At 71.0% G+C, this 115,343-nt stretch carries 91 protein-coding genes, 1 tRNA gene and 2 pseudogenes (1 of these 94 running past the window's edge); 58 read left to right on the top strand and 36 right to left on the bottom strand.

What is annotated here, in order from left to right; all coding sequences use genetic code 11:
* The 15 genes from AN216_RS08035 to AN216_RS07965 all read left to right on the top strand — a co-directional run.
* On the top strand, nt 1-284 hold the end of the coding sequence (locus AN216_RS08035) for an ABC transporter permease (RefSeq protein WP_079166384.1). It extends 727 nt beyond the left edge of the window; 284 of the gene's 1,011 nt are visible here — the last part of the coding sequence; its start codon lies off the left edge, out of view; it ends in the stop codon at nt 282-284.
* Nucleotides 281-1,351: a substrate-binding domain-containing protein gene (locus AN216_RS08030; protein WP_070195902.1), complete on the top strand. Its 1,071-nt coding sequence runs from the start codon at nt 281-283 to the stop codon at nt 1,349-1,351. The genes AN216_RS08035 and AN216_RS08030 overlap by 4 nt, the downstream gene beginning before the upstream one ends.
* 148 nt (nt 1,352-1,499) lie before the next feature.
* A complete protein-coding gene (locus AN216_RS08025) occupies nt 1,500-2,663 on the top strand; it encodes a Gfo/Idh/MocA family protein (protein ID WP_070195901.1) in 1,164 nt (387 codons plus the stop codon).
* Nucleotides 2,664-2,789: 126 nt separating this feature from the next.
* Nucleotides 2,790-3,800: a sugar phosphate isomerase/epimerase family protein gene (locus tag AN216_RS08020; RefSeq protein ID WP_070195900.1), complete on the top strand. Its 1,011-nt coding sequence runs from the start codon at nt 2,790-2,792 to the stop codon at nt 3,798-3,800.
* Nucleotides 3,801-4,224: 424 nt separating this feature from the next.
* Nucleotides 4,225-6,726: a PQQ-dependent sugar dehydrogenase gene (locus tag AN216_RS08015; protein WP_070196110.1), complete on the top strand. Its 2,502-nt coding sequence runs from the start codon at nt 4,225-4,227 to the stop codon at nt 6,724-6,726.
* A 12-nt stretch (nt 6,727-6,738) separates the two neighbouring features.
* Nucleotides 6,739-8,112 (top strand): ThuA domain-containing protein, encoded by a 1,374-nt coding sequence (locus AN216_RS08010; protein ID WP_070195899.1) that lies wholly within the window; start codon nt 6,739-6,741, stop codon nt 8,110-8,112.
* 519 nt (nt 8,113-8,631) lie between these two features.
* A complete protein-coding gene (locus tag AN216_RS08005; protein ID WP_070195898.1) occupies nt 8,632-9,735 on the top strand; it encodes an inositol-3-phosphate synthase in 1,104 nt (367 codons plus the stop codon).
* The gene (locus AN216_RS08000) at nt 9,732-10,607 is read left to right on the top strand and encodes an SCO3242 family prenyltransferase (RefSeq protein WP_070195897.1); all 876 of its coding nucleotides are present in this window, start codon (nt 9,732-9,734) and stop codon (nt 10,605-10,607) included. The genes AN216_RS08005 and AN216_RS08000 overlap by 4 nt, the downstream gene beginning before the upstream one ends.
* Complete coding sequence (locus AN216_RS07995; RefSeq protein WP_070195896.1) at nt 10,604-11,539, top strand: sugar phosphate isomerase/epimerase family protein; 936 nt, start codon at nt 10,604-10,606, stop codon at nt 11,537-11,539. The genes AN216_RS08000 and AN216_RS07995 overlap by 4 nt, the downstream gene beginning before the upstream one ends.
* Complete coding sequence (locus AN216_RS26645) at nt 11,536-12,261, top strand: EboA domain-containing protein (protein WP_420855700.1); 726 nt, start codon at nt 11,536-11,538, stop codon at nt 12,259-12,261. The genes AN216_RS07995 and AN216_RS26645 overlap by 4 nt, the downstream gene beginning before the upstream one ends.
* Nucleotides 12,261-13,115, top strand: coding sequence for a TatD family hydrolase (locus AN216_RS07985; protein WP_070195895.1), 855 nt, complete (start codon nt 12,261-12,263; stop codon nt 13,113-13,115). The genes AN216_RS26645 and AN216_RS07985 overlap by 1 nt, the downstream gene beginning before the upstream one ends.
* A gap of 2 nt (nt 13,116-13,117) precedes the next feature.
* A complete protein-coding gene (gene eboE, locus AN216_RS07980; RefSeq protein ID WP_070195894.1) occupies nt 13,118-14,380 on the top strand; it encodes a metabolite traffic protein EboE in 1,263 nt (420 codons plus the stop codon).
* Entirely contained in the window at nt 14,377-15,885 is a 1,509-nt protein-coding gene (locus tag AN216_RS07975) for an alkaline phosphatase family protein (RefSeq protein ID WP_079166382.1), read from the top strand. The genes eboE and AN216_RS07975 overlap by 4 nt, the downstream gene beginning before the upstream one ends.
* A complete protein-coding gene (locus AN216_RS07970) occupies nt 15,882-16,964 on the top strand; it encodes a sugar phosphate isomerase/epimerase family protein (protein ID WP_070195893.1) in 1,083 nt (360 codons plus the stop codon). The genes AN216_RS07975 and AN216_RS07970 overlap by 4 nt, the downstream gene beginning before the upstream one ends.
* Nucleotides 16,965-17,131: 167 nt before the next feature.
* Nucleotides 17,132-17,216, top strand: a tRNA-Leu gene (locus tag AN216_RS07965).
* Nucleotides 17,217-17,392: 176 nt separating this feature from the next.
* Here AN216_RS07965 and AN216_RS07960 read toward each other — a convergent pair.
* Complete coding sequence (locus tag AN216_RS07960; protein ID WP_070195892.1) at nt 17,393-19,213, bottom strand: siderophore-interacting protein; 1,821 nt, start codon at nt 19,211-19,213, stop codon at nt 17,393-17,395.
* Complete coding sequence (locus AN216_RS07955) at nt 19,213-20,214, bottom strand: ABC transporter substrate-binding protein (protein ID WP_212732687.1); 1,002 nt, start codon at nt 20,212-20,214, stop codon at nt 19,213-19,215. The genes AN216_RS07960 and AN216_RS07955 overlap by 1 nt, the downstream gene beginning before the upstream one ends.
* Nucleotides 20,215-20,269: 55 nt before the next feature.
* On the opposite strand from AN216_RS07955, the gene AN216_RS07950 reads away from it, so the two are divergent.
* Genes AN216_RS07950 through AN216_RS07940 form a run of 3 tightly spaced genes read left to right on the top strand, consistent with a single transcriptional unit; the run spans nt 20,270 to nt 23,221 of the window.
* A complete protein-coding gene (locus AN216_RS07950) occupies nt 20,270-21,286 on the top strand; it encodes a FecCD family ABC transporter permease (RefSeq protein WP_212732686.1) in 1,017 nt (338 codons plus the stop codon).
* A 53-nt stretch (nt 21,287-21,339) separates the two neighbouring features.
* Nucleotides 21,340-22,416, top strand: a complete 1,077-nt coding sequence (locus tag AN216_RS07945; protein ID WP_212732685.1) for a FecCD family ABC transporter permease — start codon at nt 21,340-21,342, stop codon at nt 22,414-22,416.
* A complete protein-coding gene (locus AN216_RS07940; RefSeq protein ID WP_079166380.1) occupies nt 22,409-23,221 on the top strand; it encodes an ABC transporter ATP-binding protein in 813 nt (270 codons plus the stop codon). The genes AN216_RS07945 and AN216_RS07940 overlap by 8 nt, the downstream gene beginning before the upstream one ends.
* Nucleotides 23,222-23,343: 122 nt before the next feature.
* Here AN216_RS07940 and AN216_RS26640 read toward each other — a convergent pair.
* The 3 genes and pseudogenes from AN216_RS26640 to AN216_RS07925 all read right to left on the bottom strand — a co-directional run.
* A pseudogene (locus AN216_RS26640) lies at nt 23,344-23,607 on the bottom strand (MerR family transcriptional regulator); the annotation flags it as partial.
* A gap of 26 nt (nt 23,608-23,633) precedes the next feature.
* Nucleotides 23,634-24,152, bottom strand: a complete 519-nt coding sequence (locus tag AN216_RS07930; RefSeq protein ID WP_070195888.1) for a nitroreductase/quinone reductase family protein — start codon at nt 24,150-24,152, stop codon at nt 23,634-23,636.
* 170 nt (nt 24,153-24,322) lie between these two features.
* A complete protein-coding gene (locus tag AN216_RS07925) occupies nt 24,323-25,171 on the bottom strand; it encodes a fumarylacetoacetate hydrolase family protein (protein ID WP_070195887.1) in 849 nt (282 codons plus the stop codon).
* Nucleotides 25,172-25,285: 114 nt separating this feature from the next.
* Here AN216_RS07925 and AN216_RS07920 point away from each other — a divergent pair, with 114 nt between their 5' ends.
* Nucleotides 25,286-26,470, top strand: coding sequence for a mandelate racemase/muconate lactonizing enzyme family protein (locus AN216_RS07920; protein WP_070195886.1), 1,185 nt, complete (start codon nt 25,286-25,288; stop codon nt 26,468-26,470).
* Between the two features lie 37 nt (nt 26,471-26,507).
* Here AN216_RS07920 and AN216_RS07915 read toward each other — a convergent pair whose 3' ends face one another.
* The 5 genes from AN216_RS07915 to AN216_RS07895 all read right to left on the bottom strand — a co-directional run bounded on the left by AN216_RS07915 (nt 26,508) and on the right by AN216_RS07895 (nt 31,800).
* The gene (locus AN216_RS07915) at nt 26,508-27,551 is read right to left on the bottom strand and encodes a FecCD family ABC transporter permease (protein ID WP_070196107.1); all 1,044 of its coding nucleotides are present in this window, start codon (nt 27,549-27,551) and stop codon (nt 26,508-26,510) included.
* A gap of 77 nt (nt 27,552-27,628) precedes the next feature.
* Nucleotides 27,629-28,675, bottom strand: a complete 1,047-nt coding sequence (locus AN216_RS07910; protein ID WP_070195885.1) for a FecCD family ABC transporter permease — start codon at nt 28,673-28,675, stop codon at nt 27,629-27,631.
* A 19-nt stretch (nt 28,676-28,694) separates the two neighbouring features.
* Nucleotides 28,695-29,741, bottom strand: coding sequence for an iron-siderophore ABC transporter substrate-binding protein (locus AN216_RS07905; protein ID WP_070195884.1), 1,047 nt, complete (start codon nt 29,739-29,741; stop codon nt 28,695-28,697).
* Nucleotides 29,742-30,118: 377 nt separating this feature from the next.
* Complete coding sequence (locus tag AN216_RS07900) at nt 30,119-30,967, bottom strand: amidohydrolase family protein (protein WP_070195883.1); 849 nt, start codon at nt 30,965-30,967, stop codon at nt 30,119-30,121.
* Between the two features lie 50 nt (nt 30,968-31,017).
* A complete protein-coding gene (locus tag AN216_RS07895; protein ID WP_079166379.1) occupies nt 31,018-31,800 on the bottom strand; it encodes an IclR family transcriptional regulator in 783 nt (260 codons plus the stop codon).
* A gap of 142 nt (nt 31,801-31,942) precedes the next feature.
* On the opposite strand from AN216_RS07895, the gene AN216_RS07890 reads away from it, so the two are divergent.
* Nucleotides 31,943-32,860: a dihydrodipicolinate synthase family protein gene (locus AN216_RS07890; protein WP_079166378.1), complete on the top strand. Its 918-nt coding sequence runs from the start codon at nt 31,943-31,945 to the stop codon at nt 32,858-32,860.
* Nucleotides 32,857-33,876 carry a zinc-dependent alcohol dehydrogenase gene (locus tag AN216_RS07885; protein WP_070195881.1) on the top strand — a complete coding sequence of 340 codons (1,020 nt, stop codon included), beginning with the start codon at nt 32,857-32,859 and terminating at the stop codon, nt 33,874-33,876. Before AN216_RS07890 ends, AN216_RS07885 begins: the two co-directional genes overlap by 4 nt.
* An 87-nt stretch (nt 33,877-33,963) precedes the next feature.
* Here AN216_RS07885 and AN216_RS07880 read toward each other — a convergent pair whose 3' ends face one another.
* From AN216_RS07880 to AN216_RS07865, 4 genes are read right to left on the bottom strand one after another with little or no spacing between them, the layout of a single operon-like run.
* Nucleotides 33,964-34,830 carry an SMP-30/gluconolactonase/LRE family protein gene (locus tag AN216_RS07880; protein WP_070195880.1) on the bottom strand — a complete coding sequence of 289 codons (867 nt, stop codon included), beginning with the start codon at nt 34,828-34,830 and terminating at the stop codon, nt 33,964-33,966.
* Nucleotides 34,827-35,705: an SDR family NAD(P)-dependent oxidoreductase gene (locus AN216_RS07875; protein ID WP_107401932.1), complete on the bottom strand. Its 879-nt coding sequence runs from the start codon at nt 35,703-35,705 to the stop codon at nt 34,827-34,829. Before AN216_RS07875 ends, AN216_RS07880 begins: the two co-directional genes overlap by 4 nt.
* A gap of 2 nt (nt 35,706-35,707) precedes the next feature.
* Nucleotides 35,708-36,808 (bottom strand): Gfo/Idh/MocA family protein, encoded by a 1,101-nt coding sequence (locus AN216_RS07870; RefSeq protein WP_070195878.1) that lies wholly within the window; start codon nt 36,806-36,808, stop codon nt 35,708-35,710.
* Nucleotides 36,809-36,844: 36 nt separating this feature from the next.
* Complete coding sequence (locus AN216_RS07865) at nt 36,845-38,428, bottom strand: sodium:solute symporter (RefSeq protein ID WP_070195877.1); 1,584 nt, start codon at nt 38,426-38,428, stop codon at nt 36,845-36,847.
* A gap of 760 nt (nt 38,429-39,188) precedes the next feature.
* Here AN216_RS07865 and AN216_RS07860 point away from each other — a divergent pair.
* Together AN216_RS07860 and AN216_RS07855 are read left to right on the top strand one after the other, a co-directional pair.
* Nucleotides 39,189-40,439, top strand: coding sequence for a hypothetical protein (locus AN216_RS07860; protein WP_244502365.1), 1,251 nt, complete (start codon nt 39,189-39,191; stop codon nt 40,437-40,439).
* 92 nt (nt 40,440-40,531) lie between these two features.
* The gene (locus AN216_RS07855; RefSeq protein WP_070195875.1) at nt 40,532-41,752 is read left to right on the top strand and encodes a phospholipase D-like domain-containing protein; all 1,221 of its coding nucleotides are present in this window, start codon (nt 40,532-40,534) and stop codon (nt 41,750-41,752) included.
* Between the two features lie 147 nt (nt 41,753-41,899).
* Here AN216_RS07855 and AN216_RS07850 read toward each other — a convergent pair whose 3' ends face one another.
* The 3 genes from AN216_RS07850 to AN216_RS07840 are packed head-to-tail and all read right to left on the bottom strand — an operon-like array spanning nt 41,900 to nt 45,569.
* Nucleotides 41,900-43,228 carry a M20/M25/M40 family metallo-hydrolase gene (locus AN216_RS07850; protein ID WP_070195874.1) on the bottom strand — a complete coding sequence of 443 codons (1,329 nt, stop codon included), beginning with the start codon at nt 43,226-43,228 and terminating at the stop codon, nt 41,900-41,902.
* Nucleotides 43,225-44,616 carry a cytosine permease gene (locus tag AN216_RS07845; protein ID WP_070195873.1) on the bottom strand — a complete coding sequence of 464 codons (1,392 nt, stop codon included), beginning with the start codon at nt 44,614-44,616 and terminating at the stop codon, nt 43,225-43,227. Before AN216_RS07845 ends, AN216_RS07850 begins: the two co-directional genes overlap by 4 nt.
* A complete protein-coding gene (locus AN216_RS07840; protein ID WP_070195872.1) occupies nt 44,616-45,569 on the bottom strand; it encodes a DUF1177 domain-containing protein in 954 nt (317 codons plus the stop codon). The genes AN216_RS07845 and AN216_RS07840 overlap by 1 nt, the downstream gene beginning before the upstream one ends.
* A gap of 156 nt (nt 45,570-45,725) precedes the next feature.
* On the opposite strand from AN216_RS07840, the gene AN216_RS07835 reads away from it, so the two are divergent.
* The gene (locus AN216_RS07835; protein WP_070195871.1) at nt 45,726-46,571 is read left to right on the top strand and encodes an IclR family transcriptional regulator; all 846 of its coding nucleotides are present in this window, start codon (nt 45,726-45,728) and stop codon (nt 46,569-46,571) included.
* Nucleotides 46,568-47,302 carry a dipeptidase PepE gene (gene pepE / locus AN216_RS07830; protein ID WP_070195870.1) on the top strand — a complete coding sequence of 245 codons (735 nt, stop codon included), beginning with the start codon at nt 46,568-46,570 and terminating at the stop codon, nt 47,300-47,302. The genes AN216_RS07835 and pepE overlap by 4 nt, the downstream gene beginning before the upstream one ends.
* Nucleotides 47,303-47,376: 74 nt before the next feature.
* Here the strand turns inward: pepE and AN216_RS07825 are convergent, their stop codons facing one another.
* The 4 genes from AN216_RS07825 to AN216_RS07810 all read right to left on the bottom strand — a co-directional run bounded on the left by AN216_RS07825 (nt 47,377) and on the right by AN216_RS07810 (nt 49,931).
* The gene (locus tag AN216_RS07825) at nt 47,377-48,027 is read right to left on the bottom strand and encodes a DNA polymerase ligase N-terminal domain-containing protein (protein WP_070195869.1); all 651 of its coding nucleotides are present in this window, start codon (nt 48,025-48,027) and stop codon (nt 47,377-47,379) included.
* A 50-nt stretch (nt 48,028-48,077) separates the two neighbouring features.
* On the bottom strand, nt 48,078-48,518 hold the full coding sequence (locus tag AN216_RS07820) for a DUF2267 domain-containing protein (RefSeq protein ID WP_070195868.1): 441 nt from the start codon (nt 48,516-48,518) through the stop codon (nt 48,078-48,080).
* Between the two features lie 259 nt (nt 48,519-48,777).
* Nucleotides 48,778-49,341: a dihydrofolate reductase family protein gene (locus tag AN216_RS07815; RefSeq protein WP_070195867.1), complete on the bottom strand. Its 564-nt coding sequence runs from the start codon at nt 49,339-49,341 to the stop codon at nt 48,778-48,780.
* 137 nt (nt 49,342-49,478) lie between these two features.
* Nucleotides 49,479-49,931: an ATP-binding protein gene (locus AN216_RS07810; protein WP_070195866.1), complete on the bottom strand. Its 453-nt coding sequence runs from the start codon at nt 49,929-49,931 to the stop codon at nt 49,479-49,481.
* A 424-nt stretch (nt 49,932-50,355) separates the two neighbouring features.
* Between AN216_RS07810 and AN216_RS07805 the strand changes: the two genes are divergently transcribed.
* Both AN216_RS07805 and AN216_RS30815 read left to right on the top strand, forming a co-directional pair.
* Complete coding sequence (locus AN216_RS07805; RefSeq protein WP_338059235.1) at nt 50,356-50,961, top strand: DUF5753 domain-containing protein; 606 nt, start codon at nt 50,356-50,358, stop codon at nt 50,959-50,961.
* Nucleotides 50,962-51,052: 91 nt separating this feature from the next.
* A complete protein-coding gene (locus AN216_RS30815; protein ID WP_338059234.1) occupies nt 51,053-51,169 on the top strand; it encodes a DUF397 domain-containing protein in 117 nt (38 codons plus the stop codon).
* 51 nt (nt 51,170-51,220) lie between these two features.
* Here the strand turns inward: AN216_RS30815 and AN216_RS07795 are convergent, their stop codons facing one another.
* Together AN216_RS07795 and AN216_RS07790 are read right to left on the bottom strand one after the other, a co-directional pair.
* A complete protein-coding gene (locus AN216_RS07795; RefSeq protein WP_170843059.1) occupies nt 51,221-52,882 on the bottom strand; it encodes a glycosyltransferase family 2 protein in 1,662 nt (553 codons plus the stop codon).
* A gap of 301 nt (nt 52,883-53,183) precedes the next feature.
* Nucleotides 53,184-54,779 (bottom strand): family 20 glycosylhydrolase, encoded by a 1,596-nt coding sequence (locus AN216_RS07790; protein WP_070195864.1) that lies wholly within the window; start codon nt 54,777-54,779, stop codon nt 53,184-53,186.
* Between the two features lie 407 nt (nt 54,780-55,186).
* Here AN216_RS07790 and AN216_RS07785 point away from each other — a divergent pair, with 407 nt between their 5' ends.
* The 4 genes from AN216_RS07785 to AN216_RS07770 all read left to right on the top strand — a co-directional run bounded on the left by AN216_RS07785 (nt 55,187) and on the right by AN216_RS07770 (nt 59,266).
* Nucleotides 55,187-56,497: an enolase C-terminal domain-like protein gene (locus AN216_RS07785; RefSeq protein WP_070196105.1), complete on the top strand. Its 1,311-nt coding sequence runs from the start codon at nt 55,187-55,189 to the stop codon at nt 56,495-56,497.
* Between the two features lie 68 nt (nt 56,498-56,565).
* Complete coding sequence (locus AN216_RS07780; protein ID WP_070196104.1) at nt 56,566-57,315, top strand: SDR family NAD(P)-dependent oxidoreductase; 750 nt, start codon at nt 56,566-56,568, stop codon at nt 57,313-57,315.
* 9 nt (nt 57,316-57,324) lie between these two features.
* Nucleotides 57,325-58,329 carry an aldo/keto reductase gene (locus AN216_RS07775; protein WP_070195863.1) on the top strand — a complete coding sequence of 335 codons (1,005 nt, stop codon included), beginning with the start codon at nt 57,325-57,327 and terminating at the stop codon, nt 58,327-58,329.
* A gap of 61 nt (nt 58,330-58,390) precedes the next feature.
* Entirely contained in the window at nt 58,391-59,266 is an 876-nt protein-coding gene (locus tag AN216_RS07770; protein ID WP_070195862.1) for an amidohydrolase family protein, read from the top strand.
* A 58-nt stretch (nt 59,267-59,324) separates the two neighbouring features.
* On the opposite strand, the gene AN216_RS07765 is transcribed toward AN216_RS07770, so the two are convergent.
* The 4 genes from AN216_RS07765 to AN216_RS07750 form a co-directional block, all read right to left on the bottom strand.
* A complete protein-coding gene (locus tag AN216_RS07765; protein WP_079166376.1) occupies nt 59,325-61,712 on the bottom strand; it encodes a glycoside hydrolase family 95 protein in 2,388 nt (795 codons plus the stop codon).
* Between the two features lie 11 nt (nt 61,713-61,723).
* Nucleotides 61,724-63,427 carry an alpha-L-fucosidase gene (locus tag AN216_RS07760; protein ID WP_079166375.1) on the bottom strand — a complete coding sequence of 568 codons (1,704 nt, stop codon included), beginning with the start codon at nt 63,425-63,427 and terminating at the stop codon, nt 61,724-61,726.
* 165 nt (nt 63,428-63,592) lie between these two features.
* Nucleotides 63,593-64,264 (bottom strand): FadR/GntR family transcriptional regulator, encoded by a 672-nt coding sequence (locus AN216_RS07755; protein ID WP_070195861.1) that lies wholly within the window; start codon nt 64,262-64,264, stop codon nt 63,593-63,595.
* Nucleotides 64,265-64,400: 136 nt separating this feature from the next.
* Nucleotides 64,401-66,341, bottom strand: coding sequence for a glycoside hydrolase family 84 protein (locus AN216_RS07750; protein WP_070195860.1), 1,941 nt, complete (start codon nt 66,339-66,341; stop codon nt 64,401-64,403).
* Nucleotides 66,342-66,547: 206 nt separating this feature from the next.
* On the opposite strand from AN216_RS07750, the gene AN216_RS07745 reads away from it, so the two are divergent.
* The gene (locus AN216_RS07745) at nt 66,548-68,197 is read left to right on the top strand and encodes a beta-N-acetylhexosaminidase (protein ID WP_170843057.1); all 1,650 of its coding nucleotides are present in this window, start codon (nt 66,548-66,550) and stop codon (nt 68,195-68,197) included.
* Nucleotides 68,198-68,283: 86 nt separating this feature from the next.
* Here the strand turns inward: AN216_RS07745 and AN216_RS07740 are convergent, their stop codons facing one another.
* Complete coding sequence (locus tag AN216_RS07740; RefSeq protein WP_070195858.1) at nt 68,284-69,357, bottom strand: LacI family DNA-binding transcriptional regulator; 1,074 nt, start codon at nt 69,355-69,357, stop codon at nt 68,284-68,286.
* A gap of 229 nt (nt 69,358-69,586) precedes the next feature.
* Here AN216_RS07740 and AN216_RS07735 point away from each other — a divergent pair, with 229 nt between their 5' ends.
* The 11 genes from AN216_RS07735 (at nt 69,587) to AN216_RS07685 (ending at nt 83,456) form a co-directional block, all read left to right on the top strand.
* Nucleotides 69,587-70,891 (top strand): ABC transporter substrate-binding protein, encoded by a 1,305-nt coding sequence (locus AN216_RS07735; RefSeq protein WP_070195857.1) that lies wholly within the window; start codon nt 69,587-69,589, stop codon nt 70,889-70,891.
* A gap of 41 nt (nt 70,892-70,932) precedes the next feature.
* Nucleotides 70,933-71,811: a carbohydrate ABC transporter permease gene (locus AN216_RS07730; RefSeq protein WP_070195856.1), complete on the top strand. Its 879-nt coding sequence runs from the start codon at nt 70,933-70,935 to the stop codon at nt 71,809-71,811.
* Nucleotides 71,812-71,816: 5 nt separating this feature from the next.
* On the top strand, nt 71,817-72,638 hold the full coding sequence (locus tag AN216_RS07725) for a carbohydrate ABC transporter permease (RefSeq protein ID WP_079166403.1): 822 nt from the start codon (nt 71,817-71,819) through the stop codon (nt 72,636-72,638).
* 143 nt (nt 72,639-72,781) lie between these two features.
* On the top strand, nt 72,782-74,056 hold the full coding sequence (locus tag AN216_RS07720) for a glycoside hydrolase 5 family protein (protein ID WP_070195854.1): 1,275 nt from the start codon (nt 72,782-72,784) through the stop codon (nt 74,054-74,056).
* Nucleotides 74,057-74,149: 93 nt separating this feature from the next.
* Nucleotides 74,150-77,245 (top strand): alpha-mannosidase, encoded by a 3,096-nt coding sequence (locus AN216_RS07715; RefSeq protein ID WP_070195853.1) that lies wholly within the window; start codon nt 74,150-74,152, stop codon nt 77,243-77,245.
* 15 nt (nt 77,246-77,260) lie between these two features.
* Nucleotides 77,261-78,580 carry an endo-beta-N-acetylglucosaminidase gene (locus AN216_RS07710; protein WP_070195852.1) on the top strand — a complete coding sequence of 440 codons (1,320 nt, stop codon included), beginning with the start codon at nt 77,261-77,263 and terminating at the stop codon, nt 78,578-78,580.
* Nucleotides 78,577-79,431, top strand: a complete 855-nt coding sequence (locus tag AN216_RS07705) for a GH85 family endohexosaminidase C-terminal domain-containing protein (protein WP_070195851.1) — start codon at nt 78,577-78,579, stop codon at nt 79,429-79,431. The genes AN216_RS07710 and AN216_RS07705 overlap by 4 nt, the downstream gene beginning before the upstream one ends.
* 260 nt (nt 79,432-79,691) lie before the next feature.
* The gene (locus AN216_RS07700; RefSeq protein ID WP_107401931.1) at nt 79,692-80,180 is read left to right on the top strand and encodes a TM2 domain-containing protein; all 489 of its coding nucleotides are present in this window, start codon (nt 79,692-79,694) and stop codon (nt 80,178-80,180) included.
* A gap of 97 nt (nt 80,181-80,277) precedes the next feature.
* Nucleotides 80,278-80,661 (top strand): DUF2752 domain-containing protein, encoded by a 384-nt coding sequence (locus AN216_RS07695; RefSeq protein WP_070195849.1) that lies wholly within the window; start codon nt 80,278-80,280, stop codon nt 80,659-80,661.
* A gap of 318 nt (nt 80,662-80,979) precedes the next feature.
* Nucleotides 80,980-81,963: a hypothetical protein gene (locus tag AN216_RS07690; RefSeq protein ID WP_070195848.1), complete on the top strand. Its 984-nt coding sequence runs from the start codon at nt 80,980-80,982 to the stop codon at nt 81,961-81,963.
* Between the two features lie 116 nt (nt 81,964-82,079).
* Entirely contained in the window at nt 82,080-83,456 is a 1,377-nt protein-coding gene (locus AN216_RS07685) for an FAD/NAD(P)-binding protein (RefSeq protein ID WP_070196101.1), read from the top strand.
* Nucleotides 83,457-84,380: 924 nt separating this feature from the next.
* Here AN216_RS07685 and AN216_RS07680 read toward each other — a convergent pair.
* The 4 genes from AN216_RS07680 to AN216_RS07665 form a co-directional block, all read right to left on the bottom strand.
* Nucleotides 84,381-85,343, bottom strand: coding sequence for an ABC transporter substrate-binding protein (locus tag AN216_RS07680; protein ID WP_070195847.1), 963 nt, complete (start codon nt 85,341-85,343; stop codon nt 84,381-84,383).
* A gap of 45 nt (nt 85,344-85,388) precedes the next feature.
* Nucleotides 85,389-86,390, bottom strand: a complete 1,002-nt coding sequence (locus AN216_RS07675) for an ABC transporter permease (RefSeq protein ID WP_070195846.1) — start codon at nt 86,388-86,390, stop codon at nt 85,389-85,391.
* Nucleotides 86,391-86,507: 117 nt separating this feature from the next.
* Entirely contained in the window at nt 86,508-88,142 is a 1,635-nt protein-coding gene (locus AN216_RS07670) for a sugar ABC transporter ATP-binding protein (protein WP_079166373.1), read from the bottom strand.
* 3 nt (nt 88,143-88,145) lie between these two features.
* Nucleotides 88,146-88,568: an RbsD/FucU family protein gene (locus tag AN216_RS07665; protein ID WP_070195845.1), complete on the bottom strand. Its 423-nt coding sequence runs from the start codon at nt 88,566-88,568 to the stop codon at nt 88,146-88,148.
* Nucleotides 88,569-88,807: 239 nt separating this feature from the next.
* Here AN216_RS07665 and AN216_RS07660 point away from each other — a divergent pair, with 239 nt between their 5' ends.
* Together AN216_RS07660 and AN216_RS07655 are read left to right on the top strand one after the other, a co-directional pair.
* Nucleotides 88,808-89,233: a cold shock domain-containing protein gene (locus tag AN216_RS07660; protein ID WP_070195844.1), complete on the top strand. Its 426-nt coding sequence runs from the start codon at nt 88,808-88,810 to the stop codon at nt 89,231-89,233.
* A gap of 313 nt (nt 89,234-89,546) precedes the next feature.
* The gene (locus AN216_RS07655) at nt 89,547-89,984 is read left to right on the top strand and encodes a GNAT family N-acetyltransferase (RefSeq protein ID WP_244502364.1); all 438 of its coding nucleotides are present in this window, start codon (nt 89,547-89,549) and stop codon (nt 89,982-89,984) included.
* Between the two features lie 374 nt (nt 89,985-90,358).
* On the opposite strand, the gene AN216_RS07650 is transcribed toward AN216_RS07655, so the two are convergent.
* From AN216_RS07650 to AN216_RS07635, 4 genes are all read right to left on the bottom strand, one after another.
* The gene (locus tag AN216_RS07650) at nt 90,359-90,808 is read right to left on the bottom strand and encodes a cold shock domain-containing protein (protein ID WP_170843056.1); all 450 of its coding nucleotides are present in this window, start codon (nt 90,806-90,808) and stop codon (nt 90,359-90,361) included.
* Between the two features lie 114 nt (nt 90,809-90,922).
* Entirely contained in the window at nt 90,923-91,951 is a 1,029-nt protein-coding gene (meaB, locus tag AN216_RS07645; RefSeq protein ID WP_070195842.1) for a methylmalonyl Co-A mutase-associated GTPase MeaB, read from the bottom strand.
* Between the two features lie 3 nt (nt 91,952-91,954).
* A complete protein-coding gene (gene scpA / locus AN216_RS07640; RefSeq protein ID WP_070195841.1) occupies nt 91,955-94,234 on the bottom strand; it encodes a methylmalonyl-CoA mutase in 2,280 nt (759 codons plus the stop codon).
* A complete protein-coding gene (locus AN216_RS07635; RefSeq protein ID WP_070195840.1) occupies nt 94,234-96,126 on the bottom strand; it encodes a methylmalonyl-CoA mutase family protein in 1,893 nt (630 codons plus the stop codon). Before AN216_RS07635 ends, scpA begins: the two co-directional genes overlap by 1 nt.
* A 456-nt stretch (nt 96,127-96,582) precedes the next feature.
* On the opposite strand from AN216_RS07635, the gene tdh reads away from it, so the two are divergent.
* The 13 genes and pseudogenes from tdh to AN216_RS29605 form a co-directional block, all read left to right on the top strand.
* Nucleotides 96,583-97,611 (top strand): L-threonine 3-dehydrogenase, encoded by a 1,029-nt coding sequence (tdh, locus tag AN216_RS07630; RefSeq protein ID WP_070195839.1) that lies wholly within the window; start codon nt 96,583-96,585, stop codon nt 97,609-97,611.
* Between the two features lie 82 nt (nt 97,612-97,693).
* Nucleotides 97,694-98,902, top strand: coding sequence for a glycine C-acetyltransferase (locus AN216_RS07625; protein WP_070195838.1), 1,209 nt, complete (start codon nt 97,694-97,696; stop codon nt 98,900-98,902).
* 85 nt (nt 98,903-98,987) lie between these two features.
* The gene (locus AN216_RS07620; RefSeq protein ID WP_070196098.1) at nt 98,988-99,902 is read left to right on the top strand and encodes a LysR family transcriptional regulator; all 915 of its coding nucleotides are present in this window, start codon (nt 98,988-98,990) and stop codon (nt 99,900-99,902) included.
* Nucleotides 99,903-100,309: 407 nt separating this feature from the next.
* Nucleotides 100,310-102,199 carry an AfsR/SARP family transcriptional regulator gene (locus tag AN216_RS07615; RefSeq protein ID WP_070195837.1) on the top strand — a complete coding sequence of 630 codons (1,890 nt, stop codon included), beginning with the start codon at nt 100,310-100,312 and terminating at the stop codon, nt 102,197-102,199.
* A 3-nt stretch (nt 102,200-102,202) separates the two neighbouring features.
* Nucleotides 102,203-104,437 (top strand): TOMM precursor leader peptide-binding protein, encoded by a 2,235-nt coding sequence (locus AN216_RS07610; protein WP_070195836.1) that lies wholly within the window; start codon nt 102,203-102,205, stop codon nt 104,435-104,437.
* Nucleotides 104,424-106,493, top strand: a complete 2,070-nt coding sequence (locus tag AN216_RS07605; RefSeq protein ID WP_079166371.1) for a TOMM precursor leader peptide-binding protein — start codon at nt 104,424-104,426, stop codon at nt 106,491-106,493. Before AN216_RS07610 ends, AN216_RS07605 begins: the two co-directional genes overlap by 14 nt.
* 33 nt (nt 106,494-106,526) lie before the next feature.
* Complete coding sequence (locus AN216_RS07600) at nt 106,527-108,248, top strand: SagB family peptide dehydrogenase (RefSeq protein WP_070195835.1); 1,722 nt, start codon at nt 106,527-106,529, stop codon at nt 108,246-108,248.
* A 4-nt stretch (nt 108,249-108,252) separates the two neighbouring features.
* Nucleotides 108,253-111,048, top strand: a complete 2,796-nt coding sequence (locus AN216_RS07595; protein ID WP_079166370.1) for a lantibiotic dehydratase — start codon at nt 108,253-108,255, stop codon at nt 111,046-111,048.
* Nucleotides 111,045-112,097, top strand: coding sequence for a lantibiotic dehydratase C-terminal domain-containing protein (locus AN216_RS07590; RefSeq protein WP_070195834.1), 1,053 nt, complete (start codon nt 111,045-111,047; stop codon nt 112,095-112,097). Before AN216_RS07595 ends, AN216_RS07590 begins: the two co-directional genes overlap by 4 nt.
* Nucleotides 112,098-112,099: 2 nt before the next feature.
* Entirely contained in the window at nt 112,100-113,284 is a 1,185-nt protein-coding gene (locus AN216_RS07585; RefSeq protein WP_070195833.1) for a metalloprotease, read from the top strand.
* Between the two features lie 11 nt (nt 113,285-113,295).
* Nucleotides 113,296-114,219, top strand: a complete 924-nt coding sequence (locus AN216_RS07580; RefSeq protein WP_070195832.1) for an ABC transporter ATP-binding protein — start codon at nt 113,296-113,298, stop codon at nt 114,217-114,219.
* 27 nt (nt 114,220-114,246) lie between these two features.
* On the top strand, nt 114,247-115,002 hold the full coding sequence (locus tag AN216_RS07575) for an ABC transporter permease (protein ID WP_070195831.1): 756 nt from the start codon (nt 114,247-114,249) through the stop codon (nt 115,000-115,002).
* Nucleotides 114,999-115,343, top strand: a pseudogene (locus tag AN216_RS29605) (hypothetical protein); the annotation flags it as partial. The gene AN216_RS07575 and the pseudogene AN216_RS29605, both read left to right, overlap by 4 nt.

Below are 115,343 nucleotides of genomic sequence, written 5' to 3'. Positions count from 1 at the left end.
GCTGCGGCATCGCGGCCTTCATGCTCGTGGTGCTGACCGGCTCCGGCCAGAACACCAACGGCGACCTGTACGAACTGGACGCCATCGCCGCCGCCATCATCGGCGGCACCCTCCTCAGCGGCGGACGCGGCACCATCACCGGCTCCGTGCTCGGCGTGCTCGTCTTCACCACCATCACCAACCTGTTCGCTCTGAACAACCTGCAGACCGATGTCCAGCAGATCGCCAAGGGCGCCATCATCGTCGCCGCCGTCCTGGTCCAGAAGGGTCGTAACAGCGCATGAGACAACCACGACAGACCACCGGAACGTCCCTCTCTCCCCGGTCCTCCCGGCGCAACCTCCTCTTCGGCACCGCCGCCGCCGGCGCGCTGCTCGCGACCGGCTGCACCAGCAACGAGAACAACAACGCCGAGGGCGACAAGCAGGCCGCCGACGTCGCCGACGACAAGCCCGGCAAGGAGGTCACCATCGGCTTCGCTGGGCCCCAGGCGGACCATGGCTGGCTGAACGCCATCAACCAGCAGGGCAAGTCACGGGCCGAGGAGTACGAGGACGTCACGCTGGTCAGCACCGAGGGCTCGAACGACACCGCGCAGCAGATCGGCCAGATCGACACGCTGATCAACAAGAAGGTCGACGTGCTCGTCATCCTGCCCGCCGACGGCAAGGCACTGACCGGGGCCGGACTGAAGGCCATGCGCTCCGGCATCCCCGTCGTCAACCTGGACCGGGTCTTCAACTCGCCCCAGGCATACCGCTGCTGGATCGGCGGCGACAACTACGGCATGGGACTGAACGCCGGCAACTTCATCGGCGAACGACTCAAGGACACGAAGAACGCGAAGGTCGTCGAACTGGCCGGCCCGGACAACCTGCCCCTCACCAGGGAACGTACCCAGGGCTTCGACGACGCGCTCAAGAACTACCCGAACGTGAAGAAGGTCGCCCGGCAGGCCGCGGAGTTCACCGTGGAGTCCGGACAACAGAAGATGTCGGCGCTGCTCCAGGCTGAGTCCCGGTTCGACGCGCTGTGGAACCACGACGACGACCAGGGCGTCGGAGCCGAGCGAGCCATCAAGCAGGCCGGCCGCGACGAGTTCCTGATGGTCGGCGGCGCCGGATCCAAGCGTGCGATGCAGAGCATCCAGGCGGACGACACGGTGCTCAAGGCCACCGTGCTCTACCCGCCGACGATGGCCGCCTCCGCGATCGACCTCGCCCGCGCGCTCGGCCAGGGCAAGGGCGTCAGCGGACTCGCCGAACTGGAGATCCCCGCCTCGATCACGCTCTTCTCCGCCGTGGTCACCAAGAAGAACGTCGAGGACTACCTGCCGCTCGGCTTCACCTGACCCCGGACCGCTCACAGCCGCCAACGGCCAACCACCGGCCGACCGCCCCCCGGTCGGCGGGTCGGCGGGGACGGCCGGTGGGTTGACCGCCACCGCACCCGTGCCGCTCCAGCAGGAACGGCACCGTTCTCCACCAGGGAGGAGCTTCATGCCGCAGGACACCTCGACACCCACGCTGGGTGTCGGAATGGTCGGCTACGCCTTCATGGGAGCCGCCCACTCACAGGGCTGGCGCACCGCGGGCCGGGTCTTCGACCTGCCGCTGCGTCCGAGGATGGCCGCGCTGTGCGGGCGTGACCCGGACAACGTACGGGAGGCGGCCGAGCGGCTGGGCTGGTCCGCCACCGAGACCGACTGGCGTGCCCTGATCGAGCGGGACGACGTGCAACTCGTCGACATCTGCACGCCCGGCGCCAGCCACGCCGAGATCGCCATCGCGGCTCTGCGCGCGGGCAAGCACGTGTTGTGCGAGAAGCCGCTGGCCAACTCGGTGGCGGAGGCCGAGGCCATGGTGGCCGCCGCCCAGGACGCCGCGGCCAGCGGGCAGCGCGCCATGGTGGGCTTCAACTACCGCCGCACGCCCGCCCTCGCCCTCGCCCAGCGCATGCGCGCCCAGGGACGACTCGGCGAGCTGCGGCACGTACGGGTCAGCTATCTGCAGGACTGGCTGGTGGACCCGGAGTTCCCGCTCGCCTGGCGGCTGCGTCGGGAGGTCGCGGGCTCGGGCGCGCTGGGTGATCTGGGCGCGCACGCCGTGGACCTGGCGCAGTACCTCGCCGGCGAGGACCTGGAGGGGGTGTCGGCGCGGACCGAGACCTTCGTACGCGAACGGCCGCTCCCCGGGGACACCACGGGGGCGTACGGGCCGGTCACCGTGGACGACGCGGCGCTCTTCCACGGCCGGTTCGGCTCCGGCGCGTTGGCCTCCTTCGAGGTGAGCAGGTGCGCCGCGGGGCGGCGGAACGCGCTGCGGGTGGAACTCAACGGCACCCGTGGCTCGGTGAGTTTCGACCTGGAGCGACTGAACGAGCTGCACTTCCACGACCACACGACGGAGCCGGGCGAGGCCGGCTTCCGCCGCATCCACGTCACCGAGGACAGCCACCCCTACCTGGCCGCCTGGTGGCCGCCCGGGCACGGCCTCGGATACGAGCACACCTTCGTGCACCAGGTACGCGATCTCGTGCACGCCGTCGCCGAGGGCACCGAGCCCCGGCCGTCCTTCGCCGACGGCCTGGGGGTTCAGCGGGTGCTCGCGGCCGTGGAGGAGAGCGCCACCAAGAACAGCGTCCTGACCCCCGTGAAGGCCTGACCCCGTACGTACCGACGCCCGTACGTACCGACCCCCGTACGTACCGACGCCCCGACCGCGGGCCTTGGCACGCTCGCGCCGGGTCACCGCGTGCCCGACCACTCGTCTCGTCACCAAGGAGAGCTGATGCCGAGATCCTTCACCCTGTTCACCGGGCAGTGGGCCGATCTCCCACTGGAGGAGGTGTGCCGACTCGCCCGGGACTTCGGCTACGACGGCCTGGAACTCGCCTGCTGGGGCGACCACTTCGAGGTGGACCGCGCCCTGCGGGAGCCCGGCTACCTCGCCGGCCGGCACGAACTGCTGGAGAGGTACGGGCTGCGCTGCTGGGCCGTGTCCAACCACCTGGTCGGACAAGCCGTCTGTGACGCCCTCATCGACGAGCGGCACCAGGCCATCCTGCCCGACCGGATCTGGGGGGACGGCGAACCGGAGGGCGTGCGCCGGCGGGCCGCGGCCGAGATGGCCGACACCGCGCGTGCGGCGGCGGCCTTCGGGGTGCGTACGGTGGTCGGTTTCACCGGCTCGTCGATCTGGCACCTGGTGGCGATGTTCCCGCCCACCCCGCCGCACATGGTGGAGCGCGGGTACGCCGACTTCGCCGAGCGCTGGCATCCGGTGCTCGACGTCTTCGACGCGGAGGGCGTGCGGTTCGCCCACGAGGTGCACCCCGGCGAGATCGCGTACGACTACTGGACCACCCAGCGCGCCCTGGAGGCGGTCGACCACCGGCCCGCCTTCGGCCTGAACTTCGACCCGAGCCACTTCGTCTGGCAGGACCTGGACCCGGCCGGCTTCCTCTACGACTACCGGGACCGCGTCTACCACGTGGACTGCAAGGAGGCCCGGCGCCGCCTGGACGGCCGCAACGGACGGCTTGGCTCGCACCTGCCCTGGGGCGACCCGCGCCGCGGCTGGGACTTCGTCTCGGCCGGACACGGCGACGTCGCCTGGGAGGACGTGTTCCGGATGCTGCGTGCCATCGGCTACGAGGGACCGGTCTCCGTCGAGTGGGAGGACGCCGGTATGGACCGGCTACAGGGTGCGCCCGAGGCTCTGCGGCGGTTGCGGGCGTACGACTACGAACCGCCGCGCGCCTCCTTCGACGCGGCCTTCGGTGGTGCCGAGGAGAGCTGACCCCCTTAGAGCGTCCGGCAGTAGGTGGGCGGCGTCGGCCGCCGACGCCTGGCGTCTGGCGGCGTTGTCGTCGGTCGACAGCGCCTCCGGCTGCCTCCCTCCTCCGTCTTGCCGGACTTGGGCCTCGACGCCCTCCTTCCTCCACCCACCTACTGCCGGACGCTCTTATGCCACAAGGCTTTGTCCAGGCGCGGGATAAAGCCAACTTCCTATTTGTGAAAGGGGTTTCCGAACTAGACGAAGATGGCTACCGTCCTCGGAGGAGCACGAACCGCGGCTGCCCCCTCACCCCTCAACCGCAGCCCCGAACCCCGTACTCATCCGGGACGAAACCGACACCGGCCGAGCGAGACCGACACCGGCCGAACCGAGAAACCCGGCGCGACGGCGCGCGCCTGTGCCAGGCAAGACGGTCAACGACACCATGTCACCCGCCGTTAGACCTCCCAGGAGGACACGCGTGCACAGGAAACACCGTAGATTCCGCACCCGACTCGCGGGCTTCGCGAGCGCCCTGCTCATCGGCGGCCTGGTCGCCGGTGTCACCCCCGGCCAGGCGGACCCCGCGCACGCCGCGGAACCCGCCGCCGAGGAGTCGGCCGCCGCCCAGTTCCAACAGGTCACCCTCGCCAAGGGAAAGACCGAGATGGGCGAGCCGATGACCATGGCCGTGCTGCCGGACCGCTCCGTGCTGCACACCGCGCGGGACGGCGTCGTCCGGCTGACCGACGAGGGCGGTACGACCAGCGTCGCCGGCGAGATCCCGACCTACCGTCATGACGAGGAGGGCCTGCAAGGGATCGGCGTCGACCCCGACTTCACCGAGAACCGCTTCGTCTACCTCTACTACGCGCCGCCCATGGACACCCCGGAGGGTGACGCCCCGGAGACCGGCACGGACGCCGACTTCGCACCGTTCGACGGTGTCAACCGGCTCTCCCGGTTCGTCCTCAAGGAGGACGGCACGCTGGACACGGGCAGCGAGACCAAGATCCTCGACGTGCCCGCGAACCGCGGCCTCTGCTGCCACGTCGGCGGCGACATCGCCTTCGACACCGACGGCAACCTCCTGCTGTCCACCGGGGACGACACCAACCCCTTCCAGTCCGACGGCTACACGCCCATCGACGAACGCGCCGACCGCAACCCCGCCTTCGACGCCCAGCGGTCCGCCGGCAACACCAACGACCTGCGCGGAAAGATCCTGCGGATCAAGGTCGGCGCCGACGGCTCGTACGACATCCCGGAAGGCAACCTCTTCGAGCCCGGCACCGAGAAGACCCGGCCCGAGATCTACGCCATGGGCTTCCGCAACCCGTTCCGGATGAACGTCGACAAGTCCACCGGCACCATCTACGTCGGCGACTACGGCCCGGACGCCGGCACCGCCGATCCAGCCCGCGGGCCGTCCGGCCAGGTCGAGTTCAACCGGATCACCGAGCCCGGCAACTACGGCTGGCCGTACTGCACCGGCAAGAACGACCCGTACACCGACTACGACTTCGACGGCGGCACCTCCGGCGAGTCCTTCGACTGCGCGGCGCCGGTCAACGACTCGCCGCACAACACCGGCCTGGAGAAACTGCCCCCGGCCAAGGGCGCGTGGATCGCGTACGACGGTGACTCCGTGCCGGAGTTCGGGGACGGCTCCGAATCCCCGATGGGCGGACCCGTCTACCAGTACGACGAGCAGCTGGACTCCAAGGTGAAGTTCCCCGAGGAGTACGACGGCGACTTCTTCGCCGGCGAGTTCGGCCGCAAGTGGATCAAGCGGATCGAGCAGGGCGCGGACGGCGGCGTGCAGTCCATCAACGACTTCCCCTGGAAGGGCACCCAGGTGATGGACATGGCCTTCGGCCCCAAGGGCGCGCTGTACGTCCTCGACTACGGCACCGGATACTTCGCCGGGGACGAGAACTCCGCGCTCTACCGGATCGAGAACGCCACCGACGGGCACTCCCCGGTCGCCGAGGCCACCGCCGACGTGACCAACGGCCAGGCGCCGCTCGAGGTCGCCTTCTCCGCCGAGGGCAGCAGCGACGGCGACGGCGACAAGCTGACCTACTCCTGGGACTTCGGCGACGGCGAGACCTCGGACAAGATCTCCCCGACGCACACCTACCAGGAGAACGGCGTCTACACCGCCACGGTCACCGCCACCGACCCCTCCGGACGCACCGGCACCGCCTCCGCGCACGTCACCGTCGGCAACACCGCGCCCACCGTGGAGATCCAACAGCCCAAGGACGGAGAGCTGTTCTCCTTCGGCGACAAGGTGCCGTACGAGGTCAAGGTCAGTGACCCGGAGGACGCCGAGATCGACTGCTCGAAGGTCAAGGTGACCTTCATCATCGGACACGACACCCACGGTCACCCGCAGACCTCGGCCAACGGCTGTTCCGGCACCCTGCAGACCAAGTCGGACGGCGAACACGATCCCAACGCCAACATCTTCGGCGTGCTCGACGCCGAGTACACCGACGACGGCGCCAACGGACAACCCGAACTGACCACCCACGACGAGGGCATCCTGCAGACCAAGCAGCGGCAGGCCGAACACCACGACGACGCCGAGGGCGTCAAGGTGATCTCGCAGGACTCGGCCCACGGCGGCAAGGCAGTCGGGGAGATCCACGACGGCGACTGGATCGCCTTCGAGCCCTACGCCCTCACCGGAGCGACCGAGTTCAGCGCCCGCGTCGCCTCCGACGGAGGCGGCGGCACCCTCGAAGTACGCGCCGACGGTCCGGACGGCACCCTGCTCGGCAGCGCCGAGGTTGCCGACACCGGCGGAGGGGAAACGTACGAGGAGGTCACCGCGCCGCTGCAGAACGTCCCCGAGGACACCACGAAGCTGCACCTGGTGTTCAAGGGCGGCGACGGAGCGCTCTACACCCTCGACGACTTCACCTTCACCACGAGCTGAGGGGAGTGACTGATGAGACCGAAACGCACCCCGGCCGTGGCGCTCGCCTCCGCCGCGCTGCTCCTGGGCGCCATGGCCGTGCCCGGCCAGACCGCCAGCGCATCCGCCGAATCGGCACCGCCGGGCGGCGGCCCGGTGGCGGCGACGGAAGACCCCCGGATACTGGTCTTCTCCAAGACCGAGGGCTTCCGCCACGACTCCATCCCGGACGGCATCACCGCGCTGACCGAGCTCGGCGACGAGCACGGCTTCACGGTGGACGCGACCGAGGACGCCGGCCGGTTCACCACGAAGAACCTCGAGCGGTACGCCACGGTGGTGTTCCTCTCCACCACCGGGGACGTGTTGAACGCCCAGCAGCAACGGGCCTTCGAGGACTACGTCCAGGAGGGCGGCGGCTACGTCGGAGTACACGCCGCCGCCGACACCGAGTACGACTGGCCGTTCTACGGCGAACTGGCCGGCGCGTACTTCGACTCGCACCCGCCCGTCCAGCCCGCCACGGTGCGCGTCGAGGACCACGCGCATCCCGCCACCGCGCACCTTCCGCACGAGTGGCAGCGAACCGACGAGTGGTACAACTACCGCAGCAACCCGCGCGACCGAGCCCGGGTGCTGGCCAGCCTCGACGAGGACTCGTACACCGGCGGCACCATGGACGGCGACCACCCGATCGCCTGGTGCCAGGAGTACGAGGGCGGGCGGGCCTTCTACACCGGGAGCGGCCACACCAAGGAGTCGTTCGCCGACGACGCCTTCCGGCAACACCTGCTCGGCGGCGTGCGGTACGCCACCGGCGCCACCCAGGCCGACTGCCGGCCCGAACAGGGCTACACGCCGCTGACCGGGCCAGGCGACACGGACGGCTGGCAACAGGCCGGGCCCGGATCGTTCCGCCAGGCCGAGGACGGCACCCTGACCAGCGTCGGCGGCATGGGCCTGTACTGGTACGGCACCAAGGAACTCTCCGCCTACTCGCTCAAGCTGGACTGGCGGATGGCCGGGGACGACAACTCCGGGATCTTCGTGGGCTTCCCGGCCTCCGACGACCCGATGTCCGCGGTCGACAACGGCTACGAGATCCAGATCGACGCCACCGACGACCCTGCGCGCACCACCGGGTCCGTCTACGGCTTCCAGGCAGCCGACATCGAGGCCCGAGACGCGGCACTCAACCCGCCGGGGGAGTGGAACACGTACGAGATCCGGGTCGAGGGCGAGCGACTGCGCGTCTTTCTCAACGGCGAACTGATCAACGACTTCACCAACGAGGACCCCGCACGCAGCCTCACCGACGGGCACATCGGCCTGCAGAACCACGGTGATGCCGACGAAGTGTCCTTCCGCGACGTCCGGTTGAAGGAACTACCCACGCCCGCCCCCTGACCCTGCCCGCCACCGTGCCCTGGCCGGACCGAATCCCGGCCGGGCCGCCGACCCGTCGCCGGAAGCCCGAGGGGGGTTACCGGCGACGCCGGCGGCGGGTGCGGAGAACGCCGACTCCCACCCGCCGTCCCCCTTCCTCTGCACTCGGTTCACCCTCTTTGCGCTCGGTTCGCCTCCGGGCGCTCGTACCCGGTGTCGACTGGTTGTGCTCGGTTCGCCTCCGAGCGCTCGTACCCGGTGTTGACACTCCTCGACACTGCACTCGCTCGCAAGCTCGCTCATTTGGTCTCGTCACTTTCAACACCGGCGCGCTCTTCGGCTCACTCGCTGTACCCACAGAACCGCGGGTGGGGAGGCGGGCGAACCCTCGGAGGAACACCGGACTGTTGGGGCGGGGGCTGAAGCGGCCGGGCGGGGAGCGGGCGAACCCGGAAGCAACAGGACCGCGAGGACAGGAGCCGTACCGCAGAACCTGGAAGTGGGTTAGTCGGAATTGTTCGCAGCACAGGGAGGTAGAGGATGGTCGGGGAAAGAACCGGTGTGTGGCTGATCGGTGCGCGCGGCTCCGTCGCCACCACCGTCATCGCGGGCGCCGCGGCCGTGACCGCGGGCCTGCACCCGCCGACCGGCATGGTCACCGCGACCGAGCCGTTCGCCGACTGCCCGTTGCCGCCGGTGGACAGCCTGGTCTTCGGCGGCCACGATCCGGCCCCCACGCCGCTGCCCAAGCGGGCCGAGGAGCTGGTCGTCTCCGGAGCCCTGCCGCCCGGCCTGCCCGCCGGCGTACGGGCCGAACTCGCCGCGGCCGACGAGTCCGTACGTCCCGGCACCGAGCCGGCCGACCCACGGGGCGAGGAGCGGCTGGTGTCGGCGCTCGCCGAGGACATGACCGCGTTCGGCCAGACGCACCGGCTGGACCGCACCGTCGTGGTGAACCTCGCCAGCACCGAGGCCGCGCCCCTCGGCGCCGAGCTGCCGCCCAGCTCCCGGTACGCGGCCGCCGCGCTCCGGGCAGGCTGCGCGTACGTCAACTTCACGCCGTCCACCGGCCTGCACCACCCCAAGGTGCGGCACGCAGCGCTGGACTCCGGACTGCCGTACGCCGGCCGGGACGGCAAGACCGGACAGACGTTGCTGCGTTCCGTGCTCGCGCCGATGTTCGCGCGGCGCGCGTTGGACGTACGCGCCTGGTCCGGCACCAACCTGCTGGGCGGCGGCGACGGGGCCGCGCTGACCGACCCGGGCGCGGCGGCGGCCAAGAACGCCGGCAAGGAGCGGGTGCTCGCCGAGGAACTCGGTCAACTGCCGGAAGGCGAGGTGCACATCGACGACGTGCCGGCACTGGGAGACTGGAAGACCGCCTGGGACCACGTCGCCTTCGACGGCTTCCTCGGCTCCCGCATGATGCTGCAGACCATCTGGCAGGGCTGCGACTCGGCACTGGCCGCGCCGCTGGTCCTGGACCTCGTACGCCTGGTGGCCCGGGCACACCAACTCGGTGTGGCCGGACCGGTGACGGGCCTCGGCTTCTACTTCAAGGACCCCGACACCGGGTCCAGCGCCCTGTCCGAGCAGTGGCGGGACCTGCTGGCCCTCGGCGAGCGGCTGCGGGAGCCGGCGTGACGGGCGGACGGAGTCGTGCCGCCGCCTGGGCCCAACTGCTGCGGGTCTCGGCCCTGTGCAGCGTGCCCGGGGACGCGTTCGCGGGTGCCGCCGCCACCGGTGGCGGTGCGAACCGGCGGACCGCGCTGGCGCTCGGCAGCTCCCTGTGCCTGTACGAGGCCGGTATGACGCTGAACGACTGGGCGGACCGGCGTATCGACCGTGTCGAACGCCCCACGCGCCCGCTGCCGTCCGGCCGGATCAGCCCGACCGCCGCCCTCACCGCCGCCGGCACGCTGACCGCCGCCGGGCTCGGTCTCGCCGGGTGCGCCGGCCGGCCGGCACTCGGGGTGGCCACGGCGCTGGCCGGTTCCGTGTGGGCGTACGACCTCGGACTCAAGCACACCGCCGCCGGCCCCACCGCGATGGCCACCGCCCGCGCGCTGGATCTGCTGCTCGGCGCGACGGCGACCGCTGGCGGGCCCGCGCCCCGTACGGCCCGGCACGCCGCCGGGCTACTGGGCGCGCACACCCTCGCCGTCACCACCGTCTCGCGCCGGGAGACCACCGGGGGTTCCACCGCGTTGCCGCTGGCCGCCCTCGGGACGATGACCGCGGTGGCGTACGGCGCGGGGCGCCGCCCGGGACCGGGCGCGTACGCCACGTCCGCGCTGGCCGCCGGCTATCTCGCCACCGCGGCCCGGCCGCTCGCCCACGCGGCGCTCAACCCCTCACCGCCGCTCTACCAGCGGGCGGTGGGCGGCGGCATCCGCGCCATGATCCCCCTGCAGGCCACCCTCGCCGGGCGCGCCGGAGCGCCGCGCACCGCGGCCACGCTGCTCGCCCTGCTACCGCTGGCCCGCCGACTCTCCCGAAAGGTGAGCCCGACTTGACGCAGCCCGTATCTCCCCTGCGGCTGGCCTACGGCACCAACGGCCTCGCCGATCTCCGGCTGTCCGACGCGCTGGCCCTGCTCGCCGACCTCGGCTACGCCGGCGTCGGACTGACCCTCGACCACATGCACCTGGACCCGCTCGCCCCCGACCTGCGGCGCCGTACCGCCGAGGTGGCCGGAACCCTCCAGCGGCACGGATTGTCGGTCGCTGTCGAGACCGGCGCGCGCTACGTACTCGACCCGCGCCGCAAGCACCGCCCCAGCCTGCTCGATCCCGAACCGGACGGCCGGCGGGCCCGCGTCGACCTGCTGTGCCGCGCCGTACGGGTGGCCGCCGACCTCGGTGCCACCGCCCTGCACTGCTTCAGCGGGAGTACGCCGCCGGGCACTTCCGAGACGGCGGCGTGGCGGCGACTGACGGAGGGGATCGGCGACGTGCTGGCGGAAGCGGACCGGCTGGGCGTGCCGGTGGCGCTGGAACCGGAACCGGGCCATCTGGTCGAGGACCTGGCCGGCTTCCACCGGCTGCGCCGCGCCCTGGGGGAGCCACCGGGACTCGGCCTGACCCTCGATCTGGGGCACTGCCAGTGCCTGGAGGAGCTGCCGCCCGCCGAGTGCGTGCGTGCCAGCGCCCCCTGGCTGCGGCACGTGCAGATCGAGGACATGCGCCGTGGCCGGCACGAGCACCTGCCCTTCGGGGAGGGCGAGATGGACTTCCCGCCGGTGCTGGCCGCGCTGCACGAGGTCGCGTACGAGGGACTGGTCACCGTGGAACTGCCTCGCCACTCGCCCGCTGGACCCGAGCTGGCGGCGTCCTCGCTGCCTTTCCTGCGGGCGGCCGACCCGGCGTGCGAACAGCCCGTACGGGAGGGCGTACGTGAGTCCGCCGCTCGGGAATCGGCCGCGACCGCTCCGGAGCAGCGGTGCTGACCGGCGGCGGCCGGGAGGACCCGCTGCTCGACGAGGCGTACCGCTGGCTGTGCCGTCGTACGGACGCGGCCGGCAGGGACTGGCTGGACGAGGCCCTGGCCGAGGTCCGGCGCGCCGGCCCCGAGCCCGCGGCCACGGACGGGCCGGCCCCGCTACCGGCCTGGGAGGCGCACTTCGCCGCCGCCGGGCGCCGCTGCCGCCGTACGAAACCGGAGGCCGTGGGACCGCAGGCACCCGGCGACTCTGACATCCCTGACACCCCTGACAACGCTGGCGCCCCTGACGACCCCGCCACCGTGGCCCGGGTCCTGCTGCTGCACGCCGCCGGCGTCCGCACCGGGACCCTCACCCGGCTCTACACCCGCGGCACCGGCGCCGAACGCCGCGCCGTGCTGCGCGCGTTGCCCCACCTGACCGCCGGACCGGAGGCCCTGCACCTGGTGACGGACGCGCTGCGGACCAACGACACCCGGCTGATCGCTGCCGCCCTCGGCCCGTACGCCGCCACCCACCTTGACCCGCCCGCCTGGCGGCAGGCGGTCCTGAAGTGCCTGTTCACCGGGATACCCGTGGCGGCGATCAGCGCACTGTCCCGGCGCGCCGCCGGCGACCGCGAACTGGCCCGGATGCTCGCCGACTACGCCGCCGAACGCACCGCGGCCGGCCGGGACGTCCCCACGGACCTGTGCCACGTGCTGACGCTCACCGGGAAGGAGTCCTGATGCGCCTCTTCGACCCGCACATCCACATGACCTCCCGCACCACCGACGACTACGTCGCGATGCACGCCGCCGGGGTGCGAGCCGTCGTCGAACCCGCCTTCTGGCTCGGGCAGCCCCGCACCTCGCCCGACAGCTTCCACGACTACTTCGACTCGCTACTCGGCTGGGAGCCCTTTCGCGCCGCCCAGCACGGCATCGTCCACCACTGCACCCTCGCGCTGAATCCGAAGGAGGCCAACGACCCCCGCTGCGCCCCCGTGTTGGACACCCTGCCGCGCTACCTGCTCAAGGACTCCGTCGTCGCCGTCGGCGAGATCGGCTACGACGCCATGACCCCCGCCGAGGACGCCGCGCTCGCCGCCCAACTCGACCTCGCCGCCCAACACGGCCTGCCCGCCCTCGTGCACACCCCGCACCGGGACAAGGCCGCCGGGCTGGCCCGCACCCTGGATCTCGTACGGGAATCGGCGCTGCCGCCGGAACGTGTGCTGCTCGACCACCTCAACGAGACCACCGTCGCCGCCGCGGCCGACAGCGGCTGCTGGCTCGGCTTCTCCATCTATCCGCACACCAAGATGGACGAGCGGCGCATGGTGACCCTGCTCGCCGAGTACGCCTCCTGCCAGGACCGGATACTCGTCAACTCCGCCGCCGACTGGGGCCGCAGCGATCCGCTGAAGACCCGCCGAGTCGGTGACGCCATGCTGGCGGCCGGCCACCACGAGGACGAGGTCGACCAGGTGCTGTGGCGCAACCCGGTCGCCTTCTACGGTCTCAGCGGCCGGCTCGACCTGCGGCTGCCCGCGCCGGACAGCAGCCACGAAGGCAACTCCGTGCTCCGCGGCGGGGACTGACCATGCGCTTCCGGCACCCCGACGGCAGCACCGTCCACCTCGCGTACTGCACCAACGTGCACGCCGCCGAGGACCTGGACGGCGTCCTGCGGCAACTCGCCGACCACGCCGAACCCGTGCGTCGCCGGCTGCACCGGGACCGGCTCGGCATCGGCCTGTGGCTGGCCCGCGCGGCGGCGCGGGAACTGACCGCCGACCCGGCCGCGCTGCGCCGGCTGCGCGCCGCCTTGGACGCCCGCGGACTCGAGGTGGTCACCCTCAACGGCTTCCCGTACGAGGGCTTCGGCGCCGAGACCGTCAAGCATCGCGTCTACCGCCCCGACTGGACCGAGAGCGCCCGCCTGGACCACACCGTCGATCTCGCGCGACTGCTGGCCGGGCTGCTCCCGGACGACGTACGCGAGGGCACCGTATCCACCCTCCCGCTCGCCTGGCGCACCGGCTTCACCGAGCACGACCGTCGTACCGCGCTACACCAACTGAACACCCTCGCCGGGCGGTTGGACGCCCTGGAGGAGCTGACCGGGCGCAGTATCCGGGTCGGCCTGGAGCCCGAACCCGGCTGTGTCGTGGAGACCACCGACCAGGCCGTCGCCGTGCTCACCGACGCGCACGCGCCACCCGCCCGTCGCCTCGGCCTGTGTCTGGACACCTGCCACCTCGCCACCGCCTTCGAGGACCCCAGCACCGCGCTGACCGCGCTCGCCGGGGCCGGCGTCCCCGTCGTCAAGGCACAGCTGTCCGCCGCCCTGCACGCCCAGGAGCCACGGCGCGCGGACGTACGAGCCGCGCTCGCCGAGTACGCCGAGCCGCGCTTCCTGCACCAGACCCGGGCGGCGGTCGACCCGGCGGCCCGGAGCGACGAGGTGGCTGGAGACGGACCGGCGCTTCAGGGCGGCCCGGCGGCTCCGACCGGCCAGACCGGCCTGCCTGGTCTGACCGGCACCGACGACCTGGACGCCGCCCTCACCCCGGGCGCCCTGCCCACCGAGGTGCCCTGGCGCGCGCACTTCCACGTGCCGCTGCACGCGCCGTTACGCCCGCCACTGACGGCCACCCTGTCCGTGCTGCGGGACACCCTGACCGAACTGCTCGGCGGGCCGCGACCGCTGACCCACCACCTCGAAGTCGAGACGTACACCTGGCAGGCCCTGCCGGAAGGGCTACGCCCCCGCACCCGCGCACAGCTCGCCGACGGCATCGCGGCCGAACTCGCCGTCGCCCGGGACCTGCTCGCCGACCTCGGCCTCAAGGAGCTGCCGTGACGCCATCCGACCCGAATACGCCCTCCGCCTCGTCCGGTGGCGACGCCCCGCAGCCGTTGCTCGTACTCGACGTCGTCGGCCTCACCCCACGGCTGCTGGCCCACATGCCGCACCTGCGGTCGCTGGCCGAGAGCGGCTCGCAGGCGGCGCTGGGCACCGTCCTGCCGGCGGTCACCTGCGCCGCCCAGTCCACCTTCCTCACCGGGCTGCCGCCCTCCGGGCACGGCATCGTCGGCAACGGCTGGTACTTCCGGGAGCTGGGCGAGGTGCTGCTCTGGCGGCAGCACAACGCGCTGGTGGGCGGCGAGAAGCTGTGGGACGCCGCCCGTGCCGCCCACCCCGGCTACACCGTCGCCAACATCTGCTGGTGGTACGCCATGGGCGCGGACACCGACTGGACCGTCACGCCCCGCCCGGTCTACTACGCCGACGGCCGCAAGGAGCCGGACTGCTACACCCGACCGCCGGCCCTGCACGACGAACTCGAGGAAGTCCTCGGCACCTTCCCGCTGTTCACCTTCTGGGGCCCGCACGCCGGGCTGACCTCCTCGCGGTGGATCATCGACGCCACCCGCCACATCCTGCGCACCCGGCACCCCGACCTGGCGCTGTGCTATGTCCCGCACCTGGACTACGACCTCCAGCGGTACGGCCCCGACGACCCGCGGGCCCGTGCCGCCGCAACCGCCCTGGACGCCGCGCTCGCCCCGCTGCTGGCCGACGCCGCCGCCGAGGGCCGTACCGTCGTCGCGCTGTCGGAGTACGGCATCACCCCCGTCAACCGGCCCGTGCACCTCAACCGGGCGCTGCGCGAGGCCGGCCTGCTCGAGGTGCACACCCAGGACGGCATGGAGTACCTGGACCCCACCACCTCCCGGGCGTTCGCCGTCGCCGACCACCAGCTCGCGCACGTCTACGTCCGCCGCCCGGCCGACCTGCCGGCGGCGCGAGCCGCGCTCGCCGGGCTCGACGGCGTCGGCGAACTCCTGGACGAGCGGGGCAAGAAGGCGTACGGCCTGGACCATCCCCGAGCCGGCGAGCTCGTCGCGGTCGCCGAACCGGGCGCGTGGTTCACGTACTACTACTGGCTGGACGACGACCGGGCCCCGGACTTCGCCCGGCTGGTGGAGATCCACCGGAAACCCGGCTACGACCCGGTCGAGCTGTTCCTGGACCCGCACGACCCGTACGTGCGGCTGCGCGCCGCCACCGCGCTCGCCCGGAAGAAGACCGGCATGCGCTACCGGATGGCGGTCGTGCCGCTCGACCCCAGCCCCCTGGGCGGCAGCCACGGCAGGCTGCCGGACGACGCGGCGGAGGGGCCGGTGCTGCTCTGCTCCCGACCCGGCGCCGTACCCGAGTCGGTGGCGGCCACCGAGGTCAAGCGACTGCTGCTGGACCTCGCCGGCCTACGGGCCGAGCCGGTCAGCGCCCCGCACACCGCGACCGTCCCGTCCACCGACGCCATCCCGTCCACCCGACACACCACCGGAGGCACCCCATGACCCGACGTCCCACGCCCCGCCCGGACCTGACCCGCAGACTCCGCCGCCGTGGCCTCCTCGGCGTCGCCGCCGGCGCCACCGCGGCCTCTCTGTTGGGTACGGAACTGGGCGCCGGAACCGCCCGCGCCGCGGACGGCGCCTCGACGAGCCCGTCCGCTCGCGGCCACGGACGCCCCGTGCTGCCGCCCGGGCGGCTCGGCATCCAGCTCTACACCCTGCGGGACCAGGTGCGGTCCATCGGCTTCGGGCCGCTCTTCGAGGAACTGGCCCGCCAGCACTACGACGAGGTGGAGTTCGCCGGCTACACCCAGGGCACCGGCGAGATCAGCCTGCGCCAACTGCACCGGCTGCTGCGGGACAACGGGCTACGCGGCCTCGGCAGCCACGTCGGCTACCACGCCGACGGCGGTGACCCGGACGCGTACACCTTCGCCACCCGACTGGAACAGGTCCTCGACGACGCGCAGGCCCTCGGCCTGACCCACGTCGGCACCCCGTCGAGCCCGAACCGCTACGGTGACACCGTCGACGCGTGGAAGCGCGCGGCCGAGGAGTTCAACGTGTACGGCGCGGCGGCCCGGGCCCGCGGCCTGAAGTTCTACCAGCACAACCACGCCGACGAGTTCGGCTTCGCCACCGACCGCCCGGACGTACGGCTCTACGACCTGCTGCTGGAGGAGACCGACCCGGAGCTGGTGTACCTGGAGATGGACATCTACTGGGCCTTCGCCGGGCAGCACAAGTACAGCGTACGGCCGGACGGCAGCCCGGCGCCGTTCGAGCCGCTGGACTACGTGCGGGCGGCGCCGGACCGGTTCCCGCTCTTCCACGTCAAGGACGGGGAGCACGACGAGGACCTCCCGGACGGCTACCGGATGACCGACGTCGGCGACGGCGACATCGACTACCAGCACTTCCTCAGCGAGGTCGGCCGGCTTCCGGGCCACCGACGCCGGCACCACTGGGCGGTGGAACGTGACGACGCCGTCGACCCGGAGGCGAACCCCGCCGGCTCGCTCAGCACGGCCCGCCGCTCCAGCCAGCACCTGCGCGCGTTGCGTACCTGCGGGCGGGACTGACGAGGGCGAGCCTCTCGGGGCGCTACCGTGCAGTCTGGCGCGATTGGCGCCGCCCGCGAGGTCAGATCCGCGTCCGCGTCCGGAGAACGGGGGAACTGAGGTGAGGGGAGCCCGCACGACTTGTTATGGTGTCTCGGCGACACGGCGGCGTCCGGGTCGCGACACCTGTCCGGGTGGCGGAATGGCAGACGCGCTAGCTTGAGGTGCTAGTGCCCTTTATCGGGCGTGGGGGTTCAAGTCCCCCCTCGGACACTTACCAGACTCGTGCGGGAACGCATGACAGCGAGCCGCGCTCCACCCTGCCTCCTTCCGGTTGTTCCCCGCGCACGGGGAACAACCGGAACGGGTTACGTCACGCGCGGGCCCCAGACGCCGGGCTCAAGCGTGGCCTGGACGGACCCCTGTCCCGCGGTGTGTGGGTGTCCTTGTCAGCTCGCGCGCAGTTCGATCATGAAAAGGTTCTCCCGCAGCCGCGTGGTGCCGGCCAGCCGCAGTCCCGCCTGCCGGGCCAGTCCGGTCCAATCGTCCAGGGTGCGCTCCCCGCTGGCGAACACGGCGTGCATCAGGAGATCGAAGAGCGCGTCGTGCTCGTCGTCGTCTTCCCCGCTGATCCGCTCCACCAGCGCGATCCGGCGCTCGCCCGCCGCCTGTGCGACCCGCCGCAGGAGGGCCACGGACTCCAGATCCGGCCAGTCGTGCAGCACCTGCGCCAGCAGGTAGACGTCGGCGTCGTCGGGCAGTACTTCGAAGAAGCTCTGGGCCGCGATGTGGACGCGCTCGGCGAGTCCCCGTTCGGCGAGTTCGGCGCGACCGCGCTCGGCCGTGGACGGTAGGTCCAGCAGCGTGCCCGTGGTGCGCGGGTAGGCGGTGAGGATCCGGCCGAGGAGTGCGCCAGTGCCACCGCCGATGTCGAGGACGTGCTCGTCGGTGAGCGCCAGTTGCCGGACGGCGGGGGGCGACCACAGGGATGTCCAGTGGCTCAGCACGTCGTCGAAGGTACGGTTCAGGCGCTCCTCGGAGGCGAGTTCGGCCCAGAAGTCGTGCCCCTTCTCGTACACGAAGGCAGAGGTGCCGGTGCGCAGCGTGTGTGACAGTCCCGGCCAGGAGTCGTCCAGCCGGGAGTAGCCGTTGCGGCGGTCCAGGCGGGTGTGGGCGGCGTCCTCCAACAGGACGGTGCCGAAGGGCGTCAGCCCGACGGTCTCCGTGTCGAGGCTGAGAAGGCCTTCGTGCGCGAGTACGCGCAACAGTCTGTTGAGTCCACCCGGCGTGACGTCCATGACCTTGGCGAGCGCGGCGACGGTGCGGTGGCCGTCGGCCACGTGCTCGGCGAGGTCGAGCGTGACGGCGGCGCGTACGGCGTATGGGACGCCGAGGTCGGTCATGTGGTGCAGCGTGTGCAGGGCCTCACCCATCTCCTGCTGGGTCTGGCCCGCGCGCCAGTAGCCGGCGATGTCCGTGAACCCGGGGGCCACGCCCTTGTCCTGTTTGAACCAGTGGCGCAGTGGCCGCAGCATGCCGGCCTCTCCCGCTGCCCAGGCGTAGACCTGCCCGTCCCGCCACGGTGCCGCCCGTACGGCCGTCATGAGTGCGTCCGGGCCGGCGGTGTCCCGATGTACCCAGCTCAGGTGCAGGTCGGTGGAGTGCGCGAACGTCTGTTCCTCGCTGGCGGAGGGCACCGAGACCACGGCGGTCACCGGAGTGTCCGGAGGCAGCTCCTCGATCCGCCGAGCGATCGCGGGCAGCGCGGTCTCGTCGCCGACGAGGAAGTACCAGTCGATGCCGTCGGGCAGTACGGTCGTGCCGCGTGGACCCGCGACGTGCACCCGCTGGCCGGGAGCCACACGCTGGGCCCACTCGGCCGCCAGTCCGCCGTCGTGCCGGACGAAGTCCAGTTCCAGGCGCCGCTGTTCGGGGTCGTAGCGGCGCGGGGTGTAGTCGCGGGCGCGGCCGAGGGCCTCGCGGGTCCAGTCGAGGTGGCCGTCGGCCTGTGCTGGCGGGGTGAGGGCCGGGGCGTCGCTGGGACTCGAGGCGGCCGAGACGGAGTCGGGAGCGTCGAGGATGACGAGTTTGACGTGGTCGTCGGCGTTCTCAGTGCGGAAGGGTTCGACGGCGTAACCGTTGTGGCGGAAGGCGCCGAGCTGGTCGCCGGTGAGTACCACCCTGCGCATCATCGGTGTGACGTCGAAGGCCGCCAGGACCTCGAGTTCGCGGACGTAGATCGGGTACGGCTGGTGCTCGGGGCCGGCCATCAGGAGGACTTCCCTTCGGGTGTGAACCGCTTGGCGGCGCTGGTGAGTTCCCGCACCTGCTGCTTGGCGGCGGGGAAGGTGTAGATGGTGCCGGAGGTGACGGGGAAGACGTTGTCCACCTTCGCGGCGGGGAGTCGTTGGAAGGACTCGGTTTTCAGGAGCTTGTCCAGATCCGGGGTCTTCCTGCCGTGCAGGTCGACGGAGTAGAGGATCACGTCGGCGTCGTGCAGGTCCGGCAGGTTTTCGGTGGCGAGCTCCGCCACGTACCGCTCCGGCTTCTTGGTGTAGGTGTCGAGGTAGTCGAAGCCAGCGGCGTCGATCCGTTCCCAGGTCAGGGACTTGCTGGTGGAGATCCAGGTCTTGCCGCCCTCGACGTTGAGGTGGACAGCCTTGGCTCGGTCGACCTTCTCGCCGAAGCGACGCTTGACGGCCGTCAGGCTCTCGTCGAGCGCGGTGTTTCGCTTCGCGAAGTCCGTGGACCTGCCGAGCACGTCGGCGAGCTTGGGGTAGTTCCTCCAAACGTCCGTCGGTTCCTTGATCTTGAGGATGACCGTGGGGGCGATCTCCTCCAGTTCCTTGTAGTCGATACTGAGGCCGCCGTGGTCCATGCCGACGATCAGGTCGGGGTCCGCGTTCAGGACCTTCTCCACGTCCACGCCCTCGAAGCTGCCGACCGTGGGTACGTCCTTCACCTTCGCGAAGGTTTTGGCATCGAGTTCCCGCTTGGTGAACTCGCCCTCCAACGCGGCCACGGGCTTGACGCCCATGTCGGCGAGTTCGGTCCCGGTACGCCACAGCGCGACCACGCGTTCGGGGTTGCGGGGGACATCGGCGATGTCGCCGTTGAGGGTGTCCCGCACCGTGCGGGTGTCGGCGCTCGCCCGCTCGCTGCCCCCGCTCGTGCCGCTGGAGTCCGAGTCGCCGCAGGCGGCCAACACCAGCAGGGCTCCCGCGGTCACGGCGGCGCATGCCCCGCGCGTCCTGCGTCTGGTCGTCGTCACGTTCGCTCCCATGGTCCCGAAGGGAAAGGATGGAATTTAGGTTAGGCTAACCTATGTGACATCGAAGCCCTTCCCCGCGGCCCGCCGACTGCCCTTCGCCGCCGGGCTGCTGACGGCGGGTGCCGCCCTCGCCGTCCTGCTCAGCCTCGCGTTCGGGAGCAACGACATCCCGTTCCGCGAAGTACTCTCGGCGCTCTTCACACACGTCGACTCGGCCGAGGCCACGGTCGTCACCTCACAGCGGTTGCCCCGTACGCTCCTGGGCCTCGCGGTCGGCTGCGCACTCGGCATGGCTGGTGCGTTGATGCAGGGTCACACCCGCAACCCGCTGGCCGACCCCGGCCTGTTCGGCGTCAACGCCGGGGCCGCCTTCGCCGTCGCCGGCCTCACCTACGGATTTGGCGTCAGCTCCTCCGGCGTACTCGTCGCCGCCGCACTCGCCGGAGCGGGCGTCGTCGCCACGCTGGTCGCCCTGTTCGGCCTGCGCGGCACCAACCGCGGCGCGCTGGTCATGCTCGCCATTACCGGAACCACCCTGAGCGCGCTGCTCACCGCGCTCACCACCGCTCTGGTCCTGCTGGACAAGCGCACTCTCGACGTCATGCGCTTCTGGCAGGTGGGCGCCCTCGCCGACAGGGACCACGGCATGGCGGTCCTCATCATCCCGCTGCTCGCCGCCGGTTGCCTGCTCGCCCTGGTCAACGCCTTCGCGCTGAACAACCTCGGCCTGGGAGACGACGTGGCCCGTTCGCTCGGCACCCGGGTACGCCGTAGCCGGATCACCGGTATCACCGCCATCACGCTGCTCGCCGGACCCGCCACCGCCCTCTGTGGACCCGTCGCTTTCCTCGGCCTGGTGGCCCCGCACACCGCCCGCCTGTTCGCCCGGCACGATCAGCGATGGCTGGTGCCGCTCTCCGGACTGACCGGGGCCATCGTGCTGCTCGTCGCCGACACCGTCGGCCGTGTCAGTGCCCGCCCCGGCGAACTCCAGGCCGGCATCGTGATGGCCGCCGTCGGTGCTCCCGTGCTCCTCGCGCTCACCCGCCGCCGCAAGCTGGTGGCGCTGTGAGGCCCCGGACGACGGCGGCGTCGACCGCGGCTCGTCGGTATCGGCCGCCGAAGGTGACGAGCGGGCCGCGGTTCGCGCTGGACCCGCGCCGTGGGATACGTCTCGGCCCCGTCGCCCTGACGCTGCGCCCCCGTGCGTTCCTGGCTGGCACGGTGACCGTCGCCGTACTGCTGGTGTTGTGCGGCGTCTCCGTGTTCACCGGCAGCTTCGACGTGCCCGCCGACCGCGTACTGGCGACGCTCGCCGGAAACGGCGAGAGCGTGGAGAGGCTCGTGGTCCTCGATCACAGGCTGGCCCGCGTGCTGGCGGCCGTCCTTGTCGGCGCCGCGCTCGGCTGTGCCGGGGCACTGACCCAGTCCGTCACTCGCAACCCCATCGCCAGTCCGGATCTGCTCGGCGTGACCGGCGGCGCCAGCTTCTTCGCGGTGTTGCTGGTCACCCAACCCGCGATCGCCTCCCGTACGGGTGAGCACGCCGCGGCGGAGCTTCTCGCCCCGATGGCGGTCCTCGGTGGATTGGCCACCACCGCTCTTATCCTGGCCCTTTCCTGGCGCGGGGGGTTTGACGGACTGCGGCTCATCCTGGTCGGCCTGAGTATCAACTCCCTCGCGCTGTCCGGGGTCTCCTGGCTGCTGACCCGTGCCGAACTGGAGCAGGCGCAGGTCGCCACCCGTTGGCTGACCGGTTCGCTGAATGGCGTACGACTACCCGACGTCACCCTGATGACGCCGGTGGTGCTGTGTGGGTTCCTCGCTTGCGCCGTGCTCGCCCGCGACGTGGCAGCCCTGCGGTTGGGCCGCGAGGTGGCGCCGACGCTGGGCACCGCACCGGGGCGTACGGAGGCGCTGGCGCTGTTCGTTGCCGTCGTCCTCGTCTCCGGTGCCACGGCTGTTGCTGGGCCGATTGCCTTTGTGGCGTTCGTCGCGCCGCAGGCCGCGATGCGCGTCTTCCGTACGCCGGGCCCGCCACCGCTCGCCGCTGGCCTGCTCGGAGCATTGCTTGTGCTGGCTGCTGACATGACGGCCCAGCGGCTGCCCGCGGAACTCCCGGTGGGTGTGCCGACGGCCATCCTCGGCGCGCCGTACCTCCTGTACCTGTTGAACCAACATCGGCGGAGAACAAGTGTGTGAACCAAGTCCCCTGAGCGTGCACGGTGTCAGCGCCGGTTACGGGAAGCAGACCGTGCTCGCCCGACTGTCCCTGGAGATACCCAGGGGGCGGGTCACCACCGTCATCGGGCCCAACGGTTGCGGCAAGTCGACGCTGCTGCGGGTCCTCGCGCGGCTGTTGACGCCGACCGCCGGGCACGTGCTGCTGGAGGGAGAACCGCTCGGCGCGTTCCGCCCGCGTACCCTCGCCCGGAAGTTGACCATGCTGCCGCAGAATCCCGTGGCCCCGGAGAGCATGACCGTGTCCGAGCTGGCCGCGCGCGGCCGGCAACCGCACCAGCCGTGGTACCGCCGTTGGGACCCCGAGGACGACCGGATCGCGGCCGAGGCGATGGCCGCCACTGGCGTCGAAGCGTACGCCGACACCCCGCTGGAGGAACTCTCCGGCGGACAGCGGCAACGGGCCTGGGTCGCCATGGCACTCGCCCAGCAGACCGAGCTGATGTTGTTGGACGAGCCCACCAACCACCTGGACCTCGCGCACGCGGTCGAGGTACTCGACCTGGTCGTACGGTTGTGCCGGGAGACCGGCCGCACCATCGTCGTGGTGCTGCACGACCTCAGCCTCGCGGCCCGCTACACCGACCACCTGGTGGTGCTGAAGGACGGCGAACTCCGTGCGCAGGGCCCGCCGCGGGAGACCATGACACCGGAACTGCTGCTGGACGGCTTCGGGTTGCGCGCGCATGTCTTCGACGATCCCGAGGACCGGTTGCCCACCGTGGTCCCTGCCCGCACCGCCCAGCGGTTCGAGGGCGCCGCGTGACACGGGGACCCGTGGAGGTCATGATTCCGTGCTGACCTGTCGCGCAGGAGTTCGGTCTGGACCGCGAGGTTGTCGCGTAGGTGCCGGAGCGCGGTGAGGCGCTCATCGAGTACGCGGAGTCGCTGCTGATAGACCTCCAGTGCCGGCGCGCAGGGCGCTCGATCCATATCAGCCGCGGCGAGGCAGGGCCCGAACTGCCGGATGTCGGCGACCGACAGGCCGGCGCTGAGCAGCTGGCGCAGTCGGGCGACGAGGCGAACGGCGTCGTCGCCGTAGCTGCGGTAGCCGTTCGGGTCACGGTGTGGGGTGAGGAGGCCGTGCTGCTCGTAGTACCGCAGTGAGCGCGCGCTGACTCCGGTGCGCAGCGCGAGTTCGCCGATGCGCATCCCGCGGTTTCCGGGTTCGTTGGGTGTCATGGCGTCAGTGTGCCGTGCTCGGGCGTGCCCGCTCCCTCGCGCGGGCGCTCGAGCAGGAGGATCGGGATCTCCCTGCCGGCGGTCGCTTCGAACTCGGCGAACGTCGGCACCAGCGTGACCTGTCTGGTCCAGATCCGCTCACGCTCCACCCCTTCGGTGAGTCGCGCCGTCACCGGCACCTCTTGCTCGCCCGTTTCGACCACGGCCCGCGGATGCGCCACCAGGTTGTGGAACCAGGCCGGAGGACGTGGACTGCCGCCGTACGTGGCGAAGACGGCGAAGTCCCCGCCGACCGGCTGGTACATCAGGGGATTGATCCGCTCGCGACGGGTCTTGGCCCCCGTATTCCGCACCAGGATGATGGGTACGCCCCGGTGCTCATCGAATCCGGGTAGCAAGGGTGGGACCGGACGGCCGGTGGCGAGGTCCTCCTCCGTGCTCCAGCGCACGTGTCCGGCGTTCGAGCGGAACTCGGCGATGACGCGTTCGTTCCAGCTGTTGATGTCAGGAAGCATGCACGCAACGTACGACCTTGACATCAGTGTCAAGGTCAAGCCCGGCGCAGGCTCACGGATTCCGGTGGCCCACTCACCATGGATGGCGTCCGTGGCCGCCCACGGGCCTGCCGTGACGTCCTGGCCTCACCCGCGGCATCCACGTGGTGACGGCTTGCGCGGCGCGCGCGTCAGGCCCGGGCGACCCGTTGACGCTGCCGGCCCAGCCGGTCGATCTCCAGCTCGACGACATCGCCCTCCGCCAGATACGGGATGTCCGGTGAGCCCATCGCGACGCCGGACGGCGTGCCCGTACTGATGACGTCGCCCGGCTCCAGCACCATGAACTGGCTCAGGTACCAGACGATGTGCCGCACGTCGAAGATCATGTCGGCGGTCGTGCTGTCCTGGCGCCGCTCGCCGTTGACCCAGAGCCGCAGGCGGAGGTCCTGTGGATCGCCGACCTCGTCCGGCGAGACGAGCCATGGGCCGAGCGGGTTGAACGTCTCGCAGGACTTGCCCTTGACCCACTGGCCGCCCCGCTCGAGCTGGAAGGCCCGCTCGGACACGTCGTTCGCGACGGCGTAGCCAGCGATGTGCCGGGGTACGGAGTCGGGCCCGGGGAGGTAGCGGGCCGTACGGCCGATCACGACGGCGAGTTCGACCTCGTAGTCGGTCCGTTCGCTGCCGCGCGGGATCAGCACCGTGTCCTGGGGCCCGACGACGGTGTTGCTCGCCTTCATGAAGACGACCGGTTCCTCGGGTATGTCGGCACCGCTCTCGACCGCGTGCTTGCGATAGTTCAGCCCGATGCACACCACCTTGCCGGGGCGGACGACCGGCGCGCCGACGCGCAGGCCGTCGAGCGCGACGCCGGGCAGCTCGCCGGCGTCCAACGCGTCCCGCACCCGTGGGGCCCAGTCGCCGGCTAGGAAGTCGGCCGTGATGTCGCTCGTCAGACCGCGCAGGTCGTACGCGCCGTCACCGTCCAGCGCCACCGGGAACTCCGCCCCCGGGTCACCGACTCGAGTCACCCGCATCTGTCCTCCTTCTCAGGGCCGCGGCCTGGACATGTGGCCTCTTGACGGCCGTCGCGGCTTCCACGAACATAGCAGAAACAGAACAGTGTTCGGCATCACCGAATGGAGACTTTCGTGCTCACCGTGAACCAGACCCGCCCCACGACGGGAGCCGGGCGCATCAGCAAGGTAGAGACGCTGAGCCTCGGCACGTCCTGGCGGGACTTCAGCTACGTCCGCATCAGCACTGACGAGGGCCTGGTCGGAGTCGGTGAGATCACCCATCCCTTCCGCGGTGTCGAAACCTGCGCGCTGGCGCGCAACATGGCCGAGCGGCACCTCATCGGGGCTGACCCCTTCGACACCGAGGAGATCTGGCTCCGGATGTACCAGGGCGACTTCCTGCGCGGCGGGGACGTCGGCGGCATCGTGGTGAGCGGGGTCGACCAGGCGCTGCACGACATCCAGGGCAAGTTCCTCCAGGTCCCGGTCTATCGGCTGATCGGCGGCGCCTGCCGGGACGAGATCCCCGTGTACGCGAACGGCTGGTACACCGGCGAGCGTACGCCCCAACGCTTCGCCGAGCTCGCCCGTGACACCGTCGCCCTCGGCTACTCCGCCCTCAAGCTCGACCCCTTCGGCGCCGGGATGGGCGAGCTCAGCCGCGCCGAGCGCCGGCTGTCCGTCGACCTGATCGCCGCAGTGCGCGAGGCGGTCGGCCCGGAGGTCGAGCTGTTCGTCGAGGGGCACGCCCGCTTCGCGGTGCACGAGGCCGTACGGATCGCCACCGCCCTGGAGCCGTACGACATCGGCTGGTTCGAGGAGCCGCTGCCGTGGACGCACATCGCGCGCTACCGCGATGTCGGCGCGCGTACGACGATCCCGATCTCCGGGGGCGAGCACTTCCACAACCGCTACGAGTACGCGCCGCTGTTCGAGCACGACGCCGTCAACATCGTGCAGCCCGACCTCAGCATGGTCGGCGGCTACACCGAGATGCGGAAGATCGCCGCGATCGCCGAGATGCACTCGATGGTGGTGGCGCCGCACAACTCCAACTCGCCGTTCTGCACGACCGCCACGGTGCACGCGGCTGCTGCCACCCCGAACTTCAAGATCCTGGAGACCTTCGACAGCCTCCTCGAGCCGTACGTCTTCGAGGCGCTGCGCGGCTGTGTGCCGGTCGAGAACGGCCGTGCGCCACTGCCGACCGCGCCCGGGATCGGGATCGAGCTGGACGACGACGTATTCGCCGAGCACCCGCCGACGGGCGGCTTCTGGAACATGTTCGCCCCGGGCTGGGAACTGCGGAGCCGCTGAGACTACGGTTCCCCGCCCGTCGCTCCCAGGCCGCCGCTCACAGTGTGCCGCGGCGCCACTCCCGTATCAGCAGGTAGCCGAGATAGACGCCGCCGACGGCCATCGTGTAGATGCCGACGGGAAGTTCGTCGAACCAGGGCAGTTGCTGCGCCGCCAGGTCCGCGACGGCCATCAGGAGCGCACCGACGAGAGCGGCGAGGGTGAGGTGCGGACCCGTGCCGCGGGTGACGCGTTTCGCGATCTGCGGCGCGGTCAACGAGATAAAGGCGATGGGCCCCGCGACGCTGACGGCACCGGCGGACAACACGATCGACAGCGTGACGGCGATCGTCTTCGTCCGGGCCGGGTGGGCTCCGAGCGCGCCGGCGAGGTCGTCGCCCATCTCTCCGACGGCCAGCGGCCGTGAGACGAGGGCGACGAGGGGGACGAGGAGCGTGACGATGACCCAGATGGTGACCGCGTCGCCCCAGTCGCGGGTGGAGAGGCTGCCGTGGATGTAGGCGTTCAGCGCGGTGGCCTTGTCCCGCTCGACGGCGTAGACGACGTACTGCGTGATCGCGTTGGCGATCGCGGCGACGCCGATACCGGCGACGACGAGCCGCCCCCGGCTGCGGAAGCCCGCACCCGTCGACACGTACACCAGCGCCATGGCGCCCGCGGCGCCGAGGACGGCACCGACCGGTACGGGCACGCTGCCGGCCAGCAGCAGCGCGGCCAGCGCGGCACCCGCACCGGCGCCCGCGTTGAGACCGATGATGTCGGGGCTGCCGAGCGGGTTACGGGTGACGGACTGGAACAGGGCACCGGAGACGCCGAGTGCCGCGCCGACACCGATCCCGACGACGAGCCGTGGCCCCCGCAGTCTCTCCAGTACGAAGCTCTCCTTGACCCCCGCGTCCCCGCCGAACGCGTCGAGCAGTCCGGACACCGGGATGCCGAGGCTGCCGAGGCTCAGCGTGGCGACGGCGGTGGCGACGAGGAGCAGGACCAGCACGATGGCCGTGACGACGGATATCCGACGAACCGGCAGGGCCACGGTGTCGCCGAGGGTGAGGCAGCCGCGTGGCCCGGGCCGGTGCACGGGAGTGCCGTCGTCCGGCCGATCCGGTCCGGTCGCGTGCCGGGTGGGCGGTTCCACCCGCGAGGTGGTGTTCTGGGTCAAGAGGCACCCTTCATCCTGCGTACCGCGTAGAGCAGTGCGGGCGCGCCGATGAACGCGGTGACGACGCCGACCATGAGTTCCTGCGGGCGCAGTACGATCCGGCCCACGACGTCCGCGAGAAGCAGCAGGGCCGGGCCGGCGATGGCGGAGAAGACGATCTGCAGCCGGAAGTCCACGCCGATCAGCGCGCGTACCACGTGCGGTACGGCGAGGCCGACGAAGGCGACCGGGCCGACGGCGGCGGTCGCGGCGGCGCTGAGGAGGGTGGCGGAGACGAGTCCGGCGCCGCGCACCAGCCCGGGGCGCGAACCGAGGGCGCTGGCCGTGTCGTTGCCGAGTGCCAGCGCGTTGAGGCTGGGGCCGAGGAGCACGGCGAGGAGGAAACCGCCGACGGCGAACGGCAGGACCGAGAAGAACACGTCGAAGTCCCGCCCGCTGAGGGCGCCGACGACCCAGTAGCGGTAGCTGTCGAAGACCTGTGGCTTGCTCAGTGTCACGGCCTGGACGTACGCGGTCAGTACGGCGGACAGCACCGCGCCCGCGAGGACCAGTCGGACGAGGTTGGTACTGGTCCCCGCCGAGCCGAGCGCGTGCACCAGGACGCCGGCGAGGAGGGCGCCGGGCAGCGCCCACCACATGGTGGCGGTGCTGCCGGAGGCGCCCAGGAACGCGGTGGCGGTGACGACGCTCGCGGACGCGCCGGCGTTGATGCCCAACAGGCCGGGCTCGGCCAGCGGGTTGCGGGTGACGCCCTGCATGAGGGAGCCCGCCACGGCGAGGCAGAGTCCGGCGAGGACACCGATCGCCGTCCTGGGGTAGCGGCTCTCCACGATGGTGGTGACGTTGCTGTCAGCGGTGCCGCGAAGGACGTCGACGACGTCGCCGAACGTGGTGTGGCTGCTGCCGTACACGAGGCTCGCCGCGCAGGCGAGCAGGAGGACGACGAGTCCTCCGGCGAGGACGAGCGCCCGTCGGGCGGCGCGCGCACCACGTGAGGTGCGCGCGCCGCCCGACGGGGTGTGCGTCGAGGTGACGGTGGTCATGAAGTGGTTCCGGCGTGCCTCACTTGTCGAGCTTCTCGAGGGCCTTGTCGATCATCGGCGTGTAGCGGTCGATCACCCAGGGCACGGTCAGCGGGTTGATCTGGGAGGACGCCGTGACGAAGGAGTTGTCGTCACTCGCGACGACAGCGCCCTTCTCGATGGCCGGAATCTTCGCGTACAGCGGCTGCTTCTCGATCTCCTCGCGGTTCTTCTCGTCGCTGTAGAAGGTGAAGATCAGGTCGCTGTCCTTGAGCTTGTGGGCGTTCTCCAGGCCGATCAGGGCCGAGTCCGTGCCCTTGGTCTCCTCGAATTCCTTCACGACGGGGTCGACCTTGAGACCGAGTGAGGAGACCATCTCGGCGCGCTGTTCGGTGGGCTTGAAGACGCCGAGGGTTCCGGGGCCGTCGTTGTAGATGTACGAGAACGAGACGTCCGCGTACTCCGGGTGCTTCTCGGCCGCCTTCGCGAACTGCCGCTCGATGTCCGTCTTCAGGCCGTCCGCCTGCTTCGTCTTGCCGAGGGCCTTGCCGATCAGGTCGATCTGCTCGTCCCAGTCGGTGCTCCAGGCCTCTCCCGGGTAGGCGACGGTGGGCGCGATGTCGTTCAGGACGTCGAACTGCTTCTGGGTGATGCCGGACCAGGGAGCCAGGATGACGTCCGGCTCCAGCTTGAGGATCTCCTCGACGTCCAGGTTCTCGCCGCCCTGGAACTGCTTGGGCAGCTTGTCGCCCTTCTTCTTCACCGCCTCGTGGACCCACGGCAGATGACCGGTCTTGTCACTGCCCCACTTGTACTCCTCCACGCCCACGGGCGTGGTCCCGAGCGCGATGGAGGTCTCCGCCGAGCCCTGGCCGAGCGTGACGACGCGCTTGGGCTCCTCTTCGATCTTGGCCGATCCGAGGGAGCTGTTGAGGGTGACCGGGAAGGCGTCCCCGCTCTTGTCCGAGGAGTCTGAGGTGTCCTGGTCACCGGAGGAGCCGCAGCCGCCGACGACGAGTGCGAGCGTGAGCGCGGCCGCTGAGGTGGCGACAGCCTTTCGGCGCGCGCGGGTGAGCCAGGGAGACATGGACGTTCCTCATCGTTGGTACGGCGGGCGGAAGCCCCGGAGAGTAAACTTAGGTAAGCCTAAGCTAGGCATGCGGGGCTTTCAACCTCCCCCTCGGGACTCCGCCGGCTCCCCTCCGGCCGGCGAGGTCCCGCGCCTGGTGAGGCCAAGGCGGCACGGCCGCCCCGCTGAGTCGCAAGGGGCTTGCCCTCGGTGCGAACGGCCGGACGGCGAGGGGGAGTTCGACTGGTCGGCGGCCGCCGTCGGAGAGCGTGGTGTGCGTAGGCGGGCTGTTCGCGGGGTGGTGGACCGAACCGCGGCGCCGACCCGCGCCACCGAAACGCGGTACGGGCGCACTTGGTGGTGCCCGACGGCCGTACCTGTCAGGGCGCGCGGGGTCAGCCGTCGTTCAGGCCCAGCAGGGCGAGCGAGTCGCGGCTGATCATCGACTCCAACCGCGCCTCGTCGATGCCGTGCAGGCCGGCCGGACTGGGGATGCGCGCCACCGCGCGCAGCCCGGCGACCGAGTCGTCGACGGTGGTGAACGGATAGTCGCTGCCGAACAGCAGCTTGTCCCACACGCCGTACTCCTGCACCAGCATCAACGCCCGCCACAGCTGGTACGGGCGGTAGTGCAGGGCGCTCACGTCCGCGTAGACGTGCTGGTGTTTGCGGATCACCGCGATGCACTCGCCCTCGTACGGATGACCCAGGTGCGCCAGGATGAGCCGCTGTTCGGGGAAGCGTCGCGCGACCCGGTCGGCGAGGACCGGTCGCGCGTACTCCAGCGGGGCCTGCGAGACGAAGGTCGTGCCGGTGTGCATGAGCACGGGCAGCCCGTGGTCGCTGGCGTACGTCCACAGCGGGTCGAGGCGCTCGTCGCCCGGGTCGAAGCCCGCGTACATCGGCATCAGCTTGATGCCGCGCAGCGCCAGGGCGCGGTGGCCGTGGCGCATCTCGTCCTGCCAGCCGGGCTGGGTGGGGTCGAGCGCCATGAAGCCGACGAGGCGGTCCGGGTGCTCGGCGACGTACGCCGCGACGGACTCGTCGTCGACCCACAGGTCGGACAGGCGTGCCTTGCCGCCGAAGACGATGGTCCGGGAGTCGGACGGTGCCGAGGCCGCGTACTCCTGCCAGCGCACCGTGAGGTCGACCTCGTCCGAGCGGGCGCGGCCGGCCTGGGCGAGGAAGTCGGGACCGAGATGGTCGGGGCAGCCGAAGAGATGGCTGTGGACATCGACGATCATGTTTCGTTCCGTATCAGAGAACAGTGTTTTCCAGTACGGTACCGGCTGGCCTAGCTCCAACCAAGGCGCGCGGAGATGCGATGCGCGCACTCGCGCACCAGCTCGCCCAGTTCGTGGATGCGCTCCTCGGTGACGTCCAGCTTCAGGCCGGTCACGCTGATCGCGCCCGCGCACTCTCCGCGGTGGTTGCGGGCGACGGCGCCGACGCAGTAGACGCCGTCGGCGTCCTCCTCGTCGTCGACCGCGTACCCCCGCCGGCGTACGTCGGCCAGCTGGGCGAGCAGCCGCTCCGGGTCCGTCACGGTCTTCCGGGTGCGCGCGGGCATGCCGACCGAGTCGAGCAGTCGGCGTACGGCGTCGTCGTCGAGTTCCGCGGTGACGGCCTTGCCGAGGCCGCTGCAGTGCGGCAACTCCCGCTGGCCCATGTGGAGGTCGAAGCGGACGGAGCCGGGCGCGTCCACCCGTCCGACGATCACGGCGTGCCCCTGCTCGGGCTTGGCCACCCGGGAGGACATCTGGGTCTCGTCGGTGAGCGCGCGCAGCTCGGGCAGCGCGATGTCGCGGATCGACACCCGGCTCACGGCGAGCTCGCCGTAGCGCGCGAGCGTGAGGCCGAGGAAGTACCGCCGCTGCGTGCCCTCGCCCTCCGAGGAGACCAGTCCGTGCGACTCGAGCGTCTGCAGGGTCGAGAAGGTCGAGCTCTTGGAGCCGCCGGCGATCCGCGCGACCTCCGTCACGGTCAACCCGTCGGTCGCCGCCGCGAGATGCTCCAGGATCAGGGCCGCGCGACTGACGCTGCGGACGTGGTAGCGCTCATCGATTCCGTTCGTCATCACCGAACAAAGTTTGCTTGACCCCGTCCGTCGAGGTCAATCCGGGTCGCTTGACCGCAACGGCCGCCAGTCACTATGGTTCGGTTCTACGAAATAGAGTTCGGCATTACAGAACATTCGCACACAAAGAACGGTGGCTTCGGTGTCTTCCACTGCCGTGCCCGACCTTCGGGGTGTCCTTCCCGTCCTGGCCACTCCCTTCACCCAGGAGCGGACGATCGACGAAGGCGCGTTGCGCGCGGAGGTCGACTGGGTCCTCGACTCCGGCGCCGACGGCGTCGTCGTCGCCATGGTCTCGGAGATCCTGCGGCTCGCGACCGACGAACAAGAAGCACTCGGCGAGTTGGTGTGCTCCCATGTCGCCGGGCGCGGGCCCGTCGTGCTGAGCGTCGGCGCGGAGAGCACGCACGTCGCGTTGCGCCTCGCCCGTCGCGCCGAGGCCGACGGCGCGAGCGCCCTGATGGCGATCCCGCCGCTGACCGTGGCGTGCGGCGCCGAGGAGGCGGGGACGTACTTCCGCGCGCTCGCCGACGCGACCTCGGTGCCGCTGATCGTCCAGGACGCCAGCGGATACGTCGGCGAACCGCTGTCCCTGGACCTGCAGGCACGGCTGCTGCGTGAGTACGGCGCGGAGCGCGTGCGCTTCAAGCCCGAGGCGATCCCGATCGGGCCGCGCCTGAGCATGCTGCGCGACGCGACGGACGGACGGGCGCGGGTCTTCGAGGGCAGCGGGGGAGCGGCACTCGTCGACAGCCACGCGCGGGGCGTCGTCGGCACCATGCCGGGCCCCGACCTGGTCTGGGCGATCCGCGCCCTGTGGGACGCGCTCGAGGCGGGCGACCACGCCCGGGCCCGGGCGATCGACGAGGCGCTGAGCCCGCTCATGTCCCTGGTGACGTCGCTCGGCTCGTACGTCGCGTTCGAGAAGCACTTCCTCGTACGCCAGGGCGTCCTGCCGTCGTCACGCGTACGCGAACCGCTCGGCTTCACCCTCGACGAGGAGACCCGGCGGCGACTCGACGAACTGTTCGACCGACTGAGTGGGGTGGTGAGGGCATGAAGGCCGTTGTCCTGAAGGAGTTCGGCACCATGGCGGTCGAGGACGTCGATACGCCGACCCCCGGACCCGGAGAGATACGGCTGCGCGTCCGACTGACCGGCATCTGCGGCTCCGACCTGCACGGCTTCACCGGCACCAACGGGCGGCGCGTACCAGGGCAGGTGATGGGCCACGAGACGGTCGGGGTGGTCGAGTCCGTGGGCGACGGCGTCGACCTCCCGCTCGGGGCCCTCGCGACCCTCAACCCGGTGGTCGGCTGCGGCACGTGCGGGGCGTGCGAGGCGGGCACCGAGCAGTACTGCGCCACCAAGCGCGTCATCGGTGTCGATCCGACGCGGACGGCGAGCTTCGCGGAGTACGTCGTCGCCCCCGCCGCGAACGTCATCACGCTGCCCGCCACCATGCCGGAGGAGTACGGCGCGCTCATCGAGCCGCTCGCGGTCGGGTACCACGGCGCGCGGCGCGGCTCCGTCGGCCCGGACGACCGGGTGCTCGTGCTGGGTGGTGGCCCCATCGGGCAGGCCGTCGCGCTCGCGGCCCAGCGGTTGGGGGCCGCCCGCGTGGTCGTCAGCGAGCCGCACGAGGGGCGGCGTGCCCTGTGCCGGGCGCTCGGCTTCGAGGTGATCGACCTCGCCGCGGGCCCGGTCGGGGAACAGGTGACGGAACTTCTGGACGGCCCGGCGAGCGTCGCACTCGACGCCGTCGGAGCCTCCGCGACGGTGGCCGACGCCTTCGCCGCCACCGCCCTCGGCGCTCGGGTCGTGCTCGTCGGAATGGCGGCGCCCCGCCTGGAGTTGGACGCGTTCGCGGTCAGCACCGGCGAGCGCTCGCTGATCGGCGCCTTTACCTACACCGCGCGCGATTTCGCCGAGACGGCCCGGTGGGTCGGCGGCGAGCCGCCGCAGCTCGCGGACCTGGTCGAGCGCACGGTGCCGGTCGAGCGGGCGCCCGCGCAGTTCACCGAACTGGCCGCCGAGTTGGGGGTCGCGGGCAAGGTCCTCGTCCGGTTCTCCTGATCGCGCCGACGCCCGCCCGGCGGTGCGTACGGACTGATCCGCCCGGTGGTGTACCGCCGGGCGGATCAGTCCGTGGAGCGGGGCGGATCAGCCGGTGTACGGCAGAGCGGGCAGACCCCTGACCCCCGGCCGTACCGCGAACACCGCCCCGGCGGCCGGCTCCGCGCCGACCGGCAGGCCCGTACGGGACGTGGTGACGTAGAGCGTGTCCAGCTCGGGCCCGCCGAACGTACACGCGCTCACCTGCGAGGCCGGGACGTCGACGACCCCGTCCAGGGTGCCGTCCGGCGCGTACCGGCGCACCCGCGAACCGCCCCACAGCGCCACCCACACGCCGCCCTCCGCGTCGACGCACAACCCGTCGGGCAGGCCGGCGCCGTCCTCGAACACCGCGAAGGGCCGCCGCGCGCGCAGGCCGGCCCCGCGGTCGTAGGCGAAGACGTCGGTACGCCCCGTCGTCGTGTCGTTGTAGTACGCGAGGCTCCCGTCGGCGCTGAAGCCGAGCCCGTTCGACACCGTGACCCCGTCCAGCACGACCTCGGGCGTGCCCTCCTCCGCGCCCGGCGCCAGCCGGTACAGCGAGGCGGCCCCCGGCGTGGCGTCGTAGGCCATCGAGCCGCAGTAGAAGCGCCCGTCGGGATCGCACCCGCCGTCGTTGAACCGCACCGCGGGATCGGCCCACACCTCGCCGAGGGACCGTACGTCCGCGAGGTCGTCGCGGGAGGCGAGTGCGAACGAACGCTCCAGCGCGAGCACCGCGCCGCCACCGACGCGTGGCCGCAGCGCCGCCGCCACCCTGCCGACGTGCGTACGCGACACTGAGCCGTCGTCCTCACGCAGGGTCAGCACGTCCCCGGCGAGCATGTCGACGTACCGCAGTCCGCCCCAGGCCGGCCACCAGACCGGGCCCTCGCCGTGTTCCGCCTCGACGGCGGTGACCTGCTCCGCCCTCACGACCGTTCCTCTCCCGCGCCGCGTGCACCATCCGCGCCGTGCTGCTCCGCGTCCCGCGCCTCGAGCGCGTTGACGTAGGGCCTCATGAACTGCATCCGCGGCAACTGGCTCGCGAGCACGCCGCCGTCGACGACGACGCTCTGCCCGGTGATGTACGAGCCCGCGTCCGAGGCCAACAGCAGCAGCGCGCCGACGAGTTCACGCGGCGAGCCGAAGCGGTGCCGTAGTGGGATGTGTTCGCGGTAGTACGCCTCGAAGGCCGAGCGCTCCAGCTCGAAGTCGGCGTCGATGCCGGTCTCGATGACGCCCGGCGCGATCGCGTTGACCGTGATGCCGTGTTCGCCGAGCTCCAGCGCCAGCGACTGGGTGAGCTGCTCCAGTCCCGCCTTCGAGGCGTTGTACGCGACCAGGCCCGGCTCGCCGACGATGCCGTTCTTCGAGGACAGCATGACGATACGCCCCTGCACCCCTCGGTGGATCATGTGCTCGGCGGTACGCCTGCTGAGCAGGAACGGCGCGGTGAGGTTGGTCGTCAGGGTCGTGTGCCAGTCGTCCGGATCGACCTCGTTGAAGCGGCTGAGCCGGGCGACGCCCGCGCAGTTGACGAGCACGTCGACCCGGCCGACCTCCGCCCACACCGCGTCGACGAAGCCGAGAAGTTCCTCCGGACGGGAGAGGTCCTGTTCGCGCACCGTGGCCCGCCGGCCGGTGCCGCGGATCTCCTCGGCCAGTGTCGCCAACCGCTCGGACCCGGGCCGATCGCTCAGTACGACATCGGCCCCCGCCTCGGCGAGGCCCAGCGCGAGCACGCCGCCGATGCCGCCGGCGGCGCCGGTGACCAGACACGTCCTGCCCGACAGGTCGAAGATCTTCACGGTCACCACCCTCGCGGATCGGGGACGTCGACCGCCGCTCCCCGCGCCGCGACCGACTCGGTAGCCAGGATTCCGGGCAGCGTGTAGTCGAGGCCGCGGTACACGTCGATCGGCGAGGGCCGCTCCCCGCGCACGGCCGCCAGGAACTCCGGCAGCATCCAGTACTCGCTGGTCCCGTGGTCGCTGACGGCCGCCTCCGACGGCGCGGCGAGACGCTCGGGGACGTAGCGCTCGGCGAAGTCGTCGAGGTCGTGCCATCGCGCGGCGTCGTAGCATCCGGAGCGCTCGTGGGAGTCGGCCAGCCACACCTTGCCGCGGTCGCCGTTGCCGCGCCAGGACTCGTAAGCCCCGGCGGTGCCTTGGAGCGCGTAGTAGGCCATCTGGTGCGGCCGTGGCGAGGTGTGGTCGACCCGGACCCGCAGGGTGCGGCCCGCGTCGGTGCGCAGCTGGAGCAGGTGCATCACCGGAGCCGACACCTCCGGGTCGAACCGCCCGCCGGGCACCGCGACCGCGCTCACGGAGGCGACCCGGTCGTCGGTGACGTACAGCAGCGGGCCGATGCTGTGGGTGCAGTAGACGCCGATACGGCCGTCGGCTCGCCAGGTCAACGAGCCGTCCTCGGCGTACCAGAGGTCCCGGCAGTCGTGCAGGTACTCCGCCTCGGCGTAGTAGACCTCGCCGAACCGGCCGTCGGCGTACATCCGTCGGGTCAGCTCGACCTCGTCGAGATAGCGGTAGTTCTCCGCGAGCATGTAGACCGCGTCACTCGCGCGTACGGCCGCGACCAGCGCCCGCGCCTCGGCGAGCGTCGTGCACGCGATGACCTCGCTCAGCACGTGCTTGCCGGCCGCGAGGGCCTGCACCGCGTGCTGGCTGTGGTAGGGCACGGGGGAGGCGATCACGACCGCGTCGATGTCCGAGTCGAGCAGCTCGGCCATACTGGGCGCGTACGTCGCCCCCGCCTCGGCGGCCACCTCCCGACCGCGTACCTCGTCGGTGTCGTGGAGGGCCGTGACGCGGGCGCCGCCGACCACCTCGCACAGGCGTAGGAAGCTGAGGCCGCGGGTCAGTCCCACGACTCCGAAACGTACGTCCGCGGGCATGCGGGCACTCCTCTCCAGGGACATCCCGGGTGGGGCTCAGGCGAAGGTGACGACGACGCCGAGCGTGGTCAGGAACAACAGCGCGGCGTAGACGCGGTAGTTGACGTACCACGGCTTGCCGGCCAGCTCGCGGGACTCGTCCCGCCACAGCTGCGGACGCCACACGTAAGCCGCCACCTCGTCGTCCGGCAGCGGCTCGGTGGCGAGGCTGACGGTGACGAGCACGAGGCTCGATCCGACGAAGAGGATGGCCGCCGCGTACAGCGCCTGGATGTCGAGCATGCCGTACACCTCGTTGGCGAGCAGCCCGACCGCACCGACGACGAGTCCGCTGAGCAGCGTCCAGAACGCGCCGTGCCGGGTGGTGCGCTTCCACAGCAGGCCGAAGAGGAACACCGCGACGATCGGCGGCACCAGGTACGACAGCACCGACTGCAGGTAGACGAACAGCGTGCCGAAGCGGTGCATCTGGGTGGCCCAGACGGTCGAGACCGCGATGACGCCGGCCGCGGTGGCCCGTCCGATGAGCACGAGCGTGCGCTGCGCGGTGCGCGGACGGTACTTCGCGACGAAGTCCATGGTGAGCAGCGTGGAGGCGGAGTTCAGTACGCCGGCGACCGTCGACATGATGCCGGCGAGCACGGCCGCCAGGACGACGCCGCGCAGGCCGCTCGGCAGCAGGTCCAGGGTCAGGGTCGGGAACGCCTCGTCCGGGTTCGACAGGTCCGGGTAGAGCACCAGCGCCATGCTGCCGGGCAGGATCATGATCGCGATGCCGGTGAGCTTGAGGAAACCGCCGAAGAGCGCGCCGTTGCGGCCGTGGTCCAGGCTCTTCGCGCCGAGGGTCCGCTGGACGATGACCTGGTTCGTACACCAGAAGTAGATCCCGATGACCACCAGACCGGTGAACACCCCGGGCCACGGCACCTGCGCGTCGTCCGCCGGCTGGAAGATGCTCAACTCCCCGCCGGGCGCCGCCCGCTCCACGGCGTCCCAGGACGGGATGGCCGCGAGCGCGGCGAAGAAGACGATGGCGCCTCCGACGAGGAACACGATCGCCTGGATGACGTCGTTGACGGCGACCGACTTGAGGCCGCCGAAGACGGTGTAGACGCCGGTCAGCACCGCCATCACGACGATCGGCAGCCACAGCGGCATGTGCGGGAAGAACGCCTGGAAGACCAGCGCGCCCGCGTACAGCGCGATGGCGCAGTCGATGAAGACGTTGGTCACGATGGTGAAGCCGGACAGTACGACCCGGGACCGCTCGTCGTAGCGACGCTCGAGGAACTCGGGCAGCGTGGAGACCCCGGAGCGCATGTAGAAGGGCAGGAACAGTACGACGAACACGATCAGGATGAGCGCCGGAACCCACTCGTGGCTGTAGAACGCGAGCCCTGAGGAGTACCCGGCGCCGGCCAGGCCGATGAAGGACGCGCCGGAGAGGTTCGTCGCGTACAGCGAGAAGCCGACGACCGGCCAGGTCAGGCTGCGCCCGGCGAGGAAGTACTCGTCGGCGCTCTTCTTGCGCTTGCCCACGTACACGCCGATGAGCAGGGTCAGCACGATGTACAGGCCGACGATGCCCACGTCGAGGTAGCTGATGTCCGTATTGCCCACGTCGCTCCTCCTGAGTCGCACCCCACGCCATGCGTTCGGTTATAGCGACTGTCGTTCGGTATCAGCGAATCATGCGCGGTGGCCTCAATCACTGTCAAGGGATGTCCGTCAGTCGTCCGCCCGCGTCCGGAACCGCGGCGAGAAGGCCCTCTTCTCGTATGTCCACGGCCGAGTGGCTTACAGCCATCGGTGGTGCTCGGGGGCGGGACCTTCTGACTCTCTGATGCCGCCGGCGTCGATCTCGACATGGCGGCCGGTGCCGTACGCCGGGTCAGGCGCCCTTCACCGCGTGGTGGGTGGAGCGTGGGCACCTGGTCGCGGAGTCCTGGAGGGTTCGGTGCTCGCGCCGGTTACGGTCGGCCTCCGCTTCGACCTTGTAGACGGTGGTCCGGGTCGGGTTGCGGATGACTGCTCGGTGCGCCCTTCGCCCAGCGGCGTCCGGTCAGCCGGGTCGCCGTAGGGGGCTGGCTTCCGGGCGTCGGGCGGCCAATCGATCGCAGCCATCGTCGGCGGACTGCTGGGAGCCACCCCCGGCACCCGGGTGAGACGAATGGCTCGCTCATCCCGTCTCAACAACGTAGGAATTACCGAAAGTTCTCGGACAGCCTCGTCTAGCCTTGTGGAGCGTGTCCCGGTCCTGGAGAGGTGCTCTCTTTGGCAGGGTTCCGTGCAGGCAGAACATGTACGAGGAAGAGGCGCTTTCCCGCCGCGTCGTCACCTCTGTGACGGCGCGGCGGGATGGCGCGAATAGGAGAGGTTCTTGAGCACGAAGGAAGACGCGGCGGAAGCAGGCAACGGTCGTGTGGACAACGCTGAAGCCGTTCTCGGGCTGGTCGCTGACCCGGGTCCGTCGGCTGAGATTGTGGATTCGATCGGACAGGAGCTGTCTGCTCTGCTCGCGGAGCCCGAGGGTGGCCGGGAGCGCTGGCGGGTGGAGACCTCGTCGCAGTTGCTGCCCTTGGATGAGGAAGGTGTGTTGCCGCTGCTCGATATCGGGCGTCGTCAGCGGGAGGAGCAGGGGTGGGATGTCACTGTCCTGCTGACCGAATTGCCGCGTCGAGCGGGCAAGCAGCCGGTTTTCGCTGACTGCCACCCCGATCGCGGGGTGGGACTTGTGTCGTTGCCCGCCCTCGGGGCGTTTCGGGTGCGCCGCCGGGCGCGCGACACGATCGCGTATCTGGTGGCCGAGTATCTCGGGAGTGGGGGTGGCGCTCGATCTGCCGCCACGGAGGAGCCGGGTGGGGAGCGGAAACCTGCCGGGTCCGGGCTGGGCTTTTCCTGGGACATCATCAGCGACAGTGAAGAGAGGCGCGCTGATGAGCAGGAGGACGTTGAAGAGGATTCCGACGTCCAACTCGGTCCTCAGGGTGGGTCCCTGCACCTTGTGCTGACAGGGGCGCGGGGGAAGCTGCGGCTGTTGACCGGGATGGTGAGGGTGAACCGTCCTTGGCGTCTGGTTCCGAGCCTCTCGCCAGCGCTGGCGGGTGCTGCTGCCGGCGCCGCGTTCGGAGTGTTCTATTCCAACATCTGGCAGTTGGCAGATGCCTTCAGTACCGCACGCCTGATCCTGGTGAATGCGGCCGCGGTGCTCGCGATGATCGTCTGGCTGATCTTCGACAACGGTCTGTGGGAGAGGCCGAGAAACCGTCGTCTGCGGTCCGAATCGGCGCTGTACAACTCGGTGACGACGCTGACGGTTTCCTTCGGTGTCTTCTGTATGTACCTGTTGCTGTACGCCGTCACGCTGCTTGCCGCGTTCGTTGCTATCCCTATCGGCTACCTTGCCACCACGCTCGGGCACGGGGCCGGCTTCTCCGACCTGGCGACCATCGCGTGGCTGTCTGCGTCCATGGGAACGATCGCAGGTGCTCTGGGATCCGGTCTCGCGGGAGAGGATGCCGTGCGTCGGGCTGCTTATAGCCAACGGGAGCTTGAGCGTCAGGCGCAGCGCGACAAGGAAGAGGAGCGCACCGATCGCGAGGCGACACGCGCCGAAGACCACGAGAGTTGAGCCTCGGTCGCCGTCTCGCACTGTCCGACGGCCTTCACTGTCGTCACGAAGGGTTCTCCCATCCGGCCGACGGGGTCCGTAGGGTCCGGTTCATGAGTGTCGCGGAGCAGCCTGCCAGTCCTGCCGATGATGGCCCGAACTCGAGTGCGGTGCGGGTCGGGGAGCGAAAGCGGGAGATACGCAGACGTCTGGAGCGGTTGATTGGCATCGCCGCGACGGAAGGCAACGAGCTGCGCGTGTTGCGTAACGGCGATGAGATTTTCCCCGCGATGCTCGGGGCGATCCGAGCGGCCGAGCACACGGTCGACATGATGACGTTCGTTTACTGGCGCGGTGACATCGCCCGTGATTTCGCAGCCGCGCTCTCGGAACGCGCCCGGGAGGGTGTACGCGTGCGACTGCTGCTGGACGGGTTCGGCAGCAGCCCCATCCAGCAGAACCTGCTCGACGAGATGTCCGCGGCAGGCGTGCAGGTAGTGTGGTTCCGCAAGCCGATGTGGGTCTCTCCTTTCAAGCAGAACCACCGCTGCCACCGCAAGGCTCTCGTGGTTGATGAGCGAACCGCCTTCACCGGAGGGGTAGGCATTGCGGAGGAATGGTGCGGGGACGCCCGTCATCCGGGTGAATGGCGGGATACGCACATCCAGGTTTGCGGCCCAGCGGTCGACGGCATCACGGCCGCGTTCGCTCAAAATTGGGCGGAGTGCCATCAGGAGCTCTTCGACCATAATGACCGCTTCATCGAACACGACATGACCGGTCGGTCCGTGGTCCAGGTGGTCCGCGGTTCGGCCAGCTTCGGCTGGCAGGACATGCAGACCCTGCTGCGTGTGGTGCTGGAGTCGGCACAGGAGCGGGTCCGGGTCTCGACCGCGTATTTCACCCCGGACGATTTCTTCGTCCAACTGTTGTGCCGCACAGCTCGCCGGGGAGTCAGGATCGAGATCCTGATCCCCGGTCCGCACACGGACAAACGCGTCTCGCAGCTGGGCGGCCGTCGCTCCTATGAGGATCTCCTGGGCGCCGGCGTCCGGATCGCCGAGTACCAGCCGACGATGCTGCACGCCAAGATCGTGACCATCGACGGCATCGTTTCCCTGGTCGGTTCGACCAATTTCAACCGTCGCTCGCTCGAACATGACGAAGAGGTCATGCTCGCCGTCGTGGACGAGGAACTCACCGCGACGCTGGACGAGCATTACACCGTGGACTGGCAGGGCGGCGACCTCATCACGCCCGGACGCTGGAAGCGCAGGCCCGTGCCGCAGCGCCTGGGGGAAGTAGCTGTACGTCCCATCCGCCGCTTCCTGTGATCACCTCGCGGAGGCCCGCGAAGGTTTCGGGCAGGAGGCCAGGGCGTACACACGGAACTGCCGACAACGACATCGCCCCCGCCGCCTGACGGCGGCGGGGGCGGTGCGGACGGGCCACGGCGGGAGACCGTCGCGCGTATCGGTCGTTCAGCAGGTCCGCCACAGGCGGGTCATGACCCGGACCCCGAACTCCAGGCCGGTGACCGGCACCCGTTCGTCCACGCCGTGGAAGAGTCGGCCGTAGTCCAGGTCGTGCGGCAGCTTCAGCCCCTTGAAGCCGAAGCAGCGGATGCCGAGCCGGGTGAACGCCTTGGCGTCGGTGCCACCGGGGTTGCAGTACGGCACCGGGTAGCCGTCCCGGTCCTCCCCGCGTACGGCGTCGCACATCGCGTCCACCAGCGGACCCTCGAAGGGGGTCTCCATAGCGAGGTCGTGGTTGACCCACTCGCGACTCACCGACGGAGGCAGGAGCGCGTCGATGGTGTCGATCAGCTCCTGCTCGTGTCCGGGCAGGAAGCGGCCGTCCACCCTGGCGGTGGCTCGGCCCGGGATCACGTTGGTCTGGTAGCCGGCCTGGAACATCGTGGGGTTGGCCGAGTTGCGCAGCACCACCTGGGTGAAGTCGGCGACCGGCCCGAGCCGGTCCAGGCTGCCCGCCAGGTGGCCCTCGTCGAACTCGACCCCGTACAGTCGCGCGGCCTCCGCCAGCAGCGCCCGGACTGGCTCGATCAGCCGGAGTGGGAAGGTGTGCCGGCCGATCCGGGTCAGCGCCTCGGCGAGGTCCGTCACGGCGTTCTCGGCGTTGGGCGAGGAACCGTGCCCGGCTCGCCCGGTCGCGGTGAGTTCCATCCAGGCCATGCCGCGCTGCGCGTTCTCGATCGGGTACAGCCGGCGTGTGTCGTCCAGCGCGTACGAGAAGCCGCCGCCCTCGCCGATCGCCTCGGTGACCCCCTCGAACAGCTCCGGCCGGTGGGTCACCAGCCAGTGCGCGCCGCACCTCCCGCCGGCCTCCTCGTCGGCGAGGAAGGCGAGGACCAGGTCGCGCGCCGGGCGTGTGCCCGTACGCGCGAAGTGCCGCGCGGTGGCGAGCATCACGGCCACCGTGTCCTTCATGTCGATGGCGCCTCGGCCCCAGAGGTACCCGTCCCTGATCTCCCCGGCGAACGGCGCGACCCGCCACTCCGCCGGGTCCGCCGGTACGACGTCCAGGTGGCCGTGCACCAGCAGCGCGCCGCGCCCTGGGTCGGAACCAGCGATCCGGGCGATGACGTTGGCGCGGCCCGGTTCGCTCTCGATCAGCTGTGACTCGATGCCGGCCTCGGCCAGCTTGCCGGCGACCCATTCCGCGCAGGCACGTTCGTCGCTGGTGGGATTGGAGGTGTCGAAGCGGATGAGTTCGGCGCAGAGGTCGACGACCTCACGCTGTGCCTCCTCGGACGCCGGGGCCGGTGTGGGCTGCGGGTTGGGGGAGGTCATACGGCTCCGATCGGGGTGGTTTCACTTTCGCCGTCGCTGTGGCCCCGTCGCGTGGCGGTGCCGACCTCGTGGTCCAGTTCCGAGGTGCCGTACGGCCTCACGAGTCCCAGTCGGCCGAGCACGCAGTAGAGCACGACCGCGGTCAACAGCGAGTTGAGCGCCGGGATGCCCGCGTCCACGAACTGGCCCACACAGAACGCCACGGCCCAGATGACCAGGGACATCGGTACCCAGGTGGGCGAGCTGGCTGGGAGGGTGCCGGACTCCCGGGTGTCGTCGAGCGGCTTCCGCATCCGGCGGACCAGCCAGTACTCGGCCACCAGGATGCCGCCGATGGGTGGGATGGTGACGCCCAGCAGTGACAGGAAGTCCGTGAAGTGCGCCATCATCCCGACCGCGGAGAGCGCCGTGCCGGCCACGCCGAGCCCGATGGTGACGGCTCCGCGGTGCAGGCGCTTGCCGAAGACGACCTGGAAGAAGTTGACCACCCCCAGGGAAGAGCCGTAGAGGTTCCAGTCGTTGATCTTCGCCGTGGACATCAGGACGACAAGGACGCCGAACGCCCCGGAGGTGCTCAGCACGATGTGTGAGACCTCGCTGCTCTTGACCAGGTGACCGAGCAGTACACCCACCATGCCGACGATGTACTCGGACAGGACGATCGAGGAGCCGGTCTGCAGGAGGACGTGCGAGCCCTTCCGGTTGTAGCGGGTGAGTTCCGGGGCGACGATCGCGCCGGTCATGAAGCCGCCCGCGACCGCCGTGGCGGCCACCGAGAGGGGGATGGTCTCCCCGGGGGGCGGGGAGTTGATCAACTCCGTCAGGGAGTGGTCCATCAGCGTGCTGGTGACGGACCAGGCGACCATGCCGAAGAAGAGCGGGGTGACGATCTTCGCGAAGTGCGCCATGTAGCGGAAGCCGAACATCACGAGCACCGTGATGGCGATCCCGGCGGCCAGACACCACGCCCACGCCGGGCCACCCGCCAGGGCGGACACGCTCTCCCCGAAGATCGTGTTCTGGACGCCGAACCATCCGACGAGGCTGACCGCGAGGACGAAGCTCACCAGTGCGGAACCGTTTCTCCCGAAGCCGGCCCAGCGGGTGAGCAGGGGCGTCGCCAGTCCTTCGCGCATACCGGCCAGGCCGATGGCGAAGATCACGACCTCCAGGATGACCGCGCCGAGCGTGAAGGCCAGGAAGGCGTCACCGAAGGTCATTCCGACGCCGATGGTGGCCCCCAGGGTGAACTGGGAGATCGAGCCGGACTGGGCCAGCCACTGGAGCAGCATGCTCCAGAAGCCGAAGCGCTGGTCGCGCGGGACGCGGGAGAGCGCGTAGTCGTCGTTGCCGAGGTGCTTCGCGGCGGCCTGCCCTGTCGACGCCATCAGGACTCCTCCTGGTGCCGCCCGAGGGTCTGCAGGTGGTTCATCGCGCCGTAGCGGCGGACGAGGCCGGCGAACTCCTCCGCGTCGTGGAAGTCCAGCCGGCCGGCGCCGTACGCCTTGGCGACCTCGACGGCGTAGCGCGCGGCGGCGGCGATGTCCGTCTCGTGGCTCGCGCCGGTCTGGCAGCCCGGTACGGCGGCGGAGGAGGTGACCGCCAGCCCGACGACCGGGGCGTTGGTGGCGGTGGCCGGCTGAAGGATCGAGTTGATGTGGTGCACGCCGTTCCCGTAGGGGGTGATGTCCTGGGTCGTGACGGGATAGGTCACCAGTGGCTGACCGGTGACGACGGACAGCAGTTCGCCGAGCTGTTCGCTGACCCGCAGCACCCATCCCTCCTTGACGGTGGGGGAGAGGGCCAGGCCCCGGTGGTTGATGACGCGGTTTCCCTTCGTGGTGTCGATGGAGAGCACGGCCTCCATCTCCGCCGCGACCTCGTGCCGGTTCATGGTGGCGATGTCCACCGGTGAGCCCATGAACGGCACTGGGTCGTGCGGCTCGGTGGGCGCGGTGGGGCAGATGTGGGTCGCGATCACCACGTCCCCCGGGAGCGTGTCCCCGCGGCGGCGCATGTCCAGCAGCTTGGCCACCGTGGCGAGCGCGGCGACCGCGCCGTCCGCGTCCGAGACCAGACCGGTCATCTCGGGCCGTGCCCCGACTCCGCCGAGTCGGCCGACCACGCCAAGGGTACGGGCGTTCTCCCCCGCGGAGCGCCCGTGGCTGCCGGAGACGCGTACCCGAACGAAATCCGTCGTCCCGCGCTCCCCGGGGACCGTGGTGATCCGCGCTCCCGAGGCCTCGGCGCCGGCGACGAAGTCCAGGTACTCCACTACCCGTTCGCCGTCGACCCGTGGATCGTCCAGCAGGTCGATCAACTCGAGGACGTACTTCAACATGCGGCGGCCTTCCTTTCGCTTGGGCAACCGCCCTGCGCGAGGTTCCGGCCGGTTGGATGGGTTGCGCGGGGGTGCGGACATCAGAGTCGGGACCGGATAACGTAGAACGCAATGATTTCCCGTTATCTGCAATCCAAGTCTGTATGGTGAGACGCGATGGCTGAGTTCGCCACCGACCGGGCTACGCCTCCCGGCTCGCTCCAGACCGTCGACCGAGCCCTGCTCGTCCTGCTGTCCTTCGAGCGGAGCCGCCCCGACTGGGGTGTCACCGAGGTGGCCGAGGAGTTCGGCTGGGACACCTCGGTCGCCCAGCGCCTGCTCGCCACGCTGGCCGGCCGTGGGTTCCTGGTGTCCGACCCGGTGACCCGGCGCTACCGCATCGGCCCGGCCGCGCTCCGGCTCGGCCGGTTGTGGGAACGTTCCGGGTCACTCGAACTTCTGGCCAAGCCGGTGCTGGAGGAACTGTCCCGGACGACCGGCGACACCGTGCTGTTCTCCCTGCCCGACAGCTTCCACATGCGCTGCGTCGTGGCGGCGGAGGGCCCGGCGGGGCCACTGCGTTACCACCCGCTGGTGGGGGAGCTGTACCCGGCGCACGCCGGGGCGACCAGCAAGTCGTACTACGCCTTCCTCCCAGACGAGCAGCGCCACCGGCTGTTCCGGGGTCGGCCCATGGCCCGGTTCACCGATCGCACGGTCACCGACGCCGACCTGCTGGAGGAGGAGCTTCTGCGCATCCGCGCCCAGGGCTACGCCTGGACGGTGGGGGAGTACGACACCGGCATCGGCACGGTCGCGGTGCCGGTTTTCCTCGGCCCCGAGCCGTACGGCAGCCTCAGCCTCGGCGGTGCCGAGGAACGCTTCCCGCACGGCCCCGGCGACCGGCTCGACCCCCTCCGCCAGGCCGCTGAGCTGTTGGAGAAGCGCCTGACCCAGCCGCCGCAACGTCCCCGACCCCCGCGCGCCCGCACCCGTACCGCACCACCAGGGAAGACCGCATGAAGCTGCTGCTCCTGTCCAACTCCACCCAGCACGGCCGGGAATACCTGGCACACGCGCTCGACACCGTCACCGGCTTCCTCCCGGAGGGCGGCCGACTCGCCTTCGTGCCGTACGCGTTGTCCGACCACGACGCCTACACCGCACAGGTACGCAAGGCACTCGAGCCCGCCGGCATCACCGTCCGCGGCGTGCACGAGAGCTCCGCACCGGTCGACGAACTCCACGCGTGCGACGCGGTGTTCGTCGGCGGCGGCAACTCCTTCCGGCTGTTGGCCGAGCTGTACGCTACGGGCCTGCGGCAGGCCGTGACCGAGGCGGTGCGCGGCGGTATGCCGTACATGGGCGCGAGTGCCGGCACGAACATGGCGGCGCCCACGCTCCGTACGACCAACGACATGCCCATCGTGCAGCCGCCGTCCTTCGAGACACTGGGCCTCGTGCCGTTCCAGATCAACCCGCACTATCTCGACCCGGACCCGGGCAGTACCCACAAGGGCGAGACCAGGGAGCAGCGGCTGACCGAGTTCCTCGAGGAGAACGACGTCGCCGTGCTCGGGCTGCGGGAGGGGTCCTGGCTGCGCGTGACGGGAGACCGCGCCCGGGTGGAAGGCGCACGCCCCGCCCGGCTGTTCCGCCGGGGCACGCCGCCCGAGGAGCTGCCGGCGGACACGGAGGTGTCCGAACTGCTGCGGCACTCGCCGCGCTTCGATCGGCGGACGAACGGGGAGTGAGCACGCGTCCCGGCAGGACCGCCGGGAGAGGGACCCGGAACGGCGCGTGCTCGCGGTCTCCCGGGCGTATCCGGTCACCACTCCTCGGCCGGCCGGATCGGCTCCTCCTGGGCGGCCACCTGGTGGAGCGTGCGTCCCGTACGCGCCGAGCGGGCACGTGTCGGCTCCGGCGCGCCACGGGTCGCGGTCCGCTCGTCGTCCCGCTTCACCAACAGCCACGCCTCGCGCTCGCCGTCCCCGTTGCCCTCGCCACCGCGGAAACGGGTCAGTGAGTAACCGCCGCGCAGCTTGTGGCCGTCCAGCCAGAACGACACGTGCCCGGCCGCCAACCCCCGCGCGAACGGCACCGGACGCTTCCGCCGGTCGTGGGTCAACGGCTCGTACGCGCCCTCGTCCCAGACGAGGACGGTGCCGGCGCCGTACTCACCCTCCGCGATGACCCCCTCGAACTTCCGGTACTCCAGCGGATGGTCCTCCGTCGGCATCGCCAGCCGCTTGTCGCCCGGCGTCGCGGACGGACCCTTCGGCACCGCCCACGACTTCAGCACCCCGTCCACCTCCAGCCGGAAGTCGAAGTGCGTGGTGCTCGCCCGGTGGATCTGCACCACGAAGACCGGCTCCGACCCGGACTCCGGCCACTCGGCGCCAGCGCCACCCGCCGGCTCCCTCGTACGGTCGAAGTGCCGCTTCTCGCGGTACGTCCGCAGCTTGTCGGATCGGCTCACGGCCGCCTCCTCTTTGCATGCGAGAACCGGTCGCCCGCCTCGCGTCCCGACTACTCAGCGTCCCGGACGCGTGCCGAGGGGAGCACCTCCCGGATGTCCGCCGGCAGTACGTCCTCCAGCTTGCGCATCAGTTCCGGCGCGACCGCCGCGTCGAGTACCTCGACCACGGCCGCCGTCCGGTACGCGGCGCGCTCCTGGGAGGTGGCGTCCCGCCAGGCGACCCGGCCGGCGAAGGTGGTCAGGTCGAAGCGTTCGCCGCGCCAGCGCGCGACCTCACGCTCACGGGGCGAACTGCCCTCGTCCGACACGATCACCTCCCGCAGCGGTACAGCCGCACCTCGCGGGAGCTGCGCGGCCAGATGTTCGGCCGTACCGTCCGGCAGCCGTTCCGCGAGCGTGCTCAGCACCGCCCACACGGCTCGTTCGGACGACTGGCGGTCGCTCAGTGCCGCCCGCTCCTGCACCCGACCGATGAATTCCTCGTAGTGCATGATCCGTGCTCCCTCGCCGGACGGGTGGCACCACCCGGGTGCCCTCGGCGCTTCTGCCCTGTCGTTCCGCGCACGGGTGCCCGTGCCGCTCGGGCTCAATCCGGACACGCCGGCGGTCCCGCCGGGCACGGACCGTACGGCCCGGTGAGAGGGCACGTGAGCTGGGCCGTCGGATGAGGTGCCAGTCAGCGGGGCTGGTCCTTTCACAGGGGACATCACTGGCAGCCCGTTCTTCCCAGGGTTCGGCGGACCCAGGCGGCTAACGCGCCACGCGGTAGCGGAGGTAGACGACTCTTGAGCTGAAGTCGCGGGTCTCGACCAGTTCGAGATCCACCCGGCGCTGGTGCTGGGGGAAGAACGGAATGCCGCCGCCGACCAGCACCGGGAAGATCCTGGCCCGGTACTCGTCGACCAGACCCAGCGCGGCCGCCTCGGCAGCGAGAGTCGCACCGCCGATCGCGATGTTGCCGTCCCCCGGCTCGGCTCGCAATCGCTCGATCTCCTCCGCCAGGCCGCCAGAGGCCAGGCGGGCATTGCCCTGCACCGTCGACAGCGTGGTGGAGAACACCACCTTGGGGAGCGCCCTCCAGACCGCGGCGAAGTCGCGCGTGGGGAAGTCGAGCGATGGATTCTGGTCGACGGTCTCCCAGTACAGCATCGTCTCGTACAACCGTCGTCCCAACAGGTGAACACCGGCCTCTCGTACCTCGTCGGTGGTGAAGCGAAAGATCTCCTCGTCGGGTGGCGTCCAGTCGAAGGCGCCGTCCGGGCCGACGATGTAGCCGTCCAGTGAGACGCCCATCGAATACGTCACGCTGCGCATCAGAAGCCCTCCTCGGTGACGGTTTCGACAGTACGACCACCGGACGCGGCAGGACTCATCGCGACGCGAGATCCACTGGGTCGAGTCACCTCACGAGATCATTTCGTTGAGCGGAACTCAGTCAGCTCGGGAATACATCAAGGCGTTTCCACGGTGTACTCCGCCCACACCGTCTTGCCGACCCCCGCGGAGTGCGGGCGCCAGCCCCAGCACGAGGCCAGGGCGTCCACCAGCAGCAGGCCACGGCCGGTGTCCCGCTCCTCGGCGGGGGCCGCGACACGGGGCGGGCGTTCGGGACGGGAGTCGGTCACCTCGACTCGTACGGTCGTGGCCGTCATCGTGAGGGCCAGGTGGCAGTCGCGCCCCGGGGACCAGCCGTGCCAGGTGGCGTTGGCCGCGAGTTCGCCGACGATCAGGGCCAGGGTGTCGTGCGCGTCGCCGCCGTACGGCACGCCCCAGGCGTTCAGCCGCTCCCCGGCCAGCCGTCGTGCGAGGCGGGCGCCGCGCGGGGTGGAGCTGAACGCCATGCTGAAGTGCTCGGCCGTGCCGCTGTGTTCGGCGCGGAGGAGCGGTGTGGTTTCGCTGGTCATGGCTCCACGTTCGCGGAGTGTGGTGAAGCGTGACCAGTGGTGACGCGGCGCGGTCCCGGTGTTGTGCGCGGTGGAACGGACGTTGTACGCGACCCGACGTGCGACCTCGGCCGTACGCCGCCGTTGGACCGGGAGGTGGCCGGCGACGGAGGGAGCGGAACCATGGTGGTACCGACCGAACGGGGCGCCGACGGCGAACGCCCGGAGCACGGGGTCGGGCCGGCGGACGAGCCGGGGGAGGGCGTGGTGGTGGCGTCCGGGCGGCAGTTGAAGCTGCTGCGCTGCCGAGCGGGAATCGACCGGCCCGAGTTTCGGGAGCCGGGTGGGCTACGCGGCGCGGTCGATCGCGTCCTTCGAGCAGGGGCCGGCGGATTCCGCCGGCGCAGTTCATCGACCGCGCGGACGAGGTGCTGGGCGCCGGGGCTTGCTGCGGGCGCTCAAGGAGGAGGTGCTGCGAGCGCAGTACCCGGCGTTCTTCCGGGACGCGGTGCGACTGCAGGCGGGGGCCGAGTCGCTGTGCGTGTACGCGGCGCAGCTGGTGTCGGGCTTGTTGCGGACAGCCGACTACGCGAGAGCCGTCTTCGAGAGACAACGTCCACTGCTGGCGGAGGAGGTCATCGAACAGCGTCTCGAAGCACGCATGGCGAGGCAGGGCATCGTCGAGCGTCCCACCGCCCCGTTGCTCGGTTTCGTGCTGGAGGTGGTGGTGCTGCACAGGCCTGTTGGTGGTTCGAGCGTCCTGCACGGGCAGCGGGAGTACCTGCTCGTCGCGGGACGGGCACGTAACGTGGACATCCAGGTGATGCCGACCGACCGCGACGATCACGCCGGACTCGGTGGGCCTTTCAACCTGATTGACACGGCTGAGGGCCGACGCATCGCGTACACCGAGGCGCAGGACGACAGCCGCCTCCATACGGGACAACGTAAGGTTCATGAACTGGAGGCGCGCTATAACCTGTCGAGGTCGCAAGCACTCACTCCGGGTGAGTCGCTGACCCTCATCGAGAAGCTGCTGGGAGAGAGATGACGGTGCGGGGTAACGGTCGGACGGTGCCGCAGCCGGCCTGGTTCAAGAGCAGTTACAGCAGCGCCGGCGGTGGCGATGTCTAGAGGTGGCAGTGGCCGAACGCGCCGTCCACGTCCGGGACTCGAAGGCCCGGAGTGGCCCCGTGCTGAGCGTCACCCGGGAGGCGTGGGGCCGGTTCCTCGGGCCGGCCGCCGACCGACTCACCTGACCAGGCCCGTCGGAGGGTCAGCGCGTTCCGCCTCATGAGCCCGCCGCGACCTCAACTGGGGGTGGCGGCGGGCGCGTCGTACGGCTGGGTCGCGGCGGGCATGTCGATGCTGAGGCCGCGCAGGCTCGGTGAGGTGCGCCATCCGCAGCACACCAGGCGCAGCTGGAGATCCCAACTGCCGGGAGCGAGTGGTCCGCCCTGGTCGTGCTGGGCGGGGTCCACGGTGAACTCGGCCTCGTAACTGATCGTGCACTGCTCGGGCAGTTCGCGGAGCATCGGCAGTCGGCCGAGCAGCCAGGAGGGCGCGCGGAGCCGGCCCACGACACGTCCCAGCCTGCCGAACCGGCCCAGCGTGTGCAGCCAGCGGGCCGAGTTCCGGCGTACGGGCTCCGCCAGCAGACGGCTGGTGGTCGGCACGATGAGCGCCGTCCCGCCCTCGCGGTGCTGTAGCTGGCCGCGGACCTTGCTGCGCAGGATCTCCTTGGTGAAGTCGGCGGCGGAGACGGCGGCCGGCACCGCGGCTACTTCCGGTGGCAGACACAGGACATAGCGGTCGTGGGAGCGGGTGAAGAGCAGCGCCTCGGGAGCGATGCCGGCGGGGTTGCGGCGGACCAGGCGGGAGCGGCACCGTACGGTGAGCTTGCCGTCCTGCCAGGCCGAGGAGAGCACTTCTGGCTGGTGGTCGATCGTGGCCTCGAAGGCGGCGTAGCGTTCCAGGGCGTGGCGGTCGCCGTGTCGTACGAGGGCGGCGACCACGCGCAGCCGGGGCGGGAGCGCGGCGTCGGCCGCCGGCGGGATCTCGTCGGCCAGCGCGCGGACGGCGTTGAACCACTGCGCCCGGCGTCTCGCGGGCTGCCGTAGCTGGCGGCGGCCGATGAGCCGGGTGAGGGCCTTCTGCCCGTACCAGTTCGCGGTCAGCCGGCGGTGGTGCCGGCCTGGGGCGACCCGGGTGTCGGGCGCGTCCAGTAGGGCGAGCACCCTGCGGACGCTCTCCACGTACGACCACGGTTCGATGGGCCGGTGGCTGATGTTGTGCTGACCCGAGGTGTGCCGCACCCAGTGGTAGCAGGTGTAGTCGTGCACGGTGGCGACCCGGCTGGTCAGCAGGTACGCCCGCAGGGTGAAGAGGTGGTCCTCCAGCCGCACGCGCCCTTCGGCGAAGCGCAGTTGGTGTCGGTCCAGGAAGGACCGGCGGAAGAGCTTGTGCACCGTCATGGAGCCGAGCAGCACAGTCTCCGTACGCAGGTCCGAGCTGGCCAGCGGCTTCTCGAAGAGCGCACGGGGCGCTCCCCGGCCGTGCCCGGCCATGCGGCCGATGACGATGTCGGCATCCGTCTCACGCGCACGGGCGTACAGCCGCTCCAGGGCCTCCGGGGCGAGCCAGTCGTCGTCGTCGACGTAGTGGACGTACTCGCCGCGGGCGGCGTCGGTGCCGATGTTCCGCGGGCGTCCGGGCCAGCCGGAGTTCTCGATCTGCAGCAGGCGCACCGCCGGTACGGGACCGTGGGCGGCGATGTCGGCCCGCAGCAGCTCGACGGTGTCGTCGGTGGAGCCGTCGTCGACGTAGACGATCTCGTAGTCCGTCGGGGCCATCGTCTGTGCCCGCAGGGAGCGCAGTCCGTGGAGGAGTGTCTGGCCGGTGTTGTACAGCGGCACCACCACGCTGACCTTGAGCGGTGCCCGATCGTCCGTCGTGGGGGGTAGCGCATGCACGGTGACCATCCCGGGGTGAGGTGCTGAAGTACGATATTTACGGTCATACGACGAAATGACATCAGCAATGGTTGTACCTGATGGTCGTGCGAATGGCGCGCTGCGACGGAGCGCGGGCGTGTTCCGGATCGGGACGGTGCGGGTGGGGTGGCCGGTACGGCGGTGGGATCACCGGCTGGCGGCCTCGTACGGCTCCGCCCTGGCCCGGTGCCGTGGTGCGCGTTGCGCGGGCAACCGGGCCGGGGCGGGCTGGAGTGGGGGCGGGCCGGGGCCGGACGACCGTCGTACGGGGCGCCGAGCGTCAGCCGGGCGTGCCGAGCAGCTCCATCCCGGGGCCGAGGCCGAGCGCCTTCACGCGCTGCTGGAAGGTGTCGTACGCCAGTCCGTCCGGCGTGCCGCCGCTCCACATCTTCTGTCCGAGCACTCCCAGTGTCCTGTTGACCAGCCCGTGCACGTCCCGCTCGGTGTAGGGGTGGTGCACGAGGTCGTTCCACACCCCGGAGAACGCGCCCAGCAGCGCGGGGTCGAGCGGTTCGACGCTCTGGCCGTCGGGGAAGACGTGCGGCGCCCACTTCTCGTAGAGGTGGCGGCCGTCGAGTCCGTCGCCGTGGTAGTAGTCCGCGAAAGGCACGATGTACAGCGTGGCGTCGTTGATGTTGACGAACCGGAAGCCGTCCTTCTTGATCGCCTGCGGCCCGTACCAGCCGTTGTTCCAGCTGTACATGTGGACGTCCCGGTCGTAGCCCTCGGCCGAGCCTCCCATCTGGCTCAGGCTGCCCCAGGCGGCCGGCTGCCTGCCCAGGTCCCTCAGGTGCGAGGCGATGGTGTTGAAGTAGGCGCGGTACTGCTCCACCGGGCCGGTGTACTCGTCGGCGCCGAAGTGCACCACGGGGCTGCGGAACCACGGGTCGAAGTGCGTGAACAGGTCCCGCATGAAGCGGGTCGCGTCCGGGTTCCCGAGGTCCAGGTGGTCCGAGTCGCCGCCGTTCAGGCCGATGTCGGGACGGAACCTCACGAACGCGCGGGAGTGCGCGGGCGCGTCGATCTCCGGGGTCAGCCGGACCGCGCGGGCGGCGGCCAGTTCCTCGAACGAGTCCCAGGTGGCGCGGTCGTACGAACCGTCCTTCGCGGCGAGTCCCGACCAGTCCGGATGCTCGCTTGCGAGTCGGAACGCGGACTGCGCCTTGCTCCAGTCGCCCTCGGGCGGCTCGATCTCGTTGTCGTTCAGGTGGATCTGGAAGTCGTTGAACTTGAACCAGCTCAACAGCCGGATGTAGTCCCGGAGGAACTCCGGGGTGAAGTAGCGCCGTCCGACGTCCAGCAGGAAGCCGCGCCGCGCGTAGTCCGGCCAGTCCCGGGCGGTGCCCGCCGGGATACGGCGCGCGTTGTCCCGGGTGAGGATCTGCAGCAGGCTGCGGGTCGCGTGGTACGCGCCGGCGTACGCGGGGGCGGTGACGGTGAGGTGCCGTGGCGTGACGGTGATGGTGTTGCCCTCCGCGCGGTAGCGTTCGCCGCCCTCGGGGTGTCCGTCCTCGGGGTCGAGGGCGATCCGGATCTCCCCGGCGGAGGGTTCGCCGTCACCGGTGGCGGGCTCGCGGAGGCGTACGCCGGTCAGCTCGGCCAGCTCCTCGGTCACGGTGCGGGCGAGCCGCAGCAGCCGCTCGTCACCGGCGGGCACCCTGACGCGACCGCGCGGCGAGAGCGTGAACGCGCCCTCGCCCGCCCGCCATTCCCGCAGGGCCGGCACGACGAAGGGCGCCCCCGCGGCCGTACGAGCACGGGCGCCGGCGGCGGTGGCGGAGCCGGTCAGCGGCCCGGCCATCGCGACGACCGCCACGGACACGGCGCCGGCGGTCAGCGCGCGCCTGCTGAGTTGGAACTTCTCGTTCTCTGTCATAAATGCCCCATGAAGTCGACGCGTTCGAACAGGAACAAACGTGGCTTCAGTGGTATATACCAGTGCGAGGGCGTGGTCAACACCCCTCACGCACTGCCGCGTTCGCCTCGGCGCGGTGTCGGGCAGCCCTCACGTACCGTGCGAGGGGCTCGGGCGATCCGCATGAGACATCGGAGCAACACCCTCGGAGGTGCGGTGAGTTCGGCGGAACGGGCCGGGGGAGCGCTGCCGCCCTTCAGGGGTTTCCTCGCACAGACATCCGATGACTTCTTGTGGAGTCCCGGCCGGAGTCCGTAGAGTCGCCCTGCCGCACCCGGACGCACCCTGACGCACGAAGGAGCGCCACTGTGGCTGCCCACGCCGCACCCGCCGCACCCTCCGCAACCGCCTCCCCGCGCGTCACCGCGATGGACACCCACGACGTACGCTTCCCCACCTCCCGTGAGCTGGACGGCTCGGACGCGATGAACCCCGACCCGGACTACTCCGCGGCCTACGTGGTGCTGCGCACCGACGCCCCGGACAAGGTGTGCGGGCACGGCTTCGCGTTCACCATCGGGCGCGGCAACGACGTGCAGGTCGCCGCGATCGACGCGCTGCGCTCGTACGTGCTGGGCCGCACCCTGGACGAGCTGTGCGCCGACCCCGGATCGGTCAGCCGGGATCTCGTCGGGGACAGCCAACTGCGCTGGCTCGGCCCGGAGAAGGGCGTGCTGCACATGGCGATCGGGGCGGTCGTCAACGCCGTGTGGGACCTGGTCGCCAGCCGCCAGGGCAAACCGCTGTGGAAGCTGCTGGCGGACGCCGAGCCGGAGTGGCTGGTGCGACAGGTCGACTTCCGCTACCTCACCGACGCGCTCACTCCCTCCGAGGCACTCGACCTGCTGTGGGCCGGCAAACGGGGCGCCGCCGAGCGGGAGTCGGCGCTCCGACAGCACGGCTACCCGGCGTACACCACCTCGCCGGGCTGGCTCGGGTACGGCGACGAGAAACTGAGCCGGCTGGCCAAGGAGGCGGTCGCGGACGGCTTCACGCAGATCAAGCTGAAGGTCGGCGCGGACCTCCAGGACGACCTGCGCCGCTGCCGCGCCGCTCGGGCCGCCGTCGGCCCTGGCGTCCGCGTCGCGCTGGACGCCAACCAGCGCTGGGACGTCGACCAGGCCGTTCAGTGGATACGGGCACTGAGTGAGTTCGGCCCGTACTGGATCGAGGAGCCGACCAGCCCGGACGACATCCTCGGCCACGCCGCCATCCGCCGCGCCGTCGCCCCGGTCCGGGTCGCCACCGGCGAACACGTGCAGAACCGGATCGTGTTCAAGCAGCTGCTGCAGGCCGGCGCGCTCGACATCCTGCAGATCGACGCGGCCCGGGTGGGCGGGGTCAACGAGAACCTCGCGATCCTGCTGCTGGCCGCGAAGTTCGGGGTGCCCGTCTGCCCGCACGCCGGCGGCGTCGGACTGTGCGAACTGGTGCAGCACCTGTCCATGTTCGACTACGTGGCGCTGTCCGGCAGCACCGAGGACCGGGTCATCGAGTTCGTGGACCACCTGCACGCGCACTTCCGCGCTCCCGTACGGATACGGGACGGGCGGTACGCCGCGCCGACCGAGGCCGGTTTCTCCGCCGAGATGCACCCGGCCTCCCTCGCCGAGTTCAGCTATCCGGACGGCACGTACTGGCGCGCCGACCGTGCCACGCGACAGGAGGCCACGCAGTGAACGACAGCGCACCCGGTGCCGCCACGGCCGCCCCACGGACCGAGCACGCCACCGCCGCCCGGGGCGAGTTGGCCGGCCTGCGGGCCCTCGTCACCGGCGGCGCCTCCGGCATCGGCCTGGCCACCGCCCGGCTGCTGGCCGAGCGTGGCGCCCGCGTCGCCGTACTGGATCTCCAGCCCGACGCCCTCCCGGAGCCGCTGAGCGGTCACCGGGCGGACGTCGCCGACGAGCGGTCCGTACGCGGCGCGGTACGGGCGGCGGCCCAGGAGCTGGGCGGCGTCGACATCCTGGTCAACAACGCCGGCGTCGGCGCCCTCGGCACCGTCGAGGACAACCCGGACGAGGAGTGGCACCGGGTGTACGACGTCAACGTCCTCGGCGTCGTACGCACCACCCGGGCCGCTCTGCCGTACCTGCGCGCCTCCGCGCACGCCGCCGTCGTCAACACCTGCTCCATCGCCGCCACCGCCGGCCTGCCCCAACGCGCCCTCTACAGTGCCAGCAAGGGCGCCGTCCAGTCCCTCACGCTGGCGATGGCCACCGACCACATCGACGAGGGCGTACGGGTCAACTGCGTGAATCCCGGCACCGTCGACACCCCCTGGATCGGGCGGCTGCTGGACGCGGCCGAGGACCCGGCGGCCGAGCGGACCGCGCTGAACGCCCGACAGCCCACCGGCCGGCTGGTGCGCGCCGAGGAGGTCGCCGCCGCCATCGCCTACCTGGCCAGCCCGGCGGCCGCCGCGGTCACCGGTACCGCGCTGGCCGTCGACGGTGGTATGGCCGGCCTCCGCAAGCGCCCGCCGCGGCAGGACTGACGGTCCGCCATGCGCCGTAGCACCCTCGGCGGCAGCCGGGCCGCAGTCACCGAACTCTCCTTCGGCGCCGCCTCCATCGGCAACCTCTACACCCCCGTGGCCGAGGACGAGGCCTCCGCGACCGTGGACGCCGCCTGGGACGCCGGCATCCGCTACTTCGACACCGCCCCGCACTACGGCCTCGGCCTGTCCGAGCGCCGCCTCGGGCAGGCCCTGCGCGAGCGCCCCCGCGCGGAGTACGTCCTCTCCACCAAGGTCGGCAGGCTGCTCGTACCCGACGGAGCGGGCGCACCCGACCGCGACGACCTGGACCACGGCTTCGCCGTCCCGGCCACCCACCGCCGGGTCTGGGACTTCAGCGCCGACGGGGTCCGGCGCGGTATCAGCGCGAGCCTGGACCGGTTGGGTCTGGACCGGATCGACATCGCCTACCTGCACGACCCCGACGACCATCCCGCACAGGCGCTCCGGGAGGGCTATCCCGCGCTGGAGCGGCTACGGGCTGAGGGCACGCTCGGAGCCATCGGCGTGGGCATGAACCAGGGGGCCATGCTGGCGCGCTTCCTCCGCGAGACGGACATCGACGTCGTGCTACTCGCCGGGCGCTACACCCTCCTGGACCACACGGGGCTCGCCGAAGCCCTACCCGAGGCCGCGGCCCGGGGCCGAAGCGTCGTCATCGGCAGCGTCTTCAACTCCGGCCTGCTCGCCGCACCGGGTCCGGGAGCGACCTTCCAGTACGAGCCAGTGCCGGCACCGGTGTTGGAGCGCGCCGAGCGGATGCGGGCCGTCACCGAACGGCACGGCGTCCCGCTGCCGGCCGCCGCCCTGCGCTTCCCGTTCGGCCACCCGTCCGTGGTCAGCGTCCTCATCGGCGCCCGCTCGGCGGCGGAGGTACGGCGGTCGGCCCGGCTGTGGCAGCAGCGTGTCCCGGCGGCCCTGTGGGCCGAACTGCGAGCCGAGGGCCTGCTGCCGTACGAGGTGCCCGTACCGCCTGGGGACGACCGAGCGTAGGGCGACCGAGCGAGAACGACGGACACCGCGGTCACGACGGACAGACAGGGAGCACGCAACGATGCGTATCGTCGACGCGCACCACCACGTGTGGGACCTCCGGGTCCGGGACCAGGACTGGATCACCGGCGCCGCCCTCGCCCCGATCCGCCGGGACTTCCCCGCCACGGAGTACGCGGCGGTGGCCCGCGCCAGCGGGGTGAGCGCCAGCGTCGTGGTCCAGACGGTGACTGTGCCCGAGGAGACGCCGGAACTCCTCGCGCTGGCCAGCCGCGGCGAGTTGGTGACCGCGGTCGTCGGCTGGACCGACCTCACCGCGCCGGGAGTCGCCGACACCCTCGCTCGGCTGCGCGCGCTCCCGGGCGGCGATCGGCTCGTCGGCATCCGGCACCAGGTACAGGGCGAGCCGGACCCGCGCTGGCTGTTGCGCCCGGACGTCCTGCGCGGCTTGCGCGCCGTCGCCGCCGCCGGACTCGTCTACGACCTCGTCATCCTGCCCGGGCAACTGCCCGCCGCCACCGAGGTCGCCGAGCTGCTCCCGGAACTCACCTTCGTCCTGGACCACGCCGCCAAGCCCCCCGTCGCCACCGGCGACCACCACGTCTGGGCGGACGCCATCCGCCGTCTCGCCGCCCGACCGAACGTGGTGTGCAAGCTCTCCGGCCTGGTCACCGAGGCCGACTGGCGGCACTGGCGGACCGTGGACCTGCGGCCGTACGCCGACACCGTGCTGGACGTCTTCGGCCCGGAGCGGGTCCTCTTCGGCTCCGACTGGCCGGTGTGCCGCCTCGCCGCCTCGTACGCCGAGGTGCTGACCGTCGCCCGCACGCTGACCGGCGGGCTGGGGCCGGCCGAGCGCGCGGCCGTCCTCGCCGGCACGGCCGAACGGGTCTACGGGCTGCCGTCCCGAGGAGAACCGAGCAGCGCCGGCGAGTGAGCCTGGGGGCCTCCCCAGGCCGGAGGCGAAGCGAGCGCAAAAGGGAACAACAACCAGCTCAGGGCCGGATCTCCCGACGGTCCCCCGGCCGCAGTCGAACCGGCCAACTCGCGGAGCCGTAGTGCACGGTGGTCGAGGTGCCGCCGGTGCTCTCGACCACCGCCCGCCGCAGCGCGCCGTCCTCCCACTCCACCTCCAGAGCGAAACCACCGCGGGCCCGTACGCCGCGCAGCGAGCCGGTGGGCCACTCCTCGGGCAGCGCGGGCAGCAGGTCGATCCGCTCGGCCTCGCTCTGCACGAGCATGCCGAGCATCGCCGAGGCGCCGCCGATGTTGCCGTCGATCTGGAAGGGCGGGTGTGCGTCGAACAGGTTGGTGTAGACGCCTCCTCCGCCGTCCATATCGATGTCGTCCCGGCTGGACTCGACCGGCGCCAGCAGGTTCCGCAGGTGCTTCATCGCCATGGCGGAGTCGCCCAAGCGCGCCCAGCACGCGGCGCCCCAGGCCGCTGACCAGCCGGTGGGACCGACACCCCGGGCGGTGAGCGAGGTGCGTACGGCCTCGGTCAGCTCCCGGTCCGTGTGCGGCGAGATGCGGTTGCCGGGATAGAAGCCGACGAGGTGCGAGATGTGCCGGTGGGTGTTGTCCCGGCTGTCCTTGTCGTCGTACCACTCCTGAAGCTGCCCCCAGCCGCCGATCCGGGGCAGCCGGAGCCGGTCCCGCAGCCCTCGGACCGTGTCCTGGTACTCCTCGTCTGAGTCGAGGACGTGGGCCGCGGCGAGGAAACGGGTGCAGACGTCCCAGGCCAGCTCCTGGTCGAAGGACACGCCGTCCTCCCGCACCATTCCGTGGAAGTCGAAGCCGATCGGCGTGCGTCGCCAGTACGGCCCCGGGGCCTGCTCCGGCGACCAGCCGTCCGGCACCACGAGGGCGCCCCGGCCGTCGTCCACCAGGATGTCCTCGAGGTACTGGCAGGTCTCCCGAAGCAGCGGATAGGCGCGGTCCCGCAGGAAGTCCCGGTCCAGGGTGTAGAGATAGTGGTCCCACAGGTGCATGCAGTACCAGGCGTTGCCGGTGCCGACCCACTCCCAGCCCATGCCGCCGTCGATGTTGTGCGAGGTCCGCACCGTCCAGCCACGCACCGGTTCGCCGTCGGCGGGCCGGCGTACGGTGTCCCGGGTCAGCCGCCGCCAGGACGGCACCTGTGCCTCGAGCATCGCGAACAGCGGCTCGCTGGTCTCGGCGAGGTTCGCCTGATCGGCCAGCCAGTAGCACATCTGGACGTTGATGTCGGTGTGGTAGTCGCTGGACCACGGCGGATCGTTGACGATGTTCCAGATGCCCTGCAGGTTGATCGGCTGCGCGCCGGCACGGGAGGCGGAGATCATCAGGTAGCGGGCGAACTGGAAGTACAACGTGAAGAGTTCCGGGTCCAGCGTCCGCTGGTTCGCCTTGACCCGCTGGAAGGTCGGCGTGCCCAGCTGCTCCTCGCTGGAGCTGCCCAGCTCCAGGGTCAGCCGGTCGAAGAGCTTCCGATAGTCCGCCTGGTGCCGCCGCAGCAGCTCCGGGACCGTACGCGCGGCGGCGGCGGTCGCCCGTTCCCGGGCGGCCGGCAGCGGGTCCTGGCCGCTGCGATAGTTCAGGTCGAGGTCCGGGACGTAGTCCGTGCCGGCGGCGATGACGAGGGTCAGTGCGGTGCAACTCGTGAAGCGCAACCGCCCCTCGGACACCCGGACCGAGCCGCCCTCGGCGCGTACGGCCACGTGGACGGCGTACTGGCGCTGGCTGGACAGCGAGTTGCGCAAGGACAGGTGGCCGGCCGCCGCCTGGAGGGTCGCCCCCGTCCGCTGCCCGCCGTCGGCGAGCTGGACGCTGCCGCTGTGGCGGCCGGGCTGGTCGGCGGTGAGGGAGTACACGAGGACCTGGTCCGGGTGGCTGGCGAAGGCGCGCCGGCGGTAGCCCGTGCCCAGGGTCGTGTAGCTGGTCACCGCGAGCGCGTCCTGGACGTCCAGTTGGCGGTAGTAGTCGCTCGCCTGCACCGGATCGTGGTCCAGGCGCACCGTGAGCCGGGCGAGTGCCTGGTAGTTGCCCATGTTCTCGTCGCCGCCGTAGTCGCCCGACGGGTTGGTGCCGCCGGTCCACAGAGTGTCCTCGTTGAGCGCGAGCACGTCCCCCGCGACGTCCCCGCCGACGAGTGCGCCGAGGTTGCCATTGCCCAGCGGCAGGCCCTCCATCAGGATCTTCTCGGTGCGGGCGGGACTCTCGTAGTACAGCCGTGCCCAGTCCGCCCCGGCGGTGCCGGCGGCGGCCGGTGCGCCCCGCGCAGCCGCGTACGCCGACGAGGCGCCGCCGGGCAGCGTGCTCAGCGTGGGGGCGAGGGCGGTCAGCGAGCCGAGGGTGAGGAAGGTGCGCCGGTTCCACCCCGGACGGGGCGCGGGTGTGTGCATACTGGCCTCTCTCAGGCGCGGGCGGCGGGCTGTGCGCGGTACAGACCGAACTCGCTGATCCGGGCGGGCTGTCGGGACTCCACGATCCGCAGCCGCCAGTGCCGGGCGGTGGCCGGCTCGGGCAGCGTCAGGATGCGGCTCGCACCGATCGTGCCGGTCTCGGCGGCCGCCACCCAGCTCTCGCCGTCGCGCGCCTCGAGCACGGCCCGTACGACCCGCTGCCCCTGCCGGATGTCCTCGGCGAGGCGAATCCGGTCCACCTCCCGGGCGGAGCCGAGGTCCAGGGTCAGTGCCCCCGGACCGGACGGCGGCGCGGACCACGCGGTGTCCGGGTCCCCGTCCACCGCCCGTTCGGGATGCCCGGGCCCGGTCGTACGGGCGTCACGGGCCAGATCCTCGGGAAGCTCCCGGCGCAGTCGGTCACGGAACTCCCGCAGCGTCCGCACGTCTGCGTCCGGGAGCAGTCCCCGTTGGTCCGGCGGCGTGTTCAGCAGCAACACCGCGTTGCGACCCACCGACTTCAGATAGATGTCGGTCAACTCCTCGGCCGACTTGGGCTGTTCGTCGTCGTGGTGAAACCACCCGGGACGGATCGAGACATCGCACTCGGCCGGCCACCACTGGAGGTAGTCCGTGTCCGGCTGCGCCTTCAGCAGCGCCTGCCGACTGCCGTGCTCGGGGGCGTCGGGGGCCAGGGCGCAGTCCGTACGGCCGCGCGCCCGCCGCCCCACGGGGATCACGCTCCACTCGCTCTCCCGAGCGTGCCCGTCCTCGTTGCCTACCCAGCGCACGTCGGGACCGGACACGGCGATCGCCGCCCCGGGGGCGAGCGCGCGGATCAGCTCGTACCAGCTGTCCCAGTCGTACGGCTCGACCTCCCCCTCCGGGATGTTGCCCTGCGCGCCGTCGAACCAGACCTCGTCGACGTGGCCGTACTCCGTCAGCACCTCGTACAGCTGATTGAGCATGTAGGCGCCGTAGTCGGTGGCGGGCAGGGTGAAGCGTGGGTCGGCCGGCCGGCGCCGTCCCTCGACCGGGGTGGGGATCTGCCGGGGGGAGCGGGCGCTTTCGTTGGCGTAGACGCCGTGCAGGTACTGGTTCTGGTCAGCGGGGGAGAGGTAAATCCCGACCCGGAGGCCGTGTCGCCGCATGGAGTCGGCGAACGCGCGCAGCACGTCGCCCTGACCGGACCGCCAGGAGCTGGCGGACACGCTGTGCCCGGTGTACCGGCTGGGGTAGAGCACGAAGCCGTCGTGGTGCTTGACGGTCAGTACGGCCAGGGTGAAGCCGCCGTCGCGCAGTGCGCGTGCCCACTGGTCGGTGTCCAACTCGTGCGGCTGGAAGATCTCCGGGTCCTCCTCGCCGGTGCCCCACTCGAGGCCGGTGTAGGTGTTGACGCCGAAGTGCACGAAGGCGGTCCGCTCCAGGCGCTGCCAGGCGACCTGGCGTTCCGTGGGGCGGACCCGTGCCGCCTTGGCGAGCAGTTGGGCGGGGGAGTCGTCGGGACTGACCGGGATGCGCGAGGGGTCCGCCCGGAGGGGGCGGGCCGTTGCCGTCGGCGGGCGGGCGTGGGCGCCCGGGGCATACGAGAGCAGGCCGGTGGACGCGGTGGCGGCGGCTCCGGTGACGAACAGCCGGCGGCTGACGCGCTGTCGAGGTGTCCGGGGCGAGTGGGGCTGCTCGGGCTGCTGGGGCGGTGTGGGCTGGTGTGCCATCGGGTGCTCCGGTGTCGCGAGGCGGGACAGGGCACGAGGAGTGGAGAGCGGCCGAGCGTGTGCTGCTGAGCCGACTCATCCCATGTATCGGAAGGGATGACGCCATGAAGCGGATTCTGCGGCGAGCAACCTAGGGATACATCCGATGACTGTCAAGTGTTCGCTTCAGGGCGCCTCTTGGAGCCACCGCGTCACACCGGTGATGTGCACGGTCATCCACGCCCGCGCGGCCTCGGCGTCGCCGCTGCCCATCGCGTCCAGGATGGCGCCGTGTTCGGCCACGGTGCGCTCGAGCGCACCCTCCTGGGTGATGCCCCGCCAGATCCGGGCGCGGACGGTGGGCCCGGAGAGCGAGTCGATCAACGAGCACAGCATGGTGTTGCCGGCCGCCGCCGCGATCCGGTGGTGGAACTCGATGTCGTTCGCGACCACCTCGTCCACGGTGGGTGCGGAGCCCAGCGAGTCCAGCAGGGTCCGCAGGCTCGCCCGCTCCGCCAGGTCGATCCGGTGGGTGGCCAGAGCCGCCGCGGCCGGTTCCAGGATGGCCCGCACCTGGAACGACTCCAGCACCGAGTCGTCCCGGTGCAGGTCGACGAGGAAGGTCAGCGCCTCCAGCAGCCTCGACGAGTCGAGCGGGCTCACGTACGTGCCGTCGCCCTGGCGCACGTCCAGCACGTTGAGCAGGGAGAGCGCACGGACGGCCTCGCGCAGGGAGTTGCGGGAGAGACCGAGCTGGACGGACAGGTCGGCCTCGCGCGGCAACCGGTCTCCCGGGCGCAGCTGGCCGGTGACGATCATCTCCTTGATCTTCTCGATCGCCTCGTCGGTGACTGGCACGGCGTCCTCCTCGCAGTCGACGTGGGGAACGCAGTCTATGGACTGTCCGGCAGCTCCCGAGGCGCTCGCGTTCGACCGCCGCCCCCACACCCCGGCCGGCACGGCGCCCGGGGTGTGGGACGTACGGCCCTCTCGGTCAACCCTCGATGCGCTGCTCCGCCTCGCTGAGGAAGGCGTCCAACACTCCGTCACCGATCCTGGGTTGTGCCTTGCCCCAGGAGTTCCGGGGCGGATCGACGCGTACGGCGGTGGCCTGCTCGCGCAGCTCCCGATATTCGGCGAGCAGTTGGTCGGCCCGACCCTCGTCCCCGGCGCGGTGCGCGTCCAGCGCGTCCAGCATGGTCACCGCCGCCTGGCCCCACAGGTGTGTCGCGGTCAGCCAGGGGTCGGCGTCGACGGTGAACCCCTTCTGCACCTCGCCGTCCCGGATGGTGGCCGGCGCCTGCTCGATACGCTCGGCGTACCCGCGCAGTTCCCGCACGGCCTCGCCCTGCCGGCCGTCGTCCCAGGCCGTCCAGAAGTCCTCGACGTGCCCGCGAAGGATCGGTGCCTGGGGCTGCCAGGGGGTGTCGCCGAAGGTCGGCGCCATGTGGTTCAGGTCGGCGAAGACCCGCAGCGCCTCGGTGGCCTCCTCGTCGCCGCCCGCCAGATACGACAGGGCACGCGGCCAACTCGTCTCGGCGTCGTAGTCCTGGTCGTTCCAGGCGAAGTCGGCGCTGCCGAAGACCGCGACCTTGCTGGCGTACGGCTGGTTCATCGGGTTAGCCACGATGCCGGAGAGATGCTCGGACAGCCCGGCCTCACGCTTGTCGTACGGAGCCAACAGCAGCCGGCCCTTGGTGTTGTCGAAGTCGTTGACCGGATAGTTGTCCCAGACGAAGACCTTGCGGCCGAAGAGCTCGGCCGCCTTGTCCGCCTGCTCGTTGGTGATCTCGGGCGGGACGACGGCCGTTCCGGTCCACATCACCTCGACCTTCGGGTCCAGGGACTCCCGGATGGTCCGCTTGTACGCCGTGTCGGTCAGGTCGCCGTACTCGGTCGGGACCATCTGCAGCGGCTGGGCGCCCTCGTGCGTGGCGACGAAGTTCTTCTGCACGTCGTTGAGCAGGTCCACCTGTGCCTTGGCGGCGGCCTCGCGCCCCGGCTCGCCGTACTTCGCGCGGTCACCCTCGCAGTTCCACTCGGTGTAGCTGATGTCGTCCAGCGGAATCGAGAAGGCCCGGGTACCCAGGTCGTAGAGCGACTGGAGCTTGGAGGTGAGGGCCTTGCGGTCGCCCTCATCGGAGTAACAGATCGACTCGCCGGGCGAGACGGCGAAGGTGAAGCGCACGTGGTTGGCGCGTGCCCGGTCGACCAGCTCGCCCAACTCGGCCAGCTTGTCCTTCGGATAGGGCTCGCGCCACTTGCCGCGGTGGTACGGGTCGTCCTTCGGCGCGTAGACGTAGGTGTTGGCCTTCACGTCGCCGTAGAAGTCCATCTGGTCGAGCCGTTCGGCGTGCGTCCACGGCTCGCCGTAGAACCCCTCGATCGTGCCGCGCAGCGGCATGGACGGGAAGTCGCTGGCTGTCGCGCCCGCGATCCGCCAGCCCTCGTCGTCCCGCTGGAAGAGTTGTCGGAGCGTCTGCACGGCGTAGTACTGGCCGCTGGCGTCCGTGCCGCCCAGCACGACCTCCGGGTGCGGGCGCTCGCCGGACACGCGCAGGGCGTAACCCTCCTCGTGCTCGGGCACCTCGGTGTCCCGCAGCTCCTCGGCGATGTCCGTACGATCACCGGGCCCGAGACGTACGGTGAGCAGCCCGGCGGCGGACGGCGGGGTCTCGCCCGGGGCGACGATGTCGACCCGTTCGGCGCCGTGCGACTTCAGTTCGCGTACCAGTCGCTTCTGGGCGGCGGCGTCGGTGCGGTCGTCCGCGACGACCAGCACCCGTTCGGTCACGCCCGCGTCCTCGCCGGCTCGGGCGAGCGACTGCGGGGTGGGGGAGACCGGTGGCAAAGGGCCCTCGGAGGTGGGTTCTTCGGACGCGGGTGCGGGGGCTGCCTGGGCGGAGAAGCTGGCGGGCAGGGCTCCGAACGCCATTGAGGTTGCGAGAGCGAATGTCGTTGCAATGGTCGTGCGCTGTCTTCTCACGGACCGCTCCGGGGTGGTCTAGACCATAAAGACGCCTCACAAGCTACTCGCTTGACGCGGAGATGTGTCAAGAGGACCGATCTATTGGTTTACTCCAGTGGAGCCGCTATCTTCGCCGTGGCCAACTGCCGTGCGGACAGCGAGGGGAGAGCTCCGTGCTCAACCGAAGGTCGGCCTTGACCGTGGGTACGTTCGCCGGCCCGGCGGCGTTCGGCACCGGCCTCGGCACAGCGCGGGCCGCCAGTCGAGACACCTCGCCGGGTCGGATGCGCGGCGCCGCTCCGGGCGCCGCCGGCAGTCGGCCGCCGGTCATTCCCGCCGTACGGACGTCCGAACCCGGGGCCGCCCGATGGCGGCCAAGCCCGGCCACCCGTATCGTCCTGCCGCCTCCGGACTCCCGGCGACTGGGCGACGAGGCCCGCGTACTGGCCGCTGAGCTGTGCGGGGACGGGCATCTCGACCGCCCGCCCCGGATCGTCGAGCGGCACTCCGCGTCCCCGCACGATGTGCTGCTGCGCACGGGCAAGCTGGATGAATCAGACTCCTCGGAGGCGTACCGGGTGGATGCCGGGGCGGCCCTGACCGTGACCGGTGGCTCCGCCGCCGGGGTCTTCTACGGCACCCGCACCCTGTTGCAAACCCTGCGGCAGCGAGGCGAGTTCGCCGGCCGGGTGGTTGACTGGCCGGAATACGGCCAGCGGGGCCTGATGGTCGACGTCGGCCGCAAGTACTTCACCCCCGGCTGGCTGGAGCGGATGATCCGGGAACTCGCCTGGCTCAAGTGCAACGTGCTGCACCTGCACCTCAGCGACAGTTCCGGCTTCCGGATCGAGAGCGAGTCGCATCCCGAGATCGTGACCCGTCCCGCGCTGAGCAAGGCCGAGGTGCGCCGGCTCATCGCGGTCGCGGAGGACTGCCATGTGACTCTCGTCCCCGAGATCGACTCACCGGGTCACCTGGAGGCCGTACTGGAGGCGCGCCCCGAGCTGCGTCTGATACGCAAGGACGGCACGGTCGAGCCCTCGAAACTGGACTACAGCAAGCCGGCCGCACGGCGGTTGATCAAGGACCTGGTGGCCGAGTACGCCGAGCTGTTCCCGGGCGGGTGGTTCCACCTCGGTGGCGACGAGTACTTCGGCTACCCCTGGGAGGAGGATCGCCTCACCGGCGAGAACGCTCCCCAACTCCTGGAGTACGCACGCTCGGTGGCGGGACCCCGGGCGACTCTGCTGGACGGCTTCACCAGCTACCTGAACGACCTGGTGTCGGTTGTCGCCGCGCGTGGCAAACGGGCGAAGGTGTGGAACGACCACATCGTCCCCGCCGCACCGGGATCGGGTCGGGTCGAGCTGGACAGACGCGTCGAGATCGAGGTGTGGGTGCGCTGGAACACCGACGAGCCCTCGGTGACCGACTTCCTGGAAGCGGACTACGACGTGCTCAACGGCCACGGTGACCACCTGTACTTCATCCTGGCCCCCGACCAGCAGCACGAGAAGGGCAAGAAGTCCGCGCAGGGGCTCTACGACCTCTGGACGCCACGCACCTTCATGCGTGAGCCCGGCGAGGACCTCCGGCTCGCCGCGGGGCAGCCCGTGTCCGGGGCGCACTTGTCCATCTGGTGCGACAACCCGGACTTCCAGAGCGAGCGGGAGGTGGCCGAGGCCGTCCATCCCTGGCTGCGCTCGTTCGCCCAGCAGATGTGGGGCTCGCCCAAGCCGGCCGCGACGTACGAGGAGTTCGTGCCGCTGATCGAGGCGGTGGGCGAGGCGCCGGCACTCGGGAGCCGGTCGTACGGGGGCTGACCGACGTCCGGCCTGTGACCGGGCGAGTCGGCTGGTCACCCCCCTGGTCACCCCCCCGGACGTCGGCCCGCTGCGATGCGTACCGCTCACCCGAGGGTGGGCTCGGCCGGAGAGGCCGTGCTGCCGCGGGCCAGCAGGTGCGGCAGGGTGTCCTGGACGCGTGTCCCGGCCTCGCCGTCGAGCATGGCCAACAGTTGCTCGGCGGCGTGCTGACCGAAGGCGGTGGTGTCCCGGGACAGCGCGGTGAGCGGGGGATGGGTGCTACGGCAGAGCACCGAGTCGTCCCAGGCGATCACCGAGAGGTCGTCCGGCACCCGGTAGCCCCGCTCGGTGGCCACCGCGAGCCCCGCGACGGCCAGTACGTCGTTGTCGTAGACGATCGCGGTCGGGGGGTGCTCGCCGGTCAGCAACCTCCGGGTGGCCGCGGCCCCCTCGGAGTCGGAGTAGTCCGTACTGACCGAGCGCACCTCGGGCAGCCCGCGGCGCTCGGCCTCGGCGCGCAGCGAGTTGACGCGTCGCTGGGTGTGCACCAGTTCGGGCAGCCCCGCGACATGCACGATGCGTCGGTGACCCAGGTCGTGCAGGTGGTCGACGACGGAGGCCATCGCGCCGGCGTCGTCGGCCCAGAGGTTGGCCAGGTGGCTCTCGGACGTCGTGTTCTCCTCGCCCCCGGGATGCGTGTTCATCGCGCCGATCACGACCGCGGGCAGGCCGAGTTCGGTCAGTAGGGCCGGGCGCGGATCGTCGGTGCGAGGGTCGACGACGAGCAGGCCGTCCACCCGGCGCTCCGCCCACCACCGGCGGTAGATCTCGCACTCCGCCTCCAGGTCCGGAACGACCTGGAACAGCAGGCCCAGTCTGCGTGCGGCCAGGACTTCCTGGACACCGGAGACCAACTGCAGGAAGAACGACTCGACACCCAGCGTGCTGGCTGGCCGGGCCAGCACGAGGCCGATCGTCGCCGAGCCCTCACCGGACAGGGCCCGGGCGGCCGTACTGGGTTGCCAGCCGAGCTGAGCGGCCACCCGGCGTACCCGGTTCCGGGTGCCCTCCGAGACGCCGGGCCGGCCGTTGAGCGCGAACGAGACGGCACTCTCCGAGACACCGGCGCGCTGGGCGATGTCCTTGATGGTCGGGCGTCGTGCCGGCGTACGGCGCATTGCCTCACCTCCTGTGTGCAGCTGATTGTACAGTCAGTCACTAAAGCGCTTGAGCGAGTATCGACTAAAGCGCATTAGCATCTCCGCTTCTGAGGATCTTTTCAGGGTGCTGACCTGCGGTAATGAATTTAGTTGTGAAAAGTTTCGGTGGGAGTGTTGACCTGTGTTCGGAGTTCGGGGCACCTTCTTTTTCATCCCCGCCGCGCCACGCCCAAGGAGCCACCCGGTCATGCCCTCCGCACGTCCCGCTCGCCGGGCGGCGGCACTCGCCGTCGTGCCCGCGGCCTTGTCCCTGCTGCTCACCGCCTGCGGGCCCGGCGTGGGCGGACCCGCCACCAGCGCCGAAGGCCCGGTCGAGGGCGACATCACCTTCCAGACCTGGAACCTTCGCGCGGAGTTCAAGGACTACTTCGAGACGCTGATCGACGAGTTCGAGTCCCGGCACCCGGACGTCCGGGTCGAGTGGGCGGACCAGCCGGCGGAGAACTACGCGGACAAGCTCAGCGCTGACGCCGGGTCCGGCAGCCTGCCCGACGTCATCAACGTCTCGCCGGACCTGGCCTACCCGCTCGCGGACGCCGGCGTGATCATGAACATGGACGCCGAGCGGGCCACCGCGAAGTACCGGCCGGAGTACACCAAGGAGGCCTGGGACGGCTACGAGATGCCCGGCCTCGGCGGTACGTACGCCTTCCCCTGGTACCTCAACACCGGCCCGCTGTTCTACAACAAGGCGCTCCTCGAGGACGCCGGACTCGACCCGGAGAAGCCACCGCGCGACTACGACGCGCTCTTCCGCTACGCCGAGCGGATCGCGGAACGCTCCGAGGGCAGGATCCCCACCCTCGCCGCCACCCCGACCATCGAGAACTTCGGCCGCTACGGCGTGCGGCTGATGAACGAGGACGCCACCGAGTTCACGTACAACGAACCAGCCGGCGTCGAACTGCTCACCCGCTACAAGAAGCTCTACGAGCAGGGCGGGCTGGACGCACAGGCACTGACCAACACCCCGGAGAAGGCCGGGCAGAAGTTCCTCAAGCAGCGCGTCGCGATGAATCCGGGCAGCGCCCTCGACCTGGCGAACTTCAGGAACAACGCCCCCAGCCTCTACGAGAACCTCGGCATCACCAAGGCGCCCAACAACACCGGCCGGCCGAACATGTACCTGATGGGCCTGGCGGTCAGCGACCAGAGCGAGCACAAGCCCGCCGCCATCGCCTTCGCCCACTTCGTCACCAACAAGCGGAACCAGGAGAAGTTCGGCCACCAGACCGCCGTCTTCCCCAGCACCAGGGGCTCTCTGGACAAGGACTACTGGAGCGAGGACGACGGCACCGCCGCCGGCCGGGTCCGGGTCAACTCCGCACAGTCGCTGGACGGCGCCGTCAACTACCAGCCCGTGGTGATGAACGACGAGATGGAGACGATCCTGCGGAACGAGATCGCCAAGGCTCTCCAGGGCGACAAGTCCCCGAAGCAGGCACTCGACGACGCCGTCGCCGAGAGCAACAAGCTGCTCCGGAAGCACTGACCGCCCTCGGGTTTCGAGGACTCAAGGATTCGGAAGACGTCATGCGCGTACGCACTCACCGGACGGTCAGCCCCTGGCTGTTCCTGCTGCCCGGACTGGCGATCACCCTCGCCTTCAACCTCTATCCCTTCCTCAGCACCGCGTACAAGGCGTTCACCGACGCCCGTACGCTCACCGCCGGCAGCTGGGTGGGCCTGGAGAACTTCCGCCAACTGCTGAGCGACGAGCTGTTCTGGGTGGCACTGCGCAACAGCCTGCTGTACGTGGCGCTCGTGGTGCCCTTCACCGTGCTGCTGCCCCTGCTGCTCGCGCTGCTGGTGGAGCAGCGGATCCCCGGGGTCGCCTTCTTCCGGTCCGCCTTCTACACCCCCGTGGTGGCCTCGGTGGTGGTGGTCGGCCTGATCTGGTCCTGGATGCTGGACGACCGCGGGCTGGTCAACAGCCTGCTGGTCACCCTCGGAGCCGACCGCGTCAACTTCCTCGGAGACCAGTGGCTGTTGCTGTTCTCCGCCATGGCGCTCACGGTGTGGAAGGGCCTCGGCTACTACATGATCATCTATCTCGCCGCGCTGGGCAACGTCCCCAGGGAACTGCACGAGGCCGCCGCCGTGGACGGTGCCGGGCCCGTACGCCGGTTCGTCAGCGTCACGGTGCCGGCCGTGCGCTCCACCATGGTGCTCGTCGGGGCGCTGTCCTCGGTCGCCGCCTTCAAGGTGTTCTCCGAGGTGTACCTGTTGGCCGGCCCGGACGGCGGCCCGGCGGGCGCCGACACCACTCTGGTCATGCTGGTCCAGCGGGTCGGCACCGGGCTCGGCGGCCGGGTCGGTTACGCCTCCGCCATCTCGCTGGTCATCTTCGCCATCGCGCTCGCGCTGATGCTGCTGGTGCTGCGCGCCGACCGTAAGGAGGACGCGCCGTGAAGCGCATGAGCCGACGGGAGCGCATCCTGCGGTACGCCCTGCTGCTCCTGGTACTGGTGATCACCATCGGGCCGTTCCTGTGGCAGCTGTCCACCTCGCTCAAGTCGCCCGCCGAGGACGTCTACAGCGATCCGCCGCGACTGTTGCCCGGAGACCCGACGCTGGAGAACTACTCCGGAGTCGCGGAGATCATCCCCGTCTGGGACTACGCCCTGAACTCGCTCAAGGTGGCCGCGGCCAACGTCGTCACCAACTGCGTCGGCGCCTCACTGGCCGGCTACGCCCTGGCCCGGCTGCGCTTCCGTGGACGCAAGATCGCCGGGCTGCTGTTCGTGATGGCGCTGCTGGTGCCGCTGGAGAGCATCATCATCGCCCAGTTCACCACCATGCAGCAGCTCGAACTCAACAACACCCTGGTCGCCGTCGTCCTCCCCGGCGCCGTGGGCGCCCTCAACGTCCTGCTGATGCGGAACGCCTTCCAGGCGCTGCCGTACGAGCTGGAGGAGGCCGCGGTGATCGACGGCGCCAACGTCTGGCAACGGTTCCTGCGCATCGGACTGCCCGCGGTCCGGGGCACGCTCGCGGTGGTCGCCATCTTCGCGTTCATGACCGCCTGGGACGACTTCCTCTGGCCGCTGATCGTCCTCTCCGACTCGGAGAACTTCACCCTCACCGTCGGCCTCAACTTCCTGCACGGCACCTTCCAGAACGATCCACGGCTGGTGGCCGCCGGCACCGTCATCGCGGTGGCACCCCTGATCGTGATGTTCGCCTGCCTGCAGCGCTACTTCTTCCGTGGCGTGGGGGAGGGCGCCGTCAAGGGCTGAGCGCCCGCTCGGCGTTCGTACGATCCAGCCCCTGTGGGACGCCACTCAGCCGGCGCGCCCCGGAGCGTACGACCGCCATCGCAGCACCGCACTCGCGCGCCACGCGTGCCGAACGCCGCACCCGAACGAACAGGACACCCCGTATGACCGCCACCCCCCGCTTCGGTGTCAACTACACGCCCACCCGGGGCTGGTTCCACCACTGGCTCGACTTCGACCTGGACGACGTGCGCGCCGATCTCGACTCCGTCGCCGAGCTCGGGCTCGACCACGTCCGGGTCTTCCCCCTCTGGCCCCTCTTCCAGCCCAACCGCACCCTGGTCCGCCCGCGTGCCGTCGAACAGCTCGTGGCCCTGGTCGACGCCGCGGGGGAACGCGGACTGGAGGTGAACGTCGACGGGCTCCAGGGCCATCTCTCCAGCTTCGACTTCGTCCCGTCCTGGACCACCACCTGGCACCGCCGCAACCTCTTCACCGATCCCGAAGTGACCGCGGGCCAGGCGGAGTACCTGCGTACGCTCGCCCAGGCGCTGGCCGACCGGCCGCACTTCCTCGGCATGACGGTCGGCAACGAGACCAACCAGTTCTCCTCGGACCCGCACCCCGACCCGGACCGGATCACCGAGGCGGAGGCCGCCGAGTGGCTGCGACGCATGGTCGCCGCCTGCGAGGCCGGCGCCCCCGGCCGTACGCACCTGCACGCCTCGGACGACGCGGCCTGGTACGCCGACGGGCACCCCTTCACCCCGGCGCACGCGGCGCGGATCGGCGCCATGACGAACGTGCACTCCTGGGTGTTCAACGGCACCGCGCAGCGGCATGGTCCCAGCGCCACGGCGACCGAGCAGCACGCGGCGTACCTCATCGAGTTGGCCAAGCCCTGGGCCGAGGAACCGCACCGCCCCGTGTGGCTGCAGGAGGTCGGCGCCCCGGCCCCGCACGTCCCGCCGGAGCGGGCCGGCGCCTTCACCACCGCGACCGTCCGCAACGCGCTGGACTGTCCGGACGTGTGGGGGGTCACCTGGTGGAGCTCCCATGACGTCGACCGTTCGCTGGCGGACTTCCCGGAGCTGGAGTACGACCTCGGGTTGCTGACGAACGACCGGCGGGTCAAGCCGGCCGGTGCCGCCCTCGCCGAGGCGGTGGCGGAACTGCGGCAGTCCTGGCGGCCTCCGAGGGCGCGTACGACCGCGCTCGTGCTGCACGGCGCGGACGGGTCCGGCGGTCGCGCGGCGTGCGCGCCCGGCGGCGCGTACTTCGAGGCGTGGATGCGGCTGGCCGCCGACGGCGTACGTCCCGCCTGCGTGCTGGCCGAAGAGGCCGCGGACGCCGAACGGCTCGCCGCACGCGGCATCTCGGAGGTCGTCGAGCCGCGGGACGTGCCGCCGACGCCCCAGCGCCCCGGACCGCGGGGCTGAGCCCGGGCACCGCCCCGAGCGTCGGCTTCCCCCGAAACCGCGAGCCCGATCCGTGTCTGCCCAGCCAAGCTACCGACTCCCCGAGGAAGCGCCATGCACAACGACCGTTCCGTGACCGAGGCCCGGCTCAAGCGGGTACTCGACGAACGCATCCGCCCGGCGTGCTACGCCGAGGCCGTCCCCCTCGAGGTGGGCGTGTGGCACGCCCCCGGCGAGCCGGTGCCCGTCGCCGAGGGACTGGCCGCAGAGCCGAGCCCCATCGCCGTCGGCGACCCGTGGGGAGCCCCCTGGTCCACCAGTTGGTTCACCGTCTCCGGGACGGTGCCGGCCGACTGGGCGGGCCGTACGGTCGAGGCCGTCCTGGACCTCGGCTTCGACGACAACATGCCCGGCTTCCAGTGCGAGGGCCTGGTCTACGAGCCGGACGGCACCCCCGTGAAGGGGCTCAACCCGCGCAACACCTGGGTGCGGATCGGCTCCGAGGTGGCCGGCGGCGAACGGGTGCGGTTGCACGTCGAGGCCGCCGCCAACCCGGTCATCCTCGACTACCATCCCTTCCTGCCCACCGAGCTCGGCGACCGGGAGACGGCCGGCGACGAGCCGCAGTACCGGCTGGCCCGGATGGACCTCGCCGTCTTCGACGAGACCGTGTGGGAGCTGACCCAGGACCTGGACGTGCTCGGCTCCCTGATGGCCGAGCTGTCCCCGGACACTCCGCGCCGCTGGGAGATCCTGCGAGCCGTGGAACGCTGCCTGGACACAGTCGACCTGGGCGACATCAGTGGTACGGCCGCCGCCGCCCGGGAGCGGCTCACCGGCGTCCTCACGTCCCCCGCGCACGCCTCGGCACACCGGATCAGCGCGGTGGGACACGCGCACATCGACTCGGCCTGGCTCTGGCCGCTGCGCGAGACCGTACGCAAGGTGGCGCGGACCGCCTCCAACATGACGGCGCTACTGGACGACGCGCCCGAGTTCGTCTACGCCATGTCCCAGGCCCAGCAGTTCGCCTGGCTCAAGGAGCACCGGCCGGAGGTGTGGGCCAGGGTCAAGCGGGCCGTGGCGGACGGCCGCTTCGTGCCGGTGGGCGGCATGTGGGTGGAGTCGGACACCAACATGCCCGGATCGGAGGCGCTCGCCCGGCAGTTCGTACACGGCAAGCGCTTCTTCCTGGAGGAGTTCGGGATCGAGACCGAGGAGGTCTGGCTGCCCGACACCTTCGGCTACTCCGCCGCGCTGCCGCAACTGGTGACACAGGCGGGCGCCCGATGGTTCCTCACCCAGAAGATCTCCTGGAGCCAGCAGAACAAGTTCCCGCACCACACCTTCTGGTGGGAGGGTCTGGACGGCACCCGCGTCTTCACCCACTTCCCGCCGATCGACAGCTACAACGCCCAGTTGTCCGGCGCGGAGGTCGCGCACGCCGTACGCAACTTCCAGGAGAAGGGCGGCGCCACCCGGTCGCTGGCCCCCACCGGCTGGGGCGACGGGGGAGGCGGCACCACCCGCGAGATGCTGGCGCGCGCCCGGCGGCTGGCCGACCTCGAGGGCTCGGCCAGGGTCAGCTTCGAGAAGCCGGCGGAGTTCTTCACCAAGGCCGAGGAGGAGTACGCGCACGCCCCCGTCTGGGCCGGCGAACTGTATCTCGAACTGCACCGGGCGACGCTGACCAGCCAGGCCCGTACCAAGCAGGGCAATCGGCACAGCGAGCGCCTGCTGTACGAGGCGGAACTCTGGGCGGCCACGGCGGCCGTACGATCGGCTCCCGGACGGCCGTACGCGTACCCCCACGAGGCGCTGGACCGGCTGTGGAAGACGGTGTTGCTGCACCAGTTCCACGACATCCTGCCCGGCACCTCCATCGCCTGGGTGCACCGCGAGGCGGCCCGTACGTACGCGGAGGTCGCCGCGGAGCTGGAGGCGATCATCAGAGAGGCGCAGGCCACGCTCGCGGGCGACGCGCCGGCCGGTGGCGAACTGGTCTTCAACGCCGCGCCGCACGCCCGCTCCCAGGTACCGGCCGGGGGCGCACGGCCGGTCTCCCACACGGCGGAGCCGACCCGGCGCGACGTCGCCGCGGAGGGCGGTTTCGTGCTGGACAACGGGCTGCTGCGGGTGGTCGTCGACGCCGCCGGTCTCGTCCGCTCGGTGTACGACACCGTCGCCGATCGGGAGACCCTGGCGCCCGGGCAGCCCGCCAACCTGCTCCAACTGCACCAGGACTTCCCGAACATGTGGGACGCCTGGGACGTGGACCACTTCTACCGCAACACCGTCACCGACCTCACCGAGGCCGAGTCGGTGACCGCGGCGGACCAGGCGGAGGCGGACGCCGCCGGGAACACGTCAGCGGACGGCGCGTCGGTACGGGTGACGCGCCGCTTCGGCTCCTCCCGCGTCGAGCAGGTGCTGACCCTTCCTGCCGGGGAGCGGCGGCTGGAGGTCGCCACCGAGGTGGACTGGCACGAGACCGAGAAGTTCCTCAAGCTGGCCTTCCCACTGGACGTACACACCGACCGGATCGCGGCCGAGACCCAGTTCGGCCACCTGCACCGGCCCACGCACACCAACACCAGCTGGGACGCGGCGAAGTTCGAGGCATGCCAGCACCGCTTCGTGCACCTTACGGAGCCCGGCTGGGGCGTGGCGCTGGTCAACGACTCGACCTACGGCTACGACGTCTCCCGCACTCCGGGGGAGGCCGGGGCGCTCGCTGAGACCTGCACCGCCACCACCGTGCGGCTTTCCCTGCTCCGTGCCCCGCGCTTCCCTGACCCGCGTACCGACCAGGGCGTGCACCGCTTCCGCTGCGCGCTGGTGCCGGGCGCGACGATCGGGGACGCCGTACGCGAGGGCCACCATCTCAACCTGCCCGAGCGGCGGTTGCCCGGCGACTCCGCCGTGCCGCCCCTGGTGTCGGCGGACGAGGACGCCGTGGTCATCACCGCCGTCAAGCTCGCCGACGACGGCAGCACAGACGTGGTCGTCCGGCTGCACGAGGCACACGGCGGTCGGGTACGGACCCGGTTGACCGCCGGTTTCCCGCTGGCCTCGGCGACCCGCTGCGACCTGCTGGAGCGGCCGACGGCCGAGGTCGTGACGGAGAGCACGGACGCGGGGGAGGTCATCCCGCTGTCGCTGCGCCCGTTCGAGATCACCACACTGCGGCTGCGACGCCGCGAGGACTGAGGGAGGAGACCGACCATGGACCGCAGGACCTTCATCGGCATGCTCAGTGCCGCCGGAGTCACCGTCGGCTTCGCCGGACCGGCGGGCCCCCTGCCCTCGGCGGCGCGGGCCGCGACCACCGTGACCACCGCCGCCGGCGAGGACCCGGCCGCCGGACGGGCGCCGCACCAGCCGTACATGCACGGTTACGACGCGAAGGCGCTGAAGAACTGGAGCCCGGAGACCGACCGCTTCGCGAAGTACTTCCGCTCCCGGGTGCCGCTGGCCACCCGGATTCCGCCGTTCGCCGCCACCCAGGCGGATCCGCGTCGCCCCACCGCCGCGCGGGTGATGAACCTGAGCTTCGACTACGACAAGAGCTTCTTCGCCGCGCACAAGTACAACGACGTCTTCGCCCGGCGGCTGTTGCGTTTCTGGCAGTACACCGACATCTACGGTTCCTGGCACGGTATGCCGGTCGATGGCTCACCCACCGACGAACCGGTACACGGTGTGGTCAACCTGCCCAATCCCGCCTACACGGACGCCGCGCATCGCAACGGCGCGCGCAGCCTCGGCTGTTGGTTCTGGCCCCGCGACGGTGACTTCGACGACTACCTCGAGCGGCGCGCGGACGGGTCCTTCCCGGTGGCGGACAAGCTGATCGAGATGGCCGGCTACTTCGGTTTCGACGGTTACTTCGTCAACCAGGAGGACGACACCCCGGCCCCGGAGGCGGCGCGGCTGATGGAGCTGCTGAAGTACCTCCGGTCGCGGGCGCCCGAGGGTTTCCACATCCAGTGGTACGACACCATCCTGGCGAACGGGAAGCTGGACTACCAGAACCAGCTCAACGAGAGGAACGCGCCCTGGATCCAGGACGAAGGCACCCCCGTCGCGCACAGCATCTTCCCCAACTACTGGCTGCCGGACGCCCAGCAGGTCATCACCTCACGAAAAACCGCCGAGCGGCTGGGGCTGGACCCGTACGAGGCCGTCTACCACGGCACCGAGACCGAGAAGTACGGCTACAACCCGCCCTACGACACCCGGTTGGTTTTCCCGGAGGGGGAGCGGGCACGCACCAGCTGGGCGCTGTTCGGTTCACACTTCCCCTGGGACCGCCACCCGGATCGGGAGGACCCGGACGCGCAGGACGAGGTATTCCAGCGGGAACGCTGGTACTGGTCCGGCCCGAACGAGGACCCCACCCGCACCGGCCGTACGAGGACCCCACCCGCACCGGCCGTACGGAGTACGTCCCGTGGCCGGAGGAGGACGAGGGGAAGCCGCGCGACCCGGACAACCACCGGAAGTGGGACGGGGTCGCCCGTTACATCACGGAACGTTCGGTGATCGGCGCCTTCCCCTTCGTCACCCGCTTCAACACCGGACACGGCCGCTCCTTCTTCCTGGAGGGGAAGCGGGCGAGCGAGGCGGAATGGAACAACGCCAGTATTCAGGACATTCTGCCCACCTGGCAGTTCTGGACCCGAAGCGGCGGTTCCGGAGAGCCCCTGACCGTGGACTACGACTACGACCAGGCGTACGACGGGGGCTGCGCGCTGCGGGTATCCGGCGAACTCGGTCCGGACAACCCCACCACCGTGCGGCTGTTCAAGACCCGGTTGCGGGTCACCGGTGGTGAGCGGCTGTCCGTGACGTACGCGACCGGCGCGGCGGGCGAGGACAGCGGCCTGGAGGTCGGCGTGCTGCTCGCCGATGACCCGGAACGCTTCGTGTGGCTGCCTGTCGGCGTCGCCGCCAACCGCACCTGGAACCACTTCACCCAGCACCTCGACGCCTTCCGTGGCCGTACGATCGCCGCCGTCGGGGTGCGGGTCTCCGCGGCGCGGCGGCGCGCGTACGCCCTGCACCTCGGAGAGTTGGCGCTGTTGGAGGGCGGTCGGCCACGACGGCCGGAGCGTCCCCGGGACTTCACCGTGGACGCCGTACACCCGGACGGCGACCGGGCGGAGGTCTTCCTCTCCTGGCGGTTCGCCGGGACCGGCGTGTGGTACTACGACATCCACCGGGAGTTGCCGCGGGGTGGCCGGCAGGCCGTCGGTCGGATCCTGGACGAGGTGTACTACGTCAAGACACTGACCCGACTCGCGGAGGAGTCGAGCACAACGCTCCAACTGACGGCGGTGGGGCCGGACGGGACGCGCGGTGCGCCGGCACGCGTCCGGGTGCGTTGGACCTGACGGCAGGGAGGGTCCCAGACCGGTTTGGACCAGCTCGGTGGCACGGGTGTCTCCCCGTGCGTCCGGCGAGTCGGCCGTAGGCCCCGGACCCAGCCGGGTCGCCGGACGAGGTGGCCGACCACACGGCTCGGTGATGGGTCGGGGGTACCCAACGGCCGGAAGGCTGTCAGGATGGCACAGGGAACCTCCCCGGTTCTCACGCACTGTTTCGCTCTGTCACTCCCTCGGGGGTCCTTTCGATGTCCGATCAGAATCCGTACATGAAGTCGAACGATGGCTACGGCTATCCGCAGCAACCGAGCTCCGGCTACGGCTATCCGCAGCAGCCGCCCCCGGGACAGCCCGGGTTCGGCCCGCCGGACCAGTCCGGGGGATACGCCCAGCAGGGCCCGCCGCCGCCACCACCCGGTCAGACCGGCCAGCCTGGTTACGCCTACCCGCCGGCCGGAGGGCCGCCGCCACCGCCGGGTGCGGGCGGTCCGTACATGGGCGGCGACCCGATGGCGCCGTTCGGCTACGACCCCTACGGCCGTCCGTACTCCGAGAAGTCCCGCATCGTGGCGGGTGTGTTGCAGCTCTTCATAGGGACGCTCGGCATCGGACGGTTCTACACCGGGCACGTGGGCATGGCCCTCGGCCAGCTGTTCACCTGCGGCGGCGTCGGCATCTGGGCGCTGATCGACGGGATCATGCTCCTGACGAACAACAACGCCACGGACAAGGACGGTCGGGTGCTGCGTGGCGGTTGACGAGCGGGTCACGCCCCTCGGGACAGGGCCCGTTCCGGCGGGTCCCGCCCCGGCGGGGCGGCCGACCAGGGGACNGGGCCGCTCCGCCGTCGCACGCGTGCTGCGGCACCCGCTCGCGGGCCCGCTCGGGCTGCTCGCGGCCGGGGTGGCGGGCGCGGCGTACCTCTACGGCACCAACCCGCACGAGACCGGCCACCTGCTGCCTCGCTGCCCGTTCAACTGGGCGACGGGGCTGCTGTGTCCGGCCTGCGGCGGCACGCGCATGGCGTACGACCTGCTGCACCTGGACGTGGTGGGGGCACTGCAGGACAACGCGGCGCTGTTGCTGCTCGGGCTGCCCTTCGCGCTGTGGCTCTGGACCCGCTGGCTGGCGGAGGGGCTGCGGGGCCGGCGTTGGCGGCCGGAGCTGAGCGGCCGCGCGGTGGCGGCGGTGTTGGGCACGGCGGTGCTGTGGATGACCGTCCGGAACCTCCTGGGTTAGACGGTTCGTTGCGGGCTCACGGGCTCACGTACGCCCGGCGGTCAAGCACGCCAGGATGTACGCGGCTCTCTCATGGGCCCCTGGGTGGCGCGGTGCGGCTCCTCAACGCTCACCGGTGCGTGGGAGCTTCGCCGTATCAGACGTACGACCACGTCCAGGGACTCGACAAAGGTATTCCTGTCTTTCCTACTTGAGAGGTAGGGTTTGGTGTCACCGTCCCGAAGCGGGTCACGTGACGTTCCGTGGTCCGGATAAGTCGTCCCCACGTCCGGCTCTGCCAGCCGTGGCCCGCTCGGCTAGCCGAGAAGAGCTGACGCCATGTCCACGGAACTGCACCTGTCCGCCGCCCTCGAGGAAGCGGGCCTGCAACGACAGCCGCAGCGTGCCTGGATGCCGCTCGTGCGGCTCGCCGAACGAGGCGGCCTCGACTTCGTCACCCTGGACTCACCGAGCGACTTCGCCGCCCCGTCGTCCGAGCGACACCAGCCGTGCCATGGCTCGGCCGCGCTCCTCACGGGCGCCGCCCGTGCGACGAGCCGTATCGGCCTGATGTCCCCGGTCTGCGCGCTCCCGAGCCATACGTCGAGCGGCTCGGCGGAGCCGCCGCCGGCTGGCGAGCGCACCGGCCTCGTCCTCGCCCCTTCCCCGTACGGCGGGCCCGGGCGATCGGAAGCCTCCGCGCCGCTCCCCGCGTTGGTGCTCCGCCACCGACCGGACCCGACCACTGCGCGGAACACGGCCGTGAACCGCTTTCTCGAGTCGGACCCACTGCGCCACACCCCGCCCACCGGAGTCCCCGACCCCCGGAGGAGACAGGCGAGCCGCGCGGACGCTCTGGGGCCGCCCCCGCTCGCGGTGCCGCTCGACGCGCACGGCCCGGACCCCGCATGGGCGTGGGCGGTCGACTGGGCCGACGTGGTGCTGCTGGACGCCGAACACCCCATGGCGGCACTGTCCTTGGGTGCCGCACTTCGCAGGGAGGCGACGGTCGCCGGACGCGCCGCCGGGCGCCTGCCGCGCCTGCTGCTGCGCCTCATGGTGGAAATGCGGGAGGGGAGCACACCCATGGTGCGCCCTCGCGCCGACAGCATGTGCTTCACGGGCAGCTCCGAGGAACTGTCCGAGGTGCTCGCGGCCTGGTGGGTGGCCGGCGTCTGTGACGGGTTCCATCTGCTGCCCACTCGCCCGCACGTGGACCTACGGGCCGTGGTGAGTGAAGTGGTGCCGCGCTTGCGTGAGCGGGGCCTCGTGCGCGACGGCTACCGTGGCGCGTCACTGCGCGGCCACCTCGGACTGGGCTGAGGGCCGGTCTGCCGCGGCACGGACCGACGAGTCGGTCCCTGGCCGCGCTCGAAACCCCATCGATAAGGTAGGAATATCGGGGTGAGTGATCCGTGCGTGCGCGTTGGGAGGTCGTCGTGAGCTCTGTCTGTCCCCGGCCCACGGTGGCGGTTGTCGGTGCGGGAGCCGCGGGCACCCTGGTGGCCGTCCAGGTGTGCGAGACGGCGCTACGCCGAGCCCGCCCGCTCGACCTGGTGCTCATCGACCCGGCTCCGGAGGCCGGACGCGGCGCGGCGTACGCCACGCGCGACCCCGAGCACCGACTCAACGTGCCGGCCGGAGGCATGAGCTGCTACCCGGAGGACCCGGAGCACTTCCTGCGCTGGCTCTGCCGACACGGTCGGCCGGAGGTCTCGGCCGGCGACTTCGTCTCCCGCTACCGCTACGGCTCGTACCTCGCCGACACCCTCGGCCGAGCGGTGATCGCGGCCCACGGCACGGTGTCGGTCCGCCGGTTGCGGGTCGCCGTCGACGGCTGCGCCTGGCCGAGCGATGGCCGGGCCCGGCTGCGACTGGCCGACGGGCGGACCGTGTCCGCCGACAGTGTCGTGCTGGCCACCGGACCGGCGCCCGGCGGCGGCTGGATTCCCGAGGAACTACGGGAAGCCCCCGGTTTCGTCGCCCGCCCCTGGGCGCCCGGGGCGCTCGACGCGTTGGCCGAGGCGGACGGCGACGTCCTGCTCGTCGGCTCCGGACTGACCGCCGTCGACCTCGCGTTGAGCCTGCAGCGCGTGGATCGTACGGTGCACAGCGCCTCACGCAACGGCCTGCTCCCACAGTCGCACACGACCTCCCCACAGCCTCCGCTGCCACCGCCTCCGGAGCTGGCCGAGGGGATGCCGCTGGACCGTCTGCGTACGGTCGTACGACGGCATCTGGCCGCCGCCGTACGGGAACACGGTGACTGGCGCCCCGCCATGGACGGCCTGCGTCCGGTCACCGCCCGGATGTGGCAGGGCCTCAGCGAGCGGGACCGGGCCGTGGCGATCTCACGGGACGCGACCCGCTGGAACGTCCACCGGCACCGAATGGCGCCGGCCACCGCCCAGGCCGTCGACCAGGCCCGGTCGACCGGCCGGCTGCGGCTGCACACCGGCCGGCTCGCCTCCGTACGGCCCCTGGAGGACGGCCGGTTCGACGCCGTGCTGGCCAGCGGGAGCCGCCTGACGGTGCGGTGGGTGGTGGACTGTACGGGGCCCGGTGACCGGCTCGACGCCTCCGGCGATCCGCTGTGGAGCGGGCTGCTGAGCGAGGGACTCGCGGTCGCCGGACCGCTCGGGATGGGCGTCGCCACGGAGCGCGGGCGGCTGTGTGACGCGGATGGTGACACCTCGCGGCCGCTGTACACCCTGGGCGCGCCTCGGCAGGGGGAGTTGTGGGAGACCACGGCGATGCCGGAGATCCGGGTACAGGCGGCGGAGCTGGCGGCCGACCTGGTCCCGGCAGCCCCCTGACCCGGCCGGTCTCTTCCGACCCGTTCCAGGCGCGTTGGACACTCAGAGTGAGCCGAAGAGCGCGCCGGTGTTGAAAGTGACGAGACCAAGCGAGCTTGCGAGCGCAGTGTCGAGGAGTGTCGACACCGGGTTCGAGCGTTCGGAGGCGAACCGAGCACGACCAGAGTGAGCCGAAGAGCGCGCCGGTGTTGAAAGTGACGAGACCAAGCGAGCTTGCGAGCGCAGTGTCGAGGAGTGTCGACACCGGGTTCGAGCGTTCGGAGGCGAACCGAGCACGACCAGAGTGAGCCGAAGAGCGCGCCGGTGTTGAAAGTGACGAGACCAAGCGAGCTTGCGAGCGCAGTGTCGAGGAGTGTCGACACCGGGTTCGAGCGTTCGGAGGCGAACCGAGCACGACCAGAGTGAGCCGAAGAGCGCGCCGGTGTTGAAAGTGACGAGACCAAGCGAGCTTGCGAGCGCAGTGTCGAGGAGTGTCGACACCGGGTTCGAGCGTTCGGAGGCGAACCGAGCACGACCAGAGTGAGCCGAAGAGCGCGCCGGTGTTGAAAGTGACGAGACCAAGCGAGCTTGCGAGCGCAGTGTCGAGGAGTGTCGACACCGGGTTCGAGCGTTCGGAGGCGAACCGAGCACGACCAGAGTGAGCCGAAGAGCGCGCCGGTGTTGAAAGTGACGAGACCAAGCGAGCTTGCGAGCGCAGTGTCGAGGAGTGTCGACACCGGGTTCGAGCGTTCGGAGGCGAACCGAGCACGACCAGAGTGAGCCGAAGAGCGCGCCGGTGTTGAAAGTGACGAGACCAAGCGAGCTTGCGAGCGCAGTGTCGAGGAGTGTCGACACCGGGTTCGAGCGTTCGGAGGTGAACCGAGCAAGAACCGGTCGACACCGGGTTCGAGCGTTCGGAGGCGAACCGAGCGCGAAAGGAGGTCCTCAGTGATACAACACGTCCTGGATTTGCGGCTCGTTGATGTTGCGCCGGTCGTACCAGTAGTAGCCGGTGTTGATCACTTCGGGCAGCTTCTTCCCCTTGATTGCCTTCAGGGCCGCTGAGACGACCTGTGCACCGATCTTCCCCGGGTCCTGGGTGATCGCGCCCCGCATCCGGCCTTCCTCGATCGCGTTGATCTGTCCCTGCCCGGAGTCGAAGCCGACCGTCACGATGTCGTCCTTGCCGCTCTCCTTCACGCCCTGGACGACACCCATCGCCGAGCCCTCGTTCGAGCCGTATATGCCGTTGATGTCCGGGTTCGAGGCGATGATGGACTTCGTGATGTCAGCGGAGGCGGTCTGGTCGCCCGCGCCGTACTGCACGGGCAGCAGTTCGATGCCCGGGGCGTTCTTCTTCATCCAGTCGGTGAAGCCGTCCCGGCGGTCGATGCCGGAGCCGCTGGTCTGGCTGTGCACCACCATCCCGACCTTGCCCTTGCCGTCGAGCGCCTTCGCCATGTGCTTGGCCGCCGCCGCGGCTGCCGCCTTGTTGTCCGTCGCGGCCGTGGTCAGGGGGATATCGCTGTCCACCCCGGAGTCGAAGGCGATGACGGGGACGTCGTCCTTCTTCGCGTCCTTGAGCAACGGCTCCACGGCCCGGGAGTCCAGGGCGGCAAGGCCGACGGCGTCCGGATCGCGTCCGAGGCTGTTGCGGAGCATGTCCACCTGGGCCTCGACCTCGGTCTCGGTGGCGGGGCCCTCGAACGTGATCTCCACTCCCCGCTTCTCGGCCTCCTGCTCGGCGCCTTCCTTCACGGCCTGCCAGAACTGCTGCTGGAACCCCTTGGAGATGATGGCGATGTACGGCTTCTTCCCGTCGCCGTCAGCGGTGTTGCCGATGCTGCAGGCGCTCAGCGACAGCGCCATGCCCACCGCGAGGAGTGCGGCCTTCCGCCTCGGCTGCATGGTGAATCCCCTTCGTTGCGCGTCGTGTTGTGCTGGAGCGGCCCGTCAGGACGTGCGCTTGCGCGCCTGGTCCGCGTACACCGCGGCGACGATCACGCAGCCGAGGATGACGTTCTGCCATTCCTGCGGCACAGAGGTGATCTGGAGTCCGTTGTTCAGTACGGAGATGATCAGCGCGCCGATGACGGTGCCGAGGACCGAGCCGCGCCCGCCGGACAGCGAGGTGCCGCCGATGACGACGGCGGCGATGGCCTGCAGCTCGTATCCCATGCCGGTGGCCGGTTGCGCGGAACCGAGGCGGGCGGAGATCAGTACGCCGGCGAGGCCGATGAAGACACCACAGATGACATAGACGATGATCTTCCACTTGCGTACGTCGATTCCGGAGAGCCCGGTGGCGTCCTCGTTGCTGCCGATCGAGTAGGTGTACCTGCCCAGCAGCGTACGGTTCAGTACCACCCCGGCGATGAGCGCCGCGACGGCGAGGATCAGCACGGCGTTCGGGAAGTCGGTGCCCGGGATGACGCTGCCGGTGGAGATGTCGGTGTAGCCCGAGTCGCCTTCGAAGTAGATCGGCGAGCTGCCCGAGATGACCAGCGCCAGTCCCTCGGCGACCAGCATCATCGCCAGCGTCGCGATGAACGGTGGCAGTCGCAGGAAGGTGACGTTCAGCCCGTTCACCAGGCCCACCAGGCCACCGAAGAGGAGTGTGCAGAGGACTCCCAGCCAGATCGGCAGGCCCATGTTCACGATGAAGACGCCCGCCATGACCGCGCACAGCGACATGCCGGTGCCCACGGACAGGTCGATGCCGCCGGACACGATGACGAAGGTCGCGCCGACCGCCAGCGTGCCGATCACGACGGTGGAGAACAGTACCGAGGTGATGTTGCTGTAGGTGAGGAAGTTCTCGCTCGCGAACGAGAAGAAGACGACGATGGCGATCAGGCTGGCGAAGGCGAGCAGTTGCTGCACCTTGCCCTGCACGAGGGTGCGGATCCCGTCCTGGTCCGTCTGCTGTGGCGCGGCGGCCGCGGGCGCTGTCATGGTGTCGATTCCTGCCTTTGCGTTGCGGGGGATGCGCAGCGGCGCACGGACACGGAGGGGTGCTGCGTTCGGACGGCGGTCGCGATTCCTGGAGGCGGTGGCTCGGGTGTCACTGGTTCAGGCGGCGTCGGCGCGCTCGGACTCGGGACGCAGCGTCGCGTAGTGCATGACCTTCTCCTGAGTGGCCTCCTCGGCGGACAGCTCGCCGGTCACCCGGCCCTCGCTCATCACCACGATGCGGTGGGACATGCGCAGCAGCTCGGGAAGCTCCGAGGAGACCATGATGATCGACTTGCCCTCCTGGGCGAGGTCGTTCAACAGCCGGTAGATCTCCTCCTTGGCCCCGACGTCGATTCCGCGGGTCGGCTCGTCGATGATGAGGATCTCGCAGTCCTTGACCAGCCACTTGGCCAGCGCGACCTTCTGTTGGTTGCCTCCGGAGAGGTGCTTGACCAGTTGGTTCTCCGAGGGCGTGCGGATGCGGAGCGACTCGACGGACTCCCGCGCGGCGGCGCGTACGGCCTTGTCCCGTACGAAGCCGAAGGACTGGAAACGGGTGCGCAGCGAGCCGAGGCCGATGTTGCTGCTGACGTCCTGGTCCAGCAGCAGTCCGAGCTGCTTGCGGTCCTCGGAGAGGTAACCGATGCCGTGCCCGGCCGCGTCCGCTGGGTTGCTGACGCGTACCGGCCGCCCGCGCAGGGTCACCTCCGCCGAGGTGACCGGGTCGGCGCCGACGAGGGCCCGCGCCACCTCCGTACGGCCCGCGCCCATGAGCCCGGCGAGGCCGAGGATCTCGCCCTGTCGCAGCCGCAGGTTGACGTCCCGCAGCAGGGACTTGGTGCACAGCCCGGTGACGTTAAGGACGGTCTCGCGATCCTCGCGTACGTCCTCCGGACCGACGTCGGTGGTCAGTTCACGCCCCACCATGCGGGTGATGACCTGCGACATGGTGGCCTCGGCGGTGTTCAGCGTGTCGACATACCGGCCGTCCCGGATGACGGTGATGCGGTCGGAGACGGCCTCCAGCTCGTTCATCCGGTGCGAGACGTAGATGACGCCGGTGTCCGGTTGGACGAAGCGGCGGATGAGGTCGTGCAGGGCCGCCACCTCGGCGTCGTTGAGCGCGGCCGTCGGCTCGTCCATGATGAGGATGCGGGCGTCGTACGACAGCGCCTTGGCGATCTCCACCATCTGCTGTTGGGCGACGGTGAGCGTCCCCACCGTCTGTTCCGGGCGGACGGACAGGCCGAGCCGCTCGATCAGCTCGCCGGCACGGGAGTTGAGTTCGCGGTCCCGCAGCAGGAAGCGACCGCGGGGCTCCCGGCCGATGAAGATGTTCTGCGCGACCGTGAGGTCGGGCATCAGGTTGAACTCCTGGTGGATGATGCTGATGCCCAGTTCCTGGGCGTGCCGGGGGTCGCGCGGGCGCACCCGCCGGCCGTCGAGGAAGAACTCGCCCTCGTCCGGGGTGTGGATTCCGGAAAGCAGCTTCATCAGGGTCGACTTGCCGGCGCCGTTCTCGCCGACGAGCGCCAGTACCTCACCACCGGCCAGGCTCAGGCGCATGTCCTGGAGCGCCCGCACTCCGGGGAAACCCTTGACGATGCCGCGCATCTCCAGCAGAGGTGGCGTGCCCTCGGTCTCCTCGGTCCCCTGGGCACTGGTGGCCGGTGGCTTGGCGGCGGCTTCCCCCGCCTCCCCCGACGCGGAGTCCTGGCGTGGCTGCTCTTCCGGCTGGTCGCTGTGTGGCATGGCTCAGTGCCCTTCCGGGTGCGGTGTCGTCACGACGCCCTTGGAGAGGATGATGTTCCCGTAGGGGCGTGCCTCGCCGGTGCGGACGATCAGGAAGGCCCCGGCGGCGGCCTCGTAGAAGGCGACGCGGTGCAGTTCGGAGACCTCCTGCGGGGACACCCCGGCGGCGGCGACCAGCTCGTCCTGCACCGGGAGTCGACCCTCCGGAGCGGTCATCAACCGCACGGCTGGGTTGTCGAGCGGCAGCACCGTGCGTATCGCGGTGACCAGGTCGGGGGTGGTCACGCCCGGGGAGTCCAACAACCGGGGTGCCAGCCGTGCGCCGGGGAAGTGGGCGTCCGCCAGCACGACGGTGTCGCCGTGGCCCATGGCGTCCAGGTGTCGGAGCAGGTCGCCGGTGAGGTACGGGTGGATGTTCGAGAGCACGGCCGACTCCTTGAAATCGAATTCGCGGGGAGATTAAACCTCCGACCTATGCTGGTCAATGGAGTTGACCAAGAAACCTCAGCTCCGCCCTGGAATCGGCGGGTGGCCGCACTGGGGCGGTGAAATCGTTTTCAAAACATGGGGGGTGGTTCGCGTGGATGGTCGGCCGTGTACTAGGTTCGGCGCGAGGGAGTCGGGAGGGAACGACCCCTCGTACGTGTGTTGTGTGGAGGTGCTTTGTGCTGATGCAGGGTAAGGTTCTGCGTTTTGACGAGTTCCGTGGCTATGGCTTCATCGTCCCCGAGGAGGGGGACGAGGACGTGTTCATGCACGCGAACGATCTGTTGGACGACAAGTACCTGTATCAAGCGGGCAGTGAGGTGGAGTTCTTCCTGGAGATGGGAGACAAGGGGCCCAAAGCCTCGCAGATTCGGCTCGTCTACCAGCCGTCTTCACACCAGCTGTCGCGCAGCTCCAGTGTTCCCCGGTCGGAGCCGGCCGCAGCGGCGCAGCCGTCCGCCGGTTCGCCGTCGGCTCGGGACTTCAGCGCCGAACTGACGGACGCGCTCCTGGAGTCGGCCGGGTCGTTGACCGCCGACCAGATCAAGCAGGTGCGTTCCTGCGTGCTGGGGATCGCCAAGTCCCGCGGCTGGCTGGACGCGTAGGGCGACACACGCCAGCGCCCGGCACCACCTTCGGGCGCTGGTGAGTACCTGCTTCTCGTCCCGAGCCGTTCGGGGAGCCAGCTGGTTCGGTGAGGATGGTGACGCTCCCGGCTGGCACGTTGCCGCTGATGCTGATGCCGGTGCTGGAGCGGGCTCTGCCCATGGGTCCGCCCTGCGCTCATCGACGTGCCTCCGCGAGTGAAGGTCCAGCAGGCTGACGTGGTCAGTCTTGTCTCGTTCCCGTCTGGAGCTCTCCGAAATGTCGCTTCCTCGGCCGGTGCCGGTCCTCCGTCCTGCTCTCGAGGAGGACGTTGTGGTCCTTCAGGAGCTCGCCCGACGCACCATTGACGCGCGTTATCGTTCGTTCCTGGGAGACGAGGGTGTCGACTCGTTCATCAACAGCGGGGCCTCCGATGAGCACATTGAGTCACACTTTCGCAAGGGGCACCTCCACTGCCTGGAGGTGGGCGGGGACCTCGTGGGGCTGCTGATCACACAGGAGTCCACCGTCGACTTGCTGATGATCGACGTAGACCGTCAACGGCAGGGGCTGGGCAGCCTGCTCCTGTCGCTGGCCGAGCGGTTGCTCTTCGCCGAGTACCAGGAAATTCGCCTGGAGACCTTTGCCGGCAACGTCACGGCCGTCGCGTTCTACGAGGCGTGTGGTTGGTCGGTGTCGGGGCGGCCGGAATCCGACGGACCGGACAGGATCGAGTTCCGTCGGCATCGGGAGTATGCCCGCACATCATGAAGGTGCGGGCAGACCCGTGTGCCAAGGTCCGTTGAGTATCCGTGCGGCTTTCGACAGCTCGCCGGATCTGACAGCTGGTTGAACTCCGTGGCCACTCGCTCGTGCCACGCGTCCGGAACAACAGGCACTGAGTGCGCCACCTGCCCGCCGAACCCGGTGACGTCCGAGCTCGTTCGCTTTCCCGGGCCTCGCGGCTGCGTCCCGCGCCCGAGCGGCTTCGTCGCCCAGGCTCGCTCGCCGAACGTGTTCCTGGTACGGCGAGCGAGCAGTGGGGTCTCCCCAGGTCGGAGGCCGAGGAGAAGAGCGAGTGCGGTGTCGAGGGGTGTCGACACCGCACTCGAGTGCTCGGAGGCGAACCGAGCGCGAAAGAGAATTCAGCTGTCCGTCCAGCTGTGCGCCTGGGCCAGCTTCAGCAACCGGCCGCGTACGCGACGGATCTGGTCGCCGGTGAGCGTGCCGTCGGCCTCCAGAAGGGCCTCCGTGAGCTCCGCGCTAAGCTCCGCCGTGGAGAGCACGTCACACAGGGTGTCATCCAGCGCCTGCTGTGGCGGCCGTGCCGCCGGCTCCTCCTGCGGGGCCCGGTGCGGGACGCTCGCCGGGCTCGGGCCGTTGGGCACCTCGCCCACGAAACCGACCTCGGACGCCTTGGGACCCTTGTCGCCCATCTCCACGTAGAACTGGACCGCACGCCCCGGCTGGTACAGATACTTCTCTTCCAGCAGGTCGTTCGCGTGGACGAAGACGTCCTCATTCCCGTCGTCCGGAACGATGAAACCGTAGCCGCGCACCTCGTCGAACCGCAGCATCTTGCCCGTCATCAACACAGTTGGACCTTCCCGCCCGTACCGCTACCTCAACAACCAAATCCGCCGATACGCGCACTCCGCGACGCACCGCACGGGGGAACTTACTAGCCAACGCCAGGTCATGCCAGCCCGCTACGAATCCTGCGCATCGGAGCCCTCGGGACCCGGCCCGCTCTCCGAGCGGAGGAAGCGTTCCACCAGCGTGTCGGCGGCCAGCGTCGGCGTCATGCCGCCCTCCCGCACCTGCCGCTCCAACTCGGGCGCGAGGCCGCGTACGTCGGGGTGCTCGCGCAGCCGGGAGAGCAACTGCTCGTGCACCATCGACCAGGTCCAGGCCACCTGCTGCTCGCGCCGCTTGGCCCGCAACCGGCCGTCCCGCTCCAGCACCTGCCGGTGTGCCTCCAGCCGTTCCCACAGCTTGTCCAGCCCGGTGCTCTCCCGGGCGCTGCAGGTCAGCACGGGCGGAGTCCACGCCTCGTCCGCGGCCTGCAACAGTCGCAGTGCGCCGGACAGTTCCCGGGCCGCGGAGCGGGCCTCCCGCTCGTGCGGACCGTCCGCCTTGTTCACGGCGACGAGGTCGGCCAGCTCCAGCACGCCCTTCTTGATGCCCTGGAGTTGGTCGCCCGTACGCGCCAGGGTGAGCAGGAGGAAGGAGTCGACCATGCCCGCGACGGTGGTCTCGGACTGGCCCACGCCGACCGTCTCCACCAGCACCACGTCGTAACCCGCGGCCTCCATCACCACCATCGTCTCGCGGGTGGCGCGTGCCACCCCGCCGAGCGTGCCGGAGGTGGGGGAGGGGCGTACGAACGCGTCCGGGTCCACCGCCAGCCGCTCCATCCGGGTCTTGTCACCCAGGATGGAGCCGCCGGTACGGCTGGAGGACGGGTCCACCGCGAGCACCGCCACCCGGTGCCCACGCGCGGTGAGCATGCTCCCCAGCGCGTCGATGAACGTCGACTTGCCCACGCCGGGAACCCCGGTGATGCCGATCCGACGTGCCCCGCCGGAGTGCGGCAGCAGGTCGATCAGCAGCCGCTGGGCCAGCTCCCGGTGTTCCGCGCGGGTGGACTCCACCAGCGTGATGGCGCGCGCGACATACGCCCGGGAGCCGGCCAGCACCTGCTTCGCGTACGTCTCGATGTCGATCCGAGGAGCCATGGCCTACAGCTCGAGCCCGAGCGTCTCGGCCAGCGCCTTCAGCAGGTCGTACGCCGCCTCCGGGATGACCGTGCCGGGCAGGAAGACGGCGGTCGCCCCCGCGTCGTAGAGCGGCTGCACGTCCTTCGGCGGGATGACGCCACCGACCACGATGCCGATGTCCGAACGCCCGGCCTCTGCCAACTGCTCGCGCAGCGCCGGGACCAGCGTGAGGTGTCCGGCGGCGAGCGAGGACACCCCGACGACGTGTGCGTCCGCCTCCACCGCCTGCCGGGCCACCTCCGCCGGGGTTTGGAACAGCGGACCGACGTCCACGTCGAAACCGAGATCGGCGAAGGCGGTCGCGATCACCTTCTGGCCCCGGTCGTGTCCGTCCTGGCCCATCTTGGCGACCAGCAGCCGGGGCCGCCGGCCCTCGGCCACCTCGAACGCCTCAACCAGCGCCCGCGTCCGCTCCACTCCGGGTGAGGTCCCGGCCTCGTCTCGATACACACCGGAGATCGTACGGATCTGGCCCGCGTGCCGTCCGTACGCCCGCTCCAGGGCGTCCGAGATCTCGCCCACCGTCGCCTTGGCGCGGGCCGCGTCGACGGCGAGTGCCAGCAGGTTGCCCTCCAGGCCCCCGCCGGCGCGCTGGCCGTCCGAGGCGGCCCGGGTCAGCGCCTCCAGCGCCGAGCGGCAGCCGGCCTCGTCGCGTTCCTCCCGCAACCGGCGGAGTTTCTCCACCTGTTGGGCGCGTACGGCGGAGTTGTCGACGCGCAGCACGTCGATCTGCTCGTCACTGGCCACCTGGTACTTGTTCACCCCGATGACCGGCTGTCGGCCGGAGTCGATACGCGCCTGGGTGCGCGCCGCGGCCTCCTCCACCCGCAGCTTGGGGATGCCCGCGTCGATGGCCTTCGCCATGCCGCCGGCGGCCTCCACCTCCTGGATGTGCTGCCAGGCGCGGTGTGCCAGATCGTGGGTGAGCCGCTCGACGTACGCGCTGCCGCCCCACGGGTCGACGGTGCGGCAGGTACCCGACTCCTGCTGGAGCAGCAGTTGAGTGTTGCGGGCGATCCGGGCGGAGAAGTCGGTGGGCAGCGCCAGTGCCTCGTCCAGCGCGTTGGTGTGCAGCGACTGGGTGTGGCCCTGGGTGGCGGCCATCGCCTCGACGCACGTGCGGGTCACGTTGTTGAACACGTCCTGCGCGGTCAGTGACCAGCCGGAGGTCTGGCTGTGCGTGCGCAGCGACAGCGACTTGGTGTTCTTCGGCTCGAAGCGGTTGACCAGCTTGGCCCACAGCAGCCTGCCCGCCCGGAGCTTGGCGATCTCCATGAAGAAGTTCATACCGATCGCCCAGAAGAAGGACAGCCGGGGCGCGAACGCGTCCACGTCCAGCCCGGCGTCCAGCCCGGCGCGCAGGTACTCCACGCCGTCCGCCAGCGTGTAGGCCAGCTCCAGGTCGGCCGTGGCCCCGGCCTCCTGTATGTGGTAGCCGGAGATGGAGATGGAGTTGTACTTCGGCATCCTCTGCGAGGTGTACTGGAAGATGTCCGAGATGATCCGCATGGAGGGCTGGGGCGGATAGATGTAGGTGTTGCGGACCATGAACTCCTTGAGGATGTCGTTCTGGATGGTCCCGGCCAGCTTCTCGGGGGGCACGCCCTGTTCCTCCGCCGCCACGATGTAGAGCGCCAGTACGGGCAGCACCGCGCCGTTCATCGTCATCGACACGCTCATCCGGTCCAGCGGGATGCCGTCGAAGAGCTGCCGCATGTCGTAGATCGAGTCGATCGCCACGCCGGCCATGCCGACGTCCCCGGTGACGCGGGGGTGGTCGCTGTCGTAACCGCGGTGGGTGGGCAGGTCGAAGGCGACCGACAGGCCCTTCTGTCCGGCGGCGAGGTTCCGCCGGTAGAAGGCGTTGGACTCCTCGGCGGTGGAGAAGCCGGCGTACTGCCGCACCGTCCACGGCTGGTTGACGTACATCGTCGGGTACGGGCCGCGCAGATACGGCGCTACGCCCGGATAGGTGCCCAGGAAGTCCAGGCCGGCGGTGTCCTCGGCGGTGTAGAGCGGCTTGATCGCGATACCCTCGGGCGTCTCCCAGGCCAGGTCCTCGTCCCGCTTGCCGGTCCGTTCCTGGATGGCCGACCGCCACCGCCGCGCGGCCTGTTCCGGAGCGGGCTGCTCCGAGCCCGCGGCCGGCTCGGGACCGGAGGCCGGGCCGCCGTCCGCCGGCGCCAGGTCGATGCCGGTGAAGTCCGGTACGGGACTCGCCGGATGCGTGTGGTCCTGCATTACGCGACTCCCATTTCGTCGAGCGCGGACGACAGCCACGCGACCACGTCGCCGCCCGCGTGGAGGAACTCGTCGACCCCGGCGGCACGCAGCGCCTCGGTCCGCTCGCCCGGCTTGCCGGCGAGGTACACCCGGCGGGCCCCGGCCGCCTTCAGGGCCTGCGCCACCGCTTCGGCCTGTTCGGCGTACGTGCTGTCGTTCGAGCACAGGCAGGCCAGGGCGGCGCCGCTGTCCGTGAGGGCGGCGCCGACCGTCTCCGCGTCGACCGTCACCGGGTCGTGTACGGCCTCGATGCCGCCGGCCTGGAAGAGGTTCGTGGCCCAGCCGGTCCGTACGGTGTGGGCGGCGGGCGAGCCGAGCGCGGCCAGGAACACCCGCGGGCGCGCCCCGTGCGCCGCCAGGTGCGCGTCCGAACGGGTCCGCAGTGTCTCGAACGCCTCGTCCCGCCGAACCCGCGGCAGGCCGCCGGAAGGCGCGGGCTCGGGTGCCGGCGTACGCTCCAGCGGGCTCTCGGCCAGGTCGGGGAACTCGCTGACGCCGGTGATCGGTTCCTTGCGCCGGGCGAGGTCACGGCTGCGCTGCTGCCAGGTCTCCCGGAGCCGCCCCGCCACCAGGCCGGAGCGCAGCGCCGCGGCCTGACCGCCGGCCCGCTCGATCTCCTGGAACCAGGACCAGGCGGCGTGTGCGAGCTCGTCGGTCAGACGCTCGACGTACCAGGAGCCGCCCGCCGGGTCGATCACCTGGGCCAGACGCGACTCCTCCAGCAGGATCGCGGAGGTGTTGCGGGCTATCCGACGGGCGAACTCGTCGGACTGGCCGACCGCGTGGTCGAAGGGCAGCACGCTCACCGCGTCCGCGCCGCCCAACCCGGCGCTCATCGTGGCGATGGTGCCGCGCAGGATGTTCACCCAGGGGTCGCGGCGGGTCATCATCACCGGTGAGGTCACCACGTGCTGCCGCTGGGCGACCACCTCGGACGTCACCCCGCACGCCTGCGCGACCCGGGCCCACAGGTGCCGCGCGGCCCGCAGCTTCGCGATCGTCAGGAACTGGTCCGCCGTCGCGGAGTACCGGAACTCCAGCTGGGCGCAGGCGGTTTCGGCGTTCAGCCCGGCCGCGGTCAGGTCCCGCAGGTAGGCGACGCCGGTGGCCAGCGAGCAGCCCAGCTCCTGGGCCGGGGAGCCGCCCGCCTGGTGGTAGGGCAACGCGTCCACGGTCAGCGCCCGCAGGCCGGGCGCGTCCCGGTGGCAGCTCCTCGCCAACTCGACGGCGTCCGCCGTGTGCGCGGCCAGGTTGGTGGCGTCCCCGCTCCGGGCGAGGGTGCCGAGTGGATCGGCGCCGAGGTTGCCGAGCGCCGCGTGCCGGGGGAGACCGCGCTGCTCGTACACCTCGAAGAGGGCGCGCGCGGCGGCGGCGAAGTCCGGGCCCGCGTCGAGCACGATCGGGGCGAGGTCGAGGAGTACGCCCTCCAGGGCGGCGGGCAGCTCGTCGACCGGCAGCGCCCCCTCGCCCAGGCTGAGCCACAGCGAGGTGACTCCGTGCTCCAGGTCGGTGAGCAGCGCCTCGTTCATCCGTGCCGTGTCGGGCAGGCCGTGCCGCTGGCGTACGTCCCAGCCGGCGAGCGAGTTGCCCTCCGGGCGCGCGCCGCGTACGTACGGAGCGAACCCGGGATGGCCGGTGACACCCGCGGGGGCGGTCTCGGCGGTGTACAGCGGACGGGTCACGAGCCCGTCCTGGAGCGGAGTGGACAGGGCCTCCTCGGCCGCCGCGCCGGATGCTGGTTCCGCACCCGTCTTGCGCAGCACGCCTTCGACGAGACGCTGCCACTGCTCGTGCGTCGCGTCGGGGAATTCGGCGGCGAGAGAAAGCCCGTCGTCGGGCAGGACCGTCATGGAGGAAGATTAGAGGACGTCACGGGGCCTCCCGCACGTCGGGTGGTGTGAGATGCGCCGCGCGCTGGGGAGGGGCTACGGGAGATTCTCGATGCTTTGACGTCCAACTATATCCGAGCGGTCGAGTATTGGCATATGCCGACGTGGAAGTGCTGGTCACAGCGTTGCGGGTGGGCCCTGTGAGACATACGGACCCGTCGCTCGCCGGGCATGCCGTGCGGCGCCCGCCGGGCATGGCAGGTTCCGGCCAGGGAGGCTCGCGGGACTCGGCGGGCGGGGTCGTACGGGGGGCACGGGCCGTACGGGACGTCCGCGAGTGGCGGACGTGAAGCGGACCTGTTGCCCCGGTTAAGAAATCCTCGATGGACTCGGCGTACCGGGCTCGGCAGATTGGTGCGGGCTGGCGGCACCGCCAGCAGCGGACAGCACGCCTCACCGTCCTCCGGGAGTCACCGTATGAAAGCCCTTGTCAAGGAGAAGGCCGAGCCGGGACTGTGGCTGGCCGACGTACCGGAGCCGCGGCCCGGGCCGGCGGACGTGCTGATCAGAGTGCTGCGCACCGGAATCTGCGGCACGGACCTGCACATCCGGTCTTGGGACGGCTGGGCGCGGGAGGCGGTGAGCACGCCGCTGGTGCTGGGCCACGAGTTCGTCGGAGAGGTCGCCGCCGTGGGCGGCGAGGTGCAGACGGTCGCGGTGGGGGACCTGGTGAGCGGCGAGGGCCATCTGGTCTGCGGGGAGTGCCGCAACTGCCTGGCCGGCCGTCGCCACCTGTGCCGCGGCACCATCGGGTTGGGCGTCGGCCGGGACGGCGCGTTCGCGGAGTACGTCGCGCTGCCCGCCACGAACGTCTGGGCCCACCGCACCCCCGTGGACCTGGACGTGGCCGCGATCTTCGACCCGTTCGGCAACGCCGTGCACACCGCGCTGTCCTTCCCGGCCGTCGGCGAGGACGTGCTGATCACCGGGGCCGGACCGATCGGCGTCATGGCGGCGGCGGTCGTACGGCACGCCGGAGCCCGGAACGTGGTGGTGACCGATGTCAGCGAACCCCGGCTGGAGTTGGCCCGGAAGGCGGGCGCCAGCCTCGCGCTGAACGTCTCCACGGCGACCGTCGCCGACGCCCAGCGGGAACTCGGACTGCGCGAGGGGTTCGACATCGGTCTGGAGATGTCCGGCCGCCCCGAGGCGATGCGGGACATGCTGGACAACATGACGCACGGCGGCCGGATCGCGATGCTCGGCCTGCCCGCGGAGGAGTTCGCCGTCGACTGGGCCCGGATCGTCACATCGATGATCACCGTCAAGGGCATCTACGGCCGGGAGATGTACGAGACCTGGTACGCGATGTCCGTGCTGCTCGAGGGCGGCCTGGACATCAGTCCGGTGATCACCGGGCGTTACGACTACCGGGACTTCGACGCCGCCTTCGACGAGGCCGCGAGCGCCCGCAGCGGAAAGATCATCCTGGACTGGACCGTGTGACCCCCACTCCTCTCTCGCGCCCCACCCGTCTCGCGCGTCCCCACCCCGTCCACCCTCCCGCGTAACGCCCGAAGGAGCCTCCGTGTACGAGTCCGTCCGAGCCGAGCTGAGCAGCACCCTCGACGAGATCAAGTCCGCCGGCCTGTTCAAGCCGGAGCGTGTCATCGACACGCCACAGCGTGCCGCCGTCACGGTCACCGGCGGCGAACAGCCCGGCGAGGTGCTGAACTTCTGCGCCAACAACTACCTCGGCCTCGCCGATCATCCCGAAGTCCTCGCCGCCGCCAGGGAGGCGCTGGACCGCTGGGGTTACGGCATGGCCTCGGTGCGATTCATCTGCGGCACCCAGGACGTCCACAAGCAGCTCGAGTCGCGGCTCTCGGCGTTTCTCGGGCAGGAGGACACGATCCTCTACTCGTCCTGCTTCGACGCCAACGGCGGCGTCTTCGAGACCCTGCTCGGCGCCGAGGACGCGGTCATCTCCGACACCCTCAACCACGCCAGCATCATCGACGGCATCCGGCTGTCCAAGGCGCGCCGGCTGCGCTACCCGAACCGCGACATGGCCGAGCTGGAAGCGCGGCTCAAGGAGTCGCAGGACGCCCGCCGCCGGCTGATCGTCACCGACGGCGTGTTCTCCATGGACGGTTACGTCGCCCCGCTCGCGGACATCTGCGCACTCGCCGAGCGCTACGACGCGATGGTGATGGTCGACGACTCGCACGCGGTCGGTTTCGTCGGCGCCGGTGGCCGCGGCACTCCCGAGCTGCACGACGTGATGGACCGGGTGGACATCATCACCGGCACCCTCGGCAAGGCACTCGGCGGCGCCTCCGGCGGATACGTCGCCGCGCGCGCGGAGATCGTCGCGCTGCTGCGGCAGCGTTCCCGCCCGTACCTCTTCTCGAACTCGCTCGCGCCCGTCATCGCCGCCGCCTCGATCACCGTCCTGGATCTCCTGGAGGGTGCGGGCGAGCTGCGGGAGCGGCTGCTGGACAACACCCGGCGCTTCCGGGGGGCGATGACGGAGGCGGGCTTCGAGCTGCTGCCCGGCGACCACCCGATCGTCCCGGTGATGATCGGAGACGCCGCGGAGGCCGCCAGGATGGCCGAACTCCTGTTGGAGCGTGGGGTGTACGTGATCGGCTTCTCCTATCCGGTCGTTCCGCTCGGCCAGGCACGCATCCGGGTCCAGCTTTCGGCCGCGCACTCCGAGGCGGACGTGGAGCGGGCCGTCGCCGCGTTCGTCAGCGCCCGGGACGCGCTCCGGGCGGAGTCGCCGGCCGGCTGAGCCCGCCGGGTGGGGCGCGGGGACGGCGGGCGTACGTGGCGAGCGTACTGACGCTGGCCCGATGGCCCGGTGCGAGAATGTCCGCGTGATCGACCCAAAGCGGCTGCGCGTCCTGCGTGCCGTGGCGGACCACCAGACGGTGACCGCCGCGGCTGCCGCCCTGTACCTCACCCCCTCCGCGGTCTCCCAGCAACTCGCCGCGCTGGAGGCGGAGTCCGGGCACACCCTGCTCAGCAGGAACAGCCGGGGCGTACGCCTCACCACCGCCGGGCACATCCTGCTGGAGCACGCGCACGCCGTCGTCGCCCAGCTCGAACAGGCCGAGGCGGAGCTGGCGGCGCACGCCAGGGGCAGGGTCGGCGAGGTGGTCGTCGCGTCCTTCGCCAGCGGCATCGTCGAGGTGCTCGCCCCGGTGATCGCGCGGCTGGGTACGGTCGAACCGGGCATCCGGGTGCGGGTGCGGGACGCCGAGGGCGACGAGAGCCTGCCGCTGGTGCTGGACGGCGAGGCGGATCTCGCGGTGGCCGTCGAGTACCGGGGCGCGCCCAGCGCGGACGATCCCAGACTGACCCGGGTGCCGTTGTACGCGGAGCCGTTCGACGCCGTGCTGGACGGCTGTCATCCGCAGGTCGGGGCGGAGCGGGTCGACCTGTCCGCACTCGCCGAGGACGACTGGATCGGGCCGTACCCGGGCAACCCCTGCCGCGAGGTGACGCTGCTGGCCTGCGAACTCGCTGGCTTCGAGCCACGCCTGGTGCACGTCTCGGACGACTTCCGCGCCGTCGTCGCGCTGGCGGGGTCGGGGGCGGGGGTCGCGTTGGTGCCGCGTTCGGCGTTGCGGGGGATGGAGCTGACCAGGGCCGTGGTCCGGCCGGTGGAGGCGCCCGCCGCCACCCGCCGGGTGTTCGCTGCTGTACGCCGGGGCGCGGCCGAGCACCCGCTGATCCGCCCGGTGCTGGACGTGCTCGCGGAGGTCGCCGCCGAACTGCCCACGGAATGACGGGCGACACGGCATGGTGGCCCGGCGGCTCCACGGCTCCGTGCGTGTCCGTACGGCGGGACAACGGACGCTTTGTCGAGGAAGACAGGACACGGCTGGTTCCGGTCAACTGTTCCGCATGCCGAGAAGGCGTCCTTTTGATCGCTGTCTGCAGCATGCTGCGGTCCCTCCTGCAACATCCTGTCAATCCCCGGCCTGTTCCCGCCCCCGCGCCGTTGCCAGGATCAGGCCGCAGCACTCGCAGCGCGTCCGAGGGGGAGCTCATGAACGTACGCCGGCATCTCGGTGACGGGATGAGACGTACGCGCGGCCACGCACCGTGGTCCGCGCCCGCAACCACCGCGCCGTACGCCGGGGAGGCGCCACTTCCCGCCGGAGCCCTGCGAGCCGGCCCCCGGCGGTAACGCGTGCGGTTCCACGTGCTCGGGCCGCTGAGCATCACCGACGGCCGGGAGACCGTGATGCTCCAGCCGTCCAAACCCACGATCCTGCTGGCGACCGTGCTGCTGTACGCCAACTCCGTGGTGGCCGTCGGCCACCTGCAGCGGACCATCTGGGGTGAGCAGCAACCCAACACCGCCAAGGCGGCTCTGCAGACCTGTGTGCTGCGGCTGCGACGGCTGTTCGGCAAGTACGGCATGTACGAGACCCCCATCGAGGCGGTGCCCGGCGGCTACCGCATCACCGCCGACGAGCACACCCTCGACCTGCTCGGCTTCCGCGAACGTGTGCGCGCCGCGCGGGAGTTGTCCGGTGTCGACGACGGTGAGGCGGAGCTGTACGCCCTCAAGACCGCCCTGGCCCTCTGGCAGGGCTCGCTGCTGGCGAACGTGCCCTCCGAGGTGCTGCATCGGGACGAGGTGCCCTGGCTCCAGGAGGAGCGGCTGCGCACCGTCGAACGGGTGGCCGACCTGCAGTTGGGTCTCGGTCGCTGCGGCGAGGTGCCGGTGGAACTGTGGGGCGTCACCCGGATGTTCCCCGGCCACGAGCGGTTCCGGGAGCAGCTGATCGAGGCGCTGTACCGCACCGGCCGGCAGTCGGAGGCGCTGGCCGAGTACCGGCGCGTCAAGGCGTACCTCCTCGAGGAGTTCGGGGTGGACCCGTCGCCCTCCCTGCAGAAGCTGGAGCTGGCCATCCTCCGAGGCGAGGACCTCGGGGGCACCGGTGACGCCGGCTCCGCGCAGCTCGTACGCCTCGCCCCGCCCGGCACCGAGCCGGCACCGCGGGCCGTGGAGCCGGCACCACGGGACCGGTACACCGAGCCGGATCCGGCGGACGGCGCGGTGTCCGAGGTGACCGAGGTTCCAGCGTTCACGGGTCGTCAGGAGCAGGTCGCCGCGCTCCTGGCGTGGCTGGCCGAGGGCGCGGGCGACGGCCCCGCCCTGCTGACCGGGGCCCCCGGGGTGGGGAAGACCGCGCTCGCCAGCCATGTCGCGCAGCGTGCGCGGGAGCGGCACCCTGGCGGCACGCTGCTGGTGCGGATGGTGCGGGCGGACGGCACGCCACGCGACCCGGCCGCGCTCGTCAGGGAGGTCCGGGCCGTGCTCGACGCGCGAGCGGCCCGTACCTCGCTGACGAGCGCGGCCCGTACGCTCCTGCTGTTGGACGACGTCGTGGACGCCGAACAGGCACGCGCGCTGCTGGCGACGGTCTCCGACGGGACCGCGCTCGTCACCAGCCGCCGCAGCCTCTCCGGCCTCGTCGCCACGCACGGCGGCTGGGTGTCGAGGATCGGCACGTTCACCGACCAGGAGTCGTACGAGCTGCTGCGGGCGGCCCTGGGAGATGCGCGCGTCGTGGCCGAGCCCGAAGCGGCACACGCTCTGGCCGCCCACTGCGGCCGACACCCGCTCGCCCTGCGCATCCTGACCGCCCGGCTGCTCACCCGGCCCGGCCTGGGCCTGGCGGACGCGGTGGGTTGGCTCGCGGAGGAACCGTTCGCGCGGCTGTCCCTCCCGGACGACCCGCGGATGTCCGTACGGCATGTCCTGGAGGGGGCGCTGGACCGGATCGGGCCGGAACTGGCCGGCGCGTTCACGCACTTGGCGGGTCTGCCGGCGAACGGCTTCCTGGCCGCGGACGTACGCCGGCGCCCGGGGCGCCCCGAAGCCGGGGTGACAGCCGACACCGGCACCGGAACCGGCACCGGAACCGACGCCGACGAGCGGGTCCTCGAACAGCTCGCCGACGCCGGGCTGTTGGAGGAGGGCTCACCCGGCCCCTACCGCATGCACGACCTGCTCCGCGGCTACGCACGCTGGGCCACCGACCGAACCGGTACGAGACAAGAGGTGTAACTCGTGGCTGCTGTGTACGAGTCCCTGGCCGACACCAGGCCACGCATCCGACGGGACGTGCTCTTCACCGAGACGCCCGGCGGCGTGCTCTTCCACAATGCCGACGGCGGATTCCACCTCACCGGGCGCACCGCCTATCGCTTCGCCTCGCTGATGGTTCCCCACCTGGCCGGACAGCACCGCCTCGCGGAGATCTGCGCGGGCTTCGGCCCCGCCCAGCAGCGTATGGCCGCGGAACTGGTCAGGACGCTCTACGAGCGCGGGTTCGCCCGCGACATCCCGGAGGCCGACGACTCCCCGGAGACGCTGCTGGACGCCCCCGTGGCCAGCCGCTTCGCCGCCCAGATCGGCTACGTCGACCACTACACCGACGCCGCCCCGGCGCGTTTTCGCGCCTTCCGCGAGACCCGGGTGGCGATCCTCGGCACGGACGAGACGGCGCGCTGGTGCGCGCTGAGCCTCGTACGCAACGGTTGCGGCCGGATCGGTCTGCCCCAGGCCGCCGAGGTCAGCGCCGAGGTCACCGCCGAGGCGGCGGAGCTCGCCGAGGAGGGCTGTCCCGTACGGTTGGACCGGCTCCCCGCCACCGCCGACTGGTCCGCGTTGACGGAGTACGACGTGGTGGTGGTCACCGGCGCGGAAGCCGCCGCGGACACCTACCGACTGCTGGCGGCGGGCGTGCCGGAGGGACGTACGCTGCTGCCCGCCTGGACCTTCGGACAGCGCGCGGTGACCGGGCCGCTGCACCGCGCCGGCGGCGCCGGCTGCCTCGGCTGCGCTCTGCTCCGTCTGGGCGACAACGTCGACGAGGGCCACGCCGCCGAACTCTGGAGCGCGGTGGCCGGCGCGGCGCTGCCGCACGGCGACGCCTCCGGACCGCTCTTCGGGCCTGTCGCGGCGATGACGGGCAACCTGCTGGGCTACGAGATCTTCCGGATCACCACCGGCGCGCTGCCGGCCGAGACCGACCAGCACATCCTGCTGCAGGACCTGCGGTCGCTGGACGTGCTCGCCGAGCCGGTGCGACCGCATCCCCGCTGCCGGCTCTGCGTCGGGAACACCCCGGTGGACGCCGCCGCGGAACTCGACCCGGTGTTGACCGACGGCCCCACGCTGCCGGTGTCCCCGAGCGTGGACACCGCGCGCGAGGCCGAGGACACCGTGGAGTTGCTGGACGGGCTCAGCGGACGCCTCGTACGCGCCCACACCGGGGAGTTCACCCGCTACGACGACGAGGACCTCACCCAGACCCCGCTGAAGATCAGCCGGGTCGAGCTGCCGCTCGGGCCCGGTGCGCGGCGTACGGTCTGCGCCTTCGACGTGCACCACCTGGCGGGGGCCCGGATGCGGGCGTTGCGCGCCGCGGCCGTCCTGCACGCGGAACACGTCCGACCGGTGACCGAGGCGTCCGTCGTCGGGACCTCGCTGCTGACCAAGGAGCGGCTGACCGTCGAGGCCGCCGTGGCCCGCCCGGTCGGCCGGTACCACCGCGAGCGGCAGCCTCCAGCCGGCTCGGCCGGCGTGGGCGGTGGTACCGGCGTGGGCGGCGCGGTCGGCACGGGCGGTTCGGGTGCCGGTACGGACGTGCGGGAGGCGGTCGGCGAGGCGCTGCTGGCCGCGCTGTCCCAGGAGGCGTTGCTGCGTGCCGTACGAGGAGCCGGCGTCGCCACGCTGGTGCCGCTGGACGCCGCGGCGGAGGAGCCGGCGGCTCCGGCGGACCCCGCGGGCGAGGAGGCGACGGTGGACCCGGAGCTGGTGTTCCTGGCCCGGTCGGCACGCCACCTCGGAGTCCCGGTCGAACTGCTGGACCTGGGTGAGGCGGCGCACTCCGGTGCCCACGTGGTGCTCGCCCGGGAAGCCGACCAGACCGCCGAGGCCGGCGCGGGACGGTGGGCCACCGGCGCCGCGCTGTCCCGTACGGAGGCCGTCACGGGCGCGCTACGGGACCTGCTCGGCCAGGTCCAACTGACCGCGGAGCGCCCCGACGTGGACCTCGGGGACCCGCTGCTTCCGGAACTGCACCCCGCCACGATCGTGGCGGCGGACTTCCAGTCGGGGGAGGGCGCCGAACCGGAGCCTCGCACGGACTTCCCCCGGATACTCGAGCGGCTGCGCGCGGCTGACCGGGACGTCCTCGTACTGCCCACCACTCCGCCCGGACTGCGGGCCGGCGGCCTCAGCACCGCCCGGGTGCTGCTGACCGCGAGGGCGGACGGCGGTGCCCATGACGGCCACTGAGCACGCCCGTACGGCAGTCGCCCCCGAGGCCACCTCGGAGCGTCGAGTCCGCGCCGTGCCGGAGCCGGTGGCCGGACAGCACGCCTGCGCCGCGCTGGAGCTGCTGCTGCGCCGGGAACTCGACCCGTACGACCAGCGGGTGACGCCGGTCGTGCGCCCGCTCGGCGTCGCCGACGCCTTCGCCCCGGAAGCGGCGGAGCCACCGAGCCGGGACACCGCGCGGGACGGGGTACCGGTATGGCTGTACGGCCGGTACGCGGTGCTCGGCCCCTTCCCGCCTGAGCCGGGCTTCTTCTCGCCCCGACCGGGCGGCTCCGGGTGTCGGCCCTGCCGGCGCTGCCTGGCTCGCCGTTGGCAGGCCGTACGCTCCGTGGAGCTGCGTACGGCGTTGGAGGTCGGCGGCCCGTCCGGCGGCGGCACGGTGGCTGCCGGCGCGTCCCCGTACGTCACCCCGTTCGCCGCGACGCTGCTCGCGCAGCTGATCGCCGCCCGGAGCACGGGTGCCGGCCCGGTAACCGGCACCTTCCCGGCGGTGCACCTGGTGGATCTGGAGTCCCTGCGGGTGCGCCACTACCCCCTGGTGCCCGACCCGGAGTGCCCCGGTTGCGGGCACGTCGAGCGGGACACCCCGCGGGCGGCCACCCTGACGCTACGCCCCGCGCCCGTCTCCCGACCCGGCTCCTTCCGGGTGCGCGCGCTCGACGCGTACGAACTGCCGGTGGAGCCGTACGCCAACCCGGTGTGTGGCTCGCTGGGACCGTCCGTCGTGCACGACGTGTCGTCCACCTCCACCTCGGCGACCATCGGCTGCTTCTCCATGCGCTCCGGCGACTACCTGCGGGAGACCTTCTGGGGCGGCCACGCCGACAGCTTCGCGGACAGCGTGCGGATCGGTGTCCTGGAGGGGCTCGAGCGGTACGCGGGCATGCGCGCCCGGACCAGGACGGCCGGCGCCCACGCCTCGCTGGACTCGCTGCGCGCGCGGGGGACACCGTTGGTGGACCCGCGGGTGTGCGGCCTGTACTCGGACGCCTTCCACGAGGCCAACCCGCATGTCACCCCGTTCCGGGCGGACCGGGAGATCCCCTGGGTGTGGGGCTATTCGCTGCGGGACGAGCGTCCGCTGCTGGTGCCCGAGGTGCTGACGTACTACCACACCCCCGGCCTGGAGCACCGCTTCGTGCAGGAGAGCTCCAACGGCTGCGCCTCCGGCGGCTCACTGGAGGAGGCGGCGTACTTCGGGCTGATGGAGGTGGTCGAACGGGACGCGTTCCTGCTGGCCTGGTACGGCAGGCTGGCGCTGCCGGAGATCGACCCGGGCAGTCTCACCGGTCGCAGCCGGCACGCCGTGGACCGGCTCGCGATGTACGGCTACGAAGCCCGGTTCTTCGACACCCGGATCACCTTCCCCATCCCGGTCGTCACCGGAGTCGCCGTACGGCACGACGGCGGCCTGGGCCGGATGTGCTTCGGCGCCGGGGCGAGCCTGGACCCGGACGCGGCGGTGGCCGCGGCGCTGTGCGAGATCGCCACCGACGCGGTCAACCTCCAGGGCCGCACGCTGCGCGACGAGCAACGGTTGCGGGCCATGTCCCGTGACTACGACAAGGTGGCGGCGCTGCACGACCATCCGTTGGCGTACGGCATCCCGGAGATGGGGGACAACGCCGCCTTCCTGCTGGGCGCGCCGGGCGAGCCGCGCGCCCGCCACTCGATGGAGCGGCTCTACGTCTCGGAGGACCGACCGAGCGGTCCGCTGGGCAGCCGACCGTTGCCCTCCCAGGACCTCCGGGAGGACCTGGGCAACTGCGTGAACACGGTCTCCGCGGCGGGCTTCGACGTGGTCGTGGTGGACCAGACCATGCCGGAACAGCGGGAGTTGGGGCTGACCACGGTCAGCGTGCTGGTGCCGGGACTGTTGCCCATCGACTTCGGATGGAGCCGGCAGCGCGCGCTGCGGATGCCCCGACTGCGCACCGCCCCACGGCAGGCCGGCCTGCGCACCCACGACCTGACCAGTGCGGACCTCAACCCCGCGCCGCACCCGTTTCCGTAACCGCCCATGCGACGCAGCGCGAAGGAGCACACCATGGGTTACGCCCACGAATACGCCACCGCGATCATGCATCGCGGCCGGATTCCGATGGAGCCCACGGACTTCGTGCCGGACTGGGCCGACGGGCCGCGCAAGGGCAAGTTCTATCCTGGGGTGGAGCGCGTCCCCCTGCCGGACGGCGACTATCCGGCGGCGGCCAGCCTGGACGACGGTCTCCGCCCGGCAGGCGACCGCCCCGTTGACGACCGCGCCGCCGGGGACCGCACGACGGGCGGGTTCGATGGCCAGTTCGACCTCGCCGCGCTCGCCGGGATGCTGCGAGACTCGTACGGACTGACCGGCCGCCGGCTGGGCGTGCAGGCCAACACGGATCTGAGCGCGCTGCCGCACTATCCGCTGGCCAACTGGTCGCGCGGCTCCGCCTCGGGCGGCGGGCTGTACCCGGTCACGCTCTACTGGATCTCGGGCGCGAGCGGGCCGCTGACCCCCGGCGTGCACCACTACTCGGCACGGCACCACGCGCTGGAGCGGCTGCTGACCGGTGACGTGACCGGTCTGGTACGAGACGCGTTGGGGCCTGCCGCTCCCGGCGCGGACACCGACCAGTACTTCGTGCTGGGGGTCAAGTACTGGCAGAACGCCTTCAAGTACAACAGTTTCTCCTTCCACGCCGTGAGCATGGACGTCGGTGCCTGCCTCCAGACCTGGCGGATGTGGGCGGGAGCCCGTGGCCTGGCCGTCGAGCCGCTGTTGTGGTTCGACGAGGAGCGGCTGGCCCGGCTGCTGGGGGTGGACAGCCAGGAGGAGGGCGTGTTCGCTGTGGTGCCGCTGCGCTGGGCCGACCAGGGTGGCCCAGCCGGGTCGGGGACCTCGACGAGCCCTGCCGCACCGGCCGCCCCGACCCCCACCCCCGTCCGGGTACGTCCCCGGGACAGCGAACGCTCCCGGCGGGTGCTGAGCTTCGAGGCCCTGCGCGCCATGCAGACCGCCACCCTGGGTCACGCTCGGGCCCGTCCGGCCGCCGGCGCCCTGCGGCCGGCCGCCGCGCTTCCGCCCGACCAGGGGCGGCTCGTACGGCCGTTGCCCGCCGCACGTCCCATGGACCTGGACGTACGCTCCGCTCTGCGCCGACGGCGAAGCAGCTTCGGCAGGTTCGCGGCCGGTTCCCCGGTGACCGCCGAGCAGTTGGCGGCCTGCCTCGCCGCCGCCGACGCGGGCGCGCTGCTCGGCGGTGACAGCGGCACCGGGCACCCGCCGCACCTGCCACATCCGGCCGGCACCGCCACACCGGACGGGCCGGTCCAGCTCGCGAAGCTGTACGCCTTCGTCAACCACGTCGCCGACGTGCCGCCCGGCAGCTACGAGTACGACCCGCACCAACCGGACGGTCCCGCGCTGCGTCAGGTCACCCCCGGCTCCCCGGGGGAGTTCCTCCAGCGGAACTACTTTCTCGCGAACTACAACCTGGAACAGGCCGGCGTCGTCCTGGTGCCCACCGTCCGTACGACCGCCGTGCTTGGCGCCGTCGGCGAGCGCGGCTACCGGCTGGTCAACGCCGTGGTCGGCGCCATCGCCCAGGCCGTGTACACCGCCTCCGCCGCCCTGGACCTGGGCTGCGGAGTGGCATTGGGCTTCGACAACGTCTCCTACGTCGAGGAACTCGGTCTGCGGGGCACCGAGGAGGCGCCGCTGTTGATCATGATGATCGGCAACGAGCGTCCGCGGCCCGCCGACTTCCGGTTCGAGATCGTCTGAGCGGATGAGTACCGGAAGGAGTGCCGCCGTGGCACCGTACGACCAGACCGCGCTCCCCGAGCGACCGGCCAGCGCCGAGGCATCGGCCGGCTGGGGCTTCGGCCCCCGCTTCCTGCTGCGCGTCGCGGGACTGCCGATCGAGACCGTGGACCGCCTGCGCTGCCCGGAGAGCCGGCGGTGGGCGGAGGAGGTGCTGGAGCACGCCGAGCGCCTGCGCGCCGAGGGGGAGCGGATCGGCGACCTGCTGTACGAGCTGGTCGGCGGCTGCCAGGACGACACCACCCGGCGTGCGCTGCTGGCCTGCCGCCGCGAGGTGTTCAACAACCGGCTCCCGCGGGACCCGGAGGCCGTCGCGGAACTCGTCACCGGGTTGCGCCCGGACACCGGCCAGCGGCTCACCGCCTGGCTCGCCGACCGCCGTCGGCTGACGGACCGCGAGCGGCGCGGTGCCGACGTGTTGGCCGCCGAACTGGCGGGTACGCGCGCGGAACTGCGCGGGATCGTCGAAGACGAGCGGCTGCGCGCGGGGCTGCTGTTGGCGTCCCCCACCCTGGGTGACCAGCTGGACGTGTTCGTCCGCAAGGGCGCCGCGGAACCGCACCGGGCGCCCGACAAACGGATGCGGAAGGTGGAGCGCTCGCTGCTGTCGTACCTCTACCGAACCGCCTGCAAGACCAGCCCGTTCAGCACCTTCACAGGGGTCGCGACGGGCACTCTCACCGCCGCCCGTGACGGCGCGGCGGGCGGCGGTGAGGACTTGGCGGCGGGCCGTACGCTGCGGTTCGCCGCGCGGTGGTCCAGTCACCCGCGGCTGAACGTCGTCGCGCTCGGCCGGCTCACCGAGGCAGTCGTCGCGGACCCGGCACGCCGCGCTGACCTGCCGGTCTCCCTCGCCTCCGGCTGGGGACGGGACCACGACCGGGTGCGGTACGTACGCCGCTGGGTCACCGCGGGCGACGACGACACGGCGGTCACCTTCGACGCGGTCAAGGACCGGCTCTTCTTCCTGCGCCGCAGCGGCACCCTGGAACGCATGCTCGTCCTCTTCGAGGGACGGCCGACGCTGCGCTACGGCGAACTGACGCGTTGGCTGGCCGCCGAACAGGACGCCTCCGAGGCCGACTGCGCACGCTATCTGGAGGCCCTGCTCGACCTGGGCATGCTTCAGGTCCCGGTGTTGGGCACCCAGGTGCACGACACCGATCCGCTGCGCGCCTTCCAGAGCGCGCTGCGCGTACTGGACCGGGCCTGGGCGGACGAACTGGCGGCGACGCTGGACGGGCCGATCTCCCGGGTGGACCGGTACGCCACCGCCGACGTCACCGAGCGCCGCCGGCTTCTCGCCGAACTACGTGACGAACTGCACGTGATTCAGCGACAGTTGGGCGTGGCGGAGCCGCGGGTGCCGCGCACGCTGCTCTACGAGGACGCCACCGCCGGCACGGACACCCGGTGTGACGCGGACTCCTGGGCGGAACTGGTCGCCGAGCCGCTGCGCGGCGTGGAGCGCGTCCTGCCGGCCTTCGACCTGACGCTCCCGCAACGGATCACCCTCAAGGGCTTCTTCCTCGCTCGCTACGGCCAGGGAAACCGCTGCGCGGACCTGCTGAAGCTGGTGCACGACTTCCACGAGGACTTCTTCGACCAGTATCTGACCTTCTCCGCCCGCCGCGTCCCCTACGACGCCGAGGGCCGCTACACCCCGGAGGAGAACTGGCTCGGCCTCCCGCAGCTGAAGGCCCTGGACACCGCCCGGCAGACCTTCACCGAGGGGCTGCGGCGCCGTTGGGCCGACACCCCGCCGGACGCGGCCGAACTGCGCCTGGACGAACGACTGCTCGACCAGGTCGCCGAGGAACTCGCCAGCGTCACGCCCCGGTTCGCGCCACAGAGCCACCACGTCCAGCTGGCCGAGCGCCCCGACGACCCGCTGGTGGTGCTCAACCGGTCGTACGGCGGTCTCGCATTCCCGTTCAGCCGCTTCACCCACTGCTTCCCGGGCATGGCCGAGGAACTGCGCGCGGACAGCCGATGCGTCCAGCCCCCGGGCGCGGTTCTCGCCGAGGTCACCGGCGGGCCGGTGACCAGCAACCTCAACCTGCACGACCGACTCACCGACTACGAGATCGTGTGCCCGGGCGAGCGCGGCAGCCTGCCACCGGACCGCCAACTCGCCCTGGAGGATCTCTACCTGGAGCACGACTCCGTCGCGGATCGGCTGGTGCTGCGGTCCATCCGACTGGACCGCGAGGTGATCCCGGTCTATCTGGGCTATCTTGTGCCCCTCGCGCTGCCCGAGGTGCCGCGTACCCTGCTGATGCTCTCCCCGACCTCGATGGCGCCGCTGAGCCTCTGGGACGGCGTGCCTGCCGGCGAACCGATCGACGGGGTGACCAGCCGGCCCCGGCTGCGCCACGGCAGCGTGGTGCTCAGCCGGCGCAGCTGGAGCGCCCCCGCGTCCGTGCTCCCGCTGCGTGCCGCGCGGGACACCGACGAGAGCTGGTTCCTGGGCTGGCAGCGCTGGCGACGTACGCACGGACTGCCCGCGCGGGTCTTCGCGAACGTCACCGACAGCGCCGCCCGCGGCGCCACCGGAGCCAAGCCGCAGTACGTCGACCTGGACAGTTACCTCTCCCTGACGGCCTTCGAGGCCCTGCTGCGCAGCGCCGAGGCGCGGGTGGTGTTCCGGGAGATGCTGCCGGACGAGGACAGCCTGCACGTCGTGTCCGAACAAGGCCGTCACGTCGCGGAACTGGCCGTGGAGACCAGGGTCGCCACCCGAGGAGCGGAGGAAGCATGAGCCCGACCGAGAGCGGCGCCGTCCCGGGCGCCTGGCAGGCCACCCACGTCTTCTACGCCGCCAACCCCCGGCCGCTCCTGCTGCGTTGCGTACGCCCCCTGGTGGACGAACTCCAGGCGGAGGGTCTGCTGGAGAGCTACTTCTTCATCAACTACTGGCTGGAGGGCCCGCACGTCCGACTGCGGATGAGGCCGGCCACGCCCGGGGCCGAGGAGGAGGTGCGCAGGCGCACCGACGCCGCGCTCGACAGCTTCCTGCGGGAGCGGCCCGCGCTCTACGAGGTCGACACCGGCTTCCTCAACGAGTTCTACAACTCGCTGTTCGAGATCGAGTTCCCCACCTCGGAGCGCGGTGAGTTCATGGACAGCGAGGGACGCATGAACCTGCGGCCCAACAACTCGCACAGCCCCGAGCCGTACCACCCGGAGTACGGCAAGTACGGCGGCCCGGCCGGGATCGAGCTGGCGGAGTGGCACTTCCGCCACTCCAGCGACCTGGTCATCGAGGCGTTCGGCACCAAGAACCTGCACCTGCGCACCGTACTGCTCGGCACCTCCGCGCAGCTGATGATGGTGATGTCCGGCTGCTTCCTCCCCGGCGACGAGGAGCTGACCGACTACCTGAAGCGCTACTACGACTTCTGGCACGAGGCGTTCCCCGGCACGGGCTTCATCGGCAGCGACGAGTACGACACCAACTACGCCCGGATGGCCCCGGACCTGGCACGCCGCTTCGCCTCCATCCGGGCCGCGGTGGCTACCGGCGCGACCGAGCGGCTGCCCGGCTTCCTACGCGGCTGGGCCGAGCACTGCCTGGAGCTGCGGGACCGCGCCGGGGAGCTGGCGGAGCGCGGCGACCTGGTGTTCCGCTCCTGGGACGGCACCCGGGACGAACAGGTCACCGACCCCGCCGTGGCCCTGCCGCTTCTCCTGTCGCCGTACATGCACATGACCAACAACCGGCTGCACGTCACGATTCGGGACGAGGCGTACCTCGCCCACATCCTCGGCCGGGCGTTGCGCGAACCGCTCCCGAAGGCGGGCGCTTGACCATGACGGCACACCTGGCCGACTACCGGCCCGCACTCAAGCCGGGGGTGGTGATGACCGGCGCTCTGTTGCACGGTCCGCGGGACGTACACCTGGTGAAGAACACCGAGGACGGCCGGTCGTTCGAGGTCGGCACCAAGGAGTACTTCCTGCTCTCCCGGATGGACGGTACGCACAGCCTGCGGGACCTCGGCGCGGCGTACGCACAGCGGTACGGTCGACGGCTGGGAGACGGCAACTGGCAGCAGTTGCTCGGCATGCTGGGCTCCCGGGGGCTGTTGTCCGGGGCACCGGCGGGTGCGTCCGGTTCTCCCGGCAGCGGTTCTCCGGGCTCCGTGCCCCCCGGCTCCGTGCCCGCCGGCTCCGGGATCTCCGCTGGAGAACCGCCTCGCTTGCCGCCCGACCGCCCCGCCAACACCCTGCTGCGCGGCAGTCTCTCCCTCACCGCCGACGCGGAGGCCACCGTCAGCACGCTCCACCGCCGGGCCCGGTTCCTGCGCTCCCCTCTGGTCCTGGTGCCGTTGCTGTTGTTGACCCTAGTGATGGAGGCCACGCTGCTGCTTCGGCTGGCGGACGTACTGCGGGGCACCCGGGAGCTGTTCCTGCACCCGGTGCCGCTGACCGCCGCGGCCATCGCGCTGTGGGCGAGCACCGCACTGCACGAGCTGGCCCACGGAGTGGTCGCACGACACCACGGGGGCCGGGTCACCGACATCGGACTGCGCTGGCGACTGCCCTCGGTGCTGATGTACTGCACCGTCGAGAACTACCTCTACCTGCGAAGACGCCGCCACCAAGTCAGCACGGCGCTGGCCGGCGCCGCGACGAACCTGCTGTTCCTGCTGCCCTTCTGGGCGGTGTGGCTGCTGGCTCCGGTCGACCGGGCCACCGAACACGCCCTCGCCGGGCTGTTGTTCCTCGGTTCCGTGCAGGCCCTCGCGATGCTCGTGCCGCTGCCCCCGCTGGACGGCTACAAGATCGTCAGCCAGCTGCTCGGGGCCACGGACCTCGCCGCGTCCAGTCGTGCGTACCTGCGATTGGCCGCGCGCCGCGACCCCGCCCGTGCCGACTACCCCGCCCGCACGCGCCGGGTCTACGCCGCCTACGGCCTGGGCGCGCTGCTCGTGCTGTGCGCGGTACTGGCAGCCGTGGGTCTTCTCGTCCACCATCTGTTGACCCTCTCGTGAAGGAGCACCCCGTGACCCCCACCTCCCGCGCCCCGGACACGCCAGCCGTCGAACTCGACGGCGTGCGGAAGCGGTACGGCGACACCCACGCCGTCGACGACGTCTCGCTGACCGTCGCGCGCGGCGAGTTCTTCGGCCTGCTCGGCCCCAACGGCGCGGGAAAGACCACCCTGGTGGAGATGATGGAGGGGCTGCGCGAAGCGGACTCCGGCGCCATCTCCGTCCTCGGCCACCGCCCCTGGCCCCGCGATGTGGAACTCCTGCCGCGCCTGGGCGTCCAGACCCAGGCTTCGCCGTTCTTCGTACGCCTCACGGCACGCGAGCATCTGCGTACCGTCGCCGCCCTGTACGCGGCGGACCCGGCGGCCGTGGAACGTACGCTCTCCAGCGTCGGCCTGACCGAGCACGCCGAGGTGCGGGTCGACGACCTCTCCGGTGGCCAGCGGCAACGGCTCGCCATCGCCGCCGCGCTGGTGCACGACCCGGAACTGATCTTCCTGGACGAGCCCACCGCCGCACTCGACCCGCAGGCCCGCCGTGCCCTGTGGGACGTGCTCCGCGGTCTGAAGAGCGCCGGCCGCACCATCGTCTACACCACCCACCACCTGGACGAGGCGGAGGCGCTCTGCGACCGGGTGGCGATCATGGTGCACGGCCGGATCACCGCGCTGGACACTCCCAACCAACTGATCGCGGCGGGGAGCACGGTCACGCGGCTGGTCGTACCGGCAGCACGCCTGTCCCTCGAGGACGCGCGGGCCATCGACGGCGTGCAGAACGCCACCACCGAGGACGACGTGGTCGTGCTGGAGACGCTGGACGCCGGTCCGGTGCTGGCCGCGGTGGAGAAACTCGCCGGCCTGCAGGGCGTCCAGACCCGCACGGCGAGCCTGGAGGACGTCTACCTCGAACTCACCGGCACGTCACAGAGCTGACCGCACCACCCCACACGGAGCAATCCCATGAGCGCATTCGCCGCACTGAGCGAGGCCGGCTACCGGGCGTACGTCCGGGACAAGACCACCCTCTTCTTCACCTTTGCCTTCCCGATGCTGTTCCTCGTCGTCTTCGGGCTGATCTTCAGCGGCAAGGACGTGGAGCAGAGCGGGCAGCCCTACATCAACTACATCGCCCCCGGCGTCCTCTCCTGGGGCGTCGCCAACGCCGCGGTGTTCGGCGTCGGCTTCGTGCTCATGCAGTGGCGACGCGACGACCTGCTGCGGCTGATCCGCATGACCCCGACCCCGGTGTCCGCCATCCTGGCCTCCCGCTACGTGCTGGCGCTGGCCATCGGGGTGGTGCAGAGCGTGCTGTTCGTCGCGGTCGCCGTGCTGCCCGTCTTCGGACTGAGCCTCTCCGGCAGTTGGCCCGCGGCGCTCCCGGTGCTGGTGCTGGGCATCACGGCCTTCCTCGCCCTGGGCGTCATCGTCGGCTCGTACGCGAGGACCCCGGAGGCCGTCGCGGCCGTCGCCAACTGCCTGATGATCCCGATGGCGTTCCTGTCCGGTTCCTTCTTCCCGCTCGACGCGATGCCGTCCTGGATGCAGAGCATCTCCTGGGTGCTGCCGCTGCGCTACGTCAACGAGGGCATCTCCACCGCCATCACCGGAGAGGGCAGCTCCACGGACGTCCTCGTCGCCTGCGGCGGCATCCTCGGCTTCACCGTGGTGTTCGGCGCCATCGCGTTGAAGACCTTCCGCTGGAGCGACCGCGCATGACGACCCCTCAGCCGGCGGGCCGCCGTCCTGGCAGGGGTGTGGCCGGTGACGGGGACGCCACGGGTGCCGTCAGCCCGGCACCGGAGCCGGAGCCGGGCCGTGCGCCCCTGGAGACGGCCCGCCGGTGGCTGCAACGGGAACTCACGGCCCGCCACGAGCGGGTGCGCGACCGCCCCGCGGTAGCCACCGCCGGTGGAGCCGCCGGCCCTGGACCAGCCGCCGACTCAACCGCCGGCCCTGCCTGGCCCACACCACGAGTGGTCCCGCTGGGCGCGGCGGACGTGCTCGGCACCGGGCGCCCCGACCCGTACGCCGCCGCCCGCCCCGGTGCCACCGTGCAC

The organism is Streptomyces oceani (genome assembly GCF_001751245.1).
Classification (GTDB): Bacteria; Actinomycetota; Actinomycetes; order Streptomycetales; family Streptomycetaceae; genus Streptomyces; species Streptomyces oceani.
The sequence above is the reverse complement of the archived record's forward strand: the minus strand, read 5'-3'. Positions and strand labels throughout refer to the sequence as shown.

What these genes read in the sequence shown, in the direction of transcription:
- AN216_RS08030 (WP_070195902.1), top strand. Translation starts at nt 281, where the DNA reads ATGAGACAACCACGACAGACCACCGGAACGTCCCTCTCTCCCCGGTCC.
- AN216_RS08025 (WP_070195901.1), top strand. Translation starts at nt 1,500, where the DNA reads ATGCCGCAGGACACCTCGACACCCACGCTGGGTGTCGGAATGGTCGGC.
- AN216_RS08020 (WP_070195900.1), top strand. Translation starts at nt 2,790, where the DNA reads ATGCCGAGATCCTTCACCCTGTTCACCGGGCAGTGGGCCGATCTCCCA.
- AN216_RS08015 (WP_070196110.1), top strand. Translation starts at nt 4,225, where the DNA reads ATGTCACCCGCCGTTAGACCTCCCAGGAGGACACGCGTGCACAGGAAA.
- AN216_RS08010 (WP_070195899.1), top strand. Translation starts at nt 6,739, where the DNA reads ATGAGACCGAAACGCACCCCGGCCGTGGCGCTCGCCTCCGCCGCGCTG.
- AN216_RS08005 (WP_070195898.1), top strand. Translation starts at nt 8,632, where the DNA reads ATGGTCGGGGAAAGAACCGGTGTGTGGCTGATCGGTGCGCGCGGCTCC.
- AN216_RS07985 (WP_070195895.1), top strand. Translation starts at nt 12,261, where the DNA reads ATGCGCCTCTTCGACCCGCACATCCACATGACCTCCCGCACCACCGAC.
- eboE (WP_070195894.1), top strand. Translation starts at nt 13,118, where the DNA reads ATGCGCTTCCGGCACCCCGACGGCAGCACCGTCCACCTCGCGTACTGC.
- AN216_RS07970 (WP_070195893.1), top strand. Translation starts at nt 15,882, where the DNA reads ATGACCCGACGTCCCACGCCCCGCCCGGACCTGACCCGCAGACTCCGC.
- AN216_RS07960 (WP_070195892.1), bottom strand. Translation starts at nt 19,213, where the DNA reads ATGGCCGGCCCCGAGCACCAGCCGTACCCGATCTACGTCCGCGAACTC.
- AN216_RS07930 (WP_070195888.1), bottom strand. Translation starts at nt 24,152, where the DNA reads ATGCTTCCTGACATCAACAGCTGGAACGAACGCGTCATCGCCGAGTTC.
- AN216_RS07925 (WP_070195887.1), bottom strand. Translation starts at nt 25,171, where the DNA reads ATGCGGGTGACTCGAGTCGGTGACCCGGGGGCGGAGTTCCCGGTGGCG.
- AN216_RS07910 (WP_070195885.1), bottom strand. Translation starts at nt 28,675, where the DNA reads ATGACCACCGTCACCTCGACGCACACCCCGTCGGGCGGCGCGCGCACC.
- AN216_RS07905 (WP_070195884.1), bottom strand. Translation starts at nt 29,741, where the DNA reads ATGTCTCCCTGGCTCACCCGCGCGCGCCGAAAGGCTGTCGCCACCTCA.
- AN216_RS07900 (WP_070195883.1), bottom strand. Translation starts at nt 30,967, where the DNA reads ATGATCGTCGATGTCCACAGCCATCTCTTCGGCTGCCCCGACCATCTC.
- AN216_RS07895 (WP_079166379.1), bottom strand. Translation starts at nt 31,800, where the DNA reads ATGACGAACGGAATCGATGAGCGCTACCACGTCCGCAGCGTCAGTCGC.
- AN216_RS07885 (WP_070195881.1), top strand. Translation starts at nt 32,857, where the DNA reads ATGAAGGCCGTTGTCCTGAAGGAGTTCGGCACCATGGCGGTCGAGGAC.
- AN216_RS07870 (WP_070195878.1), bottom strand. Translation starts at nt 36,808, where the DNA reads ATGCCCGCGGACGTACGTTTCGGAGTCGTGGGACTGACCCGCGGCCTC.
- AN216_RS07855 (WP_070195875.1), top strand. Translation starts at nt 40,532, where the DNA reads ATGAGTGTCGCGGAGCAGCCTGCCAGTCCTGCCGATGATGGCCCGAAC.
- AN216_RS07850 (WP_070195874.1), bottom strand. Translation starts at nt 43,228, where the DNA reads ATGACCTCCCCCAACCCGCAGCCCACACCGGCCCCGGCGTCCGAGGAG.
- AN216_RS07845 (WP_070195873.1), bottom strand. Translation starts at nt 44,616, where the DNA reads ATGGCGTCGACAGGGCAGGCCGCCGCGAAGCACCTCGGCAACGACGAC.
- AN216_RS07840 (WP_070195872.1), bottom strand. Translation starts at nt 45,569, where the DNA reads ATGTTGAAGTACGTCCTCGAGTTGATCGACCTGCTGGACGATCCACGG.
- AN216_RS07835 (WP_070195871.1), top strand. Translation starts at nt 45,726, where the DNA reads ATGGCTGAGTTCGCCACCGACCGGGCTACGCCTCCCGGCTCGCTCCAG.
- pepE (WP_070195870.1), top strand. Translation starts at nt 46,568, where the DNA reads ATGAAGCTGCTGCTCCTGTCCAACTCCACCCAGCACGGCCGGGAATAC.
- AN216_RS07820 (WP_070195868.1), bottom strand. Translation starts at nt 48,518, where the DNA reads ATGCACTACGAGGAATTCATCGGTCGGGTGCAGGAGCGGGCGGCACTG.
- AN216_RS07815 (WP_070195867.1), bottom strand. Translation starts at nt 49,341, where the DNA reads ATGCGCAGCGTGACGTATTCGATGGGCGTCTCACTGGACGGCTACATC.
- AN216_RS07810 (WP_070195866.1), bottom strand. Translation starts at nt 49,931, where the DNA reads ATGACCAGCGAAACCACACCGCTCCTCCGCGCCGAACACAGCGGCACG.
- AN216_RS07790 (WP_070195864.1), bottom strand. Translation starts at nt 54,779, where the DNA reads ATGACAGAGAACGAGAAGTTCCAACTCAGCAGGCGCGCGCTGACCGCC.
- AN216_RS07785 (WP_070196105.1), top strand. Translation starts at nt 55,187, where the DNA reads ATGGACACCCACGACGTACGCTTCCCCACCTCCCGTGAGCTGGACGGC.
- AN216_RS07775 (WP_070195863.1), top strand. Translation starts at nt 57,325, where the DNA reads ATGCGCCGTAGCACCCTCGGCGGCAGCCGGGCCGCAGTCACCGAACTC.
- AN216_RS07770 (WP_070195862.1), top strand. Translation starts at nt 58,391, where the DNA reads ATGCGTATCGTCGACGCGCACCACCACGTGTGGGACCTCCGGGTCCGG.
- AN216_RS07765 (WP_079166376.1), bottom strand. Translation starts at nt 61,712, where the DNA reads ATGCACACACCCGCGCCCCGTCCGGGGTGGAACCGGCGCACCTTCCTC.
- AN216_RS07760 (WP_079166375.1), bottom strand. Translation starts at nt 63,427, where the DNA reads ATGGCACACCAGCCCACACCGCCCCAGCAGCCCGAGCAGCCCCACTCG.
- AN216_RS07750 (WP_070195860.1), bottom strand. Translation starts at nt 66,341, where the DNA reads ATGGCGTTCGGAGCCCTGCCCGCCAGCTTCTCCGCCCAGGCAGCCCCC.
- AN216_RS07740 (WP_070195858.1), bottom strand. Translation starts at nt 69,357, where the DNA reads ATGCGCCGTACGCCGGCACGACGCCCGACCATCAAGGACATCGCCCAG.
- AN216_RS07735 (WP_070195857.1), top strand. Translation starts at nt 69,587, where the DNA reads ATGCCCTCCGCACGTCCCGCTCGCCGGGCGGCGGCACTCGCCGTCGTG.
- AN216_RS07730 (WP_070195856.1), top strand. Translation starts at nt 70,933, where the DNA reads ATGCGCGTACGCACTCACCGGACGGTCAGCCCCTGGCTGTTCCTGCTG.
- AN216_RS07725 (WP_079166403.1), top strand. Translation starts at nt 71,817, where the DNA reads ATGAGCCGACGGGAGCGCATCCTGCGGTACGCCCTGCTGCTCCTGGTA.
- AN216_RS07720 (WP_070195854.1), top strand. Translation starts at nt 72,782, where the DNA reads ATGACCGCCACCCCCCGCTTCGGTGTCAACTACACGCCCACCCGGGGC.
- AN216_RS07715 (WP_070195853.1), top strand. Translation starts at nt 74,150, where the DNA reads ATGCACAACGACCGTTCCGTGACCGAGGCCCGGCTCAAGCGGGTACTC.
- AN216_RS07710 (WP_070195852.1), top strand. Translation starts at nt 77,261, where the DNA reads ATGGACCGCAGGACCTTCATCGGCATGCTCAGTGCCGCCGGAGTCACC.
- AN216_RS07700 (WP_107401931.1), top strand. Translation starts at nt 79,692, where the DNA reads ATGAAGTCGAACGATGGCTACGGCTATCCGCAGCAACCGAGCTCCGGC.
- AN216_RS07690 (WP_070195848.1), top strand. Translation starts at nt 80,980, where the DNA reads ATGTCCACGGAACTGCACCTGTCCGCCGCCCTCGAGGAAGCGGGCCTG.
- AN216_RS07680 (WP_070195847.1), bottom strand. Translation starts at nt 85,343, where the DNA reads ATGCAGCCGAGGCGGAAGGCCGCACTCCTCGCGGTGGGCATGGCGCTG.
- AN216_RS07675 (WP_070195846.1), bottom strand. Translation starts at nt 86,390, where the DNA reads ATGACAGCGCCCGCGGCCGCCGCGCCACAGCAGACGGACCAGGACGGG.
- AN216_RS07670 (WP_079166373.1), bottom strand. Translation starts at nt 88,142, where the DNA reads ATGCCACACAGCGACCAGCCGGAAGAGCAGCCACGCCAGGACTCCGCG.
- meaB (WP_070195842.1), bottom strand. Translation starts at nt 91,951, where the DNA reads ATGGCTCCTCGGATCGACATCGAGACGTACGCGAAGCAGGTGCTGGCC.
- scpA (WP_070195841.1), bottom strand. Translation starts at nt 94,234, where the DNA reads ATGCAGGACCACACGCATCCGGCGAGTCCCGTACCGGACTTCACCGGC.
- AN216_RS07635 (WP_070195840.1), bottom strand. Translation starts at nt 96,126, where the DNA reads ATGACGGTCCTGCCCGACGACGGGCTTTCTCTCGCCGCCGAATTCCCC.
- tdh (WP_070195839.1), top strand. Translation starts at nt 96,583, where the DNA reads ATGAAAGCCCTTGTCAAGGAGAAGGCCGAGCCGGGACTGTGGCTGGCC.
- AN216_RS07605 (WP_079166371.1), top strand. Translation starts at nt 104,424, where the DNA reads ATGACGGCCACTGAGCACGCCCGTACGGCAGTCGCCCCCGAGGCCACC.
- AN216_RS07600 (WP_070195835.1), top strand. Translation starts at nt 106,527, where the DNA reads ATGGGTTACGCCCACGAATACGCCACCGCGATCATGCATCGCGGCCGG.
- AN216_RS07595 (WP_079166370.1), top strand. Translation starts at nt 108,253, where the DNA reads ATGAGTACCGGAAGGAGTGCCGCCGTGGCACCGTACGACCAGACCGCG.
- AN216_RS07590 (WP_070195834.1), top strand. Translation starts at nt 111,045, where the DNA reads ATGAGCCCGACCGAGAGCGGCGCCGTCCCGGGCGCCTGGCAGGCCACC.
- AN216_RS07585 (WP_070195833.1), top strand. Translation starts at nt 112,100, where the DNA reads ATGACGGCACACCTGGCCGACTACCGGCCCGCACTCAAGCCGGGGGTG.
- AN216_RS07575 (WP_070195831.1), top strand. Translation starts at nt 114,247, where the DNA reads ATGAGCGCATTCGCCGCACTGAGCGAGGCCGGCTACCGGGCGTACGTC.